The following is a 115,343-nucleotide window of genomic DNA, read 5'->3' on the forward strand; positions in this document are numbered from 1 at the left end:
GCCGATACCACCGATTTATCGTTTCGCTACACCGCCGACAGCGACCAGCAGCATGTGCTGCGAGTGCAGCCGGAGCTGTTGCGCGCGGGCCGCTATACCCTGCGCGTGCTGCGCGAGCCCAGCCTGAGCTTTCCGGTGCGGGGCAAGAACGATGTAGCAGTCGGCAGTTTCTGGGGTGTAGCGCGCGACGGTGGCGCCCGCCGCCACGAGGGCATTGATATTTTTGCCAAGCGTGGCACGCCAGCCATAGCAGCGGCCAACGGTTTCATCACGAGAGTAAACGAGACGCCCTTGGGTGGTCGGGTGGTGTGGCTGGCGGATACCGAGCACGGCCAGCACCTCTACTACGCCCACCTTGATAAGCAGCTGGTGCAGCCGGGCCAGCAAGTACGTATTGGTGATACGCTGGGTCTGGTGGGTAATACGGGTAATGCCCGCACCACTTCGCCGCACCTGCATTTTGGTGTGTACCGCGGCGGCCATGGCGCCGTAGATCCATTTCCGTTTGTGCGGCGGGCCGATGCGCTGCCGGCCGCACCTGTGGCTGCACCCGAGCGCCTGGGCCAGTGGGTACGGGCCAAGGATGCTCGCCTAGCTGTGCACCGCAGCCCGGCTGCCAAAAGCGCTACCATCGGTACTACCACCAAACCCACGCCCCTGCTCGTGCTGGGCGTAACAGCTGATTGGCTGCGAGTACAACTGCCCACGGGCCGGACGGGCTTTGTGGCGGCGCGCACGGTAGGTACCGCGGCCCCTTTACGCCAGGTGGCCCTGCAGGTAGCCGCCGATTTGTACGGTTCTCCCCAAAAGAGTGCCCCCGCCCTCGACTCGCTGCCGGCCCAGACGACAGTGGCCGTTTTGGGCGAGTTTAGCGGCTACCGCCTCGTGCGGCGGGCTAATGGCCGGGTAGGCTGGCTCGCACCTGCCGCCTAGGCCAGTGCCGCAGGTGGGCTACGCAAGAAAATCAGTACGGCCTGGTCTAACTTCACCCATTATTCATGCATGCACCCCTAGGTTTGCAACGGTGATTGGAGTAAAACGCGGTGCAACTTTCCTGCTGGAAGCTGTACCGCGTTTTCTGGTTTACAACCAACAGTTGTAAAGCCCCACTGCTTGCCCATAAAAAAGCCCGGCTAGCGCACTAGCCGGGCTTTTTAAGAAAAGTAGCCTTCCTTATTCCGCGATAATAACGGCGCGGCTCATCTTTTTAGAATAGGCAAGGCGCCGCTCACGACCATCGGCACCGGGGTAGTCGAAGCCAACTGCTTTTGTGTCGGCTTTCACGGAGCTCCAGGATTGCGCATCCACGTTTTCGGGTTGCACAGATGTCTTAGGAATGGCAGGCTGCACAAACCGGTCGTCGCGGAAGAAAGCGTTCATGCCTTGCAAAATGGCAATTTCCTTGTCGCGTACGGTAGCCCCCTGCGGATCGGCCAGGTCACGCTCATTGATGAGGGCCGAAGCGGGTATCACTTCCTTGCGGAGGGTATCGCCAGTGCTGCTCAGGATGATGAAGTTAGCCTGCGAGGTCGCAATTTTAGGTCCGCGCAATTGCAGGATAAAGTTGTCTTTTGCCTTCGTATTGGAGAAGTAGTGCGTGGTATTTACCGTGCGCAGCACCGTACGCTCAGATACGCGCCCCCGGTTGCCCTCAGGAGCAGGCGTAAATACTTTTTGGGCATTTTTAGAAGTACCTACTTCCCGCTCAGTATTGATGCAGGAGGAAGTATAAACCAGCAATAAGGCGCAGGCAACAGGGAGTACAAGCTTTTTCATTAAGGGGAAGTCAACCATCTTTCAGTTCGCCAAAGTACGAATCCTCCCGACGGGTATTGATGAGGAGTCGAGTGGCCTAGCCATTTTTGTACCACAACAGCTTGGATAAACTGTGTTTCGCACTCAATAGCAACGGAGTGTTCAAAAAAATAAAACAAAGCAGACGGATAGTGGAATGCCTGCTTAGCCCCAGAAGTGCCTCTTTACAAGACAATTTTAAGGCATCATACGAATACTCTTAGGCTCGTGTTTATCCATTCGGCGGCGTTTGGCACTTAAAATTGCTTTTTTTCTGTAGCCTGCACATTCTTTTTTTCCTGAAACTCATTTAAAACAGGCCTAGCTCCAGGCCCGCTGCCCAGCGCGGCAGTTCGGGGTAGCTGGCAGGTGCCGTTCCGGAATAGCTATTGGTGAGGCGGTAGTGGACTATAGCAGCATACCGGTTGGAGCCCAATCGTACGCCCACCCCAGCGGGCCAGCGGTGCAGATAGTTCAGCCCGCGCTCGTGTACTACGGTTCGCGAAGCACTTGGCGCCCCCGGCCGGTCCTCGTAGGCATGCGCCGTTCCGATTACCCAACCGCCCCAGCCCGTAAGGTCTATATAGTGGCCTACCACGTTACCGCGCCGGCCAAAATTCAGGCGCACATAGGGCTCAAGTAGGGCTTGGTGGAGCACCAGCGCTTCGGAGTAATGCTGGGCGGTCGTCGGCAACAGTTTGGCAGCAGACTGCTTCAGCGAGTAATTCAGGCGGGCATATCGCAGATCGAACCCCGCCGCCGTAGCCTGAGACAACCTGTACTTTTGGCGCACACCCAATGAGAACTCTGCCGACCTGAATGCATGCAGGTCTGCTCCTGCCCCGTTGGCCTTACCAACTACCGGCGTATAACTCAGGAACAAATGCCGGAAAAATGCCCGGTTAGGCCCGTAGGTATCCCTGAGAGTATCCTGACTGGTATTCGAGCGCAGCAAAACGCGCTGGGCGTGGGCGGCCGGGGCCGTGCCCAGAGCAGCTAGGCCACCGGCAATCAAGGCCGCATAAAATAGCCTCATAGAGCTGGATATATTTGAGTGAAGCCCCGGTAAAACACGCGCAGCACATCGCCAGGACGGAGCTGCTCCATGGGCACTCGCAGCGCGGCTCGCTGGTTTACTTCCAGCACCTGATAGCGCCGCAACACGCCCGCGGCATCCATGATGTGCCAATAGAGATACTCTGGTGCAGCCGGGCCGGCTACCACCGGCTCCGAATTAGCCACCATGCGTGGCTGTTGCGATACCTCCTTGCCGAGTTTTGTTGCGGCAGGTTTGTCGGCGTCAGTGGAGACGGCCACCACGGAGTCGGCGTAGAGCGGAAGCGTGCGGGCCGGAACCTGGGCAGCTTCCAGCCGGATAATAACCGCCACTGCGGAGTCTTGGCGTACAAAATCAAACGTAGCGGCAGGTGCCTGGGCTGGCTGCGTAAACACGGCGGCCCGTGGCACGCCGTAGCCATGAGCATAGTCGAAATACGGATAAAGATTTCCCGCCTGCTGGATTTTATGGAATAGATCCATCACCGGCAGATTGCGTTGCTGCTGCAAAACGCAGGCTGCAAACCCGGCCAGTAACGGGCTTGAAAACGAGGTTCCTTGGGTGCGCACGTAGCCACCAGGCGCGGCGGCCAACACCGTTGCGAACGCAGAAACGTTCGGCTTCAGGCGCTTATCGGCAGTGGGTCCATAGCTGCTGAAATCAATGTGCAGAAACGTATCAGGATCAATGCCCCCTACGGCCAACACCGAGTCGCCATCCGCCGGAGTCCCTACCGTGCGCCATTGGGCATCGTCGCCGTCGTTGCCAGCGGCATTCACTACTAGAATTCCTTTGCGCACCGCCAGCGCCGCCGCTCGGGCTACCAGGCTGGTTCGTCCGTTCATCTGCTCCGGGAAGTAGCGGCGGGTAGTATAGCCTAAGGAGGAATTGATTATGTCAGCCCCATTGCGGTCAGCCCACTCGGCCGCGGCCAGCCACGCCAGTTCTTCGCCATACCGTTCGCGATACATTTGCTCGGTGCGCGCCAGCAGAAACTCCGCCTTAGGGGCCAGACCCAGGTAGGTGCTATCGGGCAGTTGGCCGGCTATGCACGAGAGCACCTCGGTGCCGTGGGAGCCCCCCCGATACACCTGGGGCGTGTTTTTCAAGAAATCGTAGGTCCCGACAATGGCTTTCTGCCGCCGCAAATGCGCAAACGCCACATGCTGATCAACTGCATTGAAGCCTACATCGAAAATGGCAATGCGTACTCCCTTTCCCTCAAGGCGACTCTGCCGAAACTCCTTCGCCCCAAGGCTTTCCGTCTGACGACGCGCCAACTGCCGGTCGGCTGTGGAGAGCTGTATGGAGCCTCCGGCCAGGGCAGCAGGCCGGGCAGCGGGCAGCAAAGGCGCCACTATTAATGCCTCTACGGAACGCACGCCGGGCAGCCGCCGGAGTGCTGCAACTTGTGCTGGGGTAGCCCGGCAGGCTACGGCATTAAACCAACGGCTCACCAGCAACACCGAATCTACTTGCTGCCTTATACCCGCCACGTAGTCGGGGCGCACCGGAAAATCGGTGCTGTCGCAGGCAGGCAGGTGCTGCCGGTGCCGCCGGTCCTGGGCGGGTTTGCTGAAGTAAGTAGCGGGCGAAAAATGCTGCCCGGCTTTATCGCGTAGCACCACCCAATACTGGCCTAGCGCAGGCGGTGGCCCAGCAACCTGGCGGGACTGCCCGAATACGTTGACCTGGCTTCCCGACAAGAGGCCCGCTACCAGCAACCATTTCAGGGGCAATAAAGACACAAGGCGAGGCAAAGGCAGAATAGGTAACACCGTTTAAAAGCAGGAAATCAGCCGTGCAAGGTACGCCAAAGCGGGCCACCGACGCCAAGTGAATATTGCTCCAGCATGCATATATCTGTACAACCACCTTCCAATTAAAGCGGTTTAGCGCATGATATATCTCTTAGGCTGTCGCACGCACTTATACACCGCTTTCGAAACTACTATAGCACGTTTCAGCATACTGAACTTGCTGCCGTAATCCATCCTATGGCGACTCTCATCGGCATGTTGGGCAAGCTGCAACTCCTTACTTATCAGCATTTCAAGAAATACATGACTTGTTTGCAAGTATCATTGTTGGAGTAAAACTGCTGAATTTCACAACTCCGGTTTAGGCACAAACTACATTACTAAACAATTGACAGCTAGGCAATTCATTGATATTTACGTCCCACTTAATACAAAAACCTTTTGTATAGCAGTCTATTATTTCAACCATTCTTGCATCAGAGATATTTCCATCTGGCAAACTCATGATAGGACTTCAACCCACCATTTGAATTTGAAACTCTCAATCACTCAGAGGTATCATATACTCCGGATTTGTTACACGGAGCTTTTACCTAATGTTCTGTAGAATATCCGGTAGACGGCACAAGTCCTTTCAATTTGTCATTTCAAGGTTTAATTCTTTTGCTGACAACAGAATTTATATGCATTGTTCGACTAATGAAAAAATACATCGATACTTCTCATTAAAATGCGTCATACTTATCAATGGTGATAAGCACAGGTTATTGAGAGAAAACTGCGTTTTTATCATTTAATAGGCATATTTCACATAATACACTACCCATAACGCAACAGTTGTGAGTGACATGCAGGAATAATTATGAGATAATTGGTTAAAAACGCGTCAACATTATTTGACCTGCAAGCGTTTTTATTACACCTTTGAAAAATCATTTACTTTAAATACAACCTCATGGCTGCCCCTGATCTAAACAAGCTCCAGCAAATTCTGGCAAATGCAGAAGAAAACGAAATCGTAATCGGCCAGATTCGCAAGAATATGTCGAAGGTTGCGGAGCTGATTGCTGAAGTAAATACGATGCTGGAGCCGGGCTTTAAGCCTGAGCGTAAAGAGCGTAAGCCTCGTACTGCTTCTACTGGCACCGGTAAGCGCCCAGGTCGTCCGCGTAAAAGCGACACTCCCGCTTAATTATATTTGCACCACTAAAAAAGGCCCGACGAGCAGATTGCTCGTCGGGCCTTTTTTGCTTTCGTTAAGTGGCCTAGGTTTCTTTTCGCTTTCATATTCTTAATTACTGAGTCAGCCCTGCTTGCCTTTCTCATTATAAAAATCCCGCATTGAAAGCATTGCTAGCCAACCTATTGAAAGAGTGATTTCAGCAAGCAGAATACAAGGCTATACATTTTGCATTTACACTTCGGGCTCGTTGCCTAATGTAAATTCCATAATACTCTCCCACTGCTGGCCCGTATGGCGGAACAGCTGCATGCTACTTACTATAAAGTGCGCGCTGTAGGTGCGTTGCGCAAACTCCTGCTGCAACAGGGGCACCTGGGCTACAGGCAAGTCACGAGTAGCCAGCGTCATGTGGGGCGTAAACGGCCGCGTTTCGGGCTGTATGGCTGGCAGCTGATGGGAGCACCATTGCTGGAGTTCCGCCTGAAACTGCTGGAGCCGGACCGGTTGCGCCACGTGCACGAAAAGCGTGCGTTTTCCGAACCAGGCAAAATTGTGCAGGCCTACCGCAAAGGCCGACTGAGCTGCGGCAAATTCCTGGAGCGCTGCAGTGGCTGCGGCTTCAAAGTCGGCGGGTTGCCGGGTAGGTGGAATCAGGGTGATGTGCGGAGGCAGGCGAATGGCGTTTCGGCTGCCGGTGCGCTCATGTATCTCCTGCTTCAGGGCCCACACATGGCCTAGCACGGGCTCGGGAGGCAGCACGGCAACTAAGTACAGATTCATAGTGCTTGATGAATGGCCGATAGTAAGAAGTCCTTTCCCCTACGCTGGCCTACACTTCCGGGATATTGCATGCAAAAATTGAGGCCGGCTCCTGAACCATTGTGAGATTCAGAAACCGGCCCCGAGTATTGGTCCGCAACGGCCCAGAATGCCTGCCAGACAGGCCTAGAGGCCGTACTTGCTGAGCAGATAGATAAGTGCGGCCATACTGGCACCGCCCAGCTCCAGCTCACGGCGGTTTACTTTATCAAACGTATCGGCGGCGGTGTGGTGAATATCGAAGTAGCGCTGGTCGTCGCAGTTGTAGCCGATGAGGGCTTTGGCCTGACCTTTCAGCGGGCCGATATCGGTGCCGCCATGACCCGGCGTGATATCACCGCTGCCGTAGGGCACGAACAGGGGCTCCCACTGCTGCACTTTGCGCACGGTAGCCGGGTCGGCCTCAATACTGAAGCCCCGGGGTGTGAAACCACCGCCATCTGACTCCATGGCTGCGAGGTGCTTTTCCTGGGCAGCTTTGGCCAGCTCGGCGTACTTATTGCCGCCGCGGGTGCCGTTTTCTTCGTTCATAAAGAGCACTGCCCGCACGGTGCGCTCGGGCCGTAAACCACTTGCCTTCAACAGGCGCAGCACTTCCATGCTCTGCACACAGCCGGTACCATCATCATGGGCGCCCTGCGCGAGGTCCCAGGAGTCGAGGTGGCCGCCAACAGTGATGATTTCATCGGGATATTTTGAGCCCTTGATTTCGCCCACTACGTTGTAGCTTTTCACTTCGGGCAGGGTCTGGCAGCTCATTTCCAGCTCTACCGTCAGGTTTTTATCGGCTTTCAGGAGTTGGCTTAATTCGTCGGCGCCGTTGGTGCTAAGGGCCGCCGCGGGCACCTGGGCTACGCCGTCTTCGTAGCGCATGGTGCCGGTGTGCGGGAAGTCGTCGTGGGCCAGGGAAAGGCTACGAACCAGGGCACCTACTGCCCCGCGCTTGGCCGCCTCGGCGGCTCCACTGCGGCGCTGGTCGCCGGCTTCGCCGTAGGCCCGGCCCGTTTCAATGTAAAGCGGGTTCATGGGGCGGTTGAAGAACACCAACTTTCCCTTCACCTTATCGGCGGGCAAAGCGGCTAGTTCTTGCAGGCTTTGCACCTCAATCACCTGAGCCTTTATCTTGCCATTTGTGCCGACGGAACCGCCCAGGGCACATACGTTCAGGGAAATGCCTTTGCCTTTCGCGCCCCTAACCTGGGCTTTTTCCTTGGCTCCGCGCACCCAATGTGGCACCATCACTTCCTGCAGATACACGCGGTCGAGTCCCATTTTTTCCATGGTGGTTTTGCCCCACTGCACGGCCTGCTCAGCCTGGGGTGAGCCGCTGAGCCGGCCCCCGATGCGGCCGGTTAGCTCGCGCAGGTTTTCGTAGCTCTGCCCACGGGCCAGAGCCTCATCGTAGATTTTGCGGATGTTAACTGAGTCAGTGGCATTTACACGAGCCGACTGCGCCGCAACGGTGAGCGAGGTAGCGGGCAAAGCCGCGGCTAGCAGCAGCGAGCGGCATAAGGAGGGAAAGCGCATAGGGAAAGTCAGGAAGGAGTACGCGGGCAAATGTGCGCAATAGAAGCGAAAATGCCACGCAGGTTGCAAGGAAGTGGCCTACGAAGCCTTTCAGGTAAGTGGACTACTGGCCTAGAAGCAGCCTCGGGAAGGCGTGGTGGTAACGGGCATAACGCCAATAAATTCTGGGGTTACATAAGGCGTGAGCGGCACTACACTATCTAAGAACAATGGCCCGATGCGCAAGTCCCCGGCCACGGTGGAGGGCAGCGCCAGGGTAGGCTGCTCACACAGCCGGTCGTCGGTGAGGCTGGCTTTAAACAGGCTGATGGTGGAGGATTTAGCCTGAGAAGCGGCAGCATTGGTAAGGCCATACAGGCGCCCCCTTGCATCACGGGCCAGGGCCGTTTCGTAGTCCAGCAAGCCATTCGGGAAGGCGGCGAGCTGGCGGGCGCGCACTACGTTTCCTTGGCTATCAATTTGGTATAGGGCCCGAACCTGCTGGGTAGAATTTGGGGCCGCCGCCAGCACCACGGCCAGATCGGTGCCCTCGGTGCGCGCCACTACATCGGCCAGATAGGCCTGGAGCTGCAGAATACGGGAGATGATGGTGGCACCGTCGGCTGAAACCTGGGCCTGCATGATGCCCCGCGTTTCCGTCCACCACAGCTGGATAACGCCCGTGGGCAGGACGTGCATGTATAAGCTGGGCGGGTACGGATACGGGGATGCCGGCGCCGTGATGCGGCGCGCCCACTGCATTTCGCCCAGAGCATTCAGCTTCAGTAGAGAAAAGTCTTTTTGCCGTTGATAGTCGCCGGTCAGCACGGCATAGCCACCATCGGGGGTAGCTGCCACCACAGGTGAGGAGCAGATCGACGACATGTTGTACTGCCAGCTCCACTGAATGGCCCCCGACGACGACACCTTCAGCAATCTAAATTCCTGGTCGTAGCCCGAAAAGCTCTCCGCTATGGGCAGGAGGAAGCCTCCGTCGGCGGTAGGCAAGGGCGCTGATATGGGGCGGGAAGTCAATTGCTGATAAGGCAAATAGCTCATCCGTTGAGTCCAGGCCAAGCCGCCCTGCTCATTGAGCCTAACCAGCACAAGATCCTGCCTAATAGACCCCACCAGCAAGCCACCTTGGCCCGGGCTACGAGCAAACTGCACACCCTCAGAACCGCCAATTTCATAGTTATGCGCCCACTGCACTGCGCCGGACGTATCGAGTTGGGCCAGAATTACTCCGCTGGCGGCCTCCGGAGAATAGATGGCCTCATCGGTTCTCGATGTCAGCACCGCCCACAGAGGATCCTGCTCCGTTTGGCCGGCCGTGAGTAGCAGCGGACTGCGTGGAAAGGAGCCTGAAACGGCACCCAGGAGCTGCTGGGAGCCAGGAGTTTTGGCAGGCGCCGGATCGGGATCTGGCTCAGCGTGTTGTCGGCAGCCAGCGCCCAATAGCAATAGGCCTAGCACACTTACCGCGTATAATTTTCGATACATAACAGCCTCTATATTTCTAGTAATTAAGCCTTGACAGATACACTAGTTGGTAGCCCCATAACGCCGGGCCACGGCGGTAGCAGCCTGAGCAGAATCCTGCGGAACCGTGACTTCCAGCAGATAATTGAACTCATCATCACCGACGGTCGGCACCGGGCGTGGGGCGCCTAGTGCCTCGGCCGTTTCCAGTATAGTGTTGGAGTGGCCTACCACCAGCACCGCGCGCCCGGCATACTCGCGCCGGATGCGGGTGGCCAGAGCGGGTAGCTGCTTGGCGTCGTAGGTCTGAATGGGTAGCTGCAGCTCCTTAGCCAGGGGCTCCGCCGTGGTACGCGTGCGAACCGTATTGGTGCTAAAGATGGCGACTATTGCCTTGTCTTGTAGCTGATCACGCAAGGCTACTGCCCGGCTTTGTCCAAGAGTAGTCAGAGCGGGGTCGGCGAGGCCAGGGGTGGTGTCTTTTTCGGCGTGGCGCACTACATAGACGGTGGTTTTGCTAAGCTTCGCGGTGCTGCAGCTCGCTAGCAGGCCGAGCAGTGGCAACAGGCACACCAGCAGGTTCAGGATCTTTTTCATCGGGGAGACAAAAGGTGGTTGTACAAGGGAGTGGCCTACAGAGAGTCCGTAGGCCACTTAGGTAGTTAGCGAAGGCTCAGAATCTGTTTTAACTCGGCGTCTGTCACCGTCAGCAGGCCTACTTTGGGCAGGCGCTCAGTGAGGGTGCGCCAATTGGGGTCCTGCTTGAAAATGGGCATCAGCATCTTGATGGCGGCCGGCACCTGCTGCTTGTTGGCCAGACTGATGGCGTGCCAATACTTCATTTCCAGGTTCTGCGGGAAGAGCTTTTCGGCCGCCTGATATTCCCGAATGGCGCCGGGCACATCGTTCTTTTCCACGGCCAAGTCGCCGGCGTTCATGTGCTCATAAGCCCTGTGCAGGCTCAGCAAGCGGCTCAGCTCCTTCAGAGGCTCGGCGGCATCATCCACCCGCAAATCAATCAGGCGGTCTTCCCAAACCCCCGCGCCGGGCTTGGCGCGCACCACCAGCAACGCCGCCGACTGCCGGCCCCGGATGTCGCCGCCCGCCGCCTGGGCCGCTTGCAGCGCCGAAACCACGCGTTCGGCAAACGGCAGCTTGGCATTCTGCTCGTAGGCCTTCTGCATGGCCGCCGGCACCGTGTTATTCAGCATCATATTCGACTGCACCGAAAACTGATTTCCCTGGCGGTGCCCGGCCATATCAATACACTTGGCGCCGGTGTGGGTAGCTACCCGGCCCTGGTTGTCGATAATGGCCACTTGCCGTACGTCGCGGCCTTCATCAGTGCGAATGAGTTCATCCAGAGCTTCCTGGGCCGATTTGCCGGCTTTCAGCAAAGCCAACCCTCGCGGCCCGAAAGACTTGTTGGTGAAGGACTGCGTAGCCACGGCGCCCACGCCCGCCTCGGCCCAGCTGACCGAAGTACCCACGGAAAACCAGTGACTTTGCACGGCCACGGCCATGTCGCCGGTTTGGGGGTCGCGGGCCACAATAGAGTAGGTATGCGCCAGCGGATCGGTGGTGGTATATACCTGGGCCGCAGCGGGGCGCAACAGGCCTAGCACTGGCAACAGGCAGAGCAGAATTCGTTTCATGCGGATGGGAATAGGATGAGGGGAAAAGCAGACAGACAGGCAAGATACGCACTGCGCGTTGTGCTATAATGGCTTTTCCAGAACTCCCGCACGGCAGCCTGGCCTAGACCACACCGAGTTGCCGCTGCTGCTGTTCTGCTTTATCAGGTTTCCCTTCTACCTTACGCGGCCCGTCAACCTATCTGCGCGTGACTCCCCTTCCCCCTATTACCATTGAGGCCCAACACCTGAGTAAGCGCTACGGCACGCACACAGTAGTGCAGGACGTATCCTTTGCGCTGGCCGCCGGCGAAACGCTAGTCTTGCTCGGGCCCAGCGGCTGCGGTAAAACCACACTGCTCCGGATGCTTAATCGTTTGGTGGAGCCCGACGCAGGAACGGTGCGCGTAAATGGCCAGGATGTACGCACCCAGGCCCCCGAGCTATTGCGCCGCGGCATGGGCTACGTCATTCAGCAGGTAGGCCTCTTGCCACACTACACTGTAGCTGAAAATGTAGGCGTGGTTTCCCGTTTGCTAGGCCACGATGCAGCGCAGGTAGCTTCCCGTACGGAGGAGCTTCTCAACCGGCTGCATCTGCCTCCCGAGCGCTATGCCCGGCAGTACCCGCACCAGCTTTCGGGTGGGCAGCAGCAGCGCGTAGGCCTGGCCCGCGCCCTGGCCGCCAACCCACCCATTATCCTGCTCGATGAACCCTTCGGCGCCCTCGACCCCATCACCCGCGCCAGCATCCGGCGGGAGTTTCGGGAGTTGGAGGAACTGCGCCGCAAAACCATGGTACTGGTGACCCACGATGTGCAGGAAGCCTTCGAGCTGGCCGACCGCATCATGCTCCTCGATGCCGGTATAGTGCAGCAGCTGGGCACACCGCGTGAGCTTCTGTTTCAGCCCGCCAATGAGTTCGTACGCCGCTTCTTCGAGGCCGAGCGTCTGAGCCTGCAATTGCGCACCCTCCGCCTGGCTGACGTATTGACATACGCCAAATCAAACAGCAATATCAGCACTTCAACTATTTACAAATCAGGCCACAATATACTTTCACCTTCTGTATCAATTCAAGATGCTATTGAGCTGCTTAGTACGCTTTCAGCCAAACAAACAAACTCCACAGACGAAGCAATAGTGTGGGTTTCAGGGGAGCAATCTACCCCGTCTTCAGCTGCCTACTCCTTCACGCTACCGCAGCTCATGACGGCTTTTGGGCGCGCCCTTCAACACCTGCAAGCCGCATGAATACCTTCACTGAACTCCTTCATTTCTGGCAGGCGCAGGCCGATAAGCTAGGCCAGCAAACCCTGCAGCACATCGGCCTGACGGCGGCTTCCCTCCTGCTGGGCGTGCTGCTTGGCGTACCGCTAGGCCTGCTCGTCACGCGCCGGCCGCGCCTGGCGCCCTGGGTGCTGGGCACGGCCAGCATTCTGCAAACTATTCCCAGTATTGCCCTGCTGGGCTTCCTGATTCCGCTGTTGGGCATCGGGCCGGGGCCGGCCATTTTTGCGCTGTTCCTGTATGCTTTGCTGCCCATTGTGCGCAACACGGTAACCGGCATTCAGGGGGTTGATGCGGCCGTGGTAGATGCGGGCCGGGGCCTGGGCTTTACTGATGCACAGGTACTGCGGCGCATAGAGTTGCCGCTGGCTCTGCCGGTGCTTTTTGCCGGTATCCGGACGGCGGCTGTCATCAACGTGGGGGTGGCTACGCTGGCGGCCTACATTGCGGCGGGTGGCCTAGGCGAGTTTATTTTTGGCGGAATTGCCCTGAACAATCCGGCCATGATTTTGGCCGGGGCCATTCCGGCCGCAGCACTGGCCCTGGCCTTTGATGCGGCTTTGGCGGGGCTGCAGCGGCTGCCGGTGCGCCGGCTATTGCGCGTAGGCCAGTCGTTGCTCCTGATATTGCCTCTTCTGGCCGGACTCTATCTGCTGCCCCGCGCTACCAGCCGACTGTTGGCCGGTTTCAGCCCCGAGTTTGTGGGGCGCGCCGATGGTTTGCCTGGCCTGCAGCAGAAGTATGGCCTACAGACTGCCTCGGTGGTTTTAGCGCCGGCCTTGGTCTACGAAGCAGCCCGCCACGGCGACGTGGACGTTATTGATGGGTACTCTACTGATGGCCGCATCAGGGCCTACGACCTGCGCGTGCTGCGCGATGATCAACAGGCCTTTCCGCCTTACCAGGCCGTGCCCGTAGTGCGGGCCGGAGCGCTGCAGGAGCATCCGGAGCTGGCGGCTGTGCTGGCCAAGCTCGATGGACAGATTTCCGATTCGGTGATGACGGAGCTAAACTACCGTGTCGATTATCTGCACGAAACGCCCCGCGCCGTTGCCCAGGCATTTCTGCGGCAACGGGGGCTGTGGCACAATGCCCTGCCCGTAACTGGTGGCACCATCCGGTTGGGCTCCAAGATTTTTGCCGAACAGTACATTCTGGCGGAAATGTATGCCGCCCTTATCCGGGGGTACACTGGGCTTGAGGTAGAATCCAAGACTGGCCTAGGAGGCACCAACATCTGCTTTGAAGCCCTCCGGACTGGCGCCATCGACCTTTACCCCGAGTACACCGGCACGGGCCTACTGGTGCTGCTGCAGCCGCCCACAGCCGTAGTTGATTCCCTGGGCGGGCAGCCGGCGGCCGTACTGGCCTACGTGCAACGGGAGTTCCGGCGCCGCTACCAATTGGAGTGGCTGGCGCCGCTGGGCTTCAACAATACCTATGCTCTGCTTATGCGCCGCCAGCAGGCCGAAAAGCTCGGCATAGCCTCAGTTTCGGAGCTGAGCGCTTTTCTGCGTAACTGAGTTACCTGCACACGTTTTGCCGCGCTGGGCCGTTGTGTGGGCGGCGCGTATCTTACCCGCATTCATCTACCTGATCTATTCTCCTTACTATGTCTACTTCTTCGCCAGCCTCGGAAGCGTCATCCGGTCCGGCTGCTTTCCCTGGTAGTTCTGCTGCCCTAGGCCACTCCCGAGGATCCAAACGAGCCCGGATTAAAGAGGCTTTCTTTATGAGTCAGAATGTATTTCGGGGAGGATTTATCCATAATACGGGTGGTGCTCTGAACGTCATGCGCCTGCTTTCGGTCCACAAGATGCCGGCCGGCTTGGTCACGCTGGACCACCCCTGGGTAACGGGCCTGATGCCTGCCGAGCAGGAGCCTGTGTGGCCTAGCAACATCGCCTTCCGCACACCGCTTGGTACTGAGTGGGCCAAAGCAGAGTATGCGCCAGAAACTGATGACGCTATTGTGGGAAAAGTAGGCCGGTTTCTGGCGGCGATGGTGCGCAAATCGGCGGCCGTGCCGGAAATTCCGCAGGGCACCAGCCGGCGCATGCCGCACGCTATCAACTACCTGCACGGCGCGGTCCACTACAACGGGGCCACCCTGCTGTTCAACACGTTTCAGGAGGCCCTTACCTACTTTGCCGATACCCGGTTCCGCAAGGAACTGCGCCGCCTGATTAAAGAGGAGCGACGTGAGGTAACGCTGGTGTTTCGGGAGCGGAACTACGACCCCGTGGAGTTTGCGTATTTCTCGGCCTTCGTGATGTCGCATGTGCCGTGGTTTGCCAACGTCAACGGGGCCCAGCGCAAGGTGATGTGGGGTAACCCCTCGCCCTACCCCGCCGTGAACATCATCAACGGCAGCTGGGTGGCCGACACCGACCGCCTGCGCCACGGCGACAAAACCAGTATCGTGCGGCCGCCCCTCAACCCGGCCCTATATTTCCGGGGCGAGTACGGCGTGCCCACCCGCAGCTACACCTCCAGCGAGCGGCTCCATGCGTATCTCATCAACAAGTGGGTCAGCCGCCGCGGATTCCGGGGTGGCCTATACTTCGTGGATCGGCGCCGCATCGAGGCCGACCGGTTCCAGCGCTACCAGGCCACCGGCGAAGGCGGCCCCGACAACCACCCCATCCCGAATCCCTTGCGCCGCCACCAGCAGCGCTAGGCCTATACTTTGTCCTGCCGGATGAGGGACCGATACACCTCGGCCAGCTTGGGCTGCGGTACACCCAGCCGGTAGAGCAACGTGATAAGGTAGTACACGCTTTGCAGCCGGATAGGCCCGTTGTCGCGGTACTTGCGGGCCGAAGTGACGATTTGCTCCGGTAGCACCCGAAACTTGCCGTGCTGCCGTAGCCGCCGCGTAATCTCCTGATCTTCAAACACAATCATATCCTCACGGTAGCCACCCGCTTTCCGGAATATTTCGGGAAGGACAAACAGGCTTTGGTCGCCGAAGCGAAAGGGCTCTGGGCTGAAGCGCGTAAACCACGCGTTGGCTTGCAGAAACCAATGAGGTTCATCAAACGTGAGGCGGTAGCAGCCGCTGCTGTAGCCCGCCGCTACGGCAGCGCGCAAATCGGTGAGCAGCGTGGCCGGCGGAAACGTATCAGCATGCAGGAAATACAGCAGGTTGCCGGAGGCCTGGCTGGCCCCGAAATTAAGCTGTGCGGCGCGGCCTTTGCGGGGAGAGGTTACGACGCGGGCACCGGCTTCAGCGGCTTCCTGGGTGGTTCTATCGGTGCTGCCGCCATCGGCCACCACAATTTCTACCGCGGCATCGGAGTGGCAAATATGCTGTAGATGGCGCAGCAGGCGCCCAATGTGGCCGGCCTCGTTGAAGGTTGGGATGATAATGCTGATGGCAAGCGGCGTGGCCACAGGACCGGACTTCATGGGGCAGGCAAACGGGTGGACAGCCAACATACGCAATACGCCGCAAGCCGGTAGTCAGGCCGGGCCCGGAGTGGCCTAGGGGCGTTCATGCACTCTTCACGCCCGAGGTGCGTATGTTGCAGCATCACTACGCCAAGTCCTGCTATGCACGTCCTGATTGTTGAAGACGAAAAAAGCCTCCACGAGGAGGTACGCCAGTTTTTACGCCAGTCCCAGTACCTCGTCGATTCGGCGTATACCTACGCTGAGGCCTCAGAGAAAATCTTCGTGAATAGCTACGATTTCGTGCTGCTGGACCTGGGCTTGCCCGATGGCGACGGCCTGGATTTGCTGGAAGAAGCCCGTCAAAACGACAAACAGGAAGCCTCATTCATCATCCTGACGGCCCGCGGGGCCCTCGACGACCGGATTCGGGGCCTCGACTTAGGCGCCGATGACTACCTGCCCAAGCCGTTTTCTTTGCTGGAGCTGCAGAGCCGGATGCAGGCCATTATGCGGCGTAAGTTTGGCCTGAAGCGTCAGGAAATGGTGTTTGGCAACGGCTTTCTGCTCGATGCCACCGGCCGTACCTTGCGCTACAATGGCCAGGACGTGCCCCTGACCAAGAAGGAGTTCGATCTGCTGCACTACCTGCTCTTGCACAAAAACCGAGTGCTTACGCGCCTGCAGCTCGGGGAGCACCTGTGGGGCAATGTGCTGGAAGACGATTCCGACTCCAACTACATTGATGTGCACATCAAGAACATCCGCAAGAAACTCAGCCAATTTGCTCCCACCGATTTTCTGGAAACCGTGCGCGGCATTGGATACCGGGTGATGGAAGAAAGCTAGGCCAGTTTTGCTCCCACGTTCGAGACACTTTTGCCGCCGGCTGAAATTGTAGCTCAGGCATACCAACCCTACATATCTGCGCATGCGCTTAGAGGCCAAGCTTGCCCTGTTCAATGCCTTATCCAAGCTCCTGCTGGTGCTACTAGGGGCCGTGGTGATTCCGCCGGTGGTGAGCCGGGTGGCGGTGGCGCACACCGATCAGGATCTGAAGGAAAAACAGGCGGAGGTCATTCAGCTAATCCGGCGCAATGGCATTTCGGCCTTTGTGCAGGGAGAGGCCTACGCCGATTATAACATCCTGAAACAGGAGTACATAACGCTCACGCCGCTATCCGAAACCTCGCGCATTACCACCACTACCCGCATCTTCGATGAGCCCCGTCAGGTGGATAATGAAATTGAGGATTTTCGTATCCTGAGCTCCAATTTCAGTATCGACCAGAAGCATTACCGGCTGGAAATAGGTTCTTCGCTGGCTACCGTAGAGTTGCTCACGGCCACGCTGCGGCGCATGGCGCTTTGGGTGCTGGTGATAGGTGCGCTCATCACTATTTTTACTGATGCGGCCTTCGCCCATTATTTGCTACGGCCTTTACGCCAGATCATTATGCGCAAGCTGCAGGGCGTGCACCATCCCTCGGGCTTCTCCTATACCGCTCTGGAAACCGATACTACCGACTTTCGCCGCCTCGATGAAAGCCTGAACGAGATGATGCGCAAGATTCAGTCGGCCTTTGAGAAAGAGCGCGAGTTTATGTCGAACGTCTCGCACGAGCTACTGACGCCCGTGAGCATTCTGCAATCGAGGTTTGAGAATATGCTCCAGGACCCGGAGCTAGGCCACGCGCACTCCCTCAAAATCGTGGATTCGCAGAAGACTCTGTACCGTCTGCGCAATACCGTGAAGACGCTGCTGCTCATTGCTAACATTGAGAACGAACAGTATTTGCGCGATGAATCGGTGTCCGTTGCCACGGTGCTGGCGGAGGTAGTAAACGAGTTGGAAGACCGCCTGGCCCAGCGGGAGCTGCGGTTTCTGGAAGATCTGCGGCCCGATTATGTGCTTCCCAAAGCCAACCGCACTCTGCTGTTTACATTGCTCTTCAACTTGATCAGCAACGCCATCAAGTACAACAACTGGGGCGGCAGCATTACTGTAGAAGGCCGCCCGCACCCGCAAGGCGGCTACCTTCTCAGTGTCACGGATACGGGCCCCGGCATTGCCCCCGAAAACCTGCCCCACCTGTTTGATAGGTTTCGGCGGTTTCAGAAAGGTGCCTCGGCGCCGGAAGGCTATGGCCTGGGCCTCCCCATTGCCAAAACCATTGCCGAGTTCCACAAGGCGCGGCTCACGGTAGAATCGGAGGTGGGGAAGGGCACCCGGTTTGCCTTGTGGTTTCAATAAGGAGCGTTTCACGCATCCTTCACCTTGGGAGACGTAGCTTTTGGTATTGTTGCTCCTGCCACCCTCCCACTCATGAAAAAGCTTCTATTCGTGGCCCTGCTAGTGGTTGTAAGTATAGTGCTGACGCTGGTTCTGCGGCGCCCGCCTCCTGTGCCTGCTCCCCTGGCTACGGCCCCCATCATCCGAAAGTCGGAGCATATGCTAGCCCCGGCTAAGCACGTTCGGACGTTGCATGGCCTCCCTCCCGGCCGTCATCGGCTTAAAAACTAAGCACCGATTTTCACCCAGTTACGCGCCCACAGACGCAAAAAGGCCCTGGCCAGGTCACCTCAGCACTCAGTTGAGGTGGCCTGGCCAGGGCCTTTTTGCGTCTGTGGCTTGAGTAGTGGCCTAGCCTAAGCTTGCGGCTGTTTCGCCGGGTCCGGGCGTGGCACTGCCTAGTGTAGGAGCCGCTTTGGCATTCTCAGGAGTTGAGGCGGATAAGTCCCACTCCGAGTTCATTTCCAGCACGGCATGCAGCGCTGTAAGGTCGAACTGGCAGGGAACAATAGAAATGTAGTTGTTGGCCAGCGCCCACTCATCGGTATCGGTACCTTTGTCGAGGTTCACAAACTCTCCTACCAGCCAGTAATACGGGCGGCGGTAGGGGTCGTAGCGTAGGTCGAAATCTTCCTGCCACTTGGCCCGCGCCTGCCGGCACACGCGGGCACCGGCAATGGGTGTAGCAGAGTTCTTGGGGATATTGATATTCAGGGCCGTACCGTGCGGAATGCCATGTTTCAGGGCTTCGCGGGTCAGGTGCTCAATCCATTCCTCCGTGTGCGAGAAATCGGCCTCGTGCCCGTATTCGCAGAGCGAAAACCCGATGGCCGGTAGCCCCTCAATGGCCGCCTCAATGGCCGCCGACATGGTGCCGGAGTACAGCACGTTCACAGACGAATTGGAGCCGTGGTTGATGCCCGACACTACCAGATCGGGCTTTCGGTCGCGCAGCACGTAGTGCTTGGCCAGTTTTACGCAGTCGGCTGGGGTGCCGCTGCATTCGTAGGCCTCTATATCGCCGAAAATGTTGTTGGCTTCGAGGCGCAGGGGATTTCCGATGGTGATGGCATGGCCCATTCCCGATTGCGGCGAGTTGGGTGCCACCACCACTACCTCGCCAATGCGGTTCATGACGCGCACCAGCGTAGCAATGCCAGGCGCCGTGATGCCGTCGTCGTTGGAAATCAGAATGAGGGGCTTGCGGGCTTTAGCAGACACAGGCGAAGGAATTTGAAATGGAAAGAAAGTAAAGGTACGTAGGCCACTTGGTTGGCGGCCGTTACTGTTCTGCTACGTTGCAGCGTCTTTTATGATGTCCCAACACCAACAACCAGCCCTTGCAGCCCGTATGTGCAAGATGCTCAAACATTTTCTTTCTGCTTTTCCGCTTACCGCCGGCCTGCTGCTGGCACTGGTGAGCTGCAATGAAACGGGCAGCAGCCAAGCCGCGGCTGGCTCCCCCGAACCGCCTTTTGTACCAGCCGCGGGCACCACAGCTACCGGCACTGCTACCAATACGCCCGGCGCCCCCACCCCCGACTCGCTGCACCTGATTAGTCCGGGCCGGGCGGGCCGCCTGCGCCTGGGCATGACCGAGAAGAAGCTACTGGCCGTAGTGCCCGCCGGCCAGCTCCGGCGCACCACTTACCAAGACAAAGGCCTGACGCTACCGGCCTACGAGATGACGGATGCCCAGCAGCCCGCCGCCCCTGCCACTATTCTGCACCTCATCGGCGACTCTACCCATGGCTATATTCTGCGGCGCATTCGCATTTATGATCCGCAATACCGCACGGCCGAAGGCATTGGCGTGGGCTCGCCCTTCGGCGCCGCCCGCCAAAACCTGGGCCTGACGAAGGTACGCCCCACTCCGGCCGGTTTTGCGGCTGTATCGGGTCAGGTGCAAATGGCCTGGGTTATTGACCCCAACTCCCTGCCCACCAAACACCCCGAGGAAATGAACTCGGCCGACATACCACCGGCTGCTCGCATCACTGGGGTATTACTTTACCGATAAGCAAAAGCGTAGGCCAGTTGCATTCCGCGACAAATATAGTACTTTGGCAACGCGAGACTTGCTGCGGCAAGCAGCATATTGTTGAACCAAGCGCCCGGCCTACTTCCTGCCTTCGTTTATGTCCCTGTTCAAGAACTACTACAAAACCCACGATCTAGGCCTCCTGATTTTGCGCGTAGGCATCGGGATTATGTTTACCATCCATGGCTACCCAAAGCTTATTGGCGGGCCAGAAATGTGGGCAAAAGTAGGCGGCACCATGAAGCTTGTCGGGCTGAATTTTGCGCCTGTGTTCTGGGGGTTTCTGGCGGCCGTGGCCGAGGCCGTAGGTGGCCAGCTGCTGGCGGTAGGCCTGTTTTTCCGGCTGGCTTGCGCGCTCCTGCTGGGCACCATGATTATGGCTACCATTCAGCATGTGAGCAGTGGTGATGACTTCAATGCTTATTCACACGCCTTAGAAGCGGCCTTCCTGTTTCTAGGCCTGCTGTTCTCGGGTCCCGGCAAGTACAGCCTCGATCAGGTGTTGTTCCCGGCTCCGCGCCGCCTCTACTAAACGCACGGGCTTTCCCGGGCTGCTAGGCCAGTCAGCATACCGCTTCAGTACACGCTGACTGGCCTAGCGCGTTTTGAGGCCCGTTTACAGCACGCAGAAGCAGTCCGGAAAAGCCCGTATTAGGGTTCTAGTGATTAGAAACGCGCATTCCCGATCTGCCGCAGTTACTTCACCAGTCAGCGGACAACATGCTGTAAGGGCTTATGTGTGAGCGTGTTTTTGCCTGATACTACTTTGCCCAGTGCCCAGCGCGTTCCTTCGGATGAAAAAACTGGCGGAAATATCCTCGCAGGATGCCTACTTTACCCTCCTCAACTGCGCTGCACTACGCCTGTGAAAAAGCCTCAAACGTCTCTGCGTGACCTTGCGCAACACCTCAACCTATCTACTTCCACGGTGTCGCGGGCCCTGGCTGACCACCGGGATATCAGCGAGGCAACGAAGGCCCGCGTCCGGCAGGCCGCCCAGGAACTCCATTACCGTCCTAATCTGCTGGCCTCGGCGTTGCGCAAGGGCCACAGCCAAACGCTGGGCGTAATTGTACCGCACATTAAGGGCTATTTTTTTCCGGCCGTGATGAACGGAATCGAAAAAGTAGCCACCCGCGAAGGATTTAATGTATTGCTGTGCCAGTCGAATGAAGACATTCGGCGCGAGCAGCGCAATATCGAGGCCTTGCTGGCAGCACAGGTAGAGGGCATTCTGATGTCGGTTTCGGCAACTACCCACGAGGACCTGCAGCACCTGGAGCAGGTGCGCCACCAAGGCATTCCGCTGGTATTCTTCGATCGTGTACCGGATTTGCCGCAGAGCATGGCCGTTATTCTCGACGATTTCCAGGGGGCGTTTCAGGCCGTCCGGCACCTCATTGAGCAAGGCTGCAAACACATTGCGCATTTGGCCGGACCGCAGCATCTGAACACCAGCCGAAACCGCCTGCTGGGTTACAAAGCGGCCCTGGAAGCACACGGGCTGCCATTTGAGGAAGAATGGATCTACTCGCTCCCGGCCCTTACGCACGAGGCCGGCCGGGTAGGAATGCAGCACCTGCTCGCGCAGATGCCTCCGCTGGATGGCGTGTTTGCCGCTTATGCTATTCCATCGGTGGGGGCGCTGGAAGTTCTGCGCGAAAAGGGTATTCGGGTGCCGCAGGATATTGCCCTGGCGTGCTTCAGCAATGAGCCCTTCACCACCATGACCCAGCCCCAGCTAACCGTGGTAGACCAGCGCGCCGAGCAAATGGGCGAAACCGCCGTGCGCCTGTTTTTGCAGCTCCTGAAGCGCGGCCCCGCCTACTCCCCTCCTCATCTCATTCTCAAGCCCGAGCTCATCATCCGGGATTCCTCGCTGCACCAGTCGCAGCTGATGCGTGAGCCCCGCTAGCTGCCTATCTTGGGCAGTGGCCTAGCGGTTGTTACTAGGCCACTACTCCGCTTTCTTCAACTACCAATCCTTGGTTTATTCTCACTCTATCAACCGCTTATGCATTCTACAGTGTCTAAACAGCAGGTATTTGAGCAAACGGAGCAGCAGCTTCGGCAACAGGGTTTCAGCATCAGTCAGCAAGACCAGAACCGTCCCTGGGGTGGTTTTTTTGTGCTGGACGAAACCCAGGCCCAGCAGTTCGCCGACACTTATTTTGACGGTCTTTCTATAGATGAACTGCGCATTTCGGGCAAACTCAGCCCCAAAATGCTGCTGGTGGCGCCCCACCAACGGTTGTCATGGCAATACCACCATCGCCGCGCCGAAATCTGGCGCGTGGTGAGTGGCACGGTGGGTATCATTACCAGCCCTAATGATGAGGAAGGTGAGCTAAAGACCTACAGCCCCGGCGAGCAAATAACCCTGAAACAGGGCGAGCGGCACCGCCTGATAGGCCTAGAGGACTGGGGTATTGTGGCGGAAATCTGGCAACACACCGACGCGGCCAACCCTTCCAACGAACAAGACATTGTGCGCGTACAGGACGACTTCGGCCGATAGTACCACGTGCCCAATAAGCAGAAAGCCCCTCTACCAGACTAACTGGTAAAGGGGCTTTTTATGTATGCAGGCAAGTTACTGTTTGAAAGTAGTGCAGCATTTTCTGGCAGTGGCCTAGGCCGGCCGGCCCATCTTCTGCAGGATGCGGTAGTGAGACCGGAGCGCCGATGGGAAGGATGTATTCTCCAGGTATGGCAGTTCAAACTCCTGAGCCGTTTGCTTCACGATAACTGCCAGCGCTGGATAATGAATATGGCAAATCCGGGGAAACAAATGATGCTCTATCTGCCGGTTTAGCCCGCCGCACAGAAACCCAGCCAGCGCACTACGCGGGGCGAAGTTGGCAGTAGTCTGGAGCTGATGCACGGCCCAGGCCTCCTGAATATCACCGGCTTCGTTAGGAGACGGAAAAGCCGTGCCCTCAACTACGTGCGCCAGTTGAAACACCAAGCCCAGGACCAGGCCTTCCACGAAATGCAGCATCAGGAAGCCCGCCAGAAACTGCCACCACGTGAGGTCGAGCACCACTATGGGCAGCACAATAAAGAGGAAGTAGTACAGTGCTTTGTACAAAAACAGGTTGATGTATTCCTGGCGCGGATGCTGGGCCTTGTGCTGCCCAATCTGGGCCTGAAAGAACTTGACGTAGTCTTTGCGTACCACCCACGACAGGGATGCCAGACCGTACAAGAGGAAAGCATACAGATGCTGGTAGCGCTGCCAAGGCCGAATGGGGTCTTCGGGTGAGAGCCGGACCAAGCCGGGCGCTACTTCAATATCTTCGTCGTGGCCGGGAATGTTGGTGTAGGTGTGGTGCACAATGTTGTGCGTAATCGTCCACACGTAGGGGTTGGCCCCAATCAGGTTGAAAAGCAAACTGAACACCTTGTTGATGTTCTTGTTGGCGGAAAATGAGCCGTGCAGGGCATCGTGGCAGATGTTGAAGCCGATGAAGGCACAGCACGCACCCAGCAGTCCGGATAGGCCTAGGGTAATCCAAAGGCTAAACCAGCCCGACAAAATCAGGCCATACAAACTCACGAAAGCCGTCAGGAAGAAGATAGTTTTGGCCCACATGGCCCCGTTGGCGTGCCGCGAAATCTGCTCAGTCTGGAAATACGCATCAACCCGTTCCCGAACTGTGGCGAAAAATGTCGAACGACTGGCATTCGTGAATTTGAGGGTTTGCGTCATAGGAAGCGGTCCTGCGGAACAGCAGTACATACCGCTTCTGCCACAAAAATGATTTTAGTGTACGTCAAAACTATACTTAATCAACCTATGCAACAGCGGAAAAGCTCCACTGTTCTCAAGTTCACCTTATAATGCCAGGCCATGTTCCTTTAATCCTTGTACTGGAGAAGCTACACCACGCATCTCCATTACCGGATGTGTGGCAAATAGGCCTTTTCTATCGGGTCAGTCAGCCCATTGCTTATGCATATTCCTACTTCTCTAGGCCTGTAGTAGATGAGCAAGCCGGGGATAAATGTCCTGAAACCGACTTTTTAGCCCTAGTTTCGAGGGCTTTTGTACACCTGCTGCTTCTATGCTCTCTTTCCTGCTCTCCGCCCTACTGCTCACCTCCAGCCCGGCCGCTACTAAAGTTGACACCGACTGGCGCACCCCATTCGAAAAAGGCAACGGCAACACCACAACCACCTACGCTGAGTGCATCGACTACTACAAGCGGCTTGACAAAGCATACCCCGAGATTCTGCTGCGCGAAGCCGGCCCGACGGATAGCGGCTTTCCCCTGCACGAAGTCATTGTGTCGTTGGACAAAACCTTTGATCCGGTGAAAACCCGCAGTAAAAACCGGCGCGTCATTCTGATTCAGAACGGCATTCACCCGGGCGAGCCCGAGGGCATAGATGCCGCCATGATGCTGGCCCGCGACTACGTGCAGAAGCCCGAGCTACGGCAGCAGCTGCAGGGTGTCACGCTCGTTATCATCCCGATTTACAACATTGGGGGCTCTCTAAATCAGAACAGCACGACCCGCGCCAACCAAAACGGACCAGAGGTGTACGGCTTCCGCGGCAACGCCCGCAACCTCGACCTGAACCGCGACTACGTAAAGCAGGACTCGCGCAATGCCCGCAGCTTTGCGGAGCTGTTTGCACGCTGGCAGCCCGACGTATTTGTAGACACGCACACCTCCGATGGCGCTGACTACCAGTACGTCATGACACTTATCGCCACTCAACAAAGCAAGCTGCACCCCGCCCTCACGCGCTACCTGAATGGCAACCTGCTGCCCCAGCTCTACCAGGGCATGACCCAGCGCCAGCACCCCCTGACGCCTTACGTGGACTTTGAGGGCCGCACCCCCGATGCCCGCGGCCTGGTGGGCTTTCTGGAATCTCCGCGCTACTCCAGCGGCTACACGGCTCTGTTCAATACCATTGGGTTCATCACAGAAACCCACATGCTGAAGGCCTACACGCCACGCGTGCGGGCGCAGTATGATTTCCTGGACCTGCTGATTCGGGCTGTGCAGCACGACAAGGAAGCCCTGGGTAAGGCCCGCGCCGATGCCAACCGCCAGCTGGCTACGCAAACTACCTTCCCGCTGGCCTGGAAACTGGACACTACTTCGGTTGAAAAAATCACGTTTCTGGGCTACGAGGGCCGCCTGAAGCCCAGCGAAGTAAGCGGTGAGCCCCGCCTCTATTACGACCGTACCGCGCCTTACTCCCGCCAGATAAACTATTACAATACCTTCCGGCCTACCGTGATGGTGGAGCGCCCGGCGGCCTACCTGATTCCGCAGGCCTGGGAGGAAGTACTAGACCGACTGCGGCGGGCTGGCACCCAGCTACGGCGCCTCACCCGCGACACGACCCTTACGGTGGAAGTGCGCTACATTCAGGACTACAAAACCAGCCCCAAACCCTACGAAGGCCATTATCTGCATAGCCAGGTGGAATTGCGCCGCGAAGAGCAACCCCTCACCTTCCACCGCGGCGACTATGTGGTATGGCTTAATCAGCCCGCGGCACGCTACCTCATGGAAACTCTGGAGCCGCAAGCCACCGACTCGTTCTTTGCCTGGGGTTTCTTCGACAGCATTCTGCAGCAGAAGGAATACTTCTCCGATTATGTATATGAGGATGTAGCGGCCGATCTGCTGCGCCGCGACCCTAGCCTACGAGAGCGGCTGGAGAAGCTGAAAAAGCAAAACCCGGCCTTTGCGGCCAGCGGCGCCGCCCAGCTGGATTGGGTGTACCGACAGTCGCCGAATTACGAGAAAAGCCACCAGCGCTACCCCGTTGTGCGCTGGACTGGGGGCAAGCTGCCGGAAGCAGAGACACTCAAATAACAAAGATTAAAACAGCAAAATCCGCCCTTCTGAAGCATATCAGAAGGGCGGATTTTTGGCTTTCCAGCTATTGGGTTACTTCTTGCTTTTTCCCTCGCCCAAGGAGTTGGCATAGTTCACAATGTAGGCCAGTTCGCGCGGATCGTTGAAATCCAGCTTATTCTGTTTGGCGTACTGCTCTAGCTGCCGCGAGTTGGTGTGGAAGTAGGAAAGCAGGTCTTTCTTGGGGTTGCGGAGCGGTAGTACGTTCCCATCGGGCAGGCCCAGGTAAAAGCTATCCTTTACCTCCGTGTAGTAGCCTACCGGCCGGCCCATGCCGTAGGGCGCTCCGTAGCCATAGCCGTATCCATAGGGGGAGTTGTACGTGACGGGGCGCTGCACCAGGCCCTCACGGCGCAACAGAATGGTAGGGCCGCTGCTCAGCTGCTCAAAAAAGCCGGGAGTGCGGAAGTCGCTGTAGTCGTTGTCGCGGTTCCAGCGGTACACCCGGAATACGCGCACCAGCGCCGTATCGGGCCGTTCGCGGCGCCGGGGCAGCGGCATGGAGTTGAAGAAGGGGTTGCCGTAGTAGTAACCCTGCCGCATGGCGTAGAAGTCGTCGTAGTAGTACTGCTCCCGCTGTCGGTTGTACCGCTCGCCCTGCACGGCAAAGCTTTGCACATTCACGGCCGGAAGGGTGCGCACCGTGTTGTCCAGCATGGTCATGGTCAGGACGTCCTCGGAGCGGTGCAGGGCGAGCGGGCCCGCAATGGTGTCGCCGGTAGCCAGCAGCACGGTGCCTTGGGTAAACTGCTGCGTGAAGCCAGTACCGCCCCGCTGGGCATATGCCGGCGCCAATGCCAGTAACAACGCAAGCAGAAATAACATGGAGTGGCCTAGGCCATGGGCGGGAAACAGGCGGGAGTAGCGGCGGGCTTTCATAACCGGAGAAATATACACTTTCGCAACGGCATAGGCCACTGGGTTGTTCCCAGAGTGTCGGTCAACTAAACAGCCCCCGCCTGCAGCTAAACTACAAACGGGGGCTGTTCAAAAAACAGATGGCATACTGGCCTAGAGGCTGGTAGCAGCCGCTTCCGCATCGGGGTGCGGGGTGCGGTCTTTGTGCAGAATGGTGTGGCCTAGCTTATCGCGCTTGGTGGTGAGGTACCGCTCGTTGTGCACGTTGGGCTCCACCTCAATTGGCACCGAATCCACAATTTGCAGGCCGTAGCCGATGAGGCCGGTCCGCTTGCGGGGGTTGTTGGAGAGCAAGCGCATCTTGCTGATACCCAGGTCGCGCAGGATCTGGGCACCTACGCCGTAGTCGCGCTCATCCATCCCAAAGCCGAGCTCTATGTTGGCCTCCACGGTGTCGCGGCCTTGCTCCTGCAGCTTGTAGGCCCGCAGCTTGTTCAGTAGGCCTATGCCACGGCCTTCCTGGTTCATGTACACCACTACGCCCCGGCCTTCGCGCTCAATCTGCTGCATGGCGCGGTGCAATTGCGGGCCGCAGTCGCAACGGCAGGAACCGAAGATGTCGCCGGTTACGCAGGAGCTGTGTACCCGCACCAATACCGGCTCGGGGCCCGAAATATCGCCTTTTACAAGGGCCAGATGCTGGGCGTTGGTGGAGGTTTGAGTGTAAGCAATGAGGTCGAAGTCGCCGAACTCAGTAGGCAGCTTCACGGAGATTTCGCGCGTGATGAGGCTTTCCTTTTCCAGGCGATATTTGATCAGGTCCTGCACCGAAATCAGCTTCAGGTCCCATTTGGTGGCCACCTCGCGCAGTTCGGGCAGGCGAGCCATTTCGCCGTCTTCGCGCAGAATTTCTACTAGCACACCCGCCGGCTCAAACCCGGCCAGGCGGGCCAGATCAATGGCCGCTTCCGTGTGGCCGGCGCGGCGCAGAACACCTTCTTTGCGGGCTTTCAGCGGGAAAATATGGCCCGGCTTGCCAAGTTCTTCGGGCTTGGTCTCGGGGTCGATGAGAGCCAGAATGGTCTTGCTGCGGTCGGAAGCCGAAATGCCAGTGGTTACGCCGTTTTTCAGCAGGTCGATGCTCACGGTAAAGGGCGTGGAATGCAGAGCCGTATTGCGGCCCACCATCAGCTCCAGGCCTAACTCTTCGCAGCGCTGCTCGATAAGTGGGGCGCAAACCAGGCCACGACCGTGCGTAGCCATGAAATTGATAACTTCCGGGGTGGCGCAACGCGCGGCGCAGATAAAGTCGCCCTCGTTTTCGCGGTCTTCGTCGTCTACAACCACTACTACCTTACCGGCGCGGATGTCGGCAATAGCGTCTTCGATGGAATCAAGCATGATTCGCTGATTTACTAGGATGAAAAGTATTTCGCTGGACACCGCCTTAGAAAGTACGGCCGCGAAGCTGGAGGAACAACCACCAACGGCGCCGCGAAGTTACACAAAGGTGAAATGGTGAAGTGGTGAAGCGGCGAAATCGTGAGTTGGTGAACCGGAGAACTGGTGAGCCTGGCGTACTACTGGCCTAGAGGCGCCAGCAGCAGTACCAGCCCAGCAGCGGGTCTCGCGCAACAACCTCCACTCCTGCATTTATCAACTGGTCACTGCGCCAGCTATTCCTTAGCCAACTCGGTGGCGCGCTGCTGGGCGGCTTTCATGCCGGCAACCAGCGTGTCTTGGAGGCGGCCGGCCCTGAATTCGCGCAACGCCGCCTCCGTGGTGCCGCCTTTGGAGGCGACGTTGGCAATGAGCTGGTCGAGGCTTTGGTCGGAGTTGTTGAGCAGGTGGAAGGCCCCAAGCATGGTTTGCTTCACCAGCAGCCCGGCCACCGACTCGGAGAAGCCCAGTTCCTGCCCAGCGCGTATCATGGCTTGCACGATGTAGTAGAAATAGGCCGGGCCACTCCCACTTACGGCCGTCACGGCGTCGAGCATGGTTTCGTCTTCCAGAAAAATAGAGCGGCCAGTGGCATTCAGCAGGTTCTCTACTTTGTGCAAAAGGCTGCGCTCTACTTCGGGCGCCGCCGAAAACCCCGTGATGCCCATGCCCAGCAGCACCGGCGTGTTGGGCATGGCGCGCATCACCCGCTGGTGGCCTAGCTCCTGCTGCAGCCGCGCAATCGGGATGCCGCCCATGATGGACAGTACCAGCTGCTCGGGCTGCAGCACGGCCCGCAATCCGGCGGCCGCTTTGCCGAAATCCTGGGGTTTCACGGCTACCATTACCACATCGTACTGGCCGGTTTGCGCGCCTAACTGCCCTACAGGCAGATCGGGCAGGGCCTGGCCTAGGCGGGCACATTGCGCGTCGTCGCGGCCCAATAGCAGCAGATCTTCGCGCTGCAGCAGATTATAATGCAGGAAGGCTTTGGCAAAGGCCAGGCCCATGTTGCCGCAGCCCAGAATAGCAATGCGCAGATTCTTGTTCATTTCGCCAAGAAAGTAAAAGCGTACAAATGGATCGTTTTAGTTTTTTTATATGGCTTGAGAGCTAAGTGTAGTAACAGCAGTAAAAAAGCAGACTTAAGCACACCTATTGAAAAAGTACCTATGAACTGTTAGTCTTATAAATACTTAAGAATCTAATACCGCACAGTAATATTCCACTAGATTAATCTTAGTAATTATGCAAATCTTTTTTTGGAACAATATTCGGATTTCTCATCTATCAACTTGCTATTACTGATGAAAGTATTACTTGCCATCTCGTTAGGCACAGCTCTGCTGACAATGGCTGCTTGTGAGCAGACCATCAAGGTTAGTGACACTTATACTACGAGAGTGGATAAGCTCAAAGAGAGGGCAGAGAAAGTGCAGGAATTTCGGGATGTTTCCAGGAGCCAGCGAGCCGTGCGGGAAGAACGCGGCGACACACTGTCATTATCCTATGAGGAATTGCAAAAACTATTACCGGCTTCTGTAAACGGTTACACTGCCGCACCCCCTAGCGGGCGGTTGTCGAAGATGAGCAATTTAACCAATTCTGTTGCCAGCAGTGAATTCAAGAAGGATGACACAACTATTAAAGTAGAATTAGTTGACTATAATGGCACATACCATCTGTCCGAAGGCGCGGTTTCTATTTTTGCAATGCTCCCTGAAGGAGAAGATAAACATCAGCTTATCAGGGCCAGCTCTTTGGAAGATGACGGAGTATTGGGAATAGAAATTTTTCGCAAGAATGAACACGCAGCCCAAATTAGTCTGGCTGTGGGTGGGCGCTTTCTGGTGAAAGTAACTGCTGATAAGCAGACGGATTTGGCGCTGGTTGAATCAGTGGCCCAGCAGGTAGATCTAAAGAAGCTGGCAAAACTATAAGCCAACTTGGCAAACCAAACCTCGTGCGGAACCAGCAACTGGCCTAGCGGCTTGCTGGTTTCTCCCGGCGTATAGTTTCTAGGCCACTCTGCACAGCTTACTTGCTCTGCTGAAACCGCTGCGTCGGCTCCCAGACGGTGGTGCGCACGCCCCGCAGAAACCGCCAGAACCCCAGCAGCAGGGCCGCATTCATGCTGTAGAAATGCGTGATAAAGCGCAGCAGGCGCGAATGTGTACCCGTGCGGCGCAGTGCGCCATCTAGCAGCAACAGCAGCGGCACCCCTACCTGGCCTAGCAGCAGCAACTGATACAACCACCCCGCTCCCTGCACTACCAGCACCACGTTGGCCAGCAGCATAAGAACCAACAGCAGCGGCGTGAGCCAGCGCAGCACCTTGTGCGACCAGTACGCAAAGCTGACGCCTCGCCACGGCGGCCACAGCAAGCGTCGGAACGCCACCAAGTTCTGGAAGTTACCGGCCGATATGCGCGCCTTCCGCCGAAACTCCTCCGGCAGCTTATCCGACACGTCCTCGTAACAGACGGCGTCCAGCTCATTAATGGCCCGGTAGCCATCCTGAAGCACGGCCATCGAGATGAAGAAGTCATCAACGAGAAACGACGCCGGCGCCGGGTGGTAGCAGGCCCGCCGCACGGCAAAGCAGCCCCCAAAGGCCCCAATCATGGCGCCCCATACGACGCCTTCCTGGTACTTGATTAGGTTTTCACGCTCCAAATAAGCCTTCTCCTGCCCCGAAATGCCTTCTGCGTGGTGTTCCGGGTTGAGGATGTTGCCGCCGACCTGGCCTACGGCCGGGTTCCGGAAATGCTTCACGAGCTGATACAGCGTATCGGGCGCAAAAAACACGTTGGCATCCGTCAGCACGAGCACCGGTGCGGTGGCCTCCTGGCCTAGCGCCTCTATTACGCCGGGCTTGCCGGTGCGCTGCTGAAAAGGCCGGAACCGTAGGCCAGGGTACTCGGCGGCGAGCCGCTGCACCAGGGCATTGGTGCCATCCTGAGAGTTATCGGAGCCGATATACAGCGTCAGCTTATCCAGGGGGTAGGTGGTCGTGAAAATGCTGCGGATTTTCTGCTCAATCACCTGCTCCTCGTTGTACACGGCCAGCAGAATATCCACGGCCGGCAAATCGGGTGAGTCTGGCGCAAAGACTTGCTGATTCTGGTGGCGGGTGCGCGCCAGGTGGCCTAGCAGCAGTGGGAACAGCACATAGGTGTGCGCCACCAGCAACAAACTCATCCACAGCACGAAAGCCGCCGCCAGCATCATGCGCGCTCCGGCGTAAGAATGGTGTACAAATCCTGGAAGCTTTCCACCACGCGACGGTTATCGTAGAGGCGCGCAATGGTGCGGGCGGCCTCCTGGCCAATGTCCTGCTGACCCAGCTCGCCGCGGTAGTAGCGCCCGATGCGCTCAATCCATTCGGCCGGGTCATCGCAGAGAATAATATCAAAGTTGTCGCGCACATGAATGCCTTCGGAACCCAGGCCCGTGCTGATGATGCACTTGCCCAGGGCCATGCCCTCAATGATTTTGATGCGCATGCCGCCGCCACTGAGCAGAGGAACCAGCATTACCTCATACTGCTGCATAAACGCCGCCGCCGACTCCACGAAGCCGTGCACCGTTACGCCGGGCAGCTTCAGCTCCCGGAACCGCTGCGGCATTTCCTTGCCCGCAATGTGCAGCTCCAGATCGGGGTACTGCGCCGATACCGTAGGCCACACGTTGGCCAGCAGCCAGTCGAGGCCTTCCTGGTTGGGCAGCCAGTCGAGAGAGCCAATCATGAACAGGGTACGGGGCTGGGGCCTGATGGCCGGATTCCGCTGAAAGCGAGCCAAATCGACACCGGCGGGCACAAATACCACCGGCTCGTGGCAACCCATGGCGCGCAGGCGGCGCTGGTCGGGCTCTGTGATGGCCGCCACGGCATCAAACTGCGGAAATATCTGCTGCTCGAAACGGCGCAGGCGCTTGGCCAAGTGGCGCAGATAGAAGCGTTTCAATGGGTTGTGCTCCCGTTCGGCCAGCATCTGCCAGATAGTATACTCCACATTGTGGGCCCGCAATACCACGGGCAGCTCCGGCGCGAGCCGCTTGAGCGGCGCCACGTACCAGGCGGCCAGGCTGCCTTCAATCTGGGCAGCATCAAAGTGCTCGGTACGCAGCAGTTCTACCAGCTTCGCCTCTACTTCCGGGCTCACAAACCGCTCAATATTGTAGGGCAGCTTACTGAACAGCAGGTTCTGGAGGGCTTTCACCGGCGAAAGGCGCGTGTCCACATCCACCGTAAGCAGGCGTACGTTGGGGCCGAGATGGTCCAGTACCGTATCGTCCTGGAAGTGCTTGGGCGTGTTCAGGGCCAGCACCGTGACGCGGTGGCCGGCGCGGGCGAGGCCGGCCGTCACGTCGTACATAGCAATGGCGCCCCCATCAGTAGGCGGATAAGGAACGCGCGGACAGAGCTGCAGAAGGTGCACGGAAGCGGAATACGGGGCGGAAAGTGCGTAAAGCTACAAGGCGGAACGTGAAGATGCGTGGAGAGTGGCCTATCACTGACCGCGTAGCTGAGCCAAGCTCAACAGTATGCCTTATCTACTGAGTTTGCCTTTGTCAGGTATTTCTGAGGACCGAAACTGGTTCATCAGGAGCGTAATCTGCTCATCTGTACCGAGAAACAGAAAGATGTCGCCGGCCTTTGGAATCAGATCAGCAGGCGGGCTGACCATCAGTTCGCCGTCGCGCTGTTTGAGGCCGATGACGGTGGCGCCGGTGCGGGACCGAATGTTCAGGTCGCGGATGCTGAGGCCCTGCCACTCGCGCCGCAGCTCGCCGGTGCTGAGTTCCTCCAGCCGCAGCTTATTGGGTCCTAGGCCACTAATCATATCTAGAAACCGGATTACCTCGGGCCGCATGACCAGATTGGCCATGTGCGAGCCCCCGATTTCGTCGGGCATCACCACGGAGTCGGCGCCGGCGCGCAGCAGTTTGGTTTCGCTGCTTTTGAGGCTGGCGCGGGCAATAATGGTGATACGCGGGTTCAGCTCACGGGCCGTTAAGGACACAAACACGTTATCGGCATCCTTGGGGAGTGCCGTAATGATGGCGCGGGCGCGGGCAATACCGGCGGCCCGCATGGTATCATCGAGGGTGGCGTCGCCGATGACGGCCGGAATAGCTTCGCCGGAATCCTGCACGGCATCTTTCAAGAGACTATCATCCTGCTCCACTACCACAACCTGCGCCCCACTGGCCCGCAGCTCGTGGTAGGCTTTGCGGCCGTTGCGGCCGAAGCCGCAGACGATAACGTGGTCGGAATAGCTCCGGATTTCCTGGTCGTTTTTCAGCATGGCAAACATATTCCGCAGGCCGCCGTCGAAGATGTAGGTGGTGAGCACCGACAACAGATAGGCCAACATCAGGAGGTTGAAGAAGATATAGAACGACACGAACAACCGCCCGGCCGGCGACATGGGGTGCAACTCCCCGAAGCCGACCGTAGACACGGTTATCATCGTCATGTAAAAGGCATCGACGAAGCTGAACTTCTCGATCCACATGAAGCCCCCGATGCCCACGGCAAAGCTGCACGCCGTGAGCACCAGCGCGCCCACAAAGCGGCTCAGATTGAAGCGGTGCCAGATGGCCCGCACGTAGTGCAATGCGCCGGGCGGAATACGATGCGGCAAGTGCGGATCAGACATAGAAAGTCAGGCCTACGCTCAAAAGAAATAGGGTGGTTGAAGGTAACACCAACTCTGGCAGGATGTACTACGCGGGACCTGGCCTACTGCGCGCCGCGCGGAATTACGGTGCCCAACATGCTGGCCAGCTGGTTATCCATCTGCTTGAGCAGCCGAATAGTTTGCAGGTGCTCCATCATGGTATCGTCGTCGAGGGGGTGGCGCAGGGCTTCCAGGCGTACGGCCAGCTCCTGCTCCACGTTCACCTTATTGAGGCGCAAAATGGCATTGTCGCAGGCCACTTGCAGCTGGTCTAGCTCGCGGGGCACGTAAATCTGGTGGGTGGTCCAGTTGGGGCTAAGCTCGTACTTTTCGGTGGCCAGCTCGGCTACCAGGCTTCGGATATCGGAGCGGCTGTGCTGGATGAGGGTGCGCACTTCGGGCCAGCGGCCCTGCTCCAGCTCCTCGCGGCACAGGTGCAGCAAGTCGCCGTAGATGCCGGTCTTGAAGGGCGTGTCATCGAGCTGCTGGAGCAGGTATTGGGCCACACTGACCTCGGGCGCCAGCGGCTGGGGCGAATACAGCAGCAGCAGACGCACCACTTCCCGCTCGCAGGTTTGCTGGGCGTTGGGCACGGGGTCCAGGTCTTCGCGGGGCGAGGCTGTGAGGGCATCTCCCCCGCCAGCCAAGTCCTCGGGCGAGGCGCCGTACATCAGGGCTTCAGCCTCTTCCTCCGGGCTCATAGGCCTAGGGGCCGGACGCGGCGCGGCCCCGCTACCAGAGGGCTGCCCCCCCGTCTGCGCGCTGCCTAGGCCACTCCCGCCGCTGTTGGCGTTACCACCCGTCGCCTTGCCGGACGCGTTGCGCACCAGCTTGTTATACTCCGTGATGAGCACCTGCTCATCAATGCTAAACGCCTGCGAAGTCTGCTGCAGAAATACCTGACGCTTAATAGGGTCGGGCACTTTAGCAATGCTCTGGAGCACTTCCCGAATGGCTTCGGCCTTTTTTACCGGGTCTTGGGCGGCTTCGCGGCTTACCAGGTCGGTCTTGAACTGGATGAAGTCCTGGCTGGCGCCTTCCAGATGCTCTTTGAAGCGCTGGTCGCCTACCTTACGGATGTAGCTATCGGGGTCGTCACCATCTGGGAACAGCACGACGCGCACGTTCAGGCCACCTTCCAGCAGCATGTCAATCCCGCGCAGGGAGGCCCGAATGCCGGCTGCGTCGCCGTCGTAGAGTACCGTTACGTTATCGGTGTAGCGCTTGATAAGCCGGATCTGGCCTTCCGTTAGGGAGGTACCCGACGAGGCCACTACGTTCTTGATGTCGCCCTGGTGCAGGCTCAGCACATCGAGGTAGCCTTCCACCAGGTAGCACTGCTCCTCCGTCCGGATGGCCTGCCGCCCCTGGTACAGCCCATAAAGCACATCCGACTTGTGGTAAATCTCCGACTCGGGCGAGTTGAGGTACTTGGCGGTTTTGTCGTTGGGCTTGAGCGTGCGTGCTCCGAAGCCAATGACGCGGCCCGATACATTATGGATCGGGAACATCACGCGGCCCCGGAAACGGTCGTAGCGGCGGCCGGTGTCGTGGCCCTGGTCGTCTTCTTTGGTGATGACCAGGCCCGTCTTTTCGAGGTATTTGCGCTCGTAGCCTGCTTTCTCCGCCGTCTTCATCAAGTCATCCCACTGATCGAGGGAATAGCCCAGCTCGAAGGTCTTGATGGTGGTCTGGTTGAGGCCGCGCTGACGCAGGTAGCTGAGGCCGATACCCTGGCCTTCCTCGGTGTTGAGCAGCAGATTGTGGTAGTGGTCTTTAGCCCAGTTCGAGACGATAAACTGCGAGTCTTTGTCGTTCTGCGCCAGCTGCTGCTCGGGGGTCTTTTCCTCCTCCTCTACATCAATACCGTACTTTTTGGCCAGGTATTTCAGGGCCTCCACGTAGCTGGTGCCCTCCACATCCATGATGAACTGCACCACCCCGCCGGCCTTGCCGCACCCGAAGCACTTATACAGCCCCTTGGCCGGCGCCACCGAGAAGCTCGGCGACTTTTCGTGGTGAAATGGGCAACAGGCCCACATGTTCTGCCCCTTTTTCTTCAGCGACACAAAGTCGCCGACCACTTCCACGATATCGGCGTGGTGAATAATCTGATCAACGGTTTCCTTCGGGATGCGAGCCATACGCTGCAAAGGTAGGCAGGAACCTGCGTGGAGTAGCGTGGTCTTTGCCACTCGTGCTGCCGCTGCCACGCCTGGGCAGCCCCTCACATACCCAGGCGGCCTTTTTCGGTGGCGTTGCCGCTAGTTTGTACGCGCTTACTGATGAGGTCGGCCTTGCCGAAATTGTAGGTAAAGGCCAGGCGCACCTGGCGCGTATCGTTGTAGTTCATCTCGCTACTGACCACCGGTACCACATTAGAGGAGACCCGGAAATTGGTTTGGTAGAACAAATCGGCTACCGACAGATTGAGGGCGGCGCGCTTGCTGAGGAAGGTTTTTTTTATGCCTACCAGCACGTAGGAATACTGGTCGTAATCGAACATCCCGTTAAAGGAGGGCGAGTTGTACATCCCATACACCCGGCCCGACCAACCGTTGCCCCAGGTAATGGTGTTATCGGAGCTGACGTTGAAATATGTTTTGCGCTTGGTGTAGGCCACTGCCTTATCAAAGGCATCAGGCAAGCGCAACTCCTGGTGCGAGAGGCTGGCACTATTGCTCATCGACCACCATTTGGCTACGGTGACAGGCGCCGTGAGTGTGGCATTGAGCAATTGCTGCTGCCGCAGGTTCTGCTCGGTACTCACGAAGCGCAGGTGGGCAGGCTCGTAGAGGTACACCGAGGAAATAGCGCCGGTGGTATGGGTGTAGGCCACTTGCAGGCCATAGCCCTTGTACAGGTTGTTCCAGGAGAAGCTATGGGCATATTCGGGGCGCAGGGTGGCGTTGCCTCGGTGCGAAGTGTAGGTATCCCAGAACCGCTCATAGGGTATCAGGCTCTCGTAGGCCGGGCGCCGGATGTTCTTGGCGTAGGCCAGGGAAGTGGTGTAATTATCCGTGAGTGTATAGTCTAAACGCAGATTCGGAAACAGGTTGAAGTAGCTGGAATCGATGCCCCTGGTTACGCGGTAGTGCGTCTGCTCGGCCCGTAGGCCACCCTGCAGGGCCAGCTTGCCCCTGGTGTGGTGGAGGCTGAAGTAGCCGGCACCCACCCGCTCCTGGTAGCCCAGCCGCGAAAACGGGTTGGCCGCTTGGGGCACCCACTCTCCCTCCAGCAGATTATCTACCTGCTGGCGGCTTTGGTTGCGGGTATCAGTGTACTTCAGGCCGGCTTCCATCTGCGTGTTGGCGCTCCAGACGCTGGTGTAATCGGCCGCGCCGGTCCAGATGTGGTACGTGGCCGGAATAACGTTGCGGAAGTTGCTGATAACAGCCCCGGAGCTCTCCGCGCCTTCCACCCGCTGGTCGAAGGTCTGGCGCTGCTCGTTGGTGTAGGTGGCGTAGTTGCCGCTTAGCAGCAGGTTAGAACCTAGGCTATCGAGCTTATGCTTATAGAACAGCGTGTAGTTGTGGAAAGCATCTTGCAGAAACACCGTTTCCTGAATGCTGCTGGTCGTGAGGCCGTTATTGGCGGCCAGAGCAGCCCGCAGCCATCCGGCCCCATCGAGGCTGGAGTTCACCAGGTCCAGATCAAAACCCAGGGTGGTGCAGGGGCTGAGGTGGTAGTTGAGGCTGCCGCTGAAGTTGGCATTCTGAATTACCTTGTTCAGGTTGCTCTGCTGGCTCAGGCGGCCCACCGGCGTGCGTCCTTCATAGAACATACGGTGCCCGGTGTTGCGCTCAAACCCACCCCGGTGGGTGAAGCTGCTGCTGGCGGCCAGATCCAGCGCTGGCGTGCTCACGCGTAGGCCACCGTTGAGGCCGCTGCCGGTGCGCTGGCCCTGGCGCAGGTTGACGCCCACATTGGCGGTCCAGCCCAACTCTTTGCTGCGCTTGGTATAAATCTCGATTACGCCACCTGAGGCATCGGCATCATACTTCGCCGAGGGGTTGCTGATCAGCTCGATGCGCTCAATCTGGTCGCCAGGGATGCTGGCCAGCACCGTTTCGAGGTTAGCACCGGGCAGGCGCTTGCAGTTCAGCAGAATTAGCACGTTGCCCTTGCCCCGGAACTTCAGCCGCCCCTCAATGAGCTGCACCGAAGGCGCAGCGGCCAGAATGTCGTAGGCATCGTTGCCGGCGGCCAGCAGGCTGCCCTCCACGTGCATCGTTACGCGGTCGGGCTTCTGCTCGATGAGGGGGCGCTGGCCTGTAATGGTTACGCCCTGCAGGTTTTGCGCCGCCGAGGCCAGACTGATGTGGCCTACATCATGCGTGGCAGTGCCCGCCGCCAGCTGCAGCGGTAGCACGTGGGTGGTGTACCCGAGCATCAACAACTGCAACTGGTAGCTGCCCGCGCTGGCTTTCAGTGAGAAGCGGCCGGCATCATCAGCCAGGCCAGTCTGCACCACTCGGCCCTCAGTGTCTGCAGCCTTCAGCACCACCGTCACGAAACCGAGCGGCTGTTGCGACTGCTGGTCCAGCACGCGGCCCGTTACGGCAACCGACTGGCCTAGGGCTATATTTTCAACGAACAAAAGGCCTACCAGCAGTAGTAGCATGCGGCAGTCAGAGGTGAAGTTCAGGCGGCTGGCAGTATTGCAGAGCAGGTTCATATTCCGGTTCCGTTAACAGAAGTGGAGGATCTGCAACGAAGGAACCGCAACGCCTCCTGAGCCCGAAGTTTATTCGACCAAGCCATGGCCTCACACCACCAAACCACGAGTTGCCACGCGTTTTTGCCCCGCGGAAGTGGCCTAGCGCCATGCAGCAACGGCTGTAGCAGCTTCACCCAACAGGCCCAGACGCACAAAAAAGCCACCGACACGCTGCTGTGTGGAGCAGCGTGTCGGTGGCTTTGGCGAGAAAAGCAGTGTCACTGCTTGGTAATTGGTCAGTTATAAAAGCGCCCTGAATTTCTACCGCCCCCTACAAGCTGTGGCTAGAGGTGGTTTCGGGGATAATCACCACGTAGTCGTAGCCGAGAATGGTAGCTTCCAGCTCGTGGCTGCTCACCTTGAGCTTGTCGCGGAGCAGAGCCGCGCGCAGTGGGCGCAAATCGAATATCTGCCAGGCGCTGCCGGCCTTGGTTTGGGCCGCGAAGGGCTTTATCATGGCTTCCTCAGCGTCAGAATACTTCACAGTATTCTTAACGTCGGCATCCGGCACGCCTGCCCCCAGCTTAGTGCCCTGCTTGCCCATCACGAAGATGTGCAAGGACTTTTGGTCGTGCATATCGGCCAGGTTTTTGGCCAGATTTCCTACATCGTAGATATCGCCCCAAATGCTGCGGCCCTGGCCTACGTGGTAGGCGCCAAACTTAAACAGCATCTTGGGCAGCGGCTGGTTGGCTTGCTGGTAAGGCTGCAGCTCCGCCAGCAGGTTGCGCTTCATGAGGTTGATGCGGGCGAAGTGGCTGCTGCGCTTTCCCGCGAAGCTCTCCTGATATATCCGGTAGCTCGCCACAAAATCATCCACCATTTTCCGGGCCTCAGGGCTCTCCTTTTCGGTGAAAGCGCGCAGGCTGTCGATGCCCGACTGGCCTAGGGCAAACATGGTGATGCCGTTGTATTTGCCCGTCAGCATGGCAGTGTAGTCGCGGGTTTGGTAGGTGCGGGCGCGCTGCTGCAGATACGCCTTGGCGGGCTTGCTTTTTACCTTTTCGGAGAGCACGGTAAAGAACCGGCCCGGAGTCCCAATTCCAACTTGCTCAATGCCCAGAATAGACACGTTTTGGGTGCGCAAGTACCGGGCAAGCTCCATCTCCTCGGCCCAGCTATAAAACGACAACGCCATGGGATACTTCTTGTTGAAAGCGGACGCCAGACCGGGCTGCGTGGCTAGCCGGCTCACATCCTGCGCTTGATATTTGTCGATTTCTGCTACATACAGTGCCGGCTTTAGCTCCCGCGCTACGGCCGTGGCAAAAGCCGGAATCTGGGCCATGCCGTGGTCTTCCCCAATCAGTACCAGCTGGCTTTTCTGGATGTCCTGCTGCAGCTTCTCCCAACCGAGGCCCGTGAACTGTGTCCCGGTTGGGGTAAGGGCAAACTGGTTTTTCTGCACCAGCCGCGTAAACATAGTATCCTGTGCCTGGGGCGTTGTTTGCGCGAAGGCCGTGCCACTGAGCAGGCCCGCCAGCACCGTGCAGGCAAGTTGGCGGAACTGGTGGCCTACGCAGAAACGGGCGGCAGCGGAGCAAAGCGGGAGGCGGAAGGCGGTTGTCATGGGGAGCGGTTTATTTTGGCGAGCGGTAGATTCTGGAACAAAGAAATTGCAGAGCTTTAGCCACCCGAAGTTTATTCGACCAAAGCGCGGCCCCACACCACCAAACCGCGAATTGGTCTGCGCTTTATTTTTATGCCTGCATCCGATTCTACTCCCTTTTTCCGCTGGCAGACCCTGAGTGCGCGCACCACTACCGTGCTGCTGCAGGCGGTGCTGTGGGTGCTGCTGTGCGGTTTCTACTTCGCCTGGTACAACCGGACCAACTACCGCTTTGGCGGCCCCATCTGGTCGCTGGTGCTGTTGCGGCTGACCTTTGCAGTGGTGCTTTTCAATGCGCTGGTGTACCTCATTATTCCACGCTGGCTGCTGCGGGGCCGCTTCTGGTTGGCAGCGCTCGGGGGAGTGCTCCTAATTTATGGCTACGGCCTGTTCAACTTCTGCGGGTATCATCTGGCCGAAACCTATCTGCAGCCACCCGCCCGCCTGGCCCAGTACTACCATGAAATGAACCAGCCGGGCCTGCGCAAGGCCGTATTCAGCTGGCAGGGGCTGCTGGAAATGACCCTAGAAATGCAGGCCAACATGATGTTTCCGCTGGTCATCAGCTTCCTGACCTACGCCCAGGTGGTAGACAGGCGCCGGCTGGCCCTGGAGCGCGACCAGCTGAATCTGGAGCTGCGCTACCTCAAGACCCAGATCAATCCGCAATTCCTGTTCAATACACTTGGCAGCCTGCACGGCTTCACGCGCCACCGCGACCCACGCGCCGGCGACATGGTGCTGCACCTCGCCGACCTGATGCGCTACACCCTCTACGAATCCGACACGGAAACCGTGCTGCTGAGCCGGGAGCTGGAGTTCCTAGATGACTACCTGGCTCTGGAACGCCTGCACGGTCGTGAGCTTGTCAGGATTTCATACACTGCAACGGGTACAGTCAGTACGCAGCGCATTGTGCCGCTGGTGCTGTATCCGTTTCTGGAGCGCCTGTTTGCGGGTCTGGATGCCGCCTCCGTTGCTGATATCACCACCACACTGCATACCACAGAGCATGCCATAACGGCCACATTCACGCGCAGTTCGCCCACCCCGCCGGCAGTGGCCTACAGCACCGATGGCGCCGTACTGGCCGCGCTACGGCGCTTGCAGCTGCAGTACCCCAGCCGGCACCAAGCCAAGCTAACGGAGGAGGCCACGAGCCTGCGCCTAGAACTTCACCTTGATCTGTAAGCCGATGCTGCGCGCCCTTGCTCCTTCTTCCTCTTCCAGGCCGTACTCCGGCCGCACGCGGGTGGCCTTGCATCTGCTGCTTTGGGCGCTGTACATCGGCTTCCAGTACTTCCTGATGCATCTGCAGCCTACGTCGCCGGCCGTCATGCTGTGCTTTATCGCCAAAGATCTGCTTACTGCGGTTGTGGGTTTCTATTTCTTTTCCAATGTAGTGCTGCCGCGGTTTGTGGTGCAGCGGCGGTGGCTGCTAAGCGCGCTCAGCCTGGTGGCTATCTACTACTTCTGGGCGCTGGTTTCGCACGCCACCTATGCCGCCATGGTGCACAGTGGCCTAGAGCTGGGCGAGTGGAGCAGCTATATGCACCGTTCCCTCGATAAAGGCCTATGGGTGGGTGTATTCTCTTGGTACGGCGTGAGCATGGGCCTGAGTGACTTCTTCGTGTTCCCGATGCAGCCCATTCTGCTGCGCTTCATTCTGTTTTTGCTCACCAGCAGCAACCGCAGCCTGCACCTACAGCGCGAAAACCTCCGCCTGGAAGTCAATTTTCTGAAGGCGCAGGTAAATCCCCACTTCCTCTTCAACACCCTCAACAACATCTATATGATGGTGGTGAAGCAGGACGAGCGCGCCCCTGATATGGTAGCGCACCTCTCCCACCTGATGCACTACACCGTGTACGAGTCGGATGCGGCGCTGGTGCCTCTAGGCCAGGAGCTGGGGTTTTTGGAGGCCTATCTGGAGCTGGAACGCCTGCGCTACGGCCAGAAAGTCAGCATCCGGTATCAGCCGCCTGTCCGCACAACCGGCTACGCTATTACCCCGCTCTTGTTCTTTCCTTTTGTAGAAAACGCATTCAAGCACGGCGTCGATAGCAGCCTCGATGCCTCCTGGGTGGCCATTTCCCTGCGCATATTCGATGATGCCCGGCTGCATTTCGAGGTCCGCAACAGCTACAGCCCCGATGCCCCCCAGCGCGAGTTTGGGGGCGTGGGCATTGCCAACGTGCGCAAACGCCTGGCCCTGCACTACTCCCCCGCCGACTATGAGCTCACCATCTCGCACGATGCCGACGCGCATACCTACGGCGTGGCACTTACTATCCTTTTAGAACCCGTTTCGGCAGCCGTAGGCCAGTCCGTTCCCTCTCTCCCAGCCCTTGCTCCTGCCTCATGATTAACTGCCTAATTATCGACGACGAACCGTTTGCTCGCGAGCTGCTGCAGGGCTACATCGCCCAGATGCCCCACCTGCACCTGGTGGCCAGTTGCGAGCATGTGTTTGAGGCCCTGGAAGTTCTGCAGCAACAACGCGTTGATCTGCTGTTTTCAGACATAAACATGCCCCAGGTGAACGGCCTGGAATTCATCCGTTCTTTGCATAATCCGCCCTACGTCATCTTCGTCACGGCCTCGCCCCACCACGCCCTGGAAGGCTACGAGCTGGATGCGCTGGATTATGTGGTGAAGCCCGTTTCGTTTCCGCGCTTTATGAAGGCCGTGAATAAGGCCATGGCTGTAGTGAACAGCCGGCCGGCACTACCAGTAGCGCCAGAGCCGCAGTTTCTGTTTGTGAAAGAGGGCCACTCCTTGCGGCGCGTGCTGTTCGATGAAATCTACTACATCGAGGGGATGAAGGACTACATCAAAATCATTCTGAAAGACCGCATCATTATCACCTATCTGCGCATGAGCCGCGTGGAAGACCAGCTCCCGGCCCGCCGCTTCACCCGCATCCAGAAGTCCTACATCGTCCGCACCGACGCCATTAAGGCCATCAGCGGCAACGAAGCGGAACTTTACGATTTACCCGAAAAGCTGCCTATTGGTAAGCAGCACAAGGAAGCGTTACTGGCGCAGTTTGGGCTGAGCTAGGCCAGTAAAAGGATAAAAAGAAACGTTATCCTGACGAAGCTAAGCGCTTCCTATGCCTGAACGAGTGGCCTAGAAAAGCGCCTGCTGACGTGACAAGATCCTTCCTTCGTCAGGATGACGTGGTGGGTTGGTAGCCTGGCCGCATAGCCGAAACTGTTACTAAATCCTTGGCAACTTCCGCCCGCGTTTCCGGGTTATCTTTGCGCTTTGCATCTGCAATTTCCCGACTGACTATAGTATGGCAACCATTACCAAAGAAGATGTCCTCAAGGCCCTGAGCTACGTGGAGGAGCCCGATCTGGGCAAAGACCTCGTAACGCTCAACATGATTGAGGATGTGGCAATTGAGGGCAACCGCATATCGTTTACGGTGGTCCTGACCACCCCGGCCTGCCCCCTCAAGCAGCTCATTCACGATGCCTGTGAGCGCGCCATCCATACGATGGTGGACAAAAACGCCGAGGTCGTTATCGTGATGACTTCGCGCGTAACCACCATGCGCGAAAACCGCGACCTGCTGCCTGGCGTGAAGAATATCATTGCCATTGCCTCGGGCAAAGGTGGCGTGGGCAAAAGCACCGTTACGGCCAACCTGGCCATTGCGTTGGCCAAAACCGGCGCCCGCGTAGGCCTGGTTGATGCCGATATTTCGGGCCCCAGCATGCCGCTTATGTTCGGCGTAGAGTCGGCTAGGCCACACGTATTCCAGGGCCCCGATGGCAAAAACCTAATTCAGCCCATTGAAGCCCACGGCGTAAAGCTGATGAGCATTGGCTTCCTGGCCCCAGCTGAGTCGGCTATAGTGTGGCGCGGCCCCATGGCTTCGTCGGCTCTGAAGCAGTTCATCACGGAAGTGGAGTGGGGCGAGCTGGACTACCTGCTCCTCGACATGCCTCCTGGAACCTCCGACATTCACCTCACGATGGTGCAGACGGTGCCCGTTACCGGCTCACTCATCGTGACGACGCCCCAGAAAGTAGCGCTGGCCGATGCCGAGAAGGGTTTGCAGATGTTCCGTCTGCCCCAGATCAACGTGCCGGTGTTAGGTATTGTGGAGAATATGGCCTGGTTTACGCCCGCCGAGCTGCCTGACAGCAAGTACTTTATCTTCGGCGAAGGCGGCGGAAAGGGCCTCGCTGCCAAGCACGAAGTGCCGCTGCTAGGCCAGATACCACTGGTGCAAAGCATCCGCGAAAACGGCGACCAGGGTACGCCCGCCATCCTGCAAACCGGTACCGCCGCTGCGGCCGTGTTCGAGCAGTTGGCCGAGGAACTAGCTCGCCAAGTGAGCATCCGGAATGCGGTGGCCCCCAAAACGAACATCGTCGAGATGAACCGTTAGCCGGGGCTGGTTCAACTGACTTTTGTGCTTCAGCTGAACGCTTCCCGAACTTACCCCATCCGCTTTTGGTTGGTTCTTAACCAGTCAATAGCTGTATCTTTACTTGATTTTACTATCCAGGCCACCCCAAAAACAGGCCTAGAAAGCATCATCAGCTTAGCACCAAACCCCGCGATTCATGAATGTAGCTGCCACCGTCGAAGCCCATCCGCCCTGCCCCGCATCGAACAGGCCCTGGATACCATCCGGCCCTACCTGGCCGCCGACGGAGGCAATGTGCGCGTGCTGGAAATCACCGATGATATGGTACTCCGCCTGGAGCTGTTGGGTGCCTGCGGCACCTGCCCAATGTCGCCGATGACGCTGAAAGCCGGCGTAGAGGAATCTGTGAAGAAAGCCGTACCGGAGATTCGCTCCGTAGAAGCCGTGAACGTAACGCCCATGAGCGAGCAGCCCGCCGGCCAGGTTCGGTAAGCCACTTACTCACAAGTAGTACATGAAAAGGGATAGCCTAGCGGTTATCCCTTTTTTGCTTTTCCAGTCTATTTTGCATTGCCACATAAGGAGAAAACCGGTGATCTAGCCATCTTTTCCCTGGCTCGTCTACCTTTGCCGGCTCCTTCCACCTGCATCCTACTATGGCAAACCCAAACGACCCCGCCCTCCGCTCCTGGATTGATATAGCGCCCACCAGTGACTTCCCAATCCAGAATCTGCCCTTTGGCGTGTTTGAAACCGACGAGCGTGGCCCGCGGGTGGGCGTAGCTATCGGCGAGTATGTGCTGGATTTGTACGCCGTAGCACAGTTCGGTTATTTCGAGGACCTGGAGCTGGGGCCGAAAATGCCGAAGATATTCCGTCGCCGTAGCCTGAACCAGTTTATTGCCCTGGGCCGACCGGCGTGGCGGGCCGTGCGCCAGCGCATAAGTGAGCTGTTGCGCCACGACAACCCTACGCTGGCCCGCAACGAGGAAGCGATGCACTCCTGCCTACTTCGCCAAAGCGATGTGCGGATGCTACGCCCCGTACGCTCCCACAACTACACCGATTTCTACAGCAGCATCGAGCACGCCACCAACGTGGGCATCATGTTCCGAGACCCGGCCAATGCCCTGCTGCCCAACTGGCGCCATATTCCCATCGGGTACCACGGTCGCGCCAGCAGCATTGTAGTATCCGGCACCGATATCCGGCGTCCCAACGGCCAGCGCAAAGCCCCCGATGCGGCCGCGCCCACTTTCGGCCCTTCGCAACAGCTGGATTTTGAGCTGGAAATGGCCTTTATAGTAGGTCGCGGCACGGAGCTCGGCGACACCGTGCCGATTCAGAATGCGGAGGACTATATCTTCGGGATGGTGCTGTTTAATGATTGGAGCGCCCGCGACATCCAGAGCTGGGAATACGTGCCGCTAGGCCCCTTCCTGGGCAAAAGCTTCGGCAGCAGCGTGTCGCCGTGGGTCGTGACGCTGGACGCGCTGGAGCCTTTCCGGGTGGCTGGCCCGGTGCAGGAGCCCGAGCCGCTGCTCTACCTGCGCCAACTCGACGAGCACAACTTCGATGTTAACCTGGAAGTGGGTATTCAGCCGGAAGGTGGCCTAGAAACCGTCGTGTCACACTCCAATTTTGGGCTGATGTACTGGAGCATGGCTCAGCAGCTCACCCACCAGGCGTCCAACGGCTGCAACCTGGAAGTAGGCGACCTGTACGCTTCCGGTACCATCTCCGGCACCACCCCCGACTCTCTGGGCTCCATGCTGGAACTGGCGTGGCGCGGCACCCGCCCCGTGCCGCTGGCTGATGGTTCGGAGCGCAAGTTCCTACAAGACGGCGACACCGTAACCATGCGCGGCTATTGCGAGAAAGATGGCTTACGCATTGGTTTCGGAGAGGTGACAGGTAAAATACTGCCGGCCAATACGCTGTAGGCCACCCGAACCTTAGTTCCGACAGAGAAGCGCAGAATTCTGACGCAAAAAGCACCGGCTCCTGATGGAGACGGTGCTTTTTCATTGCTTAGTGCTGCAGCTGTTTTTGTGATTCAAAAAAGAAACGTCGTGCTGAGCTTATGTAACGTCATGCTTGATCTGGCGTCCGCGCAGTCGAAGCATTTCTACCTCTGGCTACTCAACAGGCATAGAGAAGCGGTAGAGATGCTTCGGCAAGCTCAGCATGACGTTCCTTTTTTTGATCTGCAATCCTTCCTACACTGCTCTAATTAGCCGCCTCAATTACTTCCGCCCTTCGATAATCTCATCCACTACCGCTGGGTCGAGGAGCGTGGTGGTGTCGCCGAGGTTGCTGATTTCGCCTTCCGCCACTTTGCGCAGGATGCGGCGCATGATTTTGCCGGAGCGCGTTTTCGGTAGGCCACTCACAATCTGGATTTTATCGGGCTTGGCAATTTTGCCGATTTCGGCCACGATAGTCTCGATGATGCTGGCCTCGATATGAATCTTATCGGAGTCTTTTTCGCAGGCGCCGGGCCGACAGATCACGTAGGCATAGATGCCCTGCCCCTTCACATCGTGTGGGAAAGCCACTACCGCCGACTCCACCACATTGTGGTTCTGGTTAATGGCATTCTCAATTTCGGCCGTGCCGAAGCGGTGACCCGATACGTTGATCACGTCATCGACGCGACCAATGATGCGGTAGAGGCCGTCGGCGTCGCGGCGGGCGCCGTCGCCGGTAAAGTAGTAGCCCTTGTAGGGTGCAAAGTAGGTATGCACGGCCCGCTCATGGTCGCCGTAGGTGGTCCGGATGATGCCGGGCCAACTTTGCTTGATGGCTAAGTAGCCTTCCTCTTCATTGCCCTCAATTTCCTTTCCTTCCTGTGTGAGCAGCACGGGCTGCACGCCGGGCAGCGGCAGGCCCGCGTGCGTGGGTTTGCTGGGCGTGATACCCGCCAGAGCAGAAATCATAATACCGCCGGTTTCCGTCTGCCACCACGTATCCACGATGGGGCAGCGCTCCTTGCCCACGTGCTGGTAATACCAATACCAGGCTTCCTCATTGATGGGCTCCCCCACCGAGCCCAGCACCCGCAACGAGTCAAGAGAGTAGCTGAGCACGTTATCCAGCGGGGCGGCCATCAGGCTGCGGATAGCCGTGGGCGCGGTATAAAAGATGCTGACCGAGTGCTTGTCAATCACCTCCCAGAAACGGCCTGCGTCGGGATACGTCGGGATGCCCTCAAACATCAGCGAGGTGGCCCCCGACAGCAGCGGACCGTAGAGCAGATACGTATGGCCCGTTACCCACCCTATATCGGCGGTGCACCAATAGATGTCGTTTTCCTCTACCTGAAACACATTTCGAAACGTGTAATCGGCCCACACCATGTAGCCGGCCGTGCTGTGCACTACGCCCTTGGGCTTACCGGTGCTGCCCGAAGTATAGAGGATGAACAACGGATCTTCGGCCTCCATTTCCTCGGCGGGGCAGGTTTTGGCCACACCTTCAGCTTCCTCGTGATACCACACGTCGCGGCCTTCCTTCATTTGCACGGGCCAGCCGAGGTGTTCTACCACAATCACGCGACGCACGCCGGGGCAGCTTTCCAGGGCTTCATCCACCACGCGCTTCACCGGAATCTGCTTGGCGCCGCGGTTCAGGCCATCGGCTGTGAGTACCACAGTGGCCTGGGCATCATTCACGCGGTCGGAAATGGCAGTGGCCGAGAAGCCCGCAAAAATCACGGAATGCACGGCCCCAATGCGGGCGCAGGCCAGCACCGCAATGGCCAGCTGCGGTATCATGGGCATATAAATGCACACCCGGTCGCCCTTCTCCACGCCATTGTCGTGCAGCACATTGGCAAACTTGCACACCTCGTGGTACAGCTCGCGGTAGGTCAGGCGCAAATGGCGGGTTTTGGTATCATTCGGCTCATAGATGATGGCCAGCTTGTTGCCGCGGGTGGCCAAGTGGCGGTCGAGGCAGTTCTCCGTGATGTTGAGGCGGGCTCCCTGAAACCACTCATTGTGGCCGTTAGCCATATCAGAGGTCATTACTTTGTCCCACTTGCGGCGCCAGGTAAAGGGCGCGGCCACATCGGCCCAGAACTGTTCGGGGTTTTCTACGCTGCGGCGGTAGGCCTCGTGGTATTCTTCCAGCGTACGAATGCGGGCGTGTTTGGAGGGCGTTTCGGGCATGGGAATAGGGTTTAGGGAGTGTATGTGTTTGGTGTATCGGGGCTTCCTGACTTCAGGATGACAATCGGTTTTCAAAGGCCTGACCCAGGCATCTGGCTTCCAGCACCAGCTGGATTTCCTCCAGAATAGCCGGATCATCAATGGTGGAAGGCAATACGAACTCCTCGCCATCGGCCAGCTGCCGCAGGGTTTTACGCAGGATTTTGCCGGAGCGGGTTTTGGGCAGCCGTTTTACCACGGCGGCCTGCCGGAAGCAGGCAACGGCGCCAATCTGCTCCCGAATAAGGCTGATGAGTTCTTTTTCCAGTTGCTCCTCCTCCATTTGCTGGCCGTCTTTCAGCACCACGAGGCCTACGGGTCGCTGCCCACGCAAGGCGCAGGCAATGCCCAGCACGGCGCACTCGGCCACGGCGGGGTGCGCCGCCAGCAGCTCTTCTATCTCGCCGGTGCTGAGGCGGTGGCCGGCTACGTTTATGACATCATCCACGCGGCCCATGATGTAGAAATAGCCTTCCGCGTCCTGGTAGCCGCCGTCGCCGGTAAAGTAGTAGCCGGGAAAAGTATCCAAGTAGCTGCTCTGAAAGCGAGCATCATCCTGCCACAGCGTAGGGAGGCAGCCGGGTGGCAACGGCAGCTTCACGGCAACTAGGCCCGTGGTGCCGGCCGGCACTGGTAGGCCGGCTTCGTCCAGAATCTGCACATCGTAGCCCGGCACCGGGTGGCCCGCCGAACCGGCGCGGGGCGGCGGCATATCAGAGAGCCCCACCATGGTAGCCAGCATCGGCCACCCCGACTCGGTTTGCCACCAGTGGTCTATTACGGGCACGCCCAAGAGCTGGCCGGCCCACTCGTAGGTAGCAGGGTCGCACCGCTCGCCAGCCAGAAAGAGGTAGCACAGGCAGCTTAAGTCGTACTGCCGGGAGAGTAGGCCTTCCGGATCTTCTTTCTTGATGGCCCGAATGGCAGTGGGCGCCGTGAACGTCACCCGCACGTTGTGGTCGTGGATGAGGCGCCAGAACGTACCGGCATCGGGCGTGCGAACGGGCTTCCCCTCAAATAACACCGTGGTGCAGCCGTGCAGCAGCGGCCCGTACACGATGTAGCTGTGGCCTACAGCCCACCCAATATCAGAGCCGGCAAAAAAAGTCTCGCCGGGCTCTACGCCATAAATAGCCGACATGCTGTACTTCAGCGCTACCGCGTGCCCACCGTTGTCGCGGACCACGCCTTTGGGCTTGCCAGTAGTGCCGGAGGTGTAGAGAATGTAAAGCGGGTCAGTAGCTTCCACCGGAACGGCCTCTACGGGCGCGGCCTGGAGTAGCTGCTGATAATCTACGTCGCGGGGGGCACGTTCGGAGGCGGCTGAGTGGCTCGGGTTCAACTCGGCGAGGCAAAAGCTGCGCTGTAGCACCACAACGTGTTCGGGCTTATGCTGGGCTTTCCCGATGGCATCATCTACGAGGGGCTTGTACGGAATTACCCGATCAAACTCCAGCCCCGCCGACGCGCAGATAATAACGCGGGGCCGGGCATCATCAATACGCACGGCCAGCTCGTGGGGCGCAAAACCGCCAAATACCACGGAGTGCACAGCTCCCAGGCGGGCGCAGGCCAGCATGGCCACCACCGCCTCGGGCAGGTTGGGCATGTACAGAATCACCCGGTCGCCGTAGGCCACTCCCAGCTCCCGTAGGCCACCCGCAAAGCGTGCCGTCAGGTCCAGCAGCTGCTGGTAGGTGTAGCGGCGCACCGTTTGGGTTACCGGCGAATCATAGATGAGGGCCGTCTGCTCGGCGCGGCCGTTTTGCACATGGTAATCGAGGCACAGGAAGCTGGTGTTGAGGCGCCCGCCCCGAAACCAGCGGTAGAATCCGGTGCCTTCATCCTGGCTCAAAACAGGCTGAGGAGGCTCCTCAAACCAGGCAATCTGGCCAGCCTGGGCGGCCCAGAACGCGGCCGGATCCGTGAGGCTGGCGGCGCGGGCGGCAGCGTATGTGGTGGGAGCGTTCATGATTGGGCGGGTTGGGTGGGCACGGCGGGCAAACGGAGGTGGCCTAGGCGGCCGTACTGATCAGCTCTTTGATGGTAGACATGAGCTGGCGCGTGCTGAAGGGCTTTGGGATGTAGAGGTCGGCGCCCACCTCGTAACCCTTCTGAATATCAGCATCCTTGCTCTTCGCCGACAGGAAAATAACGCGGGTGCGGCTGCGGTTGGGCAGCTGGCGCAGATGGCGGCACACCTGGTAGCCATCCACATCGGGCATCATCACATCCAGCAGCACCACATCAAAATTGGTCCGGTCCAGGGCCTCCAGCGCCTCGGTGCCGTTGCGGGCTATGCTGACGCCGTAGCCGCTTTTGCGCATCAGAAATTCGAGCGACATCACAATGTTGGGCTCGTCATCGACAATGAGAATGTGGGGAGGCGTCGGCATGACGTGGAGGTTTGTTTTCGGAAGGAGGTTCGGGTGGCGGGTTCTGTTCGGGTGTTGGCGCCCGCTTAGGAAAGAAGGTGGTTCGGGCTAATTCTTCATTACTTCCAGCGGCAACTCCACTGAAAAGCGCGCGCCTTGGTCGGGCTGGCTTTCTACCCAGATGCGGCCGGCGTGGAGCTCAATGATTTTCTTAGTAATAGCCAGCCCCAGCCCCGAGCCTTCGGGCTTGCGCATGGTTTGGTGGCGGGCCTGGAAGAACTTATCGAAGATGAGCTGATGAAACTCCGGGTCGATGCCTTTGCCGTTGTCCTGCACCATAATGCGCAGCGTTTCGGGAGAGGCTTCGGCTACCACCCCAATGCGGCCGGAGCCATCGGCGCGGCACGATTTCACGGCGTTGCTGAGCAGGTTCACGAGTACTTGCATGAGCCGGTCACGGTCTCCGGGGAGCGTGGGCAGGCCGGGCGGCACCGTGAGGTCTAGGTGGATGTGCTTATCGCGCAGGAGCTGGCCTACGGAGTCGAGCGCGTCATTTATCACTTCGGCTACATCCACCGGGCTTTTTTCCAGGGTAGCCCTCCCCGACTCATACTTCTCCAGATCCAGCACCAGCGTAATCAGCCGGCTCAGCCGCTCCGATTCCTTCGTGATGGTCAGCAGGAAACGCTGGCGCTCCTCCTCGTCCATATCGGGGTTGTCGGTGAGGATTTCTGACAGGGCCCGGATGCTGGTGAGAGGGGTGCGAAGCTCATGAGTGACGGTGTACAAGAACTCGTCTTTGTGCTGGTCCAGCTCCTGAAGCTGATCGTAGGCCACTTGCAGCTGGCCTGTGAGGCGCTGCAGCTGGCGCTGCTGCTTCTGGAGCTGGCGGTTAGCCTCCAGCAGCTGCTGACTTTCGCGCAGAATGCCCACCACGTTATCAAAGCTGATATCCTCCACCCCCACCGACGATGACAGCAGCAGCCGCGCCGAAGCCGGGCCGATGCTGCCGGCCAGCAATTTTTCCGCGTAGGCCAGTAAGCGCGGATCAGCCTGGGGCGGGGCCACGTTTTCGGTGTTGATGTGGGCCTCCGGAAACCGCTCGGCGAAGGCGTGCAGGGCCTGGGAAGTGCGCTTTTTGCCAAGGAAGCCCGTGAGCAGCTCGCGCACATCGGGCAGGGCCGCGCCGCCGTGCCAGCCCGCGGGCCCCTCAAAGCCGGTGCGGTAATGGAACACGCCCACGAATATCTCGGCCTGGCGCTGCTCCAGCGCCGAAGGCGTCCGCAGCAACGACACGCCTACGTACAGGCCTACGTTGAAAAACCAGCTCCAGAACAGCCCGTGCGAAAGGTAGTCGAGGCCCGTGAGCCCGAAGAGCGCGAAGGGTCGTAGGCCACTCCAGCCGAATAAGCCGCGTTCCAGAATGGAAGCCGAGAGCATTTCCGGCCCTACCATAGTGGGCACAACCAGCGTAAAAAACCAGATCAGGAAGCCCGCCAGAATGCCGGCCGTAGCACCTTGCCGGGTGCCACCTTTCCAGTAGAGGCCGCCCAGCACCACCGGCACAAACTGGGCCACGGCCGCAAACGACACCAACCCGATATTCACGAGGGGCAGCAGGTGGCCTACGGCCGCGTAGTAGCCGTAGGCCAGTAGCAGTACGGCCACCACCGCCAGGCGCCGACTTTGCAGCGCTACCTGGCCCAGGTACGCAAACCACCGCGGGCTTTCGGCGCGGGCTGGCGGCAGGCGCACCAGCAGCGGCATGAGCAGGTGGTTGCTCATCATCACGCTCAGGGCAATGGTTTCCACGATAATCATGCTGCTGGCCGCCGAAAGGCCGCCGAGGTAAATCAGGAGGGCCAGCCAGTGGTGGCCGGCTTGCAGGGGCAGCGCCAGCACAAACGTGTCGGCATCGAGACCCGCTCCGGCCAGTAAGCGGCCGCCAAATGCCAGCGGAAGCACAAACAGGTTGATAATGATGAGGTAGAGCGGAAACAGCCACATGGCTTTGCGCAGGTGGTTTTCGTTTACGTTTTCCACCACCGATACCTGAAACTGACGCGGCAGCAGCAGAATGGCGGCCATGCTCAGCAGCAGCAGCGTAAACCACTGCGTGCCGCTGGTGCCGGCGCCTTCCAGCGTGAATAGGCGGCGCAGATCGGGCACGGCAGCGGCCTTCTCAAACACATCGGCAAAACCATCGAACAGGCCGAAGGTCACGAACAGGCCCGCCGCCAGAAAGGCCACCAGTTTCACCAGGCTTTCCAGGGCCACGGCCAGCACCATGCCCTCGTGCCGCTCGGTGGCTTCCACGGAGCGCACCCCGAAGATGATGGTGAAAAACGCCAGCGCCACCGTGGTAATAAGGGCCGAGCTGATGGCTAGACCACCTTCAGTCAGCATAGGCCCTTGCCCTCCGCCCGTCAGGATATCAAAGGAAGCAGCAATGGCCTTGATCTGCAGCGAGATGTAAGGCACTACCCCCAGCACGCACACTACCGTCACGAGGGCGCCCAGCGAAGCGCTTTTGCCGTAGCGCGCCGAGATAAAATCGGCAATGGAGGTGAGACGTTGAACGTGGCAGATGCGGATAATCTTGCGCAGTACCAGCCAGGCCACCGGCGCCATAAGCGTAGGCCCCAGATAGATACCAACAAACTCCAGCCCGAAATACGCGGCCCGCCCCACAGAGCCATAGTATGTCCAGGCGGTGCAGTACACGGCCATGCTCAGGGCGTAAACGTAGGGGTTGCTCACCAGACTTTTTCGCGCCGCCGAGCGCCGCTCCGCCGCGTAGGCCACCCCGAACAGTAAAGCCAGGTAGCCGAAAGAAAAGCCAATGACAAGCAGCGTGTTCAAGGTTATGTTGGGTGATGAGGTGAAGTGTGAACGGCGAGGTGGTGATGAGGCGACCGAGGCCAGTATGTCATTGCGAGCGGAGCGAAGCACCCGCAGGACAGCGCAGCTAATCTTTACTTGATGGTGCGCGATACTGTGCTCCGTTTAAAAGTGCAAGGCGACTGGCCTAGCGTCAGGTTTTGCGTGTACTTAAGTGTCTTTCCTTGAAGCGAGGAAGGATTAGCTGCGCTGTCCTGCGGGTGCTTCGTCGTTCCTCCTCGGAATGACAAGGCGGTGTAGGCCACCACCTCACCATGTCACCTTTTCACCAGCCAGCCCGTGAGCAGCACCAGTGCCGCCCAAGCCACTAGCACGTAGAGGTAGAGCACCGGAATGTCCCACACTAGCCCCTGATGGTTAAAAACAGCCAGCAGCGGAAAGTTGAGCAGCACGGCAAACAGCAGGCTCACGAACAGCAGCCGCTGCCCGCGGCGCTGCTCGTTCTGCTCCTGGGGCGACATAGGAAGCATGGGCAGTGTAGTCGTAATCAGTGAGAAGAAGTGGCCTAGCACATCTGCATCCGCCAGAATAGCCACAGGAACGTTCTTTTGAGTCTTCCTGCTGAGTGGGCCAGTAGCAGGAAGTCCGCCGAACCTATGGCCCGGCGGACTTCACACAAACCACTTCGGCAAAGAACAAGGAGCCGAGTTTTCGGCAATGGCCTAGGCCACGGAATGGGGTTACTGCTGGCCGTTATCGTCCATCAGTTTCACGTTGCGCACGTCTTTCATCATGGCCTGCCCAATAAACCAGCAGATCAGGGCAATGCTAACCGGATAGATAAGGCCGGCCAGGGTGCTGTGCTCCTTGATGAAGGGCGTATCGGAGGCGGCGGCTCGCAGGGTGAGGGCAGTAGCAATCAGAGGCACAAACCCACCAAAGACGCCATTACCGATGTGGTAAGGCAGCGAAAGCGAGGTGTAGCGCACTTTGGTGGGGAACAGCTCCACCAGGTAAGCCGCAATCGGGCCGTAGGCCATCGTCACGAACAGCACAAGGCAGAACGTGAGCGCTGTCATGGCAAACAGGTTCGGGGAAAGCGCTTTCATGACGGCCGGCACGGCTTTGCCGGTAGCATCAACGGTAGCAGCGGTTACTTCCGTCAGAGGCCCGGAAAACTGCTTGAGGCCGTAGAAGATGGGGAAGGTGAACAGGGCGCCACAGAGTAGGCCCATCATGATGATTTTCTTGCGGCCGATGCGGTCAGACAGGGAGCCGAAATACACGAAGAACGGTGTGGCAAGCACTAGGGCAATGCACAACACCATACTGGCATCTACCAGATCCAGCTTGAGCGTATTCTGCATGAACGAGTACGCGTAGAACTGGCCGGTGTACCACACTACGCCCTGGCCCATGGTAGCGCCGAACAGCGAAATCAGGACCAGGCGGCGGTTTACGGGGTTCACGAACGACTCGCGCAGCGGGTTGGTGCTGGTTTTGCCTTCCGACTTGGCCTTGGCAAACAGCGGCGACTCGTGCAGCTTCCGACGGATGTAGTACGAGGCAATTACCAACAGGCCCGAGAGCAGAAACGGAATGCGCCAGCCCCACTCTTTGAAGGCTTCTTCGCCCATGGTTTTGCGCGTCACGATAATCACCAGAATGCTCAGCAGCAGACCGGCCGTAGCCGTAATCTGGATGAAGCTGGTATAGTAACCGCGCTTGTTATCGGGCGAGTGCTCGGCCACGTAGGTGGTAGCGCCGCCGTATTCGCCGCCCAGGGCCAGGCCTTGCAGCAGGCGGAGCAGCGTCACGATAATGGGGGCCGCGATGCCAATCTTATCATAGCTCGGGATGAGGCCCGTTACGAAGGTGGCGCCGCCCATAATCAGCAGGGTGAGCAGGAAGGTGTACTTGCGCCCAATCATGTCGCCGATGCGGCCGAAGAACAACGCGCCAAAAGGCCGCACCACAAATCCCGCTCCGAACACGGCCAGCGTACCCAGAATGGTATCCTCAATCTTGCCTGTAGAGCCAAACAGCACCGGCCCGATAATGGCGGCCAGCGACCCGAAGATGTAGAAGTCGTACCACTCAATTACGGTCCCGACGGAGGAGGCCGTAATCACCTGCCAGATCTTGCTGGTCGAGACGGCGTTGTTGTCGTGGGCTACGGCGTCATCAGCGGCCGCTCCGCCCAAGGGCGCGGCGCCAGCGTAGGCATCGCGCTGCGGTAATTTCTCGTTCATGATTGGTGGGAGTTGTGGTGATGGAAGAAGCCAGGAGATAGAAGTAAGGTGCTATGGCAGGAGTTAGAAGACAGAAGCACCCTTTTACTATATTCTAGCTTCTATCTTCTAACCCCTAGCGCCTTCCTTCTTACAGGAAAATCTGGGTTTGCAGCGTTATTTCGGGCTTGTAGTCCAGGCTGGTGAAATTGCCGGTGGTGGGCACGTACCCTTCAAAATCGGGGCGGGCGCGGTAGTTCAGGGTGACTTTGGCGTTGTGGCCATCCAGCAGCACGTTCACGCCGGCGTCATACACATTCACAGCTTTCGTGTCGCCATTGCTGAAGTGCAGACCATCGTAGTTGCTGTGCAGGTACGCTACGTAGGGCTGCAGGCGGGCCTTGGGGCCGAAGATGCGCTGGGGCAGCAGGAAACCGGCCTGACCATAAAACGAGTTGCCCGTTCCGGACTGAGGCACCGCGTTGCCGCGGGTGGCTGCAGCACCATAACCGGGGTTTTCGGGCCCGATGAAGCGCACATGGTTGGGTCCCATGTTATAGTTGTAGTACACGCCGTACAGGGTCAGGGCCGTGCACGAGGCTGTATCCAGAGGCACATCGTAGAAGGCATCAATCCCGAACATTTTCAGGCTGTGCTTATTCGTCCCGACCAAGCCAAACGGATCGGCCGATACGGCGGGCGTCACTGTCACTACGCTCGACGTTGGGCGCGAATACATGGCGTCCTTGTTGTAGAGGAAGCCGGCGCCTACACTGAACACGCGCTTAGTGCCCAGGTAAGTGCCCGTGAAGTAGGGCAGCAGGTTGGCTTCGGGCTCCAGGAAGTTGTAGCTCACATAGCCCTGGTACACATGGGTAGTGTTCTGTGGGCTATAGGCCGCTATGCCCGTTCCAGTATTGGTCGTGACGCCGGCACTGGTAGAACTGGTGCCCAGGTTGAGCGGGGTGCTGGTCACGTTCGTCAGGAAAGGGTCGCTGACGGAGAAGCGGTAATCGAGCTTGTTGATGCGGCCCTTCGCATACACGCCCAGCCAGCGAGCAAACTGGTCGGTGGCCTCAATGGTGGGGAAGTTCGTCAACGGCAGATCTATCGGCAGAATGCTGGTGGTACTAGCGCTGGTAAGCCGGGAAATACCATTAAGGTAGTGTAGGCCACCTCCCAGGCTCAGATACTTGTTCACCTTGTACTCCGTCACGGCCTCGTGAATAAAGAACTGAGGCTTCTTGCCATCAACGGTTGGGGTGATGCCGCCGCCTACCGCGTTTTGGTTGTTGATACCCAGGTGGGTATAAATGACAAAGCGCGGATTCAGCTGGGCCAGCAGCACTAAGCGGGAACGGCGTAGGCCAAAGTCGATCTGGCTTTTCTGGGGCTTGCTCGGCGCCCGCAGCGTACCCGTGTTGTTCTCGGTGTAGCGCGTGTACACCTGGTGCCACGACATAACCCGCAGGTACTTAGAGCCATCCGGTGACAGATTAAACTTCAGACCCGCACCATAGGGCGTCGATTTCGCTGGGGCCGGTGGCGTGGGGGGCGCGGCCGGTGCTGCGGGGGCGGGTGCCGGCTGACTGGGTGGTGGGGTCACTACTTGCGCCGAAGCTGCGGTGGCAGCCAAGAGCGCACTGATAGTCAGGGCGTAACGGGCGTTTCGCATAGGATTAGGGTGGGTTGGGGAGTGGTTGGGAAGGGGAACACACCGTAACTGGGCAATGCTACCCGGCTCGATTACCCCCAAGTAGGAAAATCCCCAAGCAGAAGTCACGCCCTTGCTATACTTCCGCTAAACCCTATAGTGCTAGGCCTGCTTAAACCGCTCCCATCGTATCATCATGTACTTATCCCCGAGTTCTGTCACGATTAAACCAGCTCCCTTCAGGTTTTCTGGTTTCAGGAAATATTCAGCTAGTTCCTTCTGGTTGAGAATCTTATACGTTGGGTGATATTCAGTTTGCCTGGGCGCTTTCATGCCGTATTTCTTCACCCAATTCATCACACTCACGTGGCTTACGCCCAGCAGCCGCTCAATTTCGCGGTAGCTCACTCCTTCCACATACAGCTGTAGGGCTTTGATAACGTAGTAAGGGTTTATTTCCTTGCCGGTTTTGGCTACCGAGAAATGATACCCACAATTCTTGCATTTAAACCGTTGTCGGCCGCCTACAATCCCGCTTTTAGTAGCTTCCGTTGACTCGCACTTCGGGCAGGCTGGCTTCGACATGAGCAATGTGAGTAAGTACTTACTAGTTAACTATACCATTTTAGTAAAGATATACTATTTTAGCAGAAATTAGTTATAATCCACAATGCTATTCGCCGCAAGGCATAGCCGTGATTGATGAGCTATTCGGAGGAAAGTGCCGTTCGAGGCGCGTACAGCATACTTATAGCACTTTTGGCTACAGGAAAACTCATGTCATTCCCCTGTTGTAGCATTAAACCCCTGTAACTGGGCCGGTAATCTTATTCTTCCATCCGTAGCACCACCGCCAGCAACGCATCAATGCTTAAGCCAAGGCGGCGCATATCCAGGCGGTTTAGGGTGTCGGTGGGCTCGTGGTAGTGCTTGTTGCGGTAGAAAGCCGTGTCGGTGAGTAGCACGGCGGGGTATCCGAACTGCCAATAGTTAAGGTGGTCGGAGAAATCGATACCCGGTAGCCAGGAGGGGGCCTTGAAGCGCTTTACGGGTAGCGTTGCCACCGCTTTATACTGCCGGGCAAAGCGACGGCCAAACGAACCGCCGCCGAATTTCTGCGCAACCGTAACATAGTCGCCGCGGTTGCCATATATCCACTTCAAGAGGCCTACGGGATACTCCTGGCTGCCTTTACGATCATCGTAATAGCCCAGCATTTCCAATGACACCATCCCTTTCACTGGCACGCCCGCCTCGTGCAATTGCTTCGCGTGCACATAGCTACCCATGCTTTTGGTCCGGAAAAACGGCGGTTCTTCCAGGGTGTAAGCCACTAAGTCAATGCGGTAGGCCAGGGCTGGTTGTTGGCCGAGCAAGCGGGCCAGCTCCAGCAGGGCTGCTACACCGGTTCCGTTGTCGTCGGCTCCTGGCTGCTCGCCGCACACATCATAATGCGCCCCAATGATCAGGCGCGGCCCATCTGCGGGCCCATAACTGCCGATGATGTTCCGGTAGGTGCGGCCCTGCACGGTGTAGGCCTGTTCTGTGCGCCGGGCGCCAGCTGCGGTTAGCTCCCCTCCTATATAATCGGCCGCTTGGTTCAGGCTGGCTTCGTGGAGGTAGTTGCGGGGTTCTGGTGTGGTAGTCAGGGAAATCAGATGGTGGCGCAGGCGGGCCGTATCAGCCACCCCAGACTGGCCTAGCGCAGCACTGCTGAGTAGAAGCGCAACAAGTAAAAAGTACAGGACACGTATTTGAATCACTGTGAATCCGGATAATTGAAAGTCATTTTAACAGAGGATACAGAGCAGATTCCGCAATGCACCAAACGGTTGCCTAGGCCAGTTCATCATCTGAATTTCAGCGGCTGGGAGTGGCCTAGGCACAACTGTCGGGCACAACTACGAACTTCGGGCCCATTTCTACTACTATTGCCGGTCCATGTCCACTCCCACCTCCTTCCGCTCCATCGTTCCTTCTGACCTCAAACCCAGCGAGTGGCACCCCTTTATGGTTGGTGCCGTAGCGCCCCGGCCAGTGGCTTTTGCCAGCACTATTGATGCGGAAGGCAACGTGAACCTAAGCCCGTACAGCTTCTTCAATTGCTTCGGCTCAAACCCACCCATTCTGGCCTTCTCGCCTGCTAACCGCGTCCGCGACAACTCCCAGAAACACACGTTGCAAAACCTGCGCGAAGTGCCCGAAGTAGTCATCAACATCTGCGACTACGCCATGGTGGAGCAGATGTCTCTGGCCAGCACCGAGTATGAGCGAGGCGTGAATGAGTTCGTGAAAGCCGGCTTTACGGAAGTAGCCAGCCAGCAGATCCGGCCGCCACGTGTAGGCCAGGCGCCCGCCGCCTTTGAGTGCGTAGTAGAGCAGATCATCGAGCTAGGCCAGAACAACGGCGCAGGCAACCTCGTGATTTGCCGCGTGGTGCTGGCTCATTTCCGGGAGGATATCATCCTGCCCTCCGGCATCGGCATCGACCCGCACAAGCTCGACGCCATTGCCCGCCTCGGCGGCGACTGGTACACCCGCGCCTCGGGCAGCAGCCTGTTTGAGGTGCCCAAGCCCAACCGCAACCTCGGCATCGGCATGGACCAGCTGCCCGAGCACATCCGCAAATCCGACATCCTAACGGGCAATAACCTGGGCCGCCTTGCCAACATCGAAGCCCAATCAATGCCCACCCCCGAAGAAGTAGAGGCCTACCGACACGAGCCGCTAGTGGCCTACACGCTCAATAAGTTTAAGGGGGATAGCGCTGTGCAACACCGGGAACTGGTATTGCTAGGCCAGAAAATTCTGGAAGAAGGCCGGCTGCTGGAGGCGTGGAAGGTGCTGCTGCTGGCCAGGTAAATGTGCTATTCCAGCCTGCGCTGTATTTGGTACGTAGCGCATGAGTCGGCCTGATATAGAAGCCTGGTAGCGTACCGCTGGATGAGCGCGTTTCGGGCCGCCGCGCCGCACAGGAGCACTACTTGGCCTGGTGGCAAGGTAGTGGCCTTGAATACAACGTTTACTGTATCGGAGAACTGTGCCCGCCGGGCCAGCGCGTGAAATTCCAAAGGTGCATTATAGCCGCTGCTACCTCTATCGGCGGTAGTATGCAACAGCGTATAGCTTCGGGCGGGGGTAGCGCCGGGATGTTGCAGGTACCGTCCGTAGGCCAGCATGGGCTCATCGTGGCGGTGCTTGTGCGTTTTGTTTAGGCGGATGTAGACCGCCGCCAGGGAGGGCACCACTGCCAGCATCAACACCGAAGCCTCTAGCACGAGGGCGTTGCGCCACGAAACGCGAACTGCCGTCTGACGGGCGAGCATCGGCAAGCCAGCCCCCAACAACAACGCCAGCAGCGGGTACAGAGGGGCATCATACCAGGTATGCTTGGTAGCGGAAACGCTGATCAGGCCCAGAAACACGCCGCCCGACCATGCCACCACAGCAAGAAACCGATGAGCCGGACGCTGTATCGGCCTACGAGCAATAGCCCAGATACAGGCCACCACCCATGGCGTCCAGAGCAGAAACTGCTGCGTGACAAAGTGCAGCAGGTAGGTATACCAGGGCCCGGACTGCTGCTCCAGGTTCTCCAACAGCCGCCCTCCCAACTCGTTCTGCCATACGGCTGCTAGGTAACCAGGCAACATTTGTTCACGGAGCGTGTACCAAACAAGCGGCGGACCAACTGCCAACAGTACTGCCACCCAAGTTGCCGGCTCGCGCAGTAAGCCCGGCAGCTTGCGCCGTCGTAACACTTCTAGGGCTAAACCAGGTACAAGGAATAAACCGGCTACCCCCTTCGTCAGGATGGCTAGGCCAATAGCCCCGCCCGCTAGCAGCAGGTAGCGACGCTGCCGGGTCTGTAGCCACGCAAATACCGCCAGCACCTGGCTGGTAGTGAACAGCAGCAACAGAGTCTCGTAGTCGCCGGTGCGGGCCACGTGGTGGGCCACGAATCCTTTACTGCTTAGTAACGCTAGCCCCGCCAGCAAGCCGGCGAGTGGGCCACCCAACCAGCGTCGGGCGAAAGATGCTACCACCACCACCAATGCCGTGGCAGCCAGCGCCGTAGGTAGCCGTAAGGCCCACTCAGAGTACCCGAACGTGTGCAAACTCAACGCCTGCAGCCAAATGAGCAGTGGAGGCTTGGTGTTCCACAAATCGGGTGCGCCTCCAAAATAGGTCAAAAACCACTGATGGTTGCGCAGCATTTCTGCTGCACTTACTGCCAGCAGGGACTCATCCCAGCTTTGTAAGGGCAGCGCTCCTAGACGCCAGAACAAACTAAACCACGCAGTCGGTATCAAGGCCAGCCACCACCACTTTTGGAGGTTCCGGCTGCGGAACAAACCCAGCTTAGGTCTAATCAAACTGCTGGCTACTTAAAGTTAGGTTGAGATAGGACTTGCAGGAAGGCCCGTCAAGTCCAACTCTGCAATCCACAACATCCCTGGATAGTGGATAAAATAAAATTTGTCGCTCCGCCTAGGCCAGCCACTTAGTAGTGCCGGCGTGTTTGATCCGGAGAAACATTCCCGCCAAACCACCCCCACGCATAGCGCCATGCGGGTACTAATTCCGCACCGCAATCATTAGGGCCAGCTCTTTGTAGCGCATGTTGAAGCGCTTGGCGATGCTGGCATTGGTAAGTGAGCCCTTGTACACGTACACGCCCGAGCGGAAATGCTCATTGGTGAACAGCACCTCATTGATGCCGCCGTGCTGACTGATTTCCTGCAGAATAGGCGTGAAAATGTTGCTTAAGGCATTAGTAGCGGTGCGGGGCACGCGCGAGGCAATGTTGGGCACGCAGTAATGAATGACATCGTACTTGCGGAAGACGGGCTTGCTGTGGCTGGTCATTTCGCTGGTCTCGAAGCAGCCACCCTGGTCGATGCTCACGTCGATAATCACGGAGCCGGGTGCCATATGCGACACGGCTTCTTCCGCTACCATAAACGGAATCCGACCTTCCTCGGCATTTAGAGCACCTATCACCACGTCGGCGCGGCGGATTTGCTGATTCAGGGCGAAGGTGTCGAGGGTGCTGGTATAAAGCTGCGGCTGCCCCAAGTTCTGCTTGAGACGGCGTAGCTTGTAGAGGTGGTTGTCGAAGACCTTCACTTCGGCCCCTAGGCCAGTAGCGGCGCGGGCGGCGTACTCCGCCACAGTGCCCGCACCCAGAATAACTACCTGCGATGGCGGTACGCCCGTAATACCGCCCAGAATAATGCCTTTGCCCTCGTTGGAGCGGGCCAGGTATTCGGCCGCAATCAGCATGACGGTGGAGCCGGCAATTTCGCTCATGGCCCGCACAACCGGACGCGCCCCAGATGGGTCCTTGATCAGCTCGAAGCTAATGGCACTCACCTTCTTGCGCGTGAGGGCGGTAATGTATTCGCTGGTGAGCGAGCCAAACTGTAAGGCCGAAATCAGCGTCTGGCCAGCCCGCATAAACTCGATTTCATCGTAGGTGGGCGGCGCCACCTTTAGGATGATATCGGCCTCAAATACTTCTTTTTGCGAGTAAGCAATGGTGGCGCCCGCCTCGGAATAGTCGTGGTCGGAATGCTTGCTGGGTTCTCCGGCGCCGCTTTCGAGCAGGATTTCGTGGCCGGCTTCTACCAGGTGTTTCACGGCCTCCGGCGTGAGGCAGATGCGGTTTTCCTGGAGCGAGGTTTCGCGGGGCAGCCCGATAAACAGCTTGCGCTTGCGCGTTTCCACGGCCAGCATGGATTCCTGCGTGAAGTAGGCGCGGCTGGTGGCCAGCGACTCAAATCCGGGGGGTACTGCTTCGGGCATCTTTTTCAATTAAAAATCAAGCATTAAAAATTAAAAACCTTGATCATCAATCTCTTATATCCAACGCAACTGCGCTTAAAGGTTGATGCTTAATTTTTAACTTTCAATTTTTAATTCCCTGGTCTCTAGGCCAGTGACGGTGAGCGTGATGAGCAGCCGATCCGGAGGCAGCAGCGCTTCAATGCGGCTAGGCCACTCTATCAGGCAAAGATAGCCAGAATCGAAGTACTCCAATGCCCCAATTCCTTCGGCTTCGCGTGGGTCATCGAGTCGGTAGAAATCGAAGTGATAGATGGGCTGATTCTGCGCGTCGCGGTACTCATTCACGAGGGAAAACGTGGGGCTACTGACTTCATCGGCCACGCCCAAGCTGCGGCACAGCTCTTTGATGAAGGTAGTTTTTCCGGCGCCCATTTCGCCTTCAAAGCACACAATGGAGTGGCCTGGCAGAGCGTCTCGGACCTGCTGAGCCGCAGCAGGCAGGGCGGCGAGGTTCGGAATATCGATGGTGAGCATACAGGCAGCTGTTGAGATGGCAAGGTAGCAACGGAAGGCTTGCAGAAGGCAATTTGAGTAGCCTACGCAATTTCGGGCTGCCACAATTTCCTCTTATCCCTACCTTTAGCCGACCCAAAACACTCGAACGTATGCAAGTTTCCCGAATGGCCGGCAGCCTGATTGGCTCCGAAATCATCAAAATCGGCAACGAAGTCAATGATATGATTCGCAAGGGGGAGCAGATCTGCAACCTCACCATTGGCGACTTCGACCCCTCCATCTTCCCTATTCCAGAGGAGCTTCAGTCGGAGATTACCCTGGCCTACCAGGCTGGCCACACCAACTACCCGCCGGCCAATGGCATGGCGGCTCTGCGCGAGGCCGCGGCCACGTTCACCAAAACCCGGCTGGGCCTGGAGTACTCGCCCAATGATTTTCTGGTGGCCGGCGGCTCCCGCCCCCTCATTTACGCCACCTACCTGGCCCTCGTGGACCCCGGCGACAAAGTAGTATTTCCGGTGCCGAGCTGGAACAACAACCACTACTGTCACCTCTCCTCGGCCCAGGCAGTGATGGTGGAAACGCTGCCCGAAAACAACTTCATGCCTACGGCGGAAGAGTTGGCGCCTCATTTGGCGGGCGCCACGCTGCTGGCTCTGTGCTCTCCGCTTAACCCCACCGGCACCGTGTTCACGCGCGAGGGCCTAGAAGCTATCTGCGACCTGGTTCTGGCCGAAAACAAGCGCCGCCAGCCCAGCGAAAAGCCACTCTACCTGCTCTACGACCAGATTTACTGGCTCCTAACCTTCGGCAATACTGAGCACTACGACCCCGTGAACCTGCGGCCGGAGCTGCGCGAGTACACCATCTATATTGATGGTATCTCGAAGTGCCTCGCGGCTACCGGCGTGCGCGTGGGCTACGCCTTCGGGCCGGCTGTGGTGATTGACAAGATGAAGGCCATTCTAGGCCATGTTGGCGCCTGGGCACCCAAGGCCGAGCAGGTAGCCACGGCCAAATATCTACCTCAGACGGAGCAGGTTGATGGGTTCCTAGGACACTTCAAAGAGAAAATTCAGGCTAGCCTCGATACGCTGCACCAAGGCCTGCAGGCCCTGAAAGGCGATGGATACCCCGTAGATTCTATGGTACCAATGGGTGCTATTTACCTCACGGCCAAGCTGGATGTGCTAGGCAAAACCACCCCGGCGGGCCAGGTACTCACGACCACCAAGGAGCTTACATCCTATCTCATCAGTGATGCGCGGCTAGCGCTGGTGCCCTTCAGCGCCTTCGGTACCGACCATGTGTCGCCGTGGTTCCGGATGTCGGTGGGTGGCGCTTCCCTGGAGTCTATTCAAGCAGCCCTACCCCGCCTGCAGGCGGCGCTTGATGCGCTGAAATAGCCCTTTCATGGCCAGATAAGCATAGCAGTGTTCCGTGCGTAGAGCCGGGCACTGCTATGTTTGTTTTATAGGTCTAGTATTTCCGGGCCAATTTTTAGGAATAGACAATGGGGAGATTTCCTGAAATGGGTATTATGTCTATCTTTCCGGTCAACTGACCTGCATTCCGGTACTGGATTCGTTTCTTTCTTCCGATTGCTCTCCTCTACCGCACCTATTGCACGATGTTGCTTCACAACCAACTCATCGTGTCTATGTCATTACCCTTGCCCAGCTTTCTGGGTCGTTTTTCAGCAGTAGCCGCTGTGGTGCTGTTCCCCTCTTTGCTGCTGGCTCAAACCCAGACGGCTACCCTACAGGGCACCGTGCAGGCTACCTCCGGCGGCGCCCTCGAATACGTTACCCTCACCCTGCACCGCGCTGCCGATTCGGTAGCCGTCAAAACCGAGTTCACCGACGCGCAGGGTCGTTATTTACTGAGCGCGCCTATCGGACGTTACCTTATTTCGGGCGCTATGGTGGGCTACGGCCGCACCTGGAGTAAGCCATTTGAGCTGCCAGCTGCTGGCCTGGCCCTGCCGGCTCTTCAGCTTGCTCCCACTGCCGCTACCAACCTGAAGGGCGTAACCGTTACGGGCGAGAAAGCGCAGTTTGAACGTCTCGCCGACCGTACCATTGTGAACGTAGAAGGCACCCCGCTGAGTGCCGGCAACACTACCTTGGATGTCCTGGGCCGCGCGCCGGGCGTAACAGTGGGGGGTAATGATAACCTGGCATTGCGGGGAAAGCAGGGACTGCTCATCCTTATTGATGGTAAGCGCGTGCCCCTGACCGGCACCGAGCTGGCCGACTACCTGCGCGCCCTGCCCGCTGAGCAGGTCCGAAGTATTGAGCTGATTACCAACCCGCCGGCCAAGTATGATGCGCAAGGTGGCGCCGGCATTATCGCCATCAATCTAAAAAAGGATCTGCGCCTGGGCACGAATGGCAGCGTGAACACCAGCTACGGGCGCGGACAATATGGCAAGTTCACTTCGGGGCTTACGCTCAACCATCGGCGTAAAGGCCTGAACCTGTTCGGTACGTACACCTACGCCGACCGCCAGGGCTTCCAGAAACTGAATTTCGAGCGCACTTTTTATCAGGATGCCGCCCAGGTTTCAGGCCGCAGTATTCAGTACAACGATTCTCGTTCGCACCTGCAGTCGCATACTTGGCGCGGGGGCCTTGACTATACGTTCTCCAAGAATACCCAGATGGGAGTAGTGGTGAGTGGCCTAGGCAGCCGCGTGCCCTCCACCGGCGACAACACCGGCCTTTTCCTGGATGCGCAAAGCCTACCCAGGGCGCGCTACCGCTCCGATAACCAACGCAACCTGCGCACACCCAACCAAACCGCCAACGTATCGGTACGGCACCTGTTCGCGGCCGACTCGCTGGGTACGCCTGAGCTGACGGCTGACTTAGATTACGGCCATTACGGCACCACCCGCACCCTGGACCTGCTCACGAACTATGAGCTGCCAGCCCCGCGCACCACGCGCCTGCTCGGCGACCAGAATGGCAACCTTTCGATCTGGTCGGGGAAGGCGGATTATATCCGGCCGCTGCGCCACCACTTGCGCCTGGAGGCCGGTGTAAAATCCAGCTATGTAAATTCTGACAACGATGTGCTCTTTCTGAATGAAATGGATGGCCAGCGCGTGGTGGATGCCGGCAAAACCAACCAGTTCCATTACACCGAGAACATCAATGCGGCTTACGCCAGCCTGTCGCGTATGCGGCCGGGCCTCACCATTACGGCTGGCCTACGGGGGGAGCAAACCAACGTAACGGGCCGCCAGATCATGGGGGCCATGGGCTTCGACCGCAACTACTTCCAGCTGTTTCCGAACCTGAGCCTGGAGCGGGCCCTGAGCGAGCAGCACCGCCTGGCACTCAGCCTCAGCCGCCGCATCGATAGGCCTACGTATAACCAGCTCAACCCCTTCCGCTCCTACGTAGACGCCACCTCCTACCGCGCTGGCAACCCCACGCTCTGGCCCCAGACCAGCTTTGTAGCCGAGCTGACGCACACCTTCAAGCAAAAGCTGGTAACGGGCCTGAGCTACACGCGCACCTCCCGCCCTATTCTGAATGTGTACCAGCTAGATGCTGAGCGTTTGGTAGTGGCCACCAACGTGAACCTCTCGGCCGAGCATTACTACGCCTTCACGTTCACGGCTCCCCTAAAACCCACGAAGTGGCTGAATCTTTACGCTAATGCTGAGGTGTTCTACATCTACTTTGAAGGCCAGCTTTCCGATGGTTCTAGGCCACTCTCGGGTAGGCCTGCGGCCATTTTGAGCAGCAACGCCAGCTTTGCGCTGGGCCACGGCTGGGGCCTCGACCTTAATGGCAATTACCACACGCCCGAGCGCTACGGTTTCGAGCGCGTCCGGTCTTTCGGGCAAGCCACGGCTGGCGTGCAGAAGTCGTTGGGTAGCCATGCTTCCCTGCGCTTCAATGTGGCCGATATCTTCTATACCACTCCGTTGCGGGCCACTTCTACCTACGTGCCCCTGCAGGAAACCTTCCGCAACCGCCAAGATTCGCGTGTAGCCACGCTGGCGTTCAACTACCGCTTCGGCAATGATAAGGTGGCGCCAGCCCGCAAGCGAGCCACCGGAGCCGAGGATGAGAAGCGCCGTGCCTCTGGTGTGCAGTAGGCCAGTCTGGCTTTAGTATTCTTATTGAAGGCCGCTCTGTACTGCAGGGCGGCCTTCTTTTTAGCATATAGCTAGGCTGAACCGTTACAAATCAAGGGAGAAGAATCCACAAAAATTTCTACGACCTCAGGCAACCTTTATGATACATCATACATCTATATGATATATCATCGAAATACCATGCTCTCCTCTATCATCTTCTACTCCCTGGATCGCGCCATTCGGCAGTATCGCAAGCTGGCCCAGGCCAACATTGACCGGGCCGGCATTGGCATTACCATCGATCAGTGGCTGGTGCTGCAGGTGATTCGGGAGCATGACGACCTGACGCAAACCGACATTGCGGAGCGCGTCTTCAAGGACCAGGCCTCCGTGGCCCGCATGATCAGCTTGCTCCTGACGCGGGGGCTGCTGGCCTCCGAGCCTTCGCGCAACGATGGTCGCCGCTCCCGCCTCCGCGTGACCCCAACTGGCCTACAGACCCTGGATGCCGTGGAACCCGTGGTGCTGCACAACCGCGCCATTGCTCTACAAGGCTTATCGGATGACGATTTAACCCTGCTCAAAACGTTACTGGAGCGTATTTACAACAACTGCACCTCCCCTGCCTAGGCCACTTGGCCCCCCGTACTTCAAGTAAAATATAGACGAAATAAACTATTGCGCATTGTTAATACGAAAACTTTCGTACGTTTACATACGAAATCATTCGTACTTATAATATTAGCTCGGCAGCTACCTGGCCAGTGGCCGCCGAGACATTTTATCCTCCCTCAACCTTCACTTTCCTTGCTCATGAAATCTCCAGCTTTGGGGCTTTTACCCTGGCCCCTGTCTTTTCTTTTCCTGCTAGGCCTCTCGAGCGCTGCGCAGGCCCAAACGCAAACTGCCAGCAGCCTAAGCGGCAGCATCAAAACGCAAGCAGGAGCGCCCATTGAGTACGCTACAGTAGTACTCCACCGTGCCACCGACTCTACGGTAGTAAAATCGGAGTTCAGCGACGAGAAAGGGCTGTTTCGGATTGAGCAGGCGGCGGCGGGCCGCTACTTGCTTTCGGCTTCGCAGGTAGGCTTTGTGCGAACGTGGAGTAAGCCGTTTGAGCTGCCCGCCGCTAGTGCTTCGCCATTGGCGCTTACGCTGCAGGCCAGTGGCGCCACTAACCTGAAGGAAGTGCAGGTAATAGGCCAGAAACCACTGTATGAGCGCGAGGCTGACCGCACCATTGTGAATGTGGAGGGCAGTACGCTGGCGGCCGGCAATACCTCGCTGGACGTGCTGCGCCGGGCGCCAGGCGTAACAATTGATGGCAACGATAACCTGGCCTTGCGCGGCAAGCAGGGCCTGCTGGTGCTCATCGATGGCAAACGCCAACCTATGACCGGCACCGAGCTGGCCGACTATCTACGCGCCCTGCCCGCTGATCAGCTGAAAAACATTGAGTTGATTACCAACCCGCCCGCCAAGTATGATGCGCAGGGCGGGGCCGGCATTATCGCCATCAACCTGAAAAAGGACCAACGCCAGGGCACCAACGGCAGCATAAACAGCAGCTACGGCCGCAGCTTCTACGGGGGCAAGTTCACCTCGGGCATTTCCCTGAACCACCGCAATAAAGGCCTGAACGTCTTCGGCAGCTATACCTATTCTGAGCGCCAGATGCAGCCGCAGCTGACCATCAGCCGCGACTTTTTTGCGGTGAGCGACCAAGGCGGCAACCCTGTTACCCGCACCTTCACGGGCAGCAGCCAGCAGCACACCGTTATGCAGCCGCACGGCCGCAGCCACACGGCCAAAGTAGGGCTCGACTACACGCTATCGGAGCGGACGGTAGTAGGTGTGGCGCTGAATGGGCTCACCAATAGAATCCCGCAAAACGGCACCAACTTCACACAGCTGTTTGATGCGCAGGGTGGCCTACAGGAAACCTACCGCTCCACCAACACGCGAGCTTTGAAGGCCCCCAACGGCGCCGTCAACCTCAACTTCAAGCATACATTCCCGGCTCCTGATTCTGGCGGCGCCCGGGAGCTAACGGCAGACGTGGACTATGCCCGCTACATTGCGGACCGCGCCCAAAACCTCACGACGCGCTTTGAAAGCAACCGCCCCACCTTCATTTTGCGCGGCGACCAGGAAGGCGACCTGACCATTAAATCGGCGAAGGCTGATTACGTGCAAACCCTTAGCAAGCAGCTCCGGCTGGAGGCCGGCGCCAAAGTCAGCCAGGTATATTCTGATAACGATGTGGTGTTCATCAACAACCTCGGGCGAGGTGGCCTAGACTCCGTAGACGTCGGCAAAACCAACCGCTTCCGCTACGATGAGAACATTTCGGCGGCCTACGGCACGCTCACGTTTACGCCCCAGCCCGGCCTCACCCTCACGGGTGGCCTACGCGGGGAGCAAACCAGCGCCACCGGCCGCCAGTCGGTGGGCAACGAGGACTTCGACCGCAACTACTTCCAACTCTTCCCGAGTGCGGCCCTGAAGCGGGAGCTGAGCAAAGATCATGAGCTGTCCGTGTCGCTGAGCCGCCGCATCGATAGGCCTAGCTACAACCAGCTTAACCCCTTCCGGGTGTACATTGATGCAACCACGTATAACTCCGGCAACCCTAACCTGCGCCCCCAAACCAGCTACAACGCCGAGCTGACGCACACTTTCAAGCAAAAATACACCACCGGCCTAAGCTACACCAACACCCACCTGCCCATCATTCAGGTGGTGCAGCCCGCCCCAGCTTCAGAAGGGAGCCAGCAGGTGGTTTCTACCAGCGTAAACCTCCAAACTCAGCACTATTACGCCCTCACGCTCACGGTGCCGCTGGAGCCCGTGAAAGACCTGAGCATCTACAACAATGCCGTGCTGTACTATTCGCGCTTCGAAGGCAACCTAGCCGGCACCAGCCTCAACCGGGGCCGAACGGCTTTCAACCTGAGCAGCAACACGACTTACAAGTTTGGTAAAGACTGGACGGTGGAGCTGAATGGGTCGTACCAGTCGAGGGAAGTGTATGGCTTCCTGGATGTGCGCCCGTATGGCGAGGTAACGGCGGGCGTGCAAAAAGGCCTCTGGGACCGGAAAGCTACGCTTAAGCTCAACATGTCGGATATTTTCTTCACCAGCCCCATCCGTGCTACCTCGGCCTACACCAACTACGTCGAGAACTTCTATCAGCGCATAGACTCCCGGGTGCTCACCCTGTCCTTCTCGTACCGCTTCGGCAACGATAAGCTCAGCCCCACCCGCCGCCGCAGCGGAGGCGCCGAAGACGAGAAGCGCCGCGCCGGATAAGCAACGAGTGGCCTACGGCAGTTGGCCCACTCGTTGGAGCTGGCCAACTGCCGTAGGCCACTTGCTATTTTTTGTCTTTCAGCGGATCGTGCCCCCAGTTCATGAGCGAGTAGCGCCAACGCGAAGTAGCTACCTCCTCCTGGTGATGCGGGCCCTGGGCCAGATGCCGACTTACGTAGCTGTGCACCTTGTGCATATGCGCTTCATCATCGGCCGTCAGGTCAGCTTTCTTTTTGTGCAAAATGCGGACAATGTGCTCCCCGGACTTATGCCCGATGCTGGTCCCGTCGCCGCTATCCTGGCCTACTGCACCAGATTCATCGGTTTTCAGCCACTTCTCTAACTCACTGGCCGTCATATTTACGTCGTGCTTAAACTGACTGTAAATGTCTTCGGGTGCATCTGCCATACCAAGTCTGATTAAGAGGAAGGTTTGCCATACTGCTTCGTATGGCTCCCATTTCCTTACGCAGATAGCAGGCAGCCGTTTCACCTACACAACACAAGCAGAAGGACCTCTGGCAAGACGGTAAGTCTGACCAGAGGCCCTTCTGCCTGTAGTACACGCGGCTCCCTACTAACGCACCGACACTGTTTCCTGCTCCAGCAGTAACTGCTCCAGAAACTCGGTGTGTTTGAGAGGCACAGAAAACATAGGGAAGTTCTTTTCGCACGCCAAGCGCTGCTCTTCCTCACTCACTGTCGCGGTACAATTGGTGAGCGTGTACACGCGGTAGCCATACTCATAGGCCGTCCGCATCGTCGATTCTACGCAACAGTTGGTCAGGAAGCCGGCCAGTGCGATGTGCGTAATACCCCGTTGGCGCAGTACAAAATCGAGGTTGGTACTTAAGAAGCCATCTAGGCCACGTTTTCCCTCAATGACAATATCCTCTGGCTGCGGCCTGAGCTGATCTACAATATCGGCTCCCCAGGAGCCCTGGCGGAAGGAGTTGCTGTCTACCACACCCTTCAAGATACCATACGGGCGGCTGCTTAGCTCCCGGTAATTCTCCGTGAAGCTGATCGGTACGTGCACAATAAGAGCACCAGCTAATCGCGCCTGCCGCACCAAATCCTGGGTGTTTTCCAGCATGTTGGTTTGCTTCATGACCGTCTTTACGGCATCATGCAGGGAGCCCCTGGGGGTCGTGAAGTCGTTCTGGAATTCGATAAGAACAATGGCGGTAGTAGTTGCATTCATAGCCAGCAAAGTCAAGTAAACACCCTGAACAAGTTACTGATTGTCAATGGCAAAATCAACTTTATCACTTGCCGTTGCGCGTGGTTCTGCTAGAAGCTTGTGAGGAGTTACCCAACTGTCCCAAAGCCAAGGCATCGTAACCATCAGCCATTCGTGCATACCGCTCAGCTCTTCAGTTACATCACCTAAGCGGTGTGGTCAGCAAGCTAAAGCGGTAACGTGCCTGTAGGCCTCATGCCTGATCTGGCGTCCGCAAAGTCGAAGCATTCTTACCGCTTCGTTGACTCGTAGCCAGGCCGGTTAGCTAGCCAGAAGCAAAGATGCCTAGACTCCGCAGATGCTGGATCAAGCATGAAACGCCCCATGCTTACTATACTCACTACCTAATGCAATACCATTATTTCACAAAAATTTATTAAATGCAAAACATTACAAAACAGATACTTAACAAATTAAAACATGACATGATCTTATTTTAACATGAAATATTTATTTATAATTATTGCATTTAAATATTAATAAATTTAATATTATCAACATGAATCATACTATGTCTATTCACTGGCAACAGATCAAATGCGTTGTATTTGACGTTGATGGAACTCTATATACACAACACAAGCTCCGGGGCCGCATGTTGCGCGCTTTGGTGCAGCATTACAGCCTGCGCCCCTGGAAACTCCAGGAGCTGTTGATGTTACAACAGTTCCGAATTCAGCGGGAAAAACAGATTGCCTACGCTGGCGCTAACCTGGAAGCCGATCAGTATGAATGGGTGGCGCAGGGAAACCGCTACCCGGTTCAGCAAGTGCGCTCAGTAATAGACCGCTGGATGTTCCGGCACCCGCTCCCCTATCTGCAGGCTTGCCGCTTTCCGGGCGTGAGCGAGTTTTTTGCGGCCCTACGAGCTCAGGGTATTACCATCGGCATCTACTCCGATTACCCAGCCCATGACAAGCTAAAGGCACTGGGCCTGGAAGCGGATATCATCGTCAGCTCTACCGATTCGGCTATTAACCGGCTGAAACCACATCCGCGCGGTCTGCTCTACATCGCGCAGCAGCTAGGCCTGTTGCCGGAGCAATGCCTGTTCATCGGCGACCGGCCCGAGCTGGACGGCGCCTGCGCCGAAATAGCCGGAATGCCTTACCTAATTGTGGAAAAACAGCCTTTTTCAGACTTCACTTTCTATCAAACGCTTACTCATCAGCTCCATTCTACACATCTACCGGTAACTTATGAACCAGTCATCCATTCTGCTTGACAATGAGAACCACGAGCAACCGGTAGCGCTGCTTCCGGCCAAACTCAAAGACTACATTGCCATTGCCCGCCCCGACAACTGGGCTAAAAACGTATTCATGGTACCAGGGGTCCTGTTTGCCCTCATCGTGTACCATAATGACCTTGATGTAGCCTTCTTCGTCAAGGTTATATTGGGCATAGTCAGCACCTGCCTGGTAGCGTCGGCTAACTATGTCATCAATGAGTACCTCGATGCGGAGTTTGACAAGTTTCACCCTCTCAAGAAAAAGCGGACGTCGGTAGTTCGGGTGGTAAATCCTGTGTTAGTGTACACAGAGTGGTTTCTCTTGGCCGTGGTGGGCTTTGCTATTGCGTACCAGATAAGTATGCAATTTCTGTTGGTCTCGGGCTTCCTACTTTTTATGGGCGTGATGTACAACGTACGTCCGTTTCGCACCAAAGAGCGGCCCTACATTGATGTCCTCTCAGAATCGGTCAACAATCCTATCCGGTTTGCGCTAGGCTGGTTTACGGTGGCCCCGGCACTCTCGCTGGTAAATATGGATTTGCTACAGATGCTCAACACTTTCCCTCCTTCCAGCATTCTGGTGGCCTACTGGATGGGCGGGGCTTTCCTGATGGCTACGAAGCGCTTTGCTGAATACCGCCTCATTGGCAACCCCGAGTTGGCCGGCTTATATCGTCGTTCATTCAAATTCTATACGGAGCATAGCCTGCTCATCTCCATGTTCTTTTATGCGCTAACGTGTGCTTTCTTCTTGGGTATTTTCCTGATCAAGAACCGCGTTGAGCTGCTAGTGAGCTTCCCTTTCTTCGCGTTGCTGTTTTCCTGGTACTTGCGCATCGGGTTGCTCAAGGACTCACCGGTCCAGGGCTCCGAAAAGCTTTACACACGCTACTGGTTCATGACCTATGTACTTCTGTTCTGCGTGCTGCTTACTACACTCATGTTCGTTGATATCCCTGCGTTACACAGCCTATTGCAGGACCACTACAACCTGAACCGATAACGAACTGCTATAATGCTGATAACGAATATACACAAGGTATCAGACCAGATGCCGGTTGGATTTACAGGAACTAGCACACCTGTTTTGTTAAATCAAGCCGTTTCCAGCAGCTCTGCTTCTACTACTTCCGCTACCACACTCTATCACCGCCTGCTCTACCTGGTATTAGCTATAGGCATAGTCTTGCGGCTGGTTCATTTCTTCCATAACCGCTCGTTTGTCACAGACGAGTTGTACCTGGGCGTTAATGTGGTCAAGATGAGCTTCTGGGAGCTGGCCACCAAGCCTTTTGAATACGAGCAAAAGGCCCCCATTGGGTACTTATGGACTGTAAAAGCGCTAGCCTTGCTCTTCGGCTATGGTGGTAAATCTATGCGCTTGTTCCCACTTTTAGCAGGAATTGGGTCCATGTTCGCCTTGGTGCCCGTAGCGCGGTACTTTCTTAAACCCTGGACCGTGGTGGCGGCAGTAGCCATTATGGCTTTTTCCTCCCCTTGTATCTTTCACTCCATTGAAGCAAAGCAGTACTCCATCGAGCTATTTGCCGCGGTACTCTCGTTGTGGCTCTACATCAGGTTTCTTTCAAAACAGGACATCCCATCCATGCTGCTCTGGGGACTTGCGGGCAGTGTGTTACTCTGGTTTTCCTTCTCGCTGATATTTATTCTGGCCAGCATAGGCCTAGTAATCAGCATTCATACCATTGTCAGCAAGCAGTGGCACAAGCTTTTCCGATACGCCATTCCGTTTTCGCTGTGGTTCATCAGCTTTGCGGTGCAGTACATTTTGATTACCAGCAAGTATCACCAATCAGGCTGGCTGATAGATTACTTCGACCGGATTAACGAGGCATTTGTGCCTCTCCCCTTGGAGCCCATAGCTAGCGTGAAATGGCTGCTTCATAAATGCTATCTGACGCTGCTGTATCCGCTAGGCCTGCTTCTCGACCTGGATGGTGACTTGGATAGCCTGAACAATACCCCCCTCCGATACTTTTTCAAGATGGGTTGGCTGCATGCCGCTTGCTTAGTATTGGGCGGCATCTATTTCATCCGGAAAGACAGGTTGAACTTTGCTGTGCTACTCCTCCCTATGGGGTTGACACTTGCCGCGTCGGTGGTCCGGGTTTACCCCTTTCATGAGCGCTTCACGCTGTTTCTCATGCCGGCCCTAATCATTGTCAGCTGTCTGGGGCTGGAGTATATTCAATCGGTACTATCCCGCCACCCTAAATGGTTTGGGGCACTGGCAGTGCTTTTTTTCGCTCCTACGGTTATTACCGCAGCGCGTGAAGTGGCTGATCCTAGGCTTGTGATGCACGCTGAGTATAACAGGGACGTCATGGTATATGTGAACGACCATTTCCGCGAGGGAGATGCCGTATATGTGTTCTGGAACATGAACCAAGGGTATGAATTCTACAAGCTCACCTATCCGCTGAAATACACTGCCGTTGAAGGCAGCTTCGTGAAAAACACCTCACGCAATCCCACGGATTACTTGCGTAACCTTCAGCCCGACTTTGACCAGTTCAAAGGGCACAAAAGGCTCTGGTTCATCTACGATAGTGATAGTAAGACTGCTATCGGCGACTATGTTACGCTGCCGGAATGGTACCATAAGCCGGGCTTTGACGCTCCCACTTTATTGCACAATCATTTCAGCCAGTTCGGTAAGAAAACAGGGCACTTCCAACTCAAACGTAGTGCAGTATCGCTCTACGAGTTGAATCAGTAAGCTTGTACCAATTCTGCATAAACAAAAGAGGAAGGCCGTTGTGGCCTTCCTCTTTTGTTTATGCAGAATTGGTTAGTCTAGGCCTATCCTTTGGGGCTTAGCGTGACGTACGGAATGATGCACTCCTCCAGGGAGATGCCGCCGTGCTGGAACGTGTCCTTATAGTAGTTCACGTAGTAATTGTAGTTGTTGGGGTAGGCGAAGAAATAGTCGCCGACGGTGAAGACGTAGGCCGTGCTCACGTTCTCGCGGGGCAGGAAGATGTGCTCTGGCTTGCGCACGGTGTATACATCGCGCGAGTCATCGAAGCCTAGGTTTTTGCCGTGCTTGTAGCGCAGGTTGGTATTCGTGTTCCGGTCGCCCACAATCTTGTAGGGGCGCTTCACCCGAATGGTGCCGTGGTCGGTGGTGATGATGAGCTTGCCCTTTTTATCGGCAATCACCTGCAGCATCTCATACAGCGGCGAGTGCAGGAACCACGACTTGGTGATGCTGCGGTACGCCGATTCCTCAGCGGCCAGCTCCCGAATCATGGCCATGTCGGTGCGAGCGTGCGAGAGCATGTCCACGAAGTTGTAGACGATGGCGTTGAGCTTATAATTGTTGTGCAGGTTCGACATTTTGCTCAGCAAATCTTTGCCGGCCTGCAGGTTAGTCACCTTGTTGTAGCTGAACTTGTGCTTCTGGCCGGCCTTCTGGAACATGATTTCCATGAACTCAGCTTCGTGCATGTTCTTGCCTTCGTCGTCGTCGTCCCACACCCACAGGTTGGGGTATTTCTTCTGGATTTCGCCGGGCATCATGCCCGAGAAGATGGCATTACGGGCGTAGGCCGTGGTGGTTGGCAGAATGCTGTAGTAGGTCTCCTCCGAGTCTACCGTGAACATCTCGGCGATGATGGGCTCCAGCACCTTCCACTGGTCGTAGCGTAGGTTGTCGATGAGCAGGAAGTACACGGGCGTGTCGCCGGTTTCCTTCAGCAGCGGGAACACGCGTTCCTTGAACAGCTGATGAGACATGAGCGGGGCTTCCTCGTCGCCGTTCACCCAATCTTCGTAGTTCTCCGTGATGAAGCGGCCGAAGTAGGTGTTGGCCTCATCCTTCTGCATGTTGAACACGTCGGCCATGCTCTTGCCTTCGGTTTCGGCAATTTCTAGCTCCCAATACACCAGCTTCTTATACACGTCGGCCCACTCCGAGGGGCTGAGCCGGTCGGAGAGCTGCATGCCGAGCTGGCGGAAGTCGCGCTGGTAGCCGCTGTTCGTGGCTTCGCTTACCAAGCGCTTGTTGTCGAGCACCTTCTTTACTGAGAGCAGAATCTGGCTCGGGTTTACCGGCTTGATGAGGTAATCGGCAATTTTGGCCCCGATGGCCGATTCCATAATGTGCTCTTCCTCGCTCTTGGTAATCATTACCACCGGCACCGTGGGCCGGGCAGCTTTAATTTCGGTGAGGGTTTCCAGGCCCGTGAGGCCCGGCATATTTTCATCCAGGAACACGATGTCGTAGGTCTGCTCCTGAATCTGCTCGATGGCGTCGGCCCCGGAATTCACGCCGGTTACGTCGTAGCCTTTTTCTTGCAGAAAGAGAATATGGGGTTTCAGGAGGTCGATTTCGTCATCGGCCCAGAGGATGCTGTAACGTTGCATATAGTGTGGAAAGGTTTACGCTTTGAAAACAACCGGCAGCAGTGGCCTAGAGAGGCCCAGCCGCGGGATTGGGATGGAAAAATACGACTCATCGGCACAGCGAGGCGCATGTGCTCCGAAGAGCAGCAGAAGCCTAAGCAGGTTGCAAATGAGGTTTCGTAAGTAGCTTTACTGCCAATCCCTAGTTTTTGGTTTTCAAAAATTATCCTAATCCGATATTTCGGCGTTAACTCCGCCTTAAAGAAGCCGAAAATAGTTGGTTTCGGTTCCGAGCTTTGGGCGTGCTACGCACCAACACCGGAGTTTCATCGTCCAACAGGCCTAGACTTTCTACCAATACCCACTGCTCTCCGATCCTCGAAGCCGTGCTTCGCGATACTGCCTTCAATGAACAAAAAGAAAATCTTCAACGACCCGGTATACGGCTTCGTCACGATTCCAACCGAGTTGCTGTTCGACCTAATCGAGCATTCCTATTTCCAGCGGCTGCGGCGCATTCAGCAGCTGGGTCTCACGATGTTCGTGTATCCGGGGGCGCTACATACGCGCTTCCACCACGCGCTAGGCGCCATGCACCTCATGACGCTGGCGCTACGCACGCTCAAAGACAAAGGTATCAAGATTTCAGCCAAGGAGGGCGAAGCGGCCATGGCGGCCATTCTGCTGCACGATATCGGGCACGGCCCCCTCTCCCACGCCCTTGAGCGCAGCATTTTCCATGAAGTGCACCACGAAGAGCTGAGCCTACACCTGATGCGCAAGCTCAATGCCGAGCACAATGGCGCACTGGATTTGGCCATCAAAATCTTTGAGGGCACCTACTCCCGGCCATTTTTTCATCAGCTGGTGAGCAGCCAGCTGGACATGGACCGGCTCGATTACCTCAACCGCGACTCCTTCTATACAGGTGTGCAGGAAGGCCGCCCCGGCGCCGACCGTCTCATCAAGATGCTGACGGTAGTAGATGAGCGCCTGGTGCTGGAGGAAAAGGCCGTGTATAGCATTGAGAACTTCCTGGTGAGCCGCCGCCTGATGTACTGGCAGGTGTACCTGCACAAAACCGTGACCAGTGCCGAGCAGATGGTCATCCGGATTATGCAGCGCGCCCGCGACCTGGTGCGGGCCGGCGTGGAGGTGCCTTCTTCTCCCAACCTGCACTTCTTTCTCTCGCGCAACGTGACGCAGCAAGAATTTGAGCAAGATGACCAGATTCTGCGCCGCTTCACCCGCCTCGATGATACCGATGTCTGGAGCGCCGTGAAGCTCTGGGCCGACCACCCCGACAAGGTACTGAACTACCTGGCCCAGTGCCTCCTCGACCGACACTTGTTCAAGATTACGCTCCAAGCCGAGCCCTTCGAGGAAGAATTCAAACTGGGCATTGTGGAGCTGATTGCCGAGCACTTCCAACTCCCCAACGACGAAGCCGCCCAACTCATGATTGCGGGTCGCATCAGCAACAACGCCTACGACGCCGACGGTCAGGATACGATTGATGTGCTCACCAAGCGCGGCCGCGTGGTGAACGTAGCCGAGGCCTCCGATTTGCCCAACATAAAGGCCTTAGGCCAGCGGGTGGAAAAGCATTACATCTGCTACCCTAAGGAGATTTTGTAGCCGATCTGCGCGCACTGCAATGGCCTACACAAACGTGTGGGCAGCTTTCTTCCTGACTTTTGGCTGTATTATCTAACGCATGCCTTCCCCGAATCTGCGTACCACCCCGCTCTCGTCTGCGTTTCCGTTGGGCTTTCTGGCGTTGTTTTTCCTGCTACTGAGCAGTGGCCTAGGCCTGTTGTACAGCACCGTATCAGTAGCTGATTTGCAGGCAGTGCGCCACGCCATCTATCAGCGCAACGAGATGCCGGAGTTTGTGTTGGCTGTTACATCGCGCAGCCTAACCCTACTACGGTTTGGGCTGTTGGGAACAGTAGTTATTTCGGCAGCAATAGTGGCCTACCAGATTCGTCATGGGCGCCTGTTCGCTGAGTTGCGTCAGGTAGGGCAGCAAGGGAAAGCTGCGGTGGGCAGCGTAGTCCAGTCGGTGCGGAGCTTATCGAAGCTGGAGTGGCTGATAGCGGGCGTGCTGCTCCTGGGCATTCTGGCGCTGCGGCTGTACTATTTCCGGGTGTACCCCTTGGGCACCGACGAAATTGCGACCTACGATTACTTTATTTCGGGCGGGCCGGTGGCTATTACCAGCTTCTACCCCATCCCCAACAACCATATTCTTTTCAGCCTCAGCTGCTGGGTGGTGAGCTGGTTCACGAGCCACGACGTGCTGGTACTTCGGCTACCCACGTTGCTCATCAGCTCCATCGGGACAGTAGTGGCCTACGCTTTACTAGTACGCCTAGCGAACTTCCGGGTGGCTACGCTGGCGGTAGGCCTGTTCTGTTTGTCGCCCTTCACGCTGTATTACTCCATTGCCGGGCGCGGCTATTTTCTGCTGATTGTGCTGGCGCTAGGCCAGTTCTTCGTCACGCTGGCGCTGCTGCACACCCGGCGGTATCAGCAGTTGGCGTGGGCGGCGTTTGTGGTGCTGGGCGTGCTTGGGATGTACACTATTCCTACGTATATCTATCCGCTTTTTTCTCTTGGCCTCTGGATTGCCTGCACATTTATTCGGCGCCGTGAGGGAAGTCAGCTCCTGACTCTGGCAGGCGCAACCGTTCTTATTGCAGGCGGCACCTTATTGGCCTACAGTCCCATTATCAGCATCTCGGGGATGCGGCTTCTGATAGCCAACGACTATATCGCGCCTCAGACGCCGACAGAATTTTGGCAATCCTACGCCTTGTATCTGCACCAACCTGCCCGCGAGTTGTTTGGGCACGAGCGGTTCAGTGTGGGCGGCTTTCTGGCGCTGCTGGTAGCGGCGCTGGTGGCGCTGCCGTTCATGCCGCGCCGCTGGCGTTGGGTAGCGATGCCCGCTCTGGCCCTAACGCTCCTGCCGTTTCTGTATATGCCGTTGCAACTGGTGTACTCGCCGGCACGCGTGCTGCTCTATGCCGTGTTTTTCTTCTTTGTGGCAGTTGCCCTGGCCGGCGACCTGCTTCTTCAGCGCCTACGGGTTTCTAACCGGCTTGCTAGTATAGGCATAGGCCTAGCAGTGAGCCTATACGGGGTATACCAGGTCGCTCACTTCCGCTATACGCTGTGGAATGCCCAACGAGCTGATCAGCAACTTCGACAGGCCTACGCGTGGCTGAGGCCCCAAGAACCCCGTCAGGTATTTTTTGAGGCACCGTTTCACAAGTTGTATTTTCACCATTATGCTCTTACTACGGGCTACCCGTTGGAGTTATTTGAAGCTTCTTCGGCGCAGAAATCACCATATGATTTTGTGGTCCGGGAGAACAACGCCCCTAAGCCTGCGCCTTGGCTGCTAACCCGCGCATATCACCCAGTATATTCTGATGACCGAGTTACCATTTATGGTGCAGGTCAGGCACCCGTCGCGCAGCCCAACTCGGCAGCGCGTGTCGGGAAATAGATAATTATATACTTTTGCCCGATGGAATTTACCGTAGGCCAGATAGCAGAAGTACTGCGCGGAGCAGTCGAAGGGGACAGCACCCAGCGCATAGACCGGCTGGCAAAGATTGAAGAAGCCCAGCCCGGCTCCCTCTCCTTTCTGGCCAACCTTAAGTACGAACCACATCTCTACTCTACCGGCGCCTCCGCCGTGATTGTGAGCCGCACCCTGGAGTTGAAACACCCCACCAATGCGGCTCTTATTCGGGTCGACGACCCTTATACCAGCTTTACTACGCTGCTGGAGTTTTATCAGCAAGCTACGCGCACTGGCAAGCGCGGCGTGGAGGAGCCCGCTTACATGGGCACAGGCTCCAGCATCGGTGAAAACCACTACCGCGGCGCCTTTTCTTACATTGGTGAGAACTGCGAAATTGGCCAGGATGTCGTGATTTTCCCCCACGTATATATCGGTGACCGTTGCAAAATTGGCGACGGTACCATCCTGTATGCCGGCGCAAAAATTTACTCCGAAACTGTTATTGGTGCACGGTGCACGGTGCATGCCGGCGCTGTTATCGGCTCCGACGGCTTCGGCTTCGCACCCCAGCCCGACGGCTCCTACCGCACGATTCCGCAAATCGGCAATGTGGTGCTGGAAGACAATGTGAGCGTGGGTGCCAATGCCACCATCGACTGCGCCACGATGGGTTCCACCATCATTCGGGAGGGCGCCAAAGTCGATAACCTGGTGCAGATTGCGCACAACGTGGAAATTGGGCGCCATACGGTGGTAGCTTCCCAGACTGGCATTTCGGGTTCCACCAAAATAGGCGACTTCTGCGTGCTGGCCGGCCAGACGGGTATTGCCGGTCACCTTACGCTCACCAACCGCACCACCGTCACGGCGCAGTCGGGTGTGGGCAAGTCCATTAAGGAGGAAGGCGTGTTCCTGCAGGGCTCCCCGGCCTTCAATCTGCGGGATAGTTTGCGGGCCAATGCTATCTTCCGTAGGCTTCCCGAACTGGAGCGCCGCCTAGATGAGCTAGCACGTAAGCAGGCTCAAGCGGAAAAGTCCTAGCTTTGCGCTTCGAAGGAGTTAGGAGTTAGAAGCTAGGAGCCGGAAGGCTCCGCTTTCCTATCTCCTTTTCTTCACTTTTCCTTCTAGCTTCTAGCTCCTTGCTCCTAGCTTCTCTCAATGAACGATAAGCAACATACCATCAAGGCCCCCGTCACCGTGAGTGGCATCGGCCTTCATACCGGCGTGCAGGCCACCATGACGTTCTGCCCCGCTCCCGTAGGCCACGGCTACAAGTTTCAGCGCATCGATTTGCCCGGCCAGCCCATTGTGGATGCCGACGTAGACAACGTAGTGGACCTTTCACGCGGCACTACTATTGAGCAAAACGGCGCCCGTGTAAATACAGTAGAGCACACGCTGGCCGCGTTGGTAGGCCTCCAGATTGACAATGTGCTGATTCAGTTGGATGGCCCCGAGCCGCCCATCATGGATGGTTCCAGCTACGAGTTCATCAAGCCGCTGCGTGAAGCTGGCCTAGAAGAGCAAAATGCACTGCGCAACTACTTCGAGATTCCCGACGAAATTCGGTACGTAGACAATGCGCGGGCCGTAGAAATTGCCGGCCTGCCGCTTGATAGCTACCGCCTGACGGTAATGGTCGACTACAACTCGCCCGTGCTCGGCTCGCAGCACGCGTCCCTGACGGATATTTCGCAGTTTGAATCGGAAATTGCTTCGTCGCGCACGTTCTGCTTCCTGCACGAGCTAGAGGCGCTCTACAAGCAAAACCTCATTAAAGGCGGCGACTTGAGCAACGCTATTGTGGTAGTTGACCGCGTAGTGAGCGAAGACGAGCTGAGCGACCTGGCCACCATGCTGGGCAAGCCCAAAGTAGCCGTAAAGAAGGAAGGCATTCTCAACAACGTGGACCTGCGCCACAAAAACGAGCCCGCCCGCCACAAACTGCTTGATCTGGTAGGCGACCTGGCCCTCGTAGGCCGCCCCCTGAAAGGCCAGATTCTGGCGGCCCGCCCCGGCCATGCTGCCAACGTAGCCTTCGCTAAGCGCATTAAGAAAAGGATGATGGAGGCCGACAGCAGCCCCATCCCGACGTACGACCCGGCCCGGCAGCCTGTGATGGACATCAACCAGATTGCCGCCACCCTGCCCCACCGCTACCCGTTCCTGCTCATCGACAAGATTATTCACCTCGATGCCCACACGGTAACGGGCGTGAAGAACGTGACGATGAACGAGCCCTTCTTCCAGGGCCACTTCCCCGGCAACCCCGTGATGCCCGGCGTGATGCAGATTGAGGCTATGGCCCAAACTGGCGGGATTTTGGTACTGAACACCGTACCCGACCCCGAAAACTACTGGACCTATTTCCTGGGCATTGAAAACTGTCGGTTCCGCCGTAAGGTAATTCCTGGCGATACCATCATTTTCAAGTGCATCCTGACCGCTCCTGTGAAGCGTGGCATTGCCAAAATGAGCGGCAAGGCCTACGTGAACGGGAAGGTGGTGATGGAAGCCGAAATGTCGGCCAGCATTGTCCGGAAAGACGCTTAGTATCTCAATAGACAAGGCAGGATGAGCTGTACTAAATGCCTCCTCTGCTCCTTGTTTGTTGCTACTTGTTAACAGAATTCGAATGAACCAGCCACTCGCCTACATCCACCCCGAGGCTAAGATTGCGCAAAACGTAGTAGTAGAGCCCTTCACGACCATTGATAAGGACGTTGAAATCGGGGAAGGCACCTGGATTGGCCCCAACGTGACCATTATGTCCGGTGCGCGCATCGGCCGTAACTGCAAAATTTTCCCGGGTGCCGTTATTTCCGCAACCCCGCAGGACCTCAAGTTTGCCGGCGAGAAAACGACGGCTCACATCGGTGATAATACGGTCATTCGGGAGTGCGTGACGGTGAACCGTGGTACTGTAGACCGGCAGAAGACGGTGGTAGGCGCCAATTGCCTGCTCATGGCCTACGTGCATATTGCGCACGACTGCATCATCGGCGACCATTGCATTCTGGCCAACACGGTGCAGGTAGCAGGCCACGTTGAAATTGGGGACTATGCCATTGTGGGAGGCTCCTCAGCGGTGCACCAGTTTGTACGCATCGGGCAGCATGCCATGATTTCGGGCGGCTCCCTGATTCGTAAGGATGTGCCGCCGTTCGTGAAAGCAGGGCGTGAGCCTCTCACTTACTCGGGCATCAACAGCATAGGCTTACGCCGCCGTGGTTTCTCCGATCAGAAGATTGCCGAAATTCAGCAGCTCTACCGCCTCTTGTTCCTGAGCGGCCTCAACAACGCCGCTGCTCTCGACCAGATTGAGCTGGAGCTTTCGCCCTCACCCGAGCGCGATGAGGTGGTGAATTTCATCCGAAACTCGGGCCGCGGCGTCATTAAAGGGTACTCGCGCGGCGGAAACGGCGGGATTGAGTAATTCCTTTCAGTCGTTGTTTGTCTTATAAGAAGTGGCCTAGCGGATGAAGTCGCTAGGCCACTTCTTACTTTCTGGCCTCACAATTTATGGCATCTAAGTTCTTGTATCCATGCAGCTAACGGCCACCGGGCTGAGTAAGCGTTTTGCCCGTGAATGGATTTTCCGGGGTCTCAGTCACGTCTTTCAGCCCGGCACCGCTACGGCCATACTAGGCCCGAATGGCGCGGGTAAAAGCACGTTGCTTAACACGTTGTCGGGCCAACTGCTTCCTTCAGAAGGTATACTGGCCTACACCCATCAGGGCTCAGAGGTGGCCGTAGAAAACGTGCCGGCTTACCTGGCCTACGCGGCTCCTTACCTGGAGCTGATTGAGGAGCTGACCCTCCTGGAGATGCTGCAGTTTCATACCCGTTTCAAGCCCCTGCGGCCCGGTATCACCTCCGAAAAGCTCATCAGCCTAATGTACCTTGAAAAGTCTCAGCATAAACTGGTGCGCGACTTTTCCTCGGGCATGAAGCAGCGCCTGAAGCTGGCTCTGGCCCTCTACGCAGAGGCGCCCTTGCTCCTGCTTGATGAGCCTACCACCAACCTCGACAGGACTGGCGTGGAGTGGTATCTGGAGCATGTACGCGCCACATTGGAGGGTCGCACCGTACTGGTATCGAGCAACGTGCCGGAGGAATATGCCTTCTGCCAAGAGCAATTGCAGATCACAGATTTTGGAGCAAAAGCGGCTCGGTGACCGGTTGTTCTGGTGGCTTTTGTATATTCAATAAAGTCAGAAACCATAGTCATTGGATACCCTGCACTACGTTTAAGGGAAAAATCTGACGCTTAGAAGTGCCTGATTACAGCCCAGAAGCACTTTTGTCTGGTTTGAGAGAAGCTTATCCATAACTATTTCAACCTTGGGGCACGTATCTTCGCAGCCGAAACGTTTGCTCGTTTCCTCCATCTGAATTCTTTCACCTTTACGCCCTGACAAGGCCATGAAACAATACGACGACCTCGACGACGACTTCCTCGACGATGAAGACGAGTTGGATACCTTCGCGAAAACCGGCGGCAGCAAAACCCGCGGCAATTCCGAAGATCAGCTTTCCGCTAAATACGCCGACTACCTGATGTGGCGCGATACCGGCTCTTCGCACGACGAAGCCCTGGACCTGGCCAACATGACGGAAGAAGAGTTTACCATTGCCGATGCCGTGGAAGACCCGGACGGCGGCAGCGGCTTCAGCTCCCTCGACGACCTGGATGACGATACCCTATCCGACGACGACAGCGACGAATACGGTAGCTCCGGCAGCTCGCGCAACAGCGGCCGCAACTCCGACTACGACGATTATTAACAGCTGGCCCTAGGCCACTAAAAAGCCCCGCTGGAATATCCAGCGGGGCTTTTTAGTGGCCTACAGTTTAGGCGAAGGCAGTAGGTTTATTTCCGGCCGAATACGCGTTTGAGCAGATCCGTGGTGCGGGCCACGGGGTTCTCGCGGATGTTAGCTTCTTCCTGGGCAATGAGCGTGAACAGGCCGTCAATGGCTTTGCCGGTGGCGTACTGGTTCAGATCGGTTTGCACGGGCGTCACGAGCGGAATCTTGTTGTAGCGCGTGGTGAGGTCGGTGTAGTAGCGGGTGGCGCCCACTTTATCGAGGCTTTGCTGAATGATGGGCTGAAACGCTACCGTAAGCTGCTGAGTAGTCGTGCGCTTGAGGTAGTTAGTGGCCGCATCCTTCTGGCCCGTCAGGATACCCCACACGTCGCTGAAGGTGAGACTCTTGATGGCCGCAATAAAAATCGGCTTGGCGCTTTTGGCCGCATCTTCAGCGCCACGGTTCAGCGTCAGCTCAAACTTATCTACCTGGCTGCCCAGCCCGATGGAGCGGAGCGTATTGGCTACGCGCTGCGCATCCGGCGGGAAAGGAATCCGGATAAGTCGGTTGAGGTTGAAGCCATCCTGCTTAGAAGCTTGGTCGGCACCTTTGCTGATGCCCTGCACCAGTGCCTCCTTCAGGCCATTGGCTGCTTCTGTGTTGGTCAGGCCGCCGGTGGAAGTGCCGGTTTTGGTAGTGGTAGGCTGAGGCAGCTTGATGTTGCCGAGCTTCGGGAGTTTGAACAACTGAGCCGAGGCGGCGGTGTGCAGCCCCAGGGAGGCCAGCAACAGGAAAGTAAAACGTATCTTTTTCATGAGAATCGAGAAAAGCCAAAGCAAGAAACAGACCTCCTAGGCCACTCCTCACTTTTGCACAAACCGGACCAAATTGCCCCGATGAGCTTGGGCCAGAGAAAGTAGCCGGATAAGTAACAGAGCCCTTTTGCCTTATACTTCTACCTATTAAAAGAGGCTACTGCAAGCAGCTACTTGCCACCCGGCCCTATATTGGAAACCCATTATCGTGTAGCCCGCTGCTTTATCGGCCAAAGACGTTCTTTAATATCTCGGTACCACGAGCGGCCGGGCGCAATCGGATCCGCCCTTCTTCCTCGGCTACCAAGGTAAACAGGCCATTCACGGTTTGCTGGGTAGCGTAGGGCGTTAGCTCCGCGTTGATCGGCGTCATGAGCGGAATCTTGTTGTAGCGGTTCACCATTTCAGCGTAGAGCCGGGTGGCCCCCGTTTGGTCGAGTGCCTGCTTCACAATGGGCTGCAACGTAGCACGAAGCTGCTCTTCCGTACCGGAGCGCAGCAGTTGCGTAGCGGCATCAGGCTGGCGCGATGCAGCCAGCGTCAGCGCATCTTGAATATTCAGGTTTTGTACCGCCCCCAGGAAAATAGGCTTAGCCTGGGCAGATGCCGTTTCGGCGCTATGGTTGAGGGCTATTTCAAAGTTATCTACTAGAGCGCCAAGCCGTAGGCCACGCAGCGTAGTGGCTACTAGTTGCGCCTCGGGCGGAAACGGAATGCGGATATCGGCATCAGAGTTGAAGCCTTCGGGCGAGCCACCCAGCTCTATGGCTCGGGTGACGCCTTGCGTCAGGGCGGCGCGTAGGCCAGTGGTTGCCTCGTCTGCCGTGAGCGGCGCAACTACCGGAACTGCTACGACGGGTGCCACCACTTTCGCTTTCGCAGTGGTCTTGGCTGTTGTCGTCTTCTTGGCGGGCGTGGTCTTTTTTGCCGCCGAAGTCGTGGTTTTTTTCGTGGTGGTAGCCGTTTTTTTGGCGGTGGTTTTGGTCTGAGCTTGGCTCAACTGCGTAGTGGCGAGGGCCAGGCCGAGGCCAAGCGCAAACGTGCGAAACGGGGTCATTTAGAAAAAGACGTAAAACCTGACGGCCGGAGTGGCGGTCTTCTGCGTTGAGAGGCCAATATTGCGCCAAATCCAGCCCCCATCCTAACCTACTTCCTCATGCCGACTCTCCCCGTCGTTGAAATCATGACCATTGGCGACGAACTGCTCTACGGGCAGGTTATCGACACCAACTCGGCCTTCATGGGCCAGGAGTTGGGCAAACTGGGCCTGCGCGTGCGCCAGATTACCAGCGTATCAGACCGCGCCGATGAAATTGTAGCAGCCCTAGACCTGGCCCGGCAACGCGCCGATGTAATCCTGATGACTGGTGGCCTAGGCCCCACTAAAGATGACCTGACCAAGCACGTACTGGCCCGCTACTTCGGCGCCGAGCTGGTGATGCATGAGCCTACATTGCAGCATGTAGAAGGAATTTTTGCGCGCTACAAGCGGCCTATGCTGGAGGTAAACCGCCAGCAGGCCATGGTTCCAGCTAATTGCACGGTGCTGCACAACGCGCTGGGCACCGCACCGGGCATGTGGTTTGAGGACCAGGGCACCGTATTCGTGAGTATGCCAGGCGTGCCCTTCGAGATGAAAGGGCTGATGAAAGACGAGGTGCTGCCGCGCCTGCAGCAGCACTTCCAGACGCCCCCCATTGAGCACCTGGTAGTGCAGACAGTAGGCCTGGGCGAATCGTATTTGGCAGAGAAAATTGCTGACTGGGAAAACGCCCTGCCCGAAAACTTCAAACTGGCCTACCTACCCTCTCTGGGTGGCGTGCGCCTGCGCCTTTCCGGCTACGCCGATGGGCAGCCCGATTTGCGCGGCCGCATGGAAGCCCTGCTACCAGCACTCCGCGAGCAGCTCGGCGAGGTAATTTTTGCCGTGGGTGAAATCCCGCTGGAGCAGGCCGTAGGCCAGTTGCTGCAGGAACGCGGCCTCACGGTGGGCACCGCTGAAAGCTGCACCGGTGGCTATGTGGCCTACCGCCTCACCAGCGTGGCGGGCAGCTCGGCCTATTTCCGGGGCAGTGTAGTGGCCTATAGCAACGAGGTGAAAGTGCAGCAGCTGGGCGTGAAGCCCGAAACTCTGCAGGCGCATGGCGCCGTGAGTGAAGCCACCGTGCGCGAAATGGCCGAAGGCTTGCGTCAGCACCTGGGGGTAGATGTAGCCATTGCCACCAGCGGCATTGCCGGCCCAGATGGGGGCACCGCTACCAAGCCCGTAGGCACCATCTGCATCGCCTACGCCGACAAGCACCAGACCGTCAGCCGGCAGTTCAGCTTCGACCGCGGCCGCCAGCTTAACGTAGAATACACCTCCACGGCCGTCCTGAATCTGCTGCGGCTGAGTTTGCCCGTGGCCTAGGCCAGTTGCCCGCTTAGGTGTCGGCAAAGTAAGTCGGCGGCCCGCGGAACAGGATTATCTGTGATTCCGGACACAACAGCTACCTTTGGCCTGCTTTTCGGCTCGTACACCCACCCAAGCTACGCGGGCAGCTACAGCGAATATCAGACCTTCAACTACCCACCATCCCCCTAACACCCCCTACCAACCGCATGGCACGAGTGGAAATGACGATGCCCAAGATGGGCGAATCCATCATGGAAGGCACCGTTCTGAAATGGCTCAAACAAGTAGGCGACCCCATTGAGCAGGACGAATCAGTACTGGAAGTAGCTACCGATAAGGTAGATACCGAAGTACCTGCTCTCCACGCCGGCGTATTGCAGGAGATTCTGGTGCAGGAAGGCCAGGTTGTAGCCGTAGGCGCTCCTATTGCCGTTATTGAGACCGATGCCGCCAGCGCGGGCACTCCGGCTCCGGCCGCTGCTGCTGCTGAAGGAGCTCCTTCCATCAATGGTGCTGAGAAGCCAGCCGCTGAAGTTCCGTATGTACCGGCCGTGGCCACCGCTCAGGCAGCTCCTGCTACGGCTGGTGCCGCACAGCCCCAAACGGGCCGCTTCTACTCGCCGCTGGTGCTGAGCATTGCCCGCGAGGAAGGCATTTCGATGGCTGACCTGGAATACCTGCCCGGCACTGGCAGCGAAGGCCGCGTTACGAAGAAAGACATTCTGGATTATGTAGCCGGCGGCAAGCAGCCCCTAGGCCAGTCGGCGGCATCCCCAGCGGCCGTAGCGCAGCCTCAGGCTCCTGCCCCCCAGGCCGCTCCTGCTACCCCGCAGCCAGCGGCCACACCACAGACTGCTGCATCGGCGGCATCTGCTGCTCCGGCTACCAAAGCTGTGCCTTCTATCAGCGGCAACCAGGAGTTGATTGAGATGGATCGTATGCGCAAGATGATTGCCCAGCGCATGGTCGACTCCAAGAAGATTTCTCCCCACGTTACCTCGTTTGTGGAGGCTGATGTGACCGACATCGTGAACTGGCGCAACAAGCACAAGGATGCCTACAAGAAGCGCGAAGGCGAAAACCTCACCTTCACGCCCATCTTCATTCAGGCCATTGCGCGCGCCATTCAGGATTTCCCGATGATCAACGTTTCCATTGAGGGCGACTACATCATCAAGAAGCGCGATATTAACGTAGGTGTGGCTGTGGCCTTGCCTTCCGGCAACCTCATTGTGCCCGTTATTCACAACGCCGATCAGCTCAACCTTAATGGCCTGAGCAAAAAGCTGAATGATCTGGCCAACCGCGCCCGTACCAACAAGCTGAAACCCGAAGACCTGGAAGGCGGCACCTACACCGTGTCCAACGTGGGTTCTTTCGGCAACGTGATGGGTACGCCCATCATCATGCAGCCACAGGTAGCTATTATGGCTGTGGGCGCTATCAAGAAGAAGCCCGCCGTAATTGAGACGCCCCAGGGCGACCTGATTGGCGTGCGCCACTTCATGTTCCTCTCGCATAGCTACGACCACCGCGTGGTAGATGGCTCGCTGGGGGGCATGTTCGTGCGCCGCGTGGCCGACTACCTAGAGCAGTTCGACCCCAACACGACCATCTAGTCATTCAATAAACAGTGAAGAGGGTTGATAGCTAAGCCAGCAGTGGCCTAGCTATCAACCCTCTCCTTTTTCCTTTGCCCGCTTCTACCATGAATAAAGCTCTGCCCCTGGTGGCCCTACTCATTGCGCTAGGCCTCATTCTGTTCCTCTACCAGCAGCTGCGCACAACTGAGCAAGCCCTAGTACGCTCTGAGCGCCGCTTCAGCGACTGTGAGAAAGTCAATTTCCAGTTGCAGAACCAGCTGGTAGAAGCAACGCGTGGCCCCGTGCCGGACAGCCTGCGCGTGATTAGCGGCGAGTAGGTAACGACTAAGCTACATTACAGCACTAAATAGCGTGGCCTAGCAACAAGAAGGGCGCATTCTCCGCGGAGAATGCGCCCTTCTTGTTGCTAGGCCAGTTTCAACTACGGACGGCCGCCGCTGGTTCCCTGGGCGGGCGTAGCGCCGGCGCCATTGCCACCGTCGCCGCCGTCTTTCAGGTCGTCGTTGTTAACGGAGCGCTTACGCTTGGGCTGTGTCATGCTCATCTTACCGATGCGGTAGCTCATGTTGAAGCGGAAACCAATGCGGCGCACCACGTTCACGCTGCTCTGGTCGAGCGTGTAGGAGCTGATTTCGCTGCGGATCTTGTTGGTGGGCGTAAAGAAGTTATCGGCGCCGAAGCCGAAGCTGCCCTTCTTCTCCGCGAAGTCTTTCTTAAAGCCCAGGCTGTACACCCCGAAACCGCCCTGATAGCCCTGCAGCTGCACCTGACGGCCCCGGTAGAAGCTAAAGAACTGCAGACCCCATCCTTTCGTGAAGGTATAGCCGCCCATTAAGCGGCCACTGACCACTAGGCCTTCGTTCTTAGCCGCAAAACGAACATCGCTCAGGCCGTTATTCAGCATGGCGTAATAGATATCCGTGCCGCCGCCAACGGTGAGCTTGTTGTTGAGGTTGACGTTAGCGAAGATGCTGCCGCCATACGCGTTTTCCTCCCCGATGTTCCGATACGTGGTGGTAATGGTATCACCGCTTACCGTCCGGAAAGGCTGAATGGAGCCGGTGGTGTTGCGCGCGAAGGCCGTGAAGTTGAGCGAGGTTTGCTTGATGAAGGTGTTGTAGCCCAGCTCGTAGTTGTTGGTGTATTCGGGCTGCAGTTCTGGGTTACCCTGCGTGGCGTTCAGCGGGTTGGGCGCTTGACGGTTGGGGTTCAGGAATTGCAGTGATGGGCGCTGAATCCGGCGGTTATAGGCCGCTTTCAGCGTGTTGCCGTTGGTGAGCTTGCGCGACAGGTTCACGCTCGGCACCAGCACGCCGTACGATGGAATCGACACATTATCCGCGTTCTGGAACTTGGCGTCGATGGTCGTGTACTCGTAGCGTGCCCCGGCTTTCAGGGTGTAGCTTTTCAGGAAGCCCAGCGTGTAGGCCGCGTAGCCTGCCGCCACATTCTGGTTATAAGTGAACACGTTGGAATTGCCCACCTGATTGTCGATCTGCCCATTACGCAAGGAAACATAGTTGCTGTTCACCTCGCGCATGATGTCCTTGGCGCCAAACTCCAGTAGCTGGGTTTTGCTCAAGGGCGTCTGATAATCAGCTTGCACCGTGATTTCCTGGTTGTAGCTGTCGTTCTCATTGCGCAGCTGGCTGCCCGCCTGCAACCCTTCCCGAATGTCGTTGGTGAAGTCGTTCGTGCGGTTGTTGCGGCTGAACTGGCCTAGCAGGCTGAGCTCGCGCTGGGGCGTCTCGAAGGTGCGCGTGTAGTTCAGGGTAGCGTCGAGGGTGTTGGAGCGGTCCAGCACCGTCACGTCACGTAGGCTGTTGATGACGCTGCCATCGGTGCGCACGGTGTTGGCGCGTAGGCCATCCTGGTAGCTGTTGCCATTGCGCACACCCAGCTGCACCGAGGCCGAGAGGAAGTTGTACTTGTTGATATCGTAATCCCAGCCCAGCGTGTAGCGCCCAAACAGGTTTTCGTTGCGCGTATCGGCGCTCTGCGTAGTGGTGCTGAGCAGGTTCCGGTTGAGGTCGTAGGTGCGCTGGTTGTTGGTGAAGCTGCCTGGCGTATTGTATTGCGCCCGGCCGCCGCCACCCAGCGAGAAGCCCATTTTGCCGGTACGGTAGGCCGCGTTCAGGCCGAGGTCGGCGCTGCGTAGGCCACCGCTTCCGCGGGCATCCAGCGTGAAGCCCTGCAGGTTGTTCTGCTTGGTGACAATGTTGATGATACCGCCCGAGCCTTCCGCGTCGTACTTCGCCGAGGGCGAGGTAATAACTTCCACGGACTTAATCTGATCCGCCGGAATCTGCTTTAGCGCATCGGCAATGCTACCCGCCGAGATGGTGCTAGGCCGGTTGTTGATGAGTACCCGAATATTGGAGCTACCGCGCAGGCTCACGTTGCCATCCAGGTCAACGGAGAGCGAGGGAACACGCTTGAGCACGTCAGTAGCGTCGCCGCCGCGGGTGGTTTCGTCCTTCTCGGCGTTATAGACGGTGCGGTCCACCTTCTCCTCAATCAGGCTGCGCTGGCCTTCTACCTTCACTTCGCCCAGCGCCTGCGCCGTCGATTCCAGCGAAATAGCCCCGAGCGCTACCGTGTTGCCATCTTCCGTGATGACCACGCCCGGCTTCTCCACCAGCTTGTAGCCAATGAAGGTTACCTGCACGGTATAAGTACCGGCGGGCACGCGCGGAATGCTGAATTTACCGTTATCGTCGGCGGCGGTGCCATCCACGGGCTTGCCGGTGGTGGGGTTGAGCAGGGCAATGGTGGCGTAGGGCACCGGTTGTTTCGTACCGGCATCCACGATGGTGCCTGTTACGCGGCCACTACCCGATTGCGGCGCGGGCGCCTGGCCTTGTGGCGCACCGCCACCTGGCCTACCAGCCCCGGCGGGCCGCTCGCCCGTGGGCATTTGGGCCAAAACGGCATGCCCGCCGCTTGTGAGAAGAATAAGAAGGAAAAGCTTTTTCATGTAGTAAGAGGGGAATACCAGCATCCGGTAAGCCGGTTATCAATTATTGTTTTGGCTTGCTTCACGAAACTACCTACCCGACTTCCGCCCGAAAAATGAACCCGACCAACCGGCCGATTCCTGCGGCAGAAGCCCGATAATGTCCGCGCGAATGCCGGGCAACCGGAGCCACAGACGCAACTTTGTGGCTGGGGTGGCACGCGGGCCCGAATATTTCTGGAAATACTGTGAGCACTATGCAAACGGCCACTCCGTAACCGGAGTGGCCGTCAGTTGTTTATTGCACTATACTCTAAGCCTTTATACCTAGCAGCATCAGCATGAATGCAAACTGCCGCGCGGTATCGGCGATAGACTTAAACCGACCCGAGGCACCACCGTGGCCCGCTTCCATATCGGTGTGCAGGAGCAGCAGATTGTGGTCGGTTTTGAGGGTGCGCAACTTGGCGACCCACTTGGCCGGCTCGAAATATTGCACCTGCGAGTCGTGTAGGCCAGTGGTGACGAGCATGTTGGGGTAGGCCTGGGCCTTCACCTGGTCGTAGGGCGAGTACGAGAGCATGTACTCGTAGTACTCCTGCTGGTTGGGGTTGCCCCACTCGTCGTACTCGCCGGTTGTCAGCGGAATGGTGTCGTCGAGCATGGTAGTAACCACGTCCACGAAAGGCACGGCCGCCAGCACGCCTTTGTAGTACTCGGGGTGCAGATTCACCACAGCACCCATCAATAGGCCACCTGCTGAGCCGCCCAGCGCAAACAGCTTGTCGGGAGAGGTGTACTGCTGCTCAATCAGGAAGCGGGAGCAGTCGGTGAAGTCGGTGAAGGTGTTTAGCTTTTTGAGCTTCTTGCCGTCCTCGTACCACTGCCGGCCCAGCTCCTGCCCGCCCCGAATGTGGCAGATAACGTAGGCGAAACCCCGATCCAGCAAGCTCAGGCGGGCCGAGCTGAATGTTGCATCTATGGAGTAGCCATACGAGCCGTAGGCGTATTGCAGCAGCGGCGCGCTGCCATCTTTCCGGAAGCCTTTTTTGTAGACGATGGACATGGGAATCTGGGTGCCATCGAGGGCCGGGGCGTAGAGCCGCTCCGTCACGTACTCCTCCTTCCGGAAGCCGCCCAACACCGCTTGTTCCTTCAGTAACTCCTTGGTCCGAGCCACCATATCGTAGTCGAAAGTGGACGTGGGCGTGGTGAGCGAGGAGTAGCCATAGCGCAGCACCGTGGTTTCAAACTCGGGGTTGATGCTGATGGCGGCGGTGTAGGTTGGCTCGCCGAAGTTGAGGTAGTGCTCTTGGCTATCCTGCCACCGAATCACGCGCAGCTGCAGCAGGCCTTCCTTCCGCTCGCCTAGCACTAGGTACTCCCGGAACAGCTCCATGTTCTCCAGAAACACGTTTTCGCGGTGCGCAATTACCGTTTGCCACGCGGCGCGAGCCGTGTTGGTCACGGGCGTTTTCAGCAGCTGGAAGTTAGGCGCGCCGGCATTGGAGAGGATGTAGAAGTGGTCCTCAAAGTGCTCAATTTCATAGAGGTGGTCGTCTTCGCGGGGCGAAAACACCTGGGGCTCCTCCGTAGGCCTGTCCGCGTCCAGAAACCGAGTTTCCAACGACATGGTGCTGCTCATCTGCAACACAATGTATTGGCGCGACTTGGTGCGGCCTACGCCGCTGTAGAAGGTGTTGTCCTGCTCCTCGTACACCAGCACGTCCTGGGCCGGATCGGTGCCGAGCGTGTGGCGGTACACCTGAAACGGGAGGAGCGTTTCCACATCCTTTTTGGTGTAGAACACCGTCTGGTTGTCGGCAGCCCAAACGGCCTCGCCGCTGGTGTTTTCTATTGCTTCGGGGTAGAGCTGGCCGGTTTGCAGGTTGCGGAAGCGCAGCGTGTAGAGGCGGCGGCTCACGGTATCGGTGCTGTAGGCCAGTAGCCGGTTGTCGTCGCTGACCTCAAAGTCACCGATATCGAAGTACGACTCGTCCTTGCCCATCTCGTTGGCGTTGAGCAGCACTTCTTCGGGGGCGCTCAGGCTGCCTTGCTTACGGCAATAAATCGGGTACTCACCGCCTTCCTCGTAGCGCGTGTAATAGTAGTAGCCGTTGTCGCGGTACGGCACCGACTCGTCCTGCTCCTTGATGCGACCCTTTATCTCCTGAAACAGCTTTTCCTGCAAGCCTTTGGCCTGGGCCATCTGTTCCTCAAAGTAGGCATTTTCAGCGTTGAGGTAATCGAGTACTTCCTGGTTTTCAGGCTCATTGAGCCAGTAGTAATTATCGGTGCGCGTACCGAATGGCGAGGTAAGCGCTTTGGGCTTGATGGCCGCTACAGGAGGTTGAGACATGATGTATAACAAGTGTGGACTGGCCTAGAAGCTTCAAAAGGCTAAGCAAGCCCGAATGGTTTTAAAGCCGTCATCCTGAGCATTCCGCGCATGAAGCGACGGAAAACTCAGGATGACGATGATTGTACTACGGAGTGGCCTAGAGAGCCGCTAGGCTTTGCTCCAGCGCCGTAATTTTCGACTCAGCATCAGCCAGCTTCTGCCGCTCACGCTCTACGAGGTCGGCTTTGGCATTGGCCACGAACTTCTCGTTGGCCAGCTTCTTCAGCACGGAGTCGCGGAAACCTTGGGCGTATTCCAGCTCCTTAGAGAGACGCTCCTTCTCGGCGCCCAGGTCGATCTGACCTTCCAGCGGCACGAAGAACTCCGCACCACCCGAGACGAAGCCGACGGAGGCAGCCGGAGCCGCTTCCACCACACTGATTTCCGTGAGGGAAGCCAGCTTGCGGATGATGGCGTCGTTGGCCAATAGCAACTCCGCGTCGTCGGTTTTGGCGGCCAGCGTCAGGGGTTTGTTGGGACCTAGGCCTTTCTGGTTGCGGATGTTCCGTACGCCGGCCACAATATCCAGCGCCTTTTCCATGCGAGCCAGCAGCTCGGGGGCACCAGCTACGGGCTGCTGCTTAGGCCAGGCGGCCACGCACACGTAGTCCTTGGGGCCGCGCTCCGCCAGCTCATGCCAGATTTCCTCCGTGATGAAGGGCATGAACGGGTGCAGCAGCTTCAGGAGCGTTTCCAGGAAGCCGGTGGTAAGGCGCAGTGTTTCGGGGTCGATGGGAGCCTGATACGCGGGCTTGATCATCTCCAGATACACCGAGCAGAAGTCGTCCCACACCAGCTTGTACACCGTCATCAGGGCGTCGCTCATCCGGAACTTCTCGAAGTGCTCATCCATCTCAGCCAGCGAGGCTTGCAGCTTGGCCGAGAACCACTCCACCGCTTTTTCATTGGCGAAGGGCAGCGCGGCATCTACTTCCCAGCCCTGCGTGAGACGGAAGGCATTCCAGAGCTTATTGCAGAAGTTACGGCCCTGCTCCACCAACTTTTCATCATACAGCAAGTCGTTGCCAGCCGGTGCCGAGAACAGCATACCCGTCCGGACGCCATCGGCCCCGAACTGCTTGATGAGGTCCAGCGGGTCGGGCGAGTTGCCGAGCTGCTTGCTCATCTTGCGGCCCTGGGCATCGCGCACAATGCCGGTGAGGTACACGTTGCGGAACGGAATCTCCTTTCGGAACTCCAGGCCGGCCATAATCATGCGCGCCACCCAGAAGAACAGGATATCCGGACCCGTTACCAAGTCGTTGGTAGGATAGAAATAGTTGATGTCGGCGTTATCGGGGTCCTTAAACCCATCGAACACTGAAATCGGCCACAGCCACGACGAGAACCACGTATCTAGTACGTCCTCATCCTGGCGTAGATCAGAGAGCTGCAGCTCGGCATTGCCGCTCTGCTCGCGGGCCCGCTCCAGCGCCTCAGCGGGCGTGAGGGCCACCACGTAAGTGCCATCAGGCAGGTAGTAGGCCGGAATCTGCTGGCCCCACCAGAGCTGCCGCGAGATGCACCAGTCGTGCACGTTCTCCATCCACACGCGGTAGGTGTTCTTGAACTTGGCCGGGTGCAGCTTGATGGTATCGTTTTCTACTACTTCCAGCGCCGGCTTGGCGAGGTGCTCCATTTTCAGGAACCACTGCATGCTGAGGCGCGGCTCAATAACGGCCTTGGTACGCTCCGAGGTCTGAACGATGCTGGCGTACTCCTCCACCTTCACCAGGTGGCCGGCTTCTTCCAGATCCTTTACAATGTTGCGGCGCGCGGCAAAGCGGTCCTGGCCTACGTAAAGCACCGCCTTTTCATTCAGCGAGCCATCGTTGTTCAGGATGTCTATAACCGGCAGGCTGTGCTTTACACCCAGCTCGTAGTCGTTCAGGTCGTGGGCGGGCGTCACTTTCAGGGCACCCGTACCGAAGTCGATGCTCACGTACTCGTCCAGAATCACCGGAATCTCGCGGCCCAACAGCGGAATGCGCACTTTCGCGCCGTGCAGGTGGGTATAGCGCGGGTCGTTGGGGTTCACGGCCACGGCCACGTCGGCCATAATGGTTTCCGGGCGCGAGGTAGCCACGGTCAGGAACTGACCGTCCTGGCCTACTACTTCATAACGTAAGTAGTACATCTTGGCCATCACGTCCTTCGGAATTACTTCCTCGTCGCTTACAGCTGTCTGGCCCAATGGGTCCCAGTTCACCATCCGGATGCCGCGGTAAATCAGGCCTTTCTGATGCAGATCCACGAATACGCGCAGTACCGCCTCGGTGAGTTCGGGCTCCATCGTGAAGCGCGTCCGGTCCCAGTCGCAGGAGGCGCCTAGTTGCTTAAGCTGCTCCAGAATGATGCCGCCGTACTTCTCTTTCCAGGCAAAGGCGTGGCCTAGGAACTCCTCGCGGGTGAGGTCCTTCTTCTCGATTCCCTGCTCCTTCAGCAAGGCCACAACCTTAGCTTCGGTGGCAATGGAGGCGTGGTCGGTGCCGGGCACCCAGCACGCTTCCTTGCCCTGCATGCGCGCCCGGCGCACCAGCACATCCTGAATGGTATTGTTCAGCATGTGGCCCATGTGCAGCACGCCCGTCACGTTGGGCGGCGGAATCACGACCGAATACGGCTGCTTGCGGGGGTTTGCTTTGGCTTTGAAGAAGCCCTGCTCCTGCCAGCGCTGATACCATTTGGCTTCAACGTCGGCGGGGGTATAGGTTTTGGCGATAGACATCGTCGGAGGGAATCAGTTCAGAATAGGGGCAAAAGTAGGCATTTCGGGCGGGGCGGGAAATGCTGCGGCTTTCGGCCAGGGAAGTGGCCTAGCTGAACGCCTCCTGAGAGGTTTGCGGCCTGCGGGTCAGCCTGGGCCGGATAGGCGGCACGCTGCTATCAATACGGGCCTTAAAATGATTCTGGAGCACCTGACAACCTGTATGGCAGCTCCTTGCCAACCCAACTTCTTCATTGATGCATCATATTTCCCGTGGTACTTAGCTGACACGAAAACTAAACCGTATAAGGCCGCAGACTCAGCAAGGCCCTACGCAAGCCGCTAGGCCACCTACAGGAGCATCAATTTTGTATTTACCCATTTCAAGCTCTATATCCTTTCCTAGATGAGCAAGTCTAAAACACCCTCCACCCCAACCAACGCTAAGCTCGACGAGTTGGCGCAGAACCGCGAAGACAGCACCGGCCAGCTGCTAACCACCAATCAGGGCCTACGCGTCAACGACGACCAGAATTCCCTGAAAGCCGGCGAGCGGGGGCCAACGCTACTAGAAGACTTTATTCTCCGCGAAAAAATCACCCACTTCGACCATGAGCGGATTCCGGAGCGCGTGGTGCATGCCCGCGGCGTGGCGGCCCACGGCTATTTCGAGGCCTACGATACCGGCTCCCAGTATTCCAAAGCCGATTTCCTGAAGGCCGGTACCCGCACACCGGTATTCACGCGCTTTTCTACCGTGGCGGGTTCGCGCGGCTCCAGCGACCTGGCCCGCGACGTGCGCGGCTTTGCCGTGAAATTCTATACCCAACAGGGGGTATTTGATCTGGTGGGCAATAACATGCCGGTATTCTTTATTCAGGATGCCATCAAGTTCCCGGATTTCGTGCATGCCGTGAAGCCGGAGCCGCACAACGAGATTCCGCAGGCGGCCTCGGCCCACAATACCTTTTGGGACTTCGTTTCCATCAATCCAGAGGCTACGCACATGGTGCTGTGGGCTATGTCGGATAGGGCTATTCCGCGCAGCTTGCGCATGATGGAGGGCTTTGGGGTGCACACCTTCCGGCTGATTGATGCGGCCGGGAAAGCCCGTTTCGTAAAATTCCATTGGAAACCGAAGCTCGGCACCCACTCCGTGGTGTGGGATGAGGCCCTGCAGATTTCCGGCAAAGACCCCGACTTCCATCGCCGCGACCTGTGGAATGCCATTGAGGACGGCGCCTACCCCGAGTGGGAATTGGGCGTACAGATTGTGGAGGAGGAAGATGAAATGAAGTTCGATTTCGACCTGCTGGACGCTACCAAGCTGATTCCGGAGGAACTGGTGCCCGTAACCATACTCGGTAAAATGGTGCTCGACCGCAACCCCGATAACTACTTCGCCGAAACCGAGCAGGTCGCCTTCCACCTGGGCCACGTGGTACCGGGCATCGACTTCAGCAACGACCCGCTGCTCCAGGGCCGGCTGTTTTCCTATACCGATACGCAGCTCAAGCGCCTGGGCGGCCCGAATTTCCACGAAATTCCGATTAACCGCTCCCTCTCTCCCATCCACAACGGGCAGCGCGATGGCCACATGCGCCAGCAGATCAACGTAGGCCAGACCAGCTACAGCCCTAATCTGGTCAACGATAATTCGCCCCGCCAGGCCAAGCAATCAGAAGGCGGGTTTGCCAGCTACCAGGAGCGCGTGGATGGCAACAAGGTGCGCGCCCGCAGCCAGAGCTTCAAAGACCACTACAGCCAGGCCCGCTTGTTCTGGAACAGCCAGAGCGCCCCGGAGAAGGCCCACATTGTGAAAGCCCTGCGCTTTGAGCTGGGCAAAGTGGAGCTGGAATCTATCCGGGAGCGGATGCTGGTGCAGCTAAGCCAGGTAGATGATTCGCTGGCTTCCCGCGTGGCCGAAGGCCTAGGCCTGTCGGTGCCCTCAGCGAAAGGCGTTCAGCTGAATCTGGCCGTTCCCGCCGATGCCGATCCGGCCACGTACCAATCGGTACCGGTGAAGGACAAACAAGCGTCTTCGCCTGCTCTGAGCATCGCCGTCGATAGCCCCATTAATGCCGGCAAAACCAGCATTGCCACCCGCCAGGTAGCTATTCTGGCGGCCGATGGTGTAGACGGTGCCGCCATTGCCAGCCTGAAAAAAGCGCTGGAAGCGGCAGGTGCCAAAGCGAAGCTGGTGGCCCCGCGCCTAGGCCAGTTGCGGCCAGCCAACGGTGACACCCTGACCATCGATTTCAGCCTGCAAACCACGGCTTCTGTGATGTTCGATGCGGTATTTGTGCCCGGTGGCGAGAAGAGCGTGCAAACCCTACGCCAACAGCCCGACGCGGTGCATTTCATCAATGAGGCCTACAAGCACTGCAAACCTATTGCCGCCTCAGGAGCGGGCGTTGAGCTGCTGAAAGCCGCTGCGTATGCCGGCGCCGAAGACATCCTGACCGGCGACGGAGTACTACTAAGCAAAGACGGTGAAGCTGCCCCTATCGATTCCTTTCTGAAAGCCATGGCCCAACACCGCTTCTGGAGCCGCGAGATGAAAGCCGAGCCGAAAGTCTAGGCCAGCACTGAGCGGCCTGAATCCCACATTATGCCGGGCAGAGTTGCAGTAGCCGGTGTGCAGCGTTTGGGCAATAGCCCGGCGCCAGCACCCGAGGTATTGCAGCTCCGTCCGGCATGATGCGTTAGTGGCATAGAGCCCGGTGAAGCGGGGCCGCGAAAAAAACAGTAAAGCACAACGCTAGAATTTCCCGTTTACCGTATGAGTAGCACAGCATTTGCTTTAATGTAGTTTTAATCTACACCCCAATCGGATTTCCTCATGCGTTTACGTATTGTTCTCTTTCTTTTTGCGCTGCTGACAGCGGCCGGAGCCCATGCCCAATCAACGGCAGCTACCTGGAACTCCGACCTGACCGCCGCGCTGCAGCAGGCCAAAGCCACCAACAAGCCCATACTGGCCGTTTTTTCGGGCTCCGATTGGTGCAAGCCCTGCATCATGCTCAAGCAGGAAGTATTTGACAAGTCCGAGTTTGAGCAGTTTGCCAAGGATAAGTTTGTGCTGACGCGCTTCGACTTTCCGCGCAGCAAAAAGAACAAGCTGCCGGCCAACCAAACCAAAATCAATGAGCAGGCCGCCGCTCAGTTCAATAAGGAAGGCTCTTTCCCACTGGTTGTCCTGATTTCGCCAGAGGGCAAAGTGCTGGCCAAAACCGGCTACCGCCCCGGCGGCGTAGCTGCCTACGACGCCCACCTCACGCAATTGCTGGCTAAAAAATAAGCCTTGTGCCTTACCTGCTGAACTGGCCTTGCGCGCTGCGCTCAAAGGCCCTTCTGTTGCTTACTACTGGCCTACTAGCAGGTAGCACTGTGGCCGCAGCCCAAACCAAACCCGCTCCGGCCAAGCCGCGCAACTTCACCCGTTCGGCCCACCTGATGGGCTCCCATTTTACCTTCACGGCCGTTTCCAGTGATGATTCGCTGGCGTGGCGCGCTATTCGGGCGGGCATCCGGGAGGCCAGCCGCATCGACCGGCTGTGCTCCTACTGGGACTCTACTTCGCAAATTACGCAGGTAAACCGCGCGGCTGGCCTACGCCCCGTGGTGGTAGATCAGGAAGTGTACGACCTGATTGCACGCACGCTCAAACTCTCCGAGCTCAGCGGCGGCGCCTTTGACATCACCTTCGCCGGGGGCGAGAAGATCTATAAGTTCGACCGTCAGGAGCATGCCGCTTTACCGGCACCGGAAGTGGTGAAAGCCTCGGTGGCGCGCATCAGCTACAAAAAGGTACTCCTCGACCCTGCCCAACACTCTGTGATGCTCCAGGACAAAGGCATGCGCATGAACCTGGCCGGCATTCTGCAGGGCTACGGCGTGCGGCGCGCCCAGGCCCTGATGAAGCAGATGGGCATCCGGGGCGGCCTCATCAACGGTTCCGGCGACGTATCGTGCTGGGGTAAGCAGGCGGATGGCTCCGGCTGGCGCATCGCCATCGGCGACCCGGCTTTTCCGCAGTCGGTGTCGTCGTGGCTGACGGTGTCGGACATGGCTGTCGTCACGGCCGGCAACTACGAGCAGTATTTCACGGTGAAGGGCCAGTACTACGGCCACATCATCAACCCCCACACCGGCTACCCTGCTATTGGCCTACGCTCCGTCACTATCATCTGCCCCGATGTCGAGCTGGCCGATGGCCTCGATGAAGTGGTATTTGTGCTGGGTCCCGAAGAAGGCCTGGCGTTTATCAACCGTCTCAAAGGCGTGGACTGTACGCTCATCACCAACGATGGCCGCACGCTAGCTTCTAAAGGCATGCAGGTCAATTATTACCATAACGCTGGCGCGCCTACTTCGGCCGCTACATCTGCTCCCAAACCATGACCTATTCTACCCTGACCCGACTGGCCCTGAGTGGCCTAGTGCTACTCAGTGGCAGTGGCCTTACTGGCTGCGTATCGGTAGCGGCCTACCAGAAAGTGTACCTCAACGACGAGGACATGAAGCTGGCCAATAAGCGCATTGAGGTGTACGAAACCAACTTTGAAAGCTACCGCGAAGGCGCTGGCGGCGCCAACGGCGGCAAAGTAGGCGGCGGCTGCGGCTGCAATTAATCTTCTACCTCCCTGACCTCTCCCCTCATGCCCCGCTTCTACCCTTCCCTCACCGCCGCGCTGGTGCTGCTGCCCGTGCTGGCCTGGTCGCAGGCCACGCCCACGCCGAACCGCGTAGATGGCTACGGCGCCCCCTCTACTACCGTTCCGAGTCCGCCCGACCCCAGCAACCACGGCGAAACCGAGGTGAACATTCTCACGAGCTACTACTCACAGGATGGCAACCACAGCGCCGTGGAAGGCGGCCAAGGCACCCAGCAGCTCACCGACCTCACGCCGACCATCATCCTGAACGTGCCCCTCGACTCGGTGACGCGCGTATCAGCCAACCTGGGCATGGACTACTACGCCTCCGCCTCCACCGACCGGATTGACCAGGTGCTGTCCTCGCCGTCTTCCCACGACTCGCGCTACCACCTCGACCTGGGACTCTCGCGCCAGCTCGCCGATAAGCGCACCATTGTGGGCGTGGGCGCCGGTTTTTCTAAGGAATACGATTATATCTCGGGAAACGTCACGGCTTCGTGGGCCCATGCTTCCGTTGACGGAAACCGGGAGCTGAGCGTTGGCGCGCAGGCTTTTTTCGATAGGGCTACCCTTATTCTGCCGGTAGAACTGCGCCGCGGTGGCGGCGGAGAACACGGCTCGGGTTTCGATACGCGCCAGAGCTACAACCTCAACATCGTCTACTCGCAAGTGATCAGCCAGCGCCTGCAGCTGGCCGTGAGCACCGAGCTAGTGGCTCAGCGTGGGCTGCTGAGCACGCCCTTCCATCGGGTGTATTTCCGCGAGACCGGCGGCTCATTTGGCACGGCCCGGACGGAACTGCTGCCGCGCCAGCGCTACAAATACCCGGTAGGCCTACGCGCCACCTACTATGCCACAGATCTGGTACAGGTGCGCAGTTTCTACCGTTTCTATAACGATAACTTCGGCATCAGGGCCAATACAATTGAGCTGGAGACTCCCTTGAAGGTGACGCCCTTTTTTGTGCTCTATCCGTTCTACCGCTACCATACCCAAACGGCCGCCAAGTACTTCGCGCCCTATCTGGAGCACTCCATTCAGGACGAGTTTTATACCTCCGACTACGACCTAGCGGCCTTCTCCTCCAACAAGATAGGCCTAGGTCTGCGCTACTCGCCCGTGTACGGTATCGGGCGCTTCAAAACGCCCTTCGGGGGCCGCGTGGCCAAGTTCAAAGCCCTGGACCTACGCTACGCCTACTACCGCCAGAGCACTGGTCTCACCGCCAGCCTAATCAGCGCCGACTTATCGTTTACCATGCCATAGCGTCGAGTCAGCTTTAAACACCTAGGCCACTTTGCACTGTTGCAAAGTGGCCTAGGCGCTTTTTGGGGCATAAGGCAGTGGAATGGTGCTTCTGTTTCATAGCGGTGAAACACTCCAATGGAACCAATCATCAGGGATCATTTGTATACATGAACAAATGATCATACATTTGCATCATCATATGACACCAGCCTCGGCCTCTTCTTCTGTTGACATGAACCTCTCTATTGAGAAGATGGAGAAGGTGGCGTTTATTCTCAAGACCACAGCCCACCCTACCCGCATTGCCATTGTGCAGTTGCTAGCGGCCCAGGAAAGCCTGTCGGTGAGCGAAATCAGTGAGCGGCTCCAGGTAGAGCAGAGCCTGGCGTCGCATCACCTTTCCGGCATGAAGCTGAAGGGCATTCTCAGCAGCCACCGCGACGGTAAAAACGTCTTCTACTCGCTGAAAATGCGCGAGGTGGTGGATGTTATTCAATGCCTGGCGGCGTGCACCTTTCTCTAAGAGAAACGTTTTTTTGCCGCAATACATGAACACTTATTCATACTTACATACGTTCACCTGTTAAGGTATGCTTCACTACATCGGCTACTTCGCGGCCATATTTATTGGGCTCTCCCTGGGCATAATGGGAGGCGGGGGCTCCATCCTGACGGTGCCGGTGCTGGTGTATCTGCTGGGTGTAAGCCCGGTGCTGAGCACGGCCTACTCGTTGTTTGTGGTGGGCTCTACCTCGGTCGTGGGGGCTTCGGGCTATTTCCGCAAGGGGCTGGTGTCGCTGAAAACGGCCGTTGTGTTTCTGCTGCCCTCTCTACTGGCCGTATTTGTGGTGCGCAAGGTGCTGATGCCCGCTATTCCGCAGGAGCTGTTTACCATCGGTAGCCTCGTCTTTACGAAAGACCTGCTGGTACTGGTGGCTTTCGCCCTGCTGATGGTTGTGGCCGCCCTCGCCATGATCCGGGGCAAGCAGGCAGAGGAAGTCCTGGGCGAAGAACTACACTACCAACACTCCTTCAACTACCCACTGATACTGGGCATAGGCCTAGTGGTTGGTGCCCTCACGGGTTTTGTGGGGGCCGGTGGGGGCTTCCTGATTATTCCGGCTTTGGTGCTGGGCGCTCGCCTGCCCATGAAGCTGGCCGTGGGTACTTCGCTGGCCATTATCGCCCTGAACTCCCTCATTGGCTTCACTGGCGATTTGAGCGCCGGAACGCCCATTGCCTGGCCTTTTCTGCTCGGCTTTTTGTCCTTCGCGCTGGTGGGCATTGTGCTGGGCACTTACCTGGCTCGTTTCATTCCGGGCACAAAGCTGAAGCCGGCCTTTGGGTGGTTTACGCTGGCCATGGGCACGTTCATTCTGCTGCGAGAACTGGTATTTATCCCTTGAATAAGGACCTGTTTCAATTAGAGCTACTTACTACCACCTCACCTTCTACTTTCACTCACTCCATCCTGTCGCCATCATGAAAATCGAACAGTTTGAAGACAAGGGCCTGGCCCATTTCTCATATGCCATTCTGAGCGAGTGCGCACGCGAAGTGGTCCTCATCGACCCTGCCCGCGACCCTCAGCCGTATTACGACTACGCCCAGGCTCACAACGCCCGAATCGTCAGCGTCATCGAGACGCACCCCCACGCTGACTTCGTGAGCAGCCACCTGGAAATATCCCGCCACACCGGCGCCACCATCCGTGTGAGCAAGCTGCTCGGCGCCGATTATGCCCACCTAGCCTTCGATGCAGGCGACTCCTTCACTAGCGGCAAGCTCACCTTCCGGGCCCTCAACACGCCCGGCCACTCCCCCGATTCCATCAGCATCGTGCTGAATCGCGAAGGAAAGGACGTCGCTGTCTTTACCGGAGACACGCTCTTTATCGGGGATGTAGGCCGCCCTGACCTCCGCGAGAAGGCCGGCAACCTGACTGCCAAATGCGAGGAGCTGGCCCGGCAGATGTACCACTCCCTGCGTGAGAAGCTGATGACGCTAGCGGATGACGTGCTGGTGTACCCGGCCCACGGCGCGGGCAGCCTCTGCGGGAAAGCCCTCAGCGGTGCCAACAGCAGCACCATCGGGGCTGAAAAGGCCAGCAACTACGCCCTGCGCCCCATGAGCGAGGAGGCTTTTGTGCAGGAATTGCTCGCCGATCAGCCCTTCATTCCGAAATACTTCGGCTACGACGTAGCCCTCAACAAAGCCGGCGCCCCCAATTATCTGCTCAGTGTGCAGCAGGTAGCACATTTGGCAGCTGGCGCCGCGCTACCAGCCGGCGCACTGGTGGTGGATACGCGCCCCGAAGCGGAATTCAAACAAAGCCACGCGGCTGGCGCCCTTAATATTCAGCAGGGCGGCAAGTTTGAAACCTGGCTGGGCTCCATCGTAGGCCCGGAGGAGAAGTTCTACTTGGTGGCTGCCGACGAGGCCGCGCGGGAAGTCCTGGTTCAGAAAGCCGCCAAAATCGGCTACGAATCCCTGATTACAGGAGCCTTGGCAGGCTCGCCTTCCTCAGAAGCGACGTTGCCGCAACTGGATCTGGCGCAGTTCCGAGCTCATCCGGAGGCCTACACTATTGTAGACATCCGAAGCAGCTCGGAAGCTCAGGCAGCGCCCATTTTCGAGGGGGCCCTAAACATCCCGCTGCCTGAGCTGCGCGAGCGAGCCAAGGAAATTCCGGCGGGCAAGCCTGTGGTGGTGCATTGCGCCGGCGGCTACCGCTCAGCGGCCGGCAGCAGCATTATAGCTCCTGCCTTGCCAGGTACACAGGTGTTGGATTTGGGCGAGGCGGTGAAGTCTTTTCAGACGGCTGCCGCAACTCACTAGCTAATTGCTTTTCCGTTTCTCTCCTTACTGAATCCGTTGCTCATGTTTGGCCAATTTAATTCTTCGCCTTCTCCCACCTTCCAAAACCTGCAGCCTGCCAAGTTTGCTCAGGGCGTCAGGAAGCCCGGCGCCGTTCTGCTGGATGTGCGTCGCCCCGATGAGTTTGCCCTAGGCCACCTGCCCGGCGCCACTAACATTGAGGTGACCCACCCCGATTTTACCCAGCGCGTGGCGGCCCTGGATAAAACACAACCAACCTACCTGTACTGCCGCAGTGGAGCTCGTTCTGCCGCTGCTGCTAAGCAGCTTGGCTTAGCTGGCTTCGAGCACGTCTTTAACCTCATCGGAGGAGTGATGGACTGGCCTGAGCCGTTGGTTCGGTAAGGCTTCCTTCCACGTATTTTTTCTGTAATCATGCGCTCCACACCTGATTCTAAGACGCACTGGGATAACCTATATGCGGCCAAACAGCCCCACGAGGTCAGTTGGACGCAGCCAGTGCCCACAGCTTCCCTGAACTTCATCCATTCCTTTGCGCTTCCCAAGGAGGCACCCATCATCGACATTGGGGGTGGTGACAGCCTCTTGGTGGACCACTTGCTCGCCGAAGGTTATCAAAACCTGACAGTGCTGGACATTTCCGGCAAGGCGCTGGCCAAAGCCCAACAGCGGCTGGGGAAACTCAGCCAGCGGGTTCGCTGGATTGAGGCCGACATCCGGGAGTTTGTGCCCGACACCTCATATGCCCTCTGGCACGACCGCGCCGCTTTTCACTTCCTGACCACAACGCCGGATACCTCCCGCTATCTGGATGTGACGCGGCAGGCCTTGCAGCCCGAGGGGTTTCTGGTGCTAAGCACATTTTCTCTGGAAGGCCCGGACCGGTGCAGCGGGCTGCCCGTGCAGCAGTATAGTGAGCCCACGCTGTCGGCCCGGATGCCCGAGGGGTTTACCAAAATGCGCTGCATTCAGCAGGAGCATTACACTCCTTTCCAAACCACCCAATCTTTTCTGTTTTGTGCGTTTCGCCGGGCTGCCTAACCACCATTTTTCCCTGACTACTTCCCTTCATGCTTGACTTACTTCGCCAGCCTTGGCCCTGGTACGTGGCTGGCCCTCTCATTGGCCTGACGGTGCCGGTGCTGCTGCTCATTGGCAACAAAGCGCTGGGCATCAGCAGCTCTTTGCGCCATATGTGCGCCGCCTGTGTGCCGGCTGGCATCCCCTTCCTGACCTACAACTGGCGTGCTGAAAGCTGGAACCTCTGGTTTGTGCTTGGCATTGGGCTGGGAGGCTTCCTGGGCTACCAGGTGCTAGGCCACCCCGATACCATTGCCATATCGCCTGAGACGGTACGCGACCTTAAAGCGCAGATGCACCTGACTGATTTCTCGGGTCTACTACCCAAGGAGTTGTTTTCATTGGAGAACCTGGCCAACTGGAGAGGCTGGGTATTTCTGGTGCTGGGGGGCTTCCTGGTGGGCTTCGGTACGCGCTACGCGGGCGGCTGCACCTCGGGCCACGCCATTTCGGGGTTGTCTAACCTGCAGTGGGTATCCTTGGTGGCGGTTATCGGCTTCTTCATCGGCGGGCTTCTCATGACCTGGTTTGTGTATCCGCTCCTATTTTAAGCACTGCTTTAGATGAAAAACTTCAAATACCTAGTGCTAGGCACCTTATTCGGCATTATCCTCACCAAAAGTGAAGTCATCAGCTGGTTTCGGATTCAGGAAATGTTCCGGTTTCAATCGTTCCACATGTATGGCATTATCGGCTCGGCTATTCTGGTAGGCATGCTTTCTATTCAGATCATCAAGCGCAACCACCTCAAAACCCTGACGGGTGAGCCCATCAGCATTCCTGATAAAAAGTACACCCACGGCACCTGGATTGGCGGCATCATCTTCGGGCTGGGCTGGGCCCTCACGGGCGCGTGCCCCGGCCCCTTGTTTGCGCAGCTCGGCAGCGGAGCAGCCTCGGCGGCGGTCCTGATTCTGGCAGCCTTGGCCGGCACCTGGGCGTATAGTGCCCTGCGCGAGAAGCTCCCCATGTAGCCACGCTTCCTCTTCTCCCCTATCCTACCTCGCGTGAAGGAATGCCACGAGCAAAACGGCTCCGGACAGGCCTAGCGCAAAAACACCACGTCAGTACCACATCCGATGGGCAATGCCTGCCGGACGCGGTGCTGACGTGGTGTTTTGTTTTTCTGCCTGCGCTGCTGCCTACTGGCCTAGGCCTCCTGGTGCAGCCACTGCTTTTTCTTGAGAAGGTCCTGCTGGGCCTCGCGGTAGTCGGGGTCGTCTACGCAGCAGTCAACGGGGCACACGGCAGCGCACTGGGGCTCCTCATGGAAACCCACGCACTCGGTACACTTATCCGACACGATGTAGTAGTACTCATCGGAAATGGGCGTCTGGGGCGCAACGCCGGAAACGACCGAGCCACCATCAATTTCTACTTCTTTGAGGCTGGTACCATCGGCCCAGCGCCACTGAGCACCACCCTCATAAATCGCGGTATTGGGGCATTCCGGTTCGCAGGCACCACAATTGATGCACTCGTCGGTTATCATGATGGCCATAGCCTATAGTTCGTTTGGGAGTGAGTAGAAGAGAGTCCGTTTGTGCTATACGCACGAAGAAAGCGCGCGAACGGGCAAAATTAGGAATTAGCCGTACACAGTTGACTACTTTTGGCGCATTGATTTTGTTTTCCGCCCAATGAATCATTCTGACCGCCTGGCTGCCTTTGTAGCCCTAGGCCACTATCTCGCTCAGCTTCCCGAGGAAGAAGTGACCGAACTGGCCTACCGTACCCGTAATCAAAACCCCTGGTTCGACCGCCCCAATGTGGAAGCGGCCATCAAAGGAATTGCGCATTTATTGCAGGAGGAGCCCCTGCGCCACTGGGCCGGCCGCTACCGCCCCGAGCCCACCACCCCGCGCCAGATTGGCGTAGTGATGGCCGGTAACATTCCGCTGGTAGGCTTTCATGATCTGTTGTGCGTGCTGCTCTCGGGCCACACGCTACTGGCCAAGCTCAGCAAAGATGATACCCTGCTGATGCGCTGGATTACGGATGCGCTCCTGCGCCTGGAGCCCCGCTTTGCCGAGCGCCTGCAGTTTGTGGAGCGCCTCAACGCCGCCGATGCCTTTATTGCCACCGGCTCCGACAACACGGCGCGCTACTTCGAGTTTTACTTCGGCAAGAAGCCCAACATCATCCGCCGCAACCGTACCAGCCTGGCCACCCTCACCGGCCGCGAGACGGGCCACGACCTAGGCCTGTTGGGCGCCGATATCTTCCGCTACTATGGTCTGGGCTGCCGCAACGTGAGCAAGCTCTACGTGCCCGAAGGCTACAGTTTCACGGAACTGCTCGATTCGCTGGCGCCTTGGCACCACGTACTCAACCACAACCGCTACCAAAACAACTACGACTACAACAAGAGTATTCTGCTGGTAAACCGCGTGCCCCACCTCGATTCGGGCTTTTTGCTGCTCACCGAAAATACGCAGCTAGTTTCTCCTATTTCGGTGCTGCACTACAGCACGTATGCCAGTGAGGTAGATCTGGTAGACCAACTCACGGATGTAGCCGCTCAAACTCAGTGCCTTGTGTCGGCCGGTGGCTTATACCCCGGCAGCTTCCCATTCGGGCGGGCTCAGGAGCCTGGGGTCTCAGATTACGCCGATGGCGTAGATACGATGGCCTTTTTAGCTGAACTGGCGTAAACTGGTAGCAGAACAGTCCGCCAGCTTACATCAGGAACCATCACTCATTCGTTCTTCACTTAGTGTTCGGCACCTTACTTGCCTAGGCCTGTTTCCCTGACCTTACTACGTACCACCATGCTACCTGAACTGAAGACCACCGACCCGGCCATAGAAACCATCGAGAAGGAAACCATTCCGCAATTACGGTTTGGCCCCGATGACGTCCTGACCGATCCAACGCTGATACACCGCAGGCGCCACGACGCCGATCGCGCTGCCACTCTCGGCAACGCCTATCATGGCAAGCTTGATATTTATTTCCAGACGGAAGACGGTGCTATTAAACGTGTTTATACCACTGTGTGGGCCACCCACGAGGAATACCTGACCCTGAAGTCGGGCATCTCGTTGCCACTGCGCGCCATCCTGAGTTTCGACTTCTACTAATCACGGATTCAGCCAGCTTCTCACGATTTCACGGATTTTTGCTCCCGGCGAAAGCTGATAAAGAACAAAAAGGTCCTTGCCACTAGTGGCAAGGACCTTTTTGTTTATCCAGAAATCAGAAATCGCGATTATAAAATCCGTGTAATCCGAAAAATCCGGCTGAATCCGTGATTAAACGCGGTCTAGGGTTTTGATGATCAGGTCGTTGATGATGGCTTCGGAGTTGGTGGCGAATTCGCCGGAAGCGCGGTTGGCCACAATGGCGTTCAGGGATACTACCTCGTGGCCTAGCATGCGGCCCAGGGCATAATAACCAGCGGTTTCCATCTCAAAGTTGGTGAGGCGAAACTCGCCTTCGGCGCTCTGGTGGCGGAATTGCTGGAACTGCTCAATCAGGTTGGGCAGGCGCAGATCCAGGCGCAGCACGCGGCCCTGGGGGCCGTAGAAACCGGGGCACGTAAGGGTGTTACCCGTCACCATACCTACGCCCAGCTGCTCGCGCAACAGATCGGAGCCCCGCACGCAGTACGGGCGGTAGTCGAGCTGCAGGCTTTGTTGAATGCCGCGCGCAACTTCCACCTCCAGGCCAGTCTCCACCAGCGGATAGAACTGCATCAGCGAATCGAGTCCGACGGCGTGCTCCGATACCAGGTGCGAGCCTACCGGAATATCGGCCTGCAAGGAGCCGCTGGTTCCTACCCGGATAATGCGCAGCGCAATGCGCTCTTCCAGCGGCCGGGGCTCCCGCGTCACGAAGTCAATATTTACCAAGGCATCCAGCTCATTGAGCAGAATATCAATGTTATCGGTGCCCATACCGGTGCTGATAACGGTAATGCGCTTGCCGCGGTAGTAGCCCACGTGTGTCACGAATTCCCGCTTCTGAATTACGGTTTCAATAGAATCGAAATGCTGACTCACAGACGGTACCCGGTCGGGGTCGCCTACGGTGATAATAGTATCGGAAATATGATCGGGCAGCAGGTTCAGGTGATAAATGCTACCGTCTTTATTCAGGATCAGCTCAGATTCGGGAATAGCCATGGGAGGATGGGATTTTTTGGAAAGGAAGGTGCAATGGTACGGGAAAAAACGCAATCTGGGTGGCCTAGAAGCACTCAACAGCACTACGTGAAAACACATCATCCTGACCAGCAACGGAGCTGCTCACGAAAGCAAGTGGCCTAGCCGTGGCGCTTGCTTTCCCTAAACAGATCCGTTGGTGGTCAGGATTACGAATTGTTGCAGGGGCAGTGTCTTTAGCGTGCCGGGGCGCGATACGACAGCAAGCCCTGCTCGGGGTTGTAGTTGTTGCTGATTTTAGGATAGGTGCCGGTGCCGTCGTAGGGGCGCTTGTCGGGGTGCTCCTGGCACGTGGTGGAGCAGGCACCTTCCAACTGCTGGCCGCACGCTTCGCAGAGCGGAATGTGGGCGTTGCAGTGCGGATTGGCGCAGTTCACCATCCTATCAGAGGGCGTGTGGCAATGGTGGCAATGGCTGATGATGCTGGGGTTGACGCTGTTCACGTCCACGGCCACGCGGCCATCAAACACGTAGCACTTGCCCTCAAAATCCTCGCCGCCCGCCTCTAGGCCATACTTGATGATGCCGCCGTGGAGCTGGTAAACATCCTCGAACCCCTGCTCCAGCAGAAAAGCACTGGCCTTCTCACACTTGATACCGCCAGTGCAGTAGGTCAGAATCTTTTTGCCTTTGTACTGCTCCAACTCCTCTACTTTCTCCGGAAACTCGCGAAAGTTCTCGATATCGAGCGTTACGGCATTCTTGAAGCGCCCTAGCTGGTGCTCATAATCGGAGCGCACATCCAGCACCACCACATCGTCCTGGTCTTTCAGGTCCCGGAATTCTTCAGGCGAGAGGTGGATGCCGGTCCGCTCGTAGGGCTTGATGTGCGGCAGGCCTACGTGCACAATCTCCGACTTCACGCGCACGTGCAGCTTTTGGAAAGTATGCGCCGGGGCTTCTTCTATCTTGAACTCCAAAGCCGCAAAACGCGGATCGGCCTTGATGAGGCGCATGTACTCATCACAATCAGCCCGGCGGCCCGAAACGGTGCCGTTCAGGCCTTCAGAAGCCACAATGATACGGCCCAGCAGATTCAGGCGCAGGCACAGGCGGTGATGCTCCTCCCGAAATTGCTCGGGATTCTCGATGGGCGTGTAGCAGTAGTACAGCAGAACGAGGTACTCCATGATATGGTAGAAGTGAAGTCGGAGAGCAAAGCGGCCGAGGCCGCTGGAGCAAATTATGCTCTGTTGCTATCTTCCCTGAGTTCTTTGAGTTAAACTTTCTGAGCGGGATTACCGAACACTGTTTGGTTGGCAGGCACATCGGCTACTACCACAGAGCCAGCGCCAACACGGGCCTTAGCGCCAATCTTGACGCCAGCTACCACTACGGCACCGGCACCAATGAAAGCTAGCTCACCTACCGATACTTCGGCATTGAGAATGGCCCCCGCACCCAACTGCGCGTA

The 115,343-nt window shown here is 57.6% G+C and carries 96 protein-coding genes (2 of these 96 running past the window's edge); 52 read left to right on the forward strand and 44 right to left on the reverse strand.

Annotated elements, in window-relative coordinates:
* A protein-coding gene (locus tag CFT68_RS04635; protein ID WP_170934696.1) for a M23 family metallopeptidase crosses the window boundary here: on the forward strand, positions 1–933 show its 3' portion. 402 nt of this gene lie to the left of the window's left edge; the window shows 933 of its 1,335 coding nt (coding positions 403–1,335); its start codon lies beyond the left edge, outside the window; it ends in the stop codon at positions 931–933.
* 240 nt (positions 934–1,173) lie between these two features.
* Here CFT68_RS04635 and CFT68_RS04640 read toward each other — a convergent pair whose 3' ends face one another.
* The 3 genes from CFT68_RS04640 to CFT68_RS04650 all read right to left on the reverse strand — a co-directional run bounded on the left by CFT68_RS04640 (position 1,174) and on the right by CFT68_RS04650 (position 4,599).
* The gene (locus tag CFT68_RS04640) at positions 1,174–1,776 is read right to left on the reverse strand and encodes a hypothetical protein (RefSeq protein ID WP_088842235.1); all 603 of its coding nucleotides are present in this window, start codon (positions 1,774–1,776) and stop codon (positions 1,174–1,176) included.
* Positions 1,777–2,104: 328 nt separating this feature from the next.
* Positions 2,105–2,830, reverse strand: coding sequence for a hypothetical protein (locus tag CFT68_RS04645; RefSeq protein ID WP_088842236.1), 726 nt, complete (start codon positions 2,828–2,830; stop codon positions 2,105–2,107).
* Positions 2,827–4,599: a S8 family serine peptidase gene (locus tag CFT68_RS04650; RefSeq protein WP_170934697.1), complete on the reverse strand. Its 1,773-nt coding sequence runs from the start codon at positions 4,597–4,599 to the stop codon at positions 2,827–2,829. Before CFT68_RS04650 ends, CFT68_RS04645 begins: the two co-directional genes overlap by 4 nt.
* 967 nt (positions 4,600–5,566) lie before the next feature.
* On the opposite strand from CFT68_RS04650, the gene CFT68_RS04655 reads away from it, so the two are divergent.
* A complete protein-coding gene (locus tag CFT68_RS04655) occupies positions 5,567–5,803 on the forward strand; it encodes a hypothetical protein (protein ID WP_088842238.1) in 237 nt (78 codons plus the stop codon).
* Positions 5,804–6,025: 222 nt separating this feature from the next.
* On the opposite strand, the gene CFT68_RS04660 is transcribed toward CFT68_RS04655, so the two are convergent.
* The 5 genes from CFT68_RS04660 to CFT68_RS04680 form a co-directional block, all read right to left on the reverse strand.
* On the reverse strand, positions 6,026–6,574 hold the full coding sequence (locus CFT68_RS04660; RefSeq protein WP_088842239.1) for a 2'-5' RNA ligase family protein: 549 nt from the start codon (positions 6,572–6,574) through the stop codon (positions 6,026–6,028).
* 165 nt (positions 6,575–6,739) lie between these two features.
* Entirely contained in the window at positions 6,740–8,140 is a 1,401-nt protein-coding gene (locus CFT68_RS04665) for a M20/M25/M40 family metallo-hydrolase (protein WP_088842240.1), read from the reverse strand.
* 111 nt (positions 8,141–8,251) lie between these two features.
* On the reverse strand, positions 8,252–9,622 hold the full coding sequence (locus CFT68_RS04670) for a PQQ-binding-like beta-propeller repeat protein (protein WP_141106447.1): 1,371 nt from the start codon (positions 9,620–9,622) through the stop codon (positions 8,252–8,254).
* A 42-nt stretch (positions 9,623–9,664) separates the two neighbouring features.
* Complete coding sequence (locus tag CFT68_RS04675) at positions 9,665–10,198, reverse strand: SixA phosphatase family protein (protein WP_088842242.1); 534 nt, start codon at positions 10,196–10,198, stop codon at positions 9,665–9,667.
* Positions 10,199–10,263: 65 nt separating this feature from the next.
* Complete coding sequence (locus tag CFT68_RS04680) at positions 10,264–11,256, reverse strand: DUF1028 domain-containing protein (RefSeq protein ID WP_088842243.1); 993 nt, start codon at positions 11,254–11,256, stop codon at positions 10,264–10,266.
* Between the two features lie 188 nt (positions 11,257–11,444).
* On the opposite strand from CFT68_RS04680, the gene CFT68_RS04685 reads away from it, so the two are divergent.
* From CFT68_RS04685 to CFT68_RS04695, 3 genes are all read left to right on the forward strand, one after another.
* Complete coding sequence (locus tag CFT68_RS04685) at positions 11,445–12,488, forward strand: ABC transporter ATP-binding protein (protein WP_088842244.1); 1,044 nt, start codon at positions 11,445–11,447, stop codon at positions 12,486–12,488.
* Positions 12,485–14,047, forward strand: a complete 1,563-nt coding sequence (locus CFT68_RS04690) for an ABC transporter permease/substrate-binding protein (protein WP_088842245.1) — start codon at positions 12,485–12,487, stop codon at positions 14,045–14,047. Before CFT68_RS04685 ends, CFT68_RS04690 begins: the two co-directional genes overlap by 4 nt.
* A 209-nt stretch (positions 14,048–14,256) precedes the next feature.
* Positions 14,257–15,204, forward strand: coding sequence for a hypothetical protein (locus tag CFT68_RS04695; protein ID WP_141106448.1), 948 nt, complete (start codon positions 14,257–14,259; stop codon positions 15,202–15,204).
* Between the two features lie 2 nt (positions 15,205–15,206).
* Here the strand turns inward: CFT68_RS04695 and CFT68_RS04700 are convergent, their stop codons facing one another.
* Complete coding sequence (locus CFT68_RS04700; protein ID WP_088842247.1) at positions 15,207–15,935, reverse strand: TIGR04283 family arsenosugar biosynthesis glycosyltransferase; 729 nt, start codon at positions 15,933–15,935, stop codon at positions 15,207–15,209.
* A 144-nt stretch (positions 15,936–16,079) separates the two neighbouring features.
* On the opposite strand from CFT68_RS04700, the gene CFT68_RS04705 reads away from it, so the two are divergent.
* From CFT68_RS04705 to CFT68_RS04715, 3 genes are all read left to right on the forward strand, one after another.
* Entirely contained in the window at positions 16,080–16,766 is a 687-nt protein-coding gene (locus tag CFT68_RS04705; protein ID WP_088842248.1) for a response regulator transcription factor, read from the forward strand.
* Between the two features lie 82 nt (positions 16,767–16,848).
* Positions 16,849–18,171, forward strand: coding sequence for a sensor histidine kinase (locus tag CFT68_RS04710; protein WP_088842249.1), 1,323 nt, complete (start codon positions 16,849–16,851; stop codon positions 18,169–18,171).
* A gap of 72 nt (positions 18,172–18,243) precedes the next feature.
* Positions 18,244–18,441, forward strand: coding sequence for a hypothetical protein (locus tag CFT68_RS04715; protein WP_088842250.1), 198 nt, complete (start codon positions 18,244–18,246; stop codon positions 18,439–18,441).
* Positions 18,442–18,561: 120 nt separating this feature from the next.
* Here CFT68_RS04715 and surE read toward each other — a convergent pair whose 3' ends face one another.
* The gene (surE, locus tag CFT68_RS04720) at positions 18,562–19,431 is read right to left on the reverse strand and encodes a 5'/3'-nucleotidase SurE (protein WP_088842251.1); all 870 of its coding nucleotides are present in this window, start codon (positions 19,429–19,431) and stop codon (positions 18,562–18,564) included.
* Between the two features lie 139 nt (positions 19,432–19,570).
* On the opposite strand from surE, the gene CFT68_RS04725 reads away from it, so the two are divergent.
* The 4 genes from CFT68_RS04725 (at position 19,571) to CFT68_RS04740 (ending at position 22,769) form a co-directional block, all read left to right on the forward strand.
* Entirely contained in the window at positions 19,571–20,230 is a 660-nt protein-coding gene (locus tag CFT68_RS04725) for a hypothetical protein (protein WP_141106449.1), read from the forward strand.
* A 118-nt stretch (positions 20,231–20,348) separates the two neighbouring features.
* Positions 20,349–20,783: a DoxX family protein gene (locus tag CFT68_RS04730; protein ID WP_088842253.1), complete on the forward strand. Its 435-nt coding sequence runs from the start codon at positions 20,349–20,351 to the stop codon at positions 20,781–20,783.
* A gap of 333 nt (positions 20,784–21,116) precedes the next feature.
* Complete coding sequence (locus CFT68_RS04735; RefSeq protein WP_141106450.1) at positions 21,117–22,166, forward strand: LacI family DNA-binding transcriptional regulator; 1,050 nt, start codon at positions 21,117–21,119, stop codon at positions 22,164–22,166.
* Between the two features lie 99 nt (positions 22,167–22,265).
* Positions 22,266–22,769: a cupin domain-containing protein gene (locus CFT68_RS04740; RefSeq protein ID WP_088842255.1), complete on the forward strand. Its 504-nt coding sequence runs from the start codon at positions 22,266–22,268 to the stop codon at positions 22,767–22,769.
* A gap of 114 nt (positions 22,770–22,883) precedes the next feature.
* Here the strand turns inward: CFT68_RS04740 and CFT68_RS04745 are convergent, their stop codons facing one another.
* Positions 22,884–23,963: a fatty acid desaturase family protein gene (locus tag CFT68_RS04745; RefSeq protein WP_088842256.1), complete on the reverse strand. Its 1,080-nt coding sequence runs from the start codon at positions 23,961–23,963 to the stop codon at positions 22,884–22,886.
* 355 nt (positions 23,964–24,318) lie between these two features.
* On the opposite strand from CFT68_RS04745, the gene CFT68_RS04750 reads away from it, so the two are divergent.
* A complete protein-coding gene (locus tag CFT68_RS04750; protein WP_088842257.1) occupies positions 24,319–26,094 on the forward strand; it encodes a M14 family zinc carboxypeptidase in 1,776 nt (591 codons plus the stop codon).
* A gap of 75 nt (positions 26,095–26,169) precedes the next feature.
* Here CFT68_RS04750 and CFT68_RS04755 read toward each other — a convergent pair whose 3' ends face one another.
* The 3 genes from CFT68_RS04755 to proC form a co-directional block, all read right to left on the reverse strand.
* Positions 26,170–27,015 carry a hypothetical protein gene (locus CFT68_RS04755; RefSeq protein WP_088842258.1) on the reverse strand — a complete coding sequence of 282 codons (846 nt, stop codon included), beginning with the start codon at positions 27,013–27,015 and terminating at the stop codon, positions 26,170–26,172.
* 132 nt (positions 27,016–27,147) lie between these two features.
* A complete protein-coding gene (locus CFT68_RS04760; RefSeq protein WP_088842259.1) occupies positions 27,148–28,395 on the reverse strand; it encodes a bifunctional 3,4-dihydroxy-2-butanone-4-phosphate synthase/GTP cyclohydrolase II in 1,248 nt (415 codons plus the stop codon).
* Between the two features lie 275 nt (positions 28,396–28,670).
* Positions 28,671–29,474: a pyrroline-5-carboxylate reductase gene (gene proC, locus CFT68_RS04765; RefSeq protein WP_088843674.1), complete on the reverse strand. Its 804-nt coding sequence runs from the start codon at positions 29,472–29,474 to the stop codon at positions 28,671–28,673.
* 267 nt (positions 29,475–29,741) lie between these two features.
* Between proC and CFT68_RS04770 the strand changes: the two genes are divergently transcribed.
* Entirely contained in the window at positions 29,742–30,374 is a 633-nt protein-coding gene (locus tag CFT68_RS04770; RefSeq protein WP_088842260.1) for a hypothetical protein, read from the forward strand.
* Positions 30,375–30,471: 97 nt separating this feature from the next.
* Here the strand turns inward: CFT68_RS04770 and CFT68_RS04775 are convergent, their stop codons facing one another.
* The 6 genes from CFT68_RS04775 to CFT68_RS04800 form a co-directional block, all read right to left on the reverse strand.
* Positions 30,472–31,665 carry a glycosyltransferase gene (locus CFT68_RS04775; RefSeq protein ID WP_088842261.1) on the reverse strand — a complete coding sequence of 398 codons (1,194 nt, stop codon included), beginning with the start codon at positions 31,663–31,665 and terminating at the stop codon, positions 30,472–30,474.
* The gene (locus CFT68_RS04780) at positions 31,662–32,876 is read right to left on the reverse strand and encodes a glycosyltransferase family 4 protein (RefSeq protein WP_141106451.1); all 1,215 of its coding nucleotides are present in this window, start codon (positions 32,874–32,876) and stop codon (positions 31,662–31,664) included. Before CFT68_RS04780 ends, CFT68_RS04775 begins: the two co-directional genes overlap by 4 nt.
* Before the next feature lie 111 nt (positions 32,877–32,987).
* A complete protein-coding gene (locus tag CFT68_RS04785) occupies positions 32,988–34,100 on the reverse strand; it encodes a potassium channel family protein (protein WP_088842263.1) in 1,113 nt (370 codons plus the stop codon).
* 83 nt (positions 34,101–34,183) lie between these two features.
* Positions 34,184–36,265, reverse strand: coding sequence for a DNA primase (gene dnaG, locus CFT68_RS04790; protein WP_088842264.1), 2,082 nt, complete (start codon positions 36,263–36,265; stop codon positions 34,184–34,186).
* 83 nt (positions 36,266–36,348) lie between these two features.
* Positions 36,349–38,799: a TonB-dependent receptor domain-containing protein gene (locus tag CFT68_RS04795; RefSeq protein ID WP_088842265.1), complete on the reverse strand. Its 2,451-nt coding sequence runs from the start codon at positions 38,797–38,799 to the stop codon at positions 36,349–36,351.
* 313 nt (positions 38,800–39,112) lie between these two features.
* Positions 39,113–40,411: a hypothetical protein gene (locus CFT68_RS04800; RefSeq protein WP_088842266.1), complete on the reverse strand. Its 1,299-nt coding sequence runs from the start codon at positions 40,409–40,411 to the stop codon at positions 39,113–39,115.
* Between the two features lie 132 nt (positions 40,412–40,543).
* Here CFT68_RS04800 and CFT68_RS04805 point away from each other — a divergent pair, with 132 nt between their 5' ends.
* The 6 genes from CFT68_RS04805 (at position 40,544) to fahA (ending at position 46,780) form a co-directional block, all read left to right on the forward strand.
* Positions 40,544–41,641 (forward strand): sensor histidine kinase, encoded by a 1,098-nt coding sequence (locus tag CFT68_RS04805; protein WP_088842267.1) that lies wholly within the window; start codon positions 40,544–40,546, stop codon positions 41,639–41,641.
* 4 nt (positions 41,642–41,645) lie between these two features.
* Positions 41,646–42,815 carry a sensor histidine kinase gene (locus CFT68_RS04810; RefSeq protein WP_088842268.1) on the forward strand — a complete coding sequence of 390 codons (1,170 nt, stop codon included), beginning with the start codon at positions 41,646–41,648 and terminating at the stop codon, positions 42,813–42,815.
* Positions 42,812–43,513: a LytR/AlgR family response regulator transcription factor gene (locus tag CFT68_RS04815; protein ID WP_088842269.1), complete on the forward strand. Its 702-nt coding sequence runs from the start codon at positions 42,812–42,814 to the stop codon at positions 43,511–43,513. Before CFT68_RS04810 ends, CFT68_RS04815 begins: the two co-directional genes overlap by 4 nt.
* Before the next feature lie 238 nt (positions 43,514–43,751).
* Entirely contained in the window at positions 43,752–44,855 is a 1,104-nt protein-coding gene (locus CFT68_RS04820; protein ID WP_088842270.1) for an Mrp/NBP35 family ATP-binding protein, read from the forward strand.
* 213 nt (positions 44,856–45,068) lie between these two features.
* Positions 45,069–45,329 carry a NifU family protein gene (locus tag CFT68_RS04825; protein ID WP_088843675.1) on the forward strand — a complete coding sequence of 87 codons (261 nt, stop codon included), beginning with the start codon at positions 45,069–45,071 and terminating at the stop codon, positions 45,327–45,329.
* Positions 45,330–45,493: 164 nt separating this feature from the next.
* Positions 45,494–46,780: a fumarylacetoacetase gene (gene fahA / locus CFT68_RS04830; protein WP_088842271.1), complete on the forward strand. Its 1,287-nt coding sequence runs from the start codon at positions 45,494–45,496 to the stop codon at positions 46,778–46,780.
* Between the two features lie 303 nt (positions 46,781–47,083).
* Here the strand turns inward: fahA and acs are convergent, their stop codons facing one another.
* The 9 genes from acs to CFT68_RS04875 form a co-directional block, all read right to left on the reverse strand.
* Positions 47,084–49,009 (reverse strand): acetate--CoA ligase, encoded by a 1,926-nt coding sequence (gene acs / locus CFT68_RS04835; RefSeq protein WP_088842272.1) that lies wholly within the window; start codon positions 49,007–49,009, stop codon positions 47,084–47,086.
* Positions 49,010–49,061: 52 nt separating this feature from the next.
* Positions 49,062–51,020, reverse strand: coding sequence for a propionyl-CoA synthetase (locus CFT68_RS04840; RefSeq protein WP_088842273.1), 1,959 nt, complete (start codon positions 51,018–51,020; stop codon positions 49,062–49,064).
* Between the two features lie 43 nt (positions 51,021–51,063).
* A complete protein-coding gene (locus tag CFT68_RS04845) occupies positions 51,064–51,444 on the reverse strand; it encodes a response regulator transcription factor (RefSeq protein WP_088842274.1) in 381 nt (126 codons plus the stop codon).
* Positions 51,445–51,531: 87 nt separating this feature from the next.
* Complete coding sequence (locus tag CFT68_RS04850; protein ID WP_088842275.1) at positions 51,532–54,285, reverse strand: sensor histidine kinase; 2,754 nt, start codon at positions 54,283–54,285, stop codon at positions 51,532–51,534.
* 296 nt (positions 54,286–54,581) lie between these two features.
* A complete protein-coding gene (locus CFT68_RS04855; protein ID WP_245815278.1) occupies positions 54,582–54,860 on the reverse strand; it encodes a hypothetical protein in 279 nt (92 codons plus the stop codon).
* 144 nt (positions 54,861–55,004) lie between these two features.
* A complete protein-coding gene (locus CFT68_RS04860) occupies positions 55,005–56,516 on the reverse strand; it encodes an MFS transporter (RefSeq protein WP_088842276.1) in 1,512 nt (503 codons plus the stop codon).
* 130 nt (positions 56,517–56,646) lie between these two features.
* Positions 56,647–58,170, reverse strand: a complete 1,524-nt coding sequence (locus CFT68_RS04865; RefSeq protein ID WP_245815279.1) for a hypothetical protein — start codon at positions 58,168–58,170, stop codon at positions 56,647–56,649.
* A 141-nt stretch (positions 58,171–58,311) separates the two neighbouring features.
* On the reverse strand, positions 58,312–58,734 hold the full coding sequence (locus tag CFT68_RS04870; protein ID WP_088842277.1) for an IS1/IS1595 family N-terminal zinc-binding domain-containing protein: 423 nt from the start codon (positions 58,732–58,734) through the stop codon (positions 58,312–58,314).
* Between the two features lie 242 nt (positions 58,735–58,976).
* Positions 58,977–59,912: a M28 family peptidase gene (locus tag CFT68_RS04875; RefSeq protein WP_088842278.1), complete on the reverse strand. Its 936-nt coding sequence runs from the start codon at positions 59,910–59,912 to the stop codon at positions 58,977–58,979.
* A 178-nt stretch (positions 59,913–60,090) separates the two neighbouring features.
* Between CFT68_RS04875 and CFT68_RS04880 the strand changes: the two genes are divergently transcribed.
* Positions 60,091–61,011: a flavin reductase family protein gene (locus CFT68_RS04880; RefSeq protein ID WP_088842279.1), complete on the forward strand. Its 921-nt coding sequence runs from the start codon at positions 60,091–60,093 to the stop codon at positions 61,009–61,011.
* A 5-nt stretch (positions 61,012–61,016) separates the two neighbouring features.
* Here the strand turns inward: CFT68_RS04880 and CFT68_RS04885 are convergent, their stop codons facing one another.
* The 3 genes from CFT68_RS04885 to tsaE all read right to left on the reverse strand — a co-directional run bounded on the left by CFT68_RS04885 (position 61,017) and on the right by tsaE (position 64,473).
* Positions 61,017–62,525: an ArnT family glycosyltransferase gene (locus CFT68_RS04885; RefSeq protein ID WP_141106452.1), complete on the reverse strand. Its 1,509-nt coding sequence runs from the start codon at positions 62,523–62,525 to the stop codon at positions 61,017–61,019.
* Between the two features lie 202 nt (positions 62,526–62,727).
* Positions 62,728–63,957, reverse strand: a complete 1,230-nt coding sequence (locus CFT68_RS04890; protein ID WP_088842281.1) for an alanine dehydrogenase — start codon at positions 63,955–63,957, stop codon at positions 62,728–62,730.
* Positions 63,958–64,053: 96 nt separating this feature from the next.
* The gene (gene tsaE, locus CFT68_RS04895) at positions 64,054–64,473 is read right to left on the reverse strand and encodes a tRNA (adenosine(37)-N6)-threonylcarbamoyltransferase complex ATPase subunit type 1 TsaE (RefSeq protein ID WP_088842282.1); all 420 of its coding nucleotides are present in this window, start codon (positions 64,471–64,473) and stop codon (positions 64,054–64,056) included.
* A gap of 131 nt (positions 64,474–64,604) precedes the next feature.
* Between tsaE and CFT68_RS04900 the strand changes: the two genes are divergently transcribed.
* From CFT68_RS04900 to CFT68_RS04915, 4 genes are all read left to right on the forward strand, one after another.
* Positions 64,605–65,861: a pyridoxal phosphate-dependent aminotransferase gene (locus CFT68_RS04900; RefSeq protein WP_088842283.1), complete on the forward strand. Its 1,257-nt coding sequence runs from the start codon at positions 64,605–64,607 to the stop codon at positions 65,859–65,861.
* Positions 65,862–66,115: 254 nt separating this feature from the next.
* Positions 66,116–68,569 (forward strand): outer membrane beta-barrel protein, encoded by a 2,454-nt coding sequence (locus tag CFT68_RS04905; RefSeq protein WP_088842284.1) that lies wholly within the window; start codon positions 66,116–66,118, stop codon positions 68,567–68,569.
* Between the two features lie 180 nt (positions 68,570–68,749).
* Positions 68,750–69,181 (forward strand): MarR family winged helix-turn-helix transcriptional regulator, encoded by a 432-nt coding sequence (locus CFT68_RS04910; protein ID WP_088842285.1) that lies wholly within the window; start codon positions 68,750–68,752, stop codon positions 69,179–69,181.
* A gap of 183 nt (positions 69,182–69,364) precedes the next feature.
* On the forward strand, positions 69,365–71,863 hold the full coding sequence (locus CFT68_RS04915; protein WP_088842286.1) for a TonB-dependent receptor domain-containing protein: 2,499 nt from the start codon (positions 69,365–69,367) through the stop codon (positions 71,861–71,863).
* Between the two features lie 64 nt (positions 71,864–71,927).
* Here the strand turns inward: CFT68_RS04915 and CFT68_RS04920 are convergent, their stop codons facing one another.
* Positions 71,928–72,272 (reverse strand): DUF3140 domain-containing protein, encoded by a 345-nt coding sequence (locus CFT68_RS04920; RefSeq protein ID WP_088842287.1) that lies wholly within the window; start codon positions 72,270–72,272, stop codon positions 71,928–71,930.
* Positions 72,273–72,440: 168 nt separating this feature from the next.
* Positions 72,441–73,067 carry a cysteine hydrolase family protein gene (locus CFT68_RS04925; RefSeq protein ID WP_088842288.1) on the reverse strand — a complete coding sequence of 209 codons (627 nt, stop codon included), beginning with the start codon at positions 73,065–73,067 and terminating at the stop codon, positions 72,441–72,443.
* 550 nt (positions 73,068–73,617) lie between these two features.
* Between CFT68_RS04925 and CFT68_RS04930 the strand changes: the two genes are divergently transcribed.
* From CFT68_RS04930 to CFT68_RS04940, 3 genes are all read left to right on the forward strand, one after another.
* Entirely contained in the window at positions 73,618–74,331 is a 714-nt protein-coding gene (locus tag CFT68_RS04930) for an HAD family hydrolase (protein WP_170934699.1), read from the forward strand.
* Positions 74,306–75,343 (forward strand): UbiA family prenyltransferase, encoded by a 1,038-nt coding sequence (locus CFT68_RS04935; RefSeq protein WP_088842290.1) that lies wholly within the window; start codon positions 74,306–74,308, stop codon positions 75,341–75,343. Before CFT68_RS04930 ends, CFT68_RS04935 begins: the two co-directional genes overlap by 26 nt.
* An 84-nt stretch (positions 75,344–75,427) precedes the next feature.
* Positions 75,428–77,080, forward strand: a complete 1,653-nt coding sequence (locus CFT68_RS04940) for a glycosyltransferase family 39 protein (RefSeq protein ID WP_088842291.1) — start codon at positions 75,428–75,430, stop codon at positions 77,078–77,080.
* Between the two features lie 83 nt (positions 77,081–77,163).
* Here the strand turns inward: CFT68_RS04940 and porX are convergent, their stop codons facing one another.
* Positions 77,164–78,729: a T9SS response regulator signal transducer PorX gene (gene porX, locus CFT68_RS04945; protein WP_088842292.1), complete on the reverse strand. Its 1,566-nt coding sequence runs from the start codon at positions 78,727–78,729 to the stop codon at positions 77,164–77,166.
* A 387-nt stretch (positions 78,730–79,116) separates the two neighbouring features.
* Here porX and CFT68_RS04950 point away from each other — a divergent pair, with 387 nt between their 5' ends.
* The 7 genes from CFT68_RS04950 to CFT68_RS04980 all read left to right on the forward strand — a co-directional run bounded on the left by CFT68_RS04950 (position 79,117) and on the right by CFT68_RS04980 (position 87,034).
* Entirely contained in the window at positions 79,117–80,346 is a 1,230-nt protein-coding gene (locus CFT68_RS04950) for an HD domain-containing protein (RefSeq protein ID WP_088842293.1), read from the forward strand.
* Between the two features lie 79 nt (positions 80,347–80,425).
* A complete protein-coding gene (locus tag CFT68_RS04955) occupies positions 80,426–82,225 on the forward strand; it encodes a hypothetical protein (RefSeq protein WP_141106455.1) in 1,800 nt (599 codons plus the stop codon).
* A gap of 21 nt (positions 82,226–82,246) precedes the next feature.
* Positions 82,247–83,287, forward strand: a complete 1,041-nt coding sequence (gene lpxD, locus CFT68_RS04960) for a UDP-3-O-(3-hydroxymyristoyl)glucosamine N-acyltransferase (RefSeq protein ID WP_088842295.1) — start codon at positions 82,247–82,249, stop codon at positions 83,285–83,287.
* A 117-nt stretch (positions 83,288–83,404) separates the two neighbouring features.
* Positions 83,405–84,799 (forward strand): bifunctional UDP-3-O-[3-hydroxymyristoyl] N-acetylglucosamine deacetylase/3-hydroxyacyl-ACP dehydratase, encoded by a 1,395-nt coding sequence (locus tag CFT68_RS04965; RefSeq protein WP_088842296.1) that lies wholly within the window; start codon positions 83,405–83,407, stop codon positions 84,797–84,799.
* 82 nt (positions 84,800–84,881) lie between these two features.
* Positions 84,882–85,682: an acyl-ACP--UDP-N-acetylglucosamine O-acyltransferase gene (gene lpxA / locus CFT68_RS04970; protein WP_088842297.1), complete on the forward strand. Its 801-nt coding sequence runs from the start codon at positions 84,882–84,884 to the stop codon at positions 85,680–85,682.
* 109 nt (positions 85,683–85,791) lie between these two features.
* A complete protein-coding gene (locus tag CFT68_RS04975) occupies positions 85,792–86,424 on the forward strand; it encodes an ABC transporter ATP-binding protein (RefSeq protein WP_088842298.1) in 633 nt (210 codons plus the stop codon).
* A 247-nt stretch (positions 86,425–86,671) separates the two neighbouring features.
* Entirely contained in the window at positions 86,672–87,034 is a 363-nt protein-coding gene (locus CFT68_RS04980; protein WP_088842299.1) for a hypothetical protein, read from the forward strand.
* Positions 87,035–87,120: 86 nt separating this feature from the next.
* Here CFT68_RS04980 and CFT68_RS04985 read toward each other — a convergent pair whose 3' ends face one another.
* Both CFT68_RS04985 and CFT68_RS04990 read right to left on the reverse strand, forming a co-directional pair.
* A complete protein-coding gene (locus CFT68_RS04985; protein ID WP_088842300.1) occupies positions 87,121–87,873 on the reverse strand; it encodes a DUF4197 domain-containing protein in 753 nt (250 codons plus the stop codon).
* Between the two features lie 223 nt (positions 87,874–88,096).
* On the reverse strand, positions 88,097–88,930 hold the full coding sequence (locus CFT68_RS04990) for a DUF4197 domain-containing protein (protein WP_088842301.1): 834 nt from the start codon (positions 88,928–88,930) through the stop codon (positions 88,097–88,099).
* A 99-nt stretch (positions 88,931–89,029) separates the two neighbouring features.
* Here CFT68_RS04990 and CFT68_RS04995 point away from each other — a divergent pair, with 99 nt between their 5' ends.
* The 3 genes from CFT68_RS04995 (at position 89,030) to CFT68_RS05005 (ending at position 92,189) form a co-directional block, all read left to right on the forward strand.
* Positions 89,030–90,283, forward strand: coding sequence for a competence/damage-inducible protein A (locus CFT68_RS04995; RefSeq protein ID WP_088842302.1), 1,254 nt, complete (start codon positions 89,030–89,032; stop codon positions 90,281–90,283).
* A gap of 191 nt (positions 90,284–90,474) precedes the next feature.
* Positions 90,475–91,887 carry a dihydrolipoamide acetyltransferase family protein gene (locus CFT68_RS05000; RefSeq protein WP_088842303.1) on the forward strand — a complete coding sequence of 471 codons (1,413 nt, stop codon included), beginning with the start codon at positions 90,475–90,477 and terminating at the stop codon, positions 91,885–91,887.
* Between the two features lie 89 nt (positions 91,888–91,976).
* On the forward strand, positions 91,977–92,189 hold the full coding sequence (locus CFT68_RS05005) for a hypothetical protein (protein WP_088842304.1): 213 nt from the start codon (positions 91,977–91,979) through the stop codon (positions 92,187–92,189).
* 104 nt (positions 92,190–92,293) lie between these two features.
* Here the strand turns inward: CFT68_RS05005 and CFT68_RS05010 are convergent, their stop codons facing one another.
* The 3 genes from CFT68_RS05010 to CFT68_RS05020 all read right to left on the reverse strand — a co-directional run bounded on the left by CFT68_RS05010 (position 92,294) and on the right by CFT68_RS05020 (position 99,957).
* On the reverse strand, positions 92,294–94,849 hold the full coding sequence (locus tag CFT68_RS05010; RefSeq protein ID WP_088843678.1) for a TonB-dependent receptor domain-containing protein: 2,556 nt from the start codon (positions 94,847–94,849) through the stop codon (positions 92,294–92,296).
* Positions 94,850–95,141: 292 nt separating this feature from the next.
* Positions 95,142–97,187, reverse strand: a complete 2,046-nt coding sequence (locus tag CFT68_RS05015; RefSeq protein ID WP_088842305.1) for a S9 family peptidase — start codon at positions 97,185–97,187, stop codon at positions 95,142–95,144.
* Positions 97,188–97,326: 139 nt separating this feature from the next.
* A complete protein-coding gene (locus tag CFT68_RS05020) occupies positions 97,327–99,957 on the reverse strand; it encodes a valine--tRNA ligase (protein ID WP_088842306.1) in 2,631 nt (876 codons plus the stop codon).
* 385 nt (positions 99,958–100,342) lie between these two features.
* Between CFT68_RS05020 and katE the strand changes: the two genes are divergently transcribed.
* The 12 genes from katE to CFT68_RS05080 all read left to right on the forward strand — a co-directional run bounded on the left by katE (position 100,343) and on the right by CFT68_RS05080 (position 110,737).
* Positions 100,343–102,517 (forward strand): catalase HPII, encoded by a 2,175-nt coding sequence (gene katE / locus CFT68_RS05025; RefSeq protein WP_088842307.1) that lies wholly within the window; start codon positions 100,343–100,345, stop codon positions 102,515–102,517.
* 261 nt (positions 102,518–102,778) lie between these two features.
* On the forward strand, positions 102,779–103,237 hold the full coding sequence (locus tag CFT68_RS05030) for a thioredoxin family protein (RefSeq protein WP_088842308.1): 459 nt from the start codon (positions 102,779–102,781) through the stop codon (positions 103,235–103,237).
* Positions 103,238–103,242: 5 nt separating this feature from the next.
* The gene (locus CFT68_RS05035) at positions 103,243–104,340 is read left to right on the forward strand and encodes an FAD:protein FMN transferase (RefSeq protein ID WP_088842309.1); all 1,098 of its coding nucleotides are present in this window, start codon (positions 103,243–103,245) and stop codon (positions 104,338–104,340) included.
* Positions 104,337–104,570, forward strand: a complete 234-nt coding sequence (locus CFT68_RS05040) for a DUF4266 domain-containing protein (RefSeq protein WP_088842310.1) — start codon at positions 104,337–104,339, stop codon at positions 104,568–104,570. Before CFT68_RS05035 ends, CFT68_RS05040 begins: the two co-directional genes overlap by 4 nt.
* A gap of 27 nt (positions 104,571–104,597) precedes the next feature.
* Positions 104,598–105,863 carry a DUF3570 domain-containing protein gene (locus CFT68_RS05045; protein ID WP_088842311.1) on the forward strand — a complete coding sequence of 422 codons (1,266 nt, stop codon included), beginning with the start codon at positions 104,598–104,600 and terminating at the stop codon, positions 105,861–105,863.
* Positions 105,864–106,077: 214 nt separating this feature from the next.
* Positions 106,078–106,368, forward strand: coding sequence for an ArsR/SmtB family transcription factor (locus CFT68_RS05050; RefSeq protein WP_245815280.1), 291 nt, complete (start codon positions 106,078–106,080; stop codon positions 106,366–106,368).
* 67 nt (positions 106,369–106,435) lie between these two features.
* A complete protein-coding gene (locus CFT68_RS05055) occupies positions 106,436–107,251 on the forward strand; it encodes a sulfite exporter TauE/SafE family protein (RefSeq protein WP_088842312.1) in 816 nt (271 codons plus the stop codon).
* Between the two features lie 76 nt (positions 107,252–107,327).
* The gene (locus CFT68_RS05060) at positions 107,328–108,683 is read left to right on the forward strand and encodes an MBL fold metallo-hydrolase (RefSeq protein WP_088842313.1); all 1,356 of its coding nucleotides are present in this window, start codon (positions 107,328–107,330) and stop codon (positions 108,681–108,683) included.
* A gap of 42 nt (positions 108,684–108,725) precedes the next feature.
* Positions 108,726–109,067, forward strand: a complete 342-nt coding sequence (locus CFT68_RS05065; protein ID WP_088842314.1) for a rhodanese-like domain-containing protein — start codon at positions 108,726–108,728, stop codon at positions 109,065–109,067.
* 30 nt (positions 109,068–109,097) lie between these two features.
* Positions 109,098–109,724: a class I SAM-dependent methyltransferase gene (locus CFT68_RS05070; RefSeq protein ID WP_088842315.1), complete on the forward strand. Its 627-nt coding sequence runs from the start codon at positions 109,098–109,100 to the stop codon at positions 109,722–109,724.
* A 29-nt stretch (positions 109,725–109,753) separates the two neighbouring features.
* Entirely contained in the window at positions 109,754–110,314 is a 561-nt protein-coding gene (locus CFT68_RS05075; protein WP_088842316.1) for a YeeE/YedE family protein, read from the forward strand.
* A 12-nt stretch (positions 110,315–110,326) separates the two neighbouring features.
* Positions 110,327–110,737, forward strand: a complete 411-nt coding sequence (locus CFT68_RS05080) for a DUF6691 family protein (RefSeq protein WP_088842317.1) — start codon at positions 110,327–110,329, stop codon at positions 110,735–110,737.
* A gap of 176 nt (positions 110,738–110,913) precedes the next feature.
* Here CFT68_RS05080 and CFT68_RS05085 read toward each other — a convergent pair whose 3' ends face one another.
* A complete protein-coding gene (locus CFT68_RS05085) occupies positions 110,914–111,264 on the reverse strand; it encodes a 4Fe-4S dicluster domain-containing protein (RefSeq protein WP_088842318.1) in 351 nt (116 codons plus the stop codon).
* 139 nt (positions 111,265–111,403) lie between these two features.
* On the opposite strand from CFT68_RS05085, the gene CFT68_RS05090 reads away from it, so the two are divergent.
* Together CFT68_RS05090 and CFT68_RS05095 are read left to right on the forward strand one after the other, a co-directional pair.
* Entirely contained in the window at positions 111,404–112,417 is a 1,014-nt protein-coding gene (locus CFT68_RS05090; RefSeq protein ID WP_088842319.1) for an acyl-CoA reductase, read from the forward strand.
* A gap of 117 nt (positions 112,418–112,534) precedes the next feature.
* Positions 112,535–112,846 carry a hypothetical protein gene (locus tag CFT68_RS05095; RefSeq protein ID WP_088842320.1) on the forward strand — a complete coding sequence of 104 codons (312 nt, stop codon included), beginning with the start codon at positions 112,535–112,537 and terminating at the stop codon, positions 112,844–112,846.
* 171 nt (positions 112,847–113,017) lie between these two features.
* On the opposite strand, the gene CFT68_RS05100 is transcribed toward CFT68_RS05095, so the two are convergent.
* The 3 genes from CFT68_RS05100 to CFT68_RS05110 form a co-directional block, all read right to left on the reverse strand.
* Entirely contained in the window at positions 113,018–113,890 is an 873-nt protein-coding gene (locus CFT68_RS05100; RefSeq protein WP_088842321.1) for a nucleoside phosphorylase, read from the reverse strand.
* Positions 113,891–114,105: 215 nt separating this feature from the next.
* Entirely contained in the window at positions 114,106–115,059 is a 954-nt protein-coding gene (gene trhO, locus CFT68_RS05105; RefSeq protein ID WP_088842322.1) for an oxygen-dependent tRNA uridine(34) hydroxylase TrhO, read from the reverse strand.
* Positions 115,060–115,148: 89 nt separating this feature from the next.
* Positions 115,149–115,343: the 3' portion of a NeuD/PglB/VioB family sugar acetyltransferase gene (locus CFT68_RS05110; RefSeq protein ID WP_088842323.1), read on the reverse strand. Its footprint extends 438 nt past the window's final position; 195 of the gene's 633 nt are visible here — the last part of the coding sequence; its start codon lies off the right edge, out of view — the gene reads right to left on this strand; the stop codon is at positions 115,149–115,151.

Source organism: Hymenobacter gelipurpurascens, from assembly GCF_900187375.1.
GTDB classification, from domain to species: Bacteria; Bacteroidota; Bacteroidia; order Cytophagales; family Hymenobacteraceae; genus Hymenobacter; species Hymenobacter gelipurpurascens.

What these genes read in the sequence shown, in the direction of transcription:
- CFT68_RS04640 (WP_088842235.1), bottom strand. Translation starts at nt 1,776, where the DNA reads ATGAAAAAGCTTGTACTCCCTGTTGCCTGCGCCTTATTGCTGGTTTAT.
- CFT68_RS04645 (WP_088842236.1), bottom strand. Translation starts at nt 2,830, where the DNA reads ATGAGGCTATTTTATGCGGCCTTGATTGCCGGTGGCCTAGCTGCTCTG.
- CFT68_RS04655 (WP_088842238.1), top strand. Translation starts at nt 5,567, where the DNA reads ATGGCTGCCCCTGATCTAAACAAGCTCCAGCAAATTCTGGCAAATGCA.
- CFT68_RS04660 (WP_088842239.1), bottom strand. Translation starts at nt 6,574, where the DNA reads ATGAATCTGTACTTAGTTGCCGTGCTGCCTCCCGAGCCCGTGCTAGGC.
- CFT68_RS04665 (WP_088842240.1), bottom strand. Translation starts at nt 8,140, where the DNA reads ATGCGCTTTCCCTCCTTATGCCGCTCGCTGCTGCTAGCCGCGGCTTTG.
- CFT68_RS04670 (WP_141106447.1), bottom strand. Translation starts at nt 9,622, where the DNA reads ATGTATCGAAAATTATACGCGGTAAGTGTGCTAGGCCTATTGCTATTG.
- CFT68_RS04675 (WP_088842242.1), bottom strand. Translation starts at nt 10,198, where the DNA reads ATGAAAAAGATCCTGAACCTGCTGGTGTGCCTGTTGCCACTGCTCGGC.
- CFT68_RS04680 (WP_088842243.1), bottom strand. Translation starts at nt 11,256, where the DNA reads ATGAAACGAATTCTGCTCTGCCTGTTGCCAGTGCTAGGCCTGTTGCGC.
- CFT68_RS04690 (WP_088842245.1), top strand. Translation starts at nt 12,485, where the DNA reads ATGAATACCTTCACTGAACTCCTTCATTTCTGGCAGGCGCAGGCCGAT.
- CFT68_RS04695 (WP_141106448.1), top strand. Translation starts at nt 14,257, where the DNA reads ATGAGTCAGAATGTATTTCGGGGAGGATTTATCCATAATACGGGTGGT.
- CFT68_RS04700 (WP_088842247.1), bottom strand. Translation starts at nt 15,935, where the DNA reads ATGAAGTCCGGTCCTGTGGCCACGCCGCTTGCCATCAGCATTATCATC.
- CFT68_RS04705 (WP_088842248.1), top strand. Translation starts at nt 16,080, where the DNA reads ATGCACGTCCTGATTGTTGAAGACGAAAAAAGCCTCCACGAGGAGGTA.
- CFT68_RS04710 (WP_088842249.1), top strand. Translation starts at nt 16,849, where the DNA reads ATGCGCTTAGAGGCCAAGCTTGCCCTGTTCAATGCCTTATCCAAGCTC.
- CFT68_RS04715 (WP_088842250.1), top strand. Translation starts at nt 18,244, where the DNA reads ATGAAAAAGCTTCTATTCGTGGCCCTGCTAGTGGTTGTAAGTATAGTG.
- CFT68_RS04725 (WP_141106449.1), top strand. Translation starts at nt 19,571, where the DNA reads ATGCTCAAACATTTTCTTTCTGCTTTTCCGCTTACCGCCGGCCTGCTG.
- CFT68_RS04730 (WP_088842253.1), top strand. Translation starts at nt 20,349, where the DNA reads ATGTCCCTGTTCAAGAACTACTACAAAACCCACGATCTAGGCCTCCTG.
- CFT68_RS04740 (WP_088842255.1), top strand. Translation starts at nt 22,266, where the DNA reads ATGCATTCTACAGTGTCTAAACAGCAGGTATTTGAGCAAACGGAGCAG.
- CFT68_RS04745 (WP_088842256.1), bottom strand. Translation starts at nt 23,963, where the DNA reads ATGACGCAAACCCTCAAATTCACGAATGCCAGTCGTTCGACATTTTTC.
- CFT68_RS04750 (WP_088842257.1), top strand. Translation starts at nt 24,319, where the DNA reads ATGCTCTCTTTCCTGCTCTCCGCCCTACTGCTCACCTCCAGCCCGGCC.
- CFT68_RS04755 (WP_088842258.1), bottom strand. Translation starts at nt 27,015, where the DNA reads ATGAAAGCCCGCCGCTACTCCCGCCTGTTTCCCGCCCATGGCCTAGGC.
- CFT68_RS04760 (WP_088842259.1), bottom strand. Translation starts at nt 28,395, where the DNA reads ATGCTTGATTCCATCGAAGACGCTATTGCCGACATCCGCGCCGGTAAG.
- CFT68_RS04770 (WP_088842260.1), top strand. Translation starts at nt 29,742, where the DNA reads ATGAAAGTATTACTTGCCATCTCGTTAGGCACAGCTCTGCTGACAATG.
- CFT68_RS04775 (WP_088842261.1), bottom strand. Translation starts at nt 31,665, where the DNA reads ATGATGCTGGCGGCGGCTTTCGTGCTGTGGATGAGTTTGTTGCTGGTG.
- CFT68_RS04785 (WP_088842263.1), bottom strand. Translation starts at nt 34,100, where the DNA reads ATGTCTGATCCGCACTTGCCGCATCGTATTCCGCCCGGCGCATTGCAC.
- dnaG (WP_088842264.1), bottom strand. Translation starts at nt 36,265, where the DNA reads ATGGCTCGCATCCCGAAGGAAACCGTTGATCAGATTATTCACCACGCC.
- CFT68_RS04795 (WP_088842265.1), bottom strand. Translation starts at nt 38,799, where the DNA reads ATGAACCTGCTCTGCAATACTGCCAGCCGCCTGAACTTCACCTCTGAC.
- CFT68_RS04800 (WP_088842266.1), bottom strand. Translation starts at nt 40,411, where the DNA reads ATGACAACCGCCTTCCGCCTCCCGCTTTGCTCCGCTGCCGCCCGTTTC.
- CFT68_RS04805 (WP_088842267.1), top strand. Translation starts at nt 40,544, where the DNA reads ATGCCTGCATCCGATTCTACTCCCTTTTTCCGCTGGCAGACCCTGAGT.
- CFT68_RS04810 (WP_088842268.1), top strand. Translation starts at nt 41,646, where the DNA reads ATGCTGCGCGCCCTTGCTCCTTCTTCCTCTTCCAGGCCGTACTCCGGC.
- CFT68_RS04815 (WP_088842269.1), top strand. Translation starts at nt 42,812, where the DNA reads ATGATTAACTGCCTAATTATCGACGACGAACCGTTTGCTCGCGAGCTG.
- CFT68_RS04820 (WP_088842270.1), top strand. Translation starts at nt 43,752, where the DNA reads ATGGCAACCATTACCAAAGAAGATGTCCTCAAGGCCCTGAGCTACGTG.
- fahA (WP_088842271.1), top strand. Translation starts at nt 45,494, where the DNA reads ATGGCAAACCCAAACGACCCCGCCCTCCGCTCCTGGATTGATATAGCG.
- acs (WP_088842272.1), bottom strand. Translation starts at nt 49,009, where the DNA reads ATGCCCGAAACGCCCTCCAAACACGCCCGCATTCGTACGCTGGAAGAA.
- CFT68_RS04840 (WP_088842273.1), bottom strand. Translation starts at nt 51,020, where the DNA reads ATGAACGCTCCCACCACATACGCTGCCGCCCGCGCCGCCAGCCTCACG.
- CFT68_RS04845 (WP_088842274.1), bottom strand. Translation starts at nt 51,444, where the DNA reads ATGCCGACGCCTCCCCACATTCTCATTGTCGATGACGAGCCCAACATT.
- CFT68_RS04860 (WP_088842276.1), bottom strand. Translation starts at nt 56,516, where the DNA reads ATGAACGAGAAATTACCGCAGCGCGATGCCTACGCTGGCGCCGCGCCC.
- CFT68_RS04865 (WP_245815279.1), bottom strand. Translation starts at nt 58,170, where the DNA reads ATGCGAAACGCCCGTTACGCCCTGACTATCAGTGCGCTCTTGGCTGCC.
- CFT68_RS04870 (WP_088842277.1), bottom strand. Translation starts at nt 58,734, where the DNA reads ATGTCGAAGCCAGCCTGCCCGAAGTGCGAGTCAACGGAAGCTACTAAA.
- CFT68_RS04880 (WP_088842279.1), top strand. Translation starts at nt 60,091, where the DNA reads ATGTCCACTCCCACCTCCTTCCGCTCCATCGTTCCTTCTGACCTCAAA.
- CFT68_RS04890 (WP_088842281.1), bottom strand. Translation starts at nt 63,957, where the DNA reads ATGCCCGAAGCAGTACCCCCCGGATTTGAGTCGCTGGCCACCAGCCGC.
- tsaE (WP_088842282.1), bottom strand. Translation starts at nt 64,473, where the DNA reads ATGCTCACCATCGATATTCCGAACCTCGCCGCCCTGCCTGCTGCGGCT.
- CFT68_RS04900 (WP_088842283.1), top strand. Translation starts at nt 64,605, where the DNA reads ATGCAAGTTTCCCGAATGGCCGGCAGCCTGATTGGCTCCGAAATCATC.
- CFT68_RS04905 (WP_088842284.1), top strand. Translation starts at nt 66,116, where the DNA reads ATGTCATTACCCTTGCCCAGCTTTCTGGGTCGTTTTTCAGCAGTAGCC.
- CFT68_RS04910 (WP_088842285.1), top strand. Translation starts at nt 68,750, where the DNA reads ATGCTCTCCTCTATCATCTTCTACTCCCTGGATCGCGCCATTCGGCAG.
- CFT68_RS04915 (WP_088842286.1), top strand. Translation starts at nt 69,365, where the DNA reads ATGAAATCTCCAGCTTTGGGGCTTTTACCCTGGCCCCTGTCTTTTCTT.
- CFT68_RS04920 (WP_088842287.1), bottom strand. Translation starts at nt 72,272, where the DNA reads ATGGCAGATGCACCCGAAGACATTTACAGTCAGTTTAAGCACGACGTA.
- CFT68_RS04925 (WP_088842288.1), bottom strand. Translation starts at nt 73,067, where the DNA reads ATGAATGCAACTACTACCGCCATTGTTCTTATCGAATTCCAGAACGAC.
- CFT68_RS04930 (WP_170934699.1), top strand. Translation starts at nt 73,618, where the DNA reads ATGTCTATTCACTGGCAACAGATCAAATGCGTTGTATTTGACGTTGAT.
- CFT68_RS04935 (WP_088842290.1), top strand. Translation starts at nt 74,306, where the DNA reads ATGAACCAGTCATCCATTCTGCTTGACAATGAGAACCACGAGCAACCG.
- porX (WP_088842292.1), bottom strand. Translation starts at nt 78,729, where the DNA reads ATGCAACGTTACAGCATCCTCTGGGCCGATGACGAAATCGACCTCCTG.
- CFT68_RS04950 (WP_088842293.1), top strand. Translation starts at nt 79,117, where the DNA reads ATGAACAAAAAGAAAATCTTCAACGACCCGGTATACGGCTTCGTCACG.
- CFT68_RS04955 (WP_141106455.1), top strand. Translation starts at nt 80,426, where the DNA reads ATGCCTTCCCCGAATCTGCGTACCACCCCGCTCTCGTCTGCGTTTCCG.
- lpxD (WP_088842295.1), top strand. Translation starts at nt 82,247, where the DNA reads ATGGAATTTACCGTAGGCCAGATAGCAGAAGTACTGCGCGGAGCAGTC.
- CFT68_RS04965 (WP_088842296.1), top strand. Translation starts at nt 83,405, where the DNA reads ATGAACGATAAGCAACATACCATCAAGGCCCCCGTCACCGTGAGTGGC.
- lpxA (WP_088842297.1), top strand. Translation starts at nt 84,882, where the DNA reads ATGAACCAGCCACTCGCCTACATCCACCCCGAGGCTAAGATTGCGCAA.
- CFT68_RS04975 (WP_088842298.1), top strand. Translation starts at nt 85,792, where the DNA reads ATGCAGCTAACGGCCACCGGGCTGAGTAAGCGTTTTGCCCGTGAATGG.
- CFT68_RS04980 (WP_088842299.1), top strand. Translation starts at nt 86,672, where the DNA reads ATGAAACAATACGACGACCTCGACGACGACTTCCTCGACGATGAAGAC.
- CFT68_RS04985 (WP_088842300.1), bottom strand. Translation starts at nt 87,873, where the DNA reads ATGAAAAAGATACGTTTTACTTTCCTGTTGCTGGCCTCCCTGGGGCTG.
- CFT68_RS04990 (WP_088842301.1), bottom strand. Translation starts at nt 88,930, where the DNA reads ATGACCCCGTTTCGCACGTTTGCGCTTGGCCTCGGCCTGGCCCTCGCC.
- CFT68_RS04995 (WP_088842302.1), top strand. Translation starts at nt 89,030, where the DNA reads ATGCCGACTCTCCCCGTCGTTGAAATCATGACCATTGGCGACGAACTG.
- CFT68_RS05000 (WP_088842303.1), top strand. Translation starts at nt 90,475, where the DNA reads ATGGCACGAGTGGAAATGACGATGCCCAAGATGGGCGAATCCATCATG.
- CFT68_RS05005 (WP_088842304.1), top strand. Translation starts at nt 91,977, where the DNA reads ATGAATAAAGCTCTGCCCCTGGTGGCCCTACTCATTGCGCTAGGCCTC.
- CFT68_RS05010 (WP_088843678.1), bottom strand. Translation starts at nt 94,849, where the DNA reads ATGAAAAAGCTTTTCCTTCTTATTCTTCTCACAAGCGGCGGGCATGCC.
- CFT68_RS05015 (WP_088842305.1), bottom strand. Translation starts at nt 97,187, where the DNA reads ATGTCTCAACCTCCTGTAGCGGCCATCAAGCCCAAAGCGCTTACCTCG.
- CFT68_RS05020 (WP_088842306.1), bottom strand. Translation starts at nt 99,957, where the DNA reads ATGTCTATCGCCAAAACCTATACCCCCGCCGACGTTGAAGCCAAATGG.
- katE (WP_088842307.1), top strand. Translation starts at nt 100,343, where the DNA reads ATGAGCAAGTCTAAAACACCCTCCACCCCAACCAACGCTAAGCTCGAC.
- CFT68_RS05030 (WP_088842308.1), top strand. Translation starts at nt 102,779, where the DNA reads ATGCGTTTACGTATTGTTCTCTTTCTTTTTGCGCTGCTGACAGCGGCC.
- CFT68_RS05040 (WP_088842310.1), top strand. Translation starts at nt 104,337, where the DNA reads ATGACCTATTCTACCCTGACCCGACTGGCCCTGAGTGGCCTAGTGCTA.
- CFT68_RS05045 (WP_088842311.1), top strand. Translation starts at nt 104,598, where the DNA reads ATGCCCCGCTTCTACCCTTCCCTCACCGCCGCGCTGGTGCTGCTGCCC.
- CFT68_RS05050 (WP_245815280.1), top strand. Translation starts at nt 106,078, where the DNA reads ATGAACCTCTCTATTGAGAAGATGGAGAAGGTGGCGTTTATTCTCAAG.
- CFT68_RS05055 (WP_088842312.1), top strand. Translation starts at nt 106,436, where the DNA reads ATGCTTCACTACATCGGCTACTTCGCGGCCATATTTATTGGGCTCTCC.
- CFT68_RS05060 (WP_088842313.1), top strand. Translation starts at nt 107,328, where the DNA reads ATGAAAATCGAACAGTTTGAAGACAAGGGCCTGGCCCATTTCTCATAT.
- CFT68_RS05065 (WP_088842314.1), top strand. Translation starts at nt 108,726, where the DNA reads ATGTTTGGCCAATTTAATTCTTCGCCTTCTCCCACCTTCCAAAACCTG.
- CFT68_RS05070 (WP_088842315.1), top strand. Translation starts at nt 109,098, where the DNA reads ATGCGCTCCACACCTGATTCTAAGACGCACTGGGATAACCTATATGCG.
- CFT68_RS05075 (WP_088842316.1), top strand. Translation starts at nt 109,754, where the DNA reads ATGCTTGACTTACTTCGCCAGCCTTGGCCCTGGTACGTGGCTGGCCCT.
- CFT68_RS05080 (WP_088842317.1), top strand. Translation starts at nt 110,327, where the DNA reads ATGAAAAACTTCAAATACCTAGTGCTAGGCACCTTATTCGGCATTATC.
- CFT68_RS05085 (WP_088842318.1), bottom strand. Translation starts at nt 111,264, where the DNA reads ATGGCCATCATGATAACCGACGAGTGCATCAATTGTGGTGCCTGCGAA.
- CFT68_RS05090 (WP_088842319.1), top strand. Translation starts at nt 111,404, where the DNA reads ATGAATCATTCTGACCGCCTGGCTGCCTTTGTAGCCCTAGGCCACTAT.
- CFT68_RS05095 (WP_088842320.1), top strand. Translation starts at nt 112,535, where the DNA reads ATGCTACCTGAACTGAAGACCACCGACCCGGCCATAGAAACCATCGAG.
- CFT68_RS05100 (WP_088842321.1), bottom strand. Translation starts at nt 113,890, where the DNA reads ATGGCTATTCCCGAATCTGAGCTGATCCTGAATAAAGACGGTAGCATT.
- trhO (WP_088842322.1), bottom strand. Translation starts at nt 115,059, where the DNA reads ATGGAGTACCTCGTTCTGCTGTACTACTGCTACACGCCCATCGAGAAT.